The organism is Crateriforma spongiae, assembly GCF_012290005.1.
In the GTDB taxonomy this organism is placed as follows: domain Bacteria; phylum Planctomycetota; class Planctomycetia; order Pirellulales; family Pirellulaceae; genus Crateriforma; species Crateriforma spongiae.
The window spans coordinates 519,044-634,386 of sequence record NZ_JAAXMS010000002.1 but is presented as its reverse complement, the minus strand read 5'-3'; the positions used below and the strand labels follow the sequence as shown (position 1 = coordinate 634,386).

At 57.9% G+C, this 115,343-nt stretch carries 85 protein-coding genes and 1 pseudogene (2 of these 86 running past the window's edge); 40 read left to right on the top strand and 46 right to left on the bottom strand.

Features of this window, described 5'->3' with window-relative positions; genetic code table 11:
- The 11 genes from HFP54_RS06505 to HFP54_RS06455 form a co-directional block, all read right to left on the bottom strand.
- Window positions 1-196 carry the start of an RNA polymerase sigma factor gene (locus tag HFP54_RS06505; RefSeq protein WP_146410467.1) on the bottom strand. Its footprint begins 413 nt before the window's first position, so 196 of the gene's 609 nt are visible here — the first part of the coding sequence; it begins with the start codon at window positions 194-196; its stop codon lies off the left edge, out of view.
- Between the two features lie 4 nt (window positions 197-200).
- Window positions 201-887: an FHA domain-containing protein gene (locus tag HFP54_RS06500; protein ID WP_146410468.1), complete on the bottom strand. Its 687-nt coding sequence runs from the start codon at window positions 885-887 to the stop codon at window positions 201-203.
- A gap of 288 nt (window positions 888-1,175) precedes the next feature.
- Complete coding sequence (locus HFP54_RS06495; RefSeq protein WP_168564489.1) at window positions 1,176-1,958, bottom strand: lipoate--protein ligase family protein; 783 nt, start codon at window positions 1,956-1,958, stop codon at window positions 1,176-1,178.
- 3 nt (window positions 1,959-1,961) lie between these two features.
- Window positions 1,962-3,428, bottom strand: coding sequence for an aminomethyl-transferring glycine dehydrogenase subunit GcvPB (gcvPB, locus tag HFP54_RS06490; protein WP_146410470.1), 1,467 nt, complete (start codon window positions 3,426-3,428; stop codon window positions 1,962-1,964).
- A gap of 79 nt (window positions 3,429-3,507) precedes the next feature.
- On the bottom strand, window positions 3,508-4,878 hold the full coding sequence (gcvPA, locus tag HFP54_RS06485; RefSeq protein ID WP_168564488.1) for an aminomethyl-transferring glycine dehydrogenase subunit GcvPA: 1,371 nt from the start codon (window positions 4,876-4,878) through the stop codon (window positions 3,508-3,510).
- A gap of 144 nt (window positions 4,879-5,022) precedes the next feature.
- A complete protein-coding gene (gcvH, locus tag HFP54_RS06480; protein WP_146410472.1) occupies window positions 5,023-5,415 on the bottom strand; it encodes a glycine cleavage system protein GcvH in 393 nt (130 codons plus the stop codon).
- Window positions 5,416-5,473: 58 nt separating this feature from the next.
- On the bottom strand, window positions 5,474-6,589 hold the full coding sequence (gcvT, locus tag HFP54_RS06475) for a glycine cleavage system aminomethyltransferase GcvT (RefSeq protein ID WP_168564487.1): 1,116 nt from the start codon (window positions 6,587-6,589) through the stop codon (window positions 5,474-5,476).
- A gap of 249 nt (window positions 6,590-6,838) precedes the next feature.
- The gene (rnr, locus tag HFP54_RS06470) at window positions 6,839-9,118 is read right to left on the bottom strand and encodes a ribonuclease R (protein ID WP_168564486.1); all 2,280 of its coding nucleotides are present in this window, start codon (window positions 9,116-9,118) and stop codon (window positions 6,839-6,841) included.
- Window positions 9,119-9,252: 134 nt separating this feature from the next.
- Window positions 9,253-11,451 carry a bifunctional SulP family inorganic anion transporter/carbonic anhydrase gene (locus tag HFP54_RS06465; protein ID WP_168564485.1) on the bottom strand — a complete coding sequence of 733 codons (2,199 nt, stop codon included), beginning with the start codon at window positions 11,449-11,451 and terminating at the stop codon, window positions 9,253-9,255.
- Window positions 11,452-11,688: 237 nt separating this feature from the next.
- Entirely contained in the window at window positions 11,689-13,017 is a 1,329-nt protein-coding gene (gene thiC, locus HFP54_RS06460; RefSeq protein ID WP_145303543.1) for a phosphomethylpyrimidine synthase ThiC, read from the bottom strand.
- A 345-nt stretch (window positions 13,018-13,362) separates the two neighbouring features.
- Entirely contained in the window at window positions 13,363-14,871 is a 1,509-nt protein-coding gene (locus HFP54_RS06455; RefSeq protein WP_168564484.1) for a c-type cytochrome, read from the bottom strand.
- Window positions 14,872-15,238: 367 nt separating this feature from the next.
- Between HFP54_RS06455 and HFP54_RS06450 the strand changes: the two genes are divergently transcribed.
- The 7 genes from HFP54_RS06450 to HFP54_RS06420 all read left to right on the top strand — a co-directional run bounded on the left by HFP54_RS06450 (window position 15,239) and on the right by HFP54_RS06420 (window position 23,229).
- Window positions 15,239-16,156, top strand: a complete 918-nt coding sequence (locus HFP54_RS06450) for a UDP-2,3-diacylglucosamine diphosphatase (RefSeq protein WP_168564483.1) — start codon at window positions 15,239-15,241, stop codon at window positions 16,154-16,156.
- Between the two features lie 299 nt (window positions 16,157-16,455).
- On the top strand, window positions 16,456-17,661 hold the full coding sequence (locus HFP54_RS06445; protein ID WP_168564482.1) for a BtaA family protein: 1,206 nt from the start codon (window positions 16,456-16,458) through the stop codon (window positions 17,659-17,661).
- The gene (locus HFP54_RS06440; protein ID WP_168564481.1) at window positions 17,658-18,386 is read left to right on the top strand and encodes a class I SAM-dependent methyltransferase; all 729 of its coding nucleotides are present in this window, start codon (window positions 17,658-17,660) and stop codon (window positions 18,384-18,386) included. Before HFP54_RS06445 ends, HFP54_RS06440 begins: the two co-directional genes overlap by 4 nt.
- Window positions 18,383-20,245 (top strand): methyltransferase, encoded by a 1,863-nt coding sequence (locus tag HFP54_RS06435; protein WP_168564480.1) that lies wholly within the window; start codon window positions 18,383-18,385, stop codon window positions 20,243-20,245. Before HFP54_RS06440 ends, HFP54_RS06435 begins: the two co-directional genes overlap by 4 nt.
- 30 nt (window positions 20,246-20,275) lie before the next feature.
- Window positions 20,276-20,767 (top strand): DUF1801 domain-containing protein, encoded by a 492-nt coding sequence (locus tag HFP54_RS06430; RefSeq protein ID WP_206036023.1) that lies wholly within the window; start codon window positions 20,276-20,278, stop codon window positions 20,765-20,767.
- Between the two features lie 160 nt (window positions 20,768-20,927).
- Window positions 20,928-22,313 carry a Gfo/Idh/MocA family protein gene (locus HFP54_RS06425; RefSeq protein ID WP_146410482.1) on the top strand — a complete coding sequence of 462 codons (1,386 nt, stop codon included), beginning with the start codon at window positions 20,928-20,930 and terminating at the stop codon, window positions 22,311-22,313.
- Between the two features lie 4 nt (window positions 22,314-22,317).
- Complete coding sequence (locus HFP54_RS06420) at window positions 22,318-23,229, top strand: hydroxypyruvate isomerase family protein (protein WP_235951301.1); 912 nt, start codon at window positions 22,318-22,320, stop codon at window positions 23,227-23,229.
- A gap of 26 nt (window positions 23,230-23,255) precedes the next feature.
- Here the strand turns inward: HFP54_RS06420 and HFP54_RS06415 are convergent, their stop codons facing one another.
- The 4 genes from HFP54_RS06415 to smpB all read right to left on the bottom strand — a co-directional run bounded on the left by HFP54_RS06415 (window position 23,256) and on the right by smpB (window position 27,741).
- Window positions 23,256-24,743 carry a sulfatase gene (locus tag HFP54_RS06415; RefSeq protein ID WP_168564479.1) on the bottom strand — a complete coding sequence of 496 codons (1,488 nt, stop codon included), beginning with the start codon at window positions 24,741-24,743 and terminating at the stop codon, window positions 23,256-23,258.
- Window positions 24,744-24,879: 136 nt separating this feature from the next.
- Window positions 24,880-26,394 (bottom strand): ABC transporter permease, encoded by a 1,515-nt coding sequence (locus HFP54_RS25490; protein ID WP_235951300.1) that lies wholly within the window; start codon window positions 26,392-26,394, stop codon window positions 24,880-24,882.
- Window positions 26,395-26,489: 95 nt separating this feature from the next.
- Complete coding sequence (locus HFP54_RS06405; protein WP_146410484.1) at window positions 26,490-27,164, bottom strand: ABC transporter ATP-binding protein; 675 nt, start codon at window positions 27,162-27,164, stop codon at window positions 26,490-26,492.
- 76 nt (window positions 27,165-27,240) lie between these two features.
- On the bottom strand, window positions 27,241-27,741 hold the full coding sequence (gene smpB, locus HFP54_RS06400; protein WP_168564478.1) for an SsrA-binding protein SmpB: 501 nt from the start codon (window positions 27,739-27,741) through the stop codon (window positions 27,241-27,243).
- A gap of 123 nt (window positions 27,742-27,864) precedes the next feature.
- Between smpB and lipA the strand changes: the two genes are divergently transcribed.
- The gene (gene lipA, locus HFP54_RS06395) at window positions 27,865-28,788 is read left to right on the top strand and encodes a lipoyl synthase (protein WP_146410486.1); all 924 of its coding nucleotides are present in this window, start codon (window positions 27,865-27,867) and stop codon (window positions 28,786-28,788) included.
- A gap of 134 nt (window positions 28,789-28,922) precedes the next feature.
- Here the strand turns inward: lipA and HFP54_RS06390 are convergent, their stop codons facing one another.
- Complete coding sequence (locus tag HFP54_RS06390) at window positions 28,923-30,488, bottom strand: sigma-70 family RNA polymerase sigma factor (protein ID WP_146410487.1); 1,566 nt, start codon at window positions 30,486-30,488, stop codon at window positions 28,923-28,925.
- A gap of 1,253 nt (window positions 30,489-31,741) precedes the next feature.
- Here HFP54_RS06390 and HFP54_RS06385 point away from each other — a divergent pair.
- On the top strand, window positions 31,742-32,290 hold the full coding sequence (locus tag HFP54_RS06385) for a hypothetical protein (RefSeq protein WP_146410488.1): 549 nt from the start codon (window positions 31,742-31,744) through the stop codon (window positions 32,288-32,290).
- Window positions 32,291-32,407: 117 nt separating this feature from the next.
- On the opposite strand, the gene HFP54_RS06380 is transcribed toward HFP54_RS06385, so the two are convergent.
- From HFP54_RS06380 to HFP54_RS06370, 3 genes are all read right to left on the bottom strand, one after another.
- A complete protein-coding gene (locus HFP54_RS06380) occupies window positions 32,408-33,217 on the bottom strand; it encodes a class I SAM-dependent methyltransferase (protein ID WP_168564477.1) in 810 nt (269 codons plus the stop codon).
- Window positions 33,218-33,351: 134 nt separating this feature from the next.
- Window positions 33,352-33,909 carry a DinB family protein gene (locus tag HFP54_RS06375; RefSeq protein WP_235951299.1) on the bottom strand — a complete coding sequence of 186 codons (558 nt, stop codon included), beginning with the start codon at window positions 33,907-33,909 and terminating at the stop codon, window positions 33,352-33,354.
- A 137-nt stretch (window positions 33,910-34,046) separates the two neighbouring features.
- Entirely contained in the window at window positions 34,047-34,538 is a 492-nt protein-coding gene (locus HFP54_RS06370) for a hypothetical protein (protein WP_235951298.1), read from the bottom strand.
- A gap of 198 nt (window positions 34,539-34,736) precedes the next feature.
- Between HFP54_RS06370 and HFP54_RS06365 the strand changes: the two genes are divergently transcribed.
- The 4 genes from HFP54_RS06365 (at window position 34,737) to HFP54_RS06350 (ending at window position 40,730) form a co-directional block, all read left to right on the top strand.
- Window positions 34,737-36,785 carry an efflux RND transporter periplasmic adaptor subunit gene (locus HFP54_RS06365; protein WP_168564476.1) on the top strand — a complete coding sequence of 683 codons (2,049 nt, stop codon included), beginning with the start codon at window positions 34,737-34,739 and terminating at the stop codon, window positions 36,783-36,785.
- 73 nt (window positions 36,786-36,858) lie between these two features.
- The gene (locus tag HFP54_RS06360; RefSeq protein WP_168564475.1) at window positions 36,859-37,824 is read left to right on the top strand and encodes an efflux RND transporter periplasmic adaptor subunit; all 966 of its coding nucleotides are present in this window, start codon (window positions 36,859-36,861) and stop codon (window positions 37,822-37,824) included.
- Between the two features lie 80 nt (window positions 37,825-37,904).
- Window positions 37,905-40,142 (top strand): site-2 protease family protein, encoded by a 2,238-nt coding sequence (locus HFP54_RS06355; protein ID WP_197135829.1) that lies wholly within the window; start codon window positions 37,905-37,907, stop codon window positions 40,140-40,142.
- 189 nt (window positions 40,143-40,331) lie between these two features.
- Entirely contained in the window at window positions 40,332-40,730 is a 399-nt protein-coding gene (locus HFP54_RS06350; RefSeq protein WP_145305155.1) for a DUF3467 domain-containing protein, read from the top strand.
- A 93-nt stretch (window positions 40,731-40,823) separates the two neighbouring features.
- On the opposite strand, the gene HFP54_RS06345 is transcribed toward HFP54_RS06350, so the two are convergent.
- On the bottom strand, window positions 40,824-42,626 hold the full coding sequence (locus tag HFP54_RS06345; RefSeq protein WP_168564474.1) for a PQQ-binding-like beta-propeller repeat protein: 1,803 nt from the start codon (window positions 42,624-42,626) through the stop codon (window positions 40,824-40,826).
- 279 nt (window positions 42,627-42,905) lie between these two features.
- Here HFP54_RS06345 and HFP54_RS06340 point away from each other — a divergent pair, with 279 nt between their 5' ends.
- Window positions 42,906-43,490, top strand: coding sequence for an LURP-one-related family protein (locus HFP54_RS06340; protein ID WP_168564473.1), 585 nt, complete (start codon window positions 42,906-42,908; stop codon window positions 43,488-43,490).
- 16 nt (window positions 43,491-43,506) lie between these two features.
- On the opposite strand, the gene HFP54_RS06335 is transcribed toward HFP54_RS06340, so the two are convergent.
- A complete protein-coding gene (locus HFP54_RS06335) occupies window positions 43,507-44,217 on the bottom strand; it encodes a hypothetical protein (protein WP_146410491.1) in 711 nt (236 codons plus the stop codon).
- Window positions 44,218-44,667: 450 nt separating this feature from the next.
- Here HFP54_RS06335 and HFP54_RS06330 point away from each other — a divergent pair, with 450 nt between their 5' ends.
- Together HFP54_RS06330 and HFP54_RS06325 are read left to right on the top strand one after the other, a co-directional pair.
- Complete coding sequence (locus HFP54_RS06330; RefSeq protein WP_168564472.1) at window positions 44,668-48,975, top strand: hypothetical protein; 4,308 nt, start codon at window positions 44,668-44,670, stop codon at window positions 48,973-48,975.
- Window positions 48,976-49,035: 60 nt separating this feature from the next.
- Window positions 49,036-55,182, top strand: coding sequence for a protein kinase domain-containing protein (locus HFP54_RS06325; RefSeq protein ID WP_168564471.1), 6,147 nt, complete (start codon window positions 49,036-49,038; stop codon window positions 55,180-55,182).
- 39 nt (window positions 55,183-55,221) lie between these two features.
- Here HFP54_RS06325 and HFP54_RS26135 read toward each other — a convergent pair whose 3' ends face one another.
- From HFP54_RS26135 to HFP54_RS06310, 3 genes are read right to left on the bottom strand one after another with little or no spacing between them, the layout of a single operon-like run.
- Window positions 55,222-57,429, bottom strand: a complete 2,208-nt coding sequence (locus HFP54_RS26135) for an HlyD family efflux transporter periplasmic adaptor subunit (RefSeq protein WP_168564470.1) — start codon at window positions 57,427-57,429, stop codon at window positions 55,222-55,224.
- Window positions 57,426-58,517: an efflux RND transporter periplasmic adaptor subunit gene (locus HFP54_RS06315; protein WP_168564469.1), complete on the bottom strand. Its 1,092-nt coding sequence runs from the start codon at window positions 58,515-58,517 to the stop codon at window positions 57,426-57,428. Before HFP54_RS06315 ends, HFP54_RS26135 begins: the two co-directional genes overlap by 4 nt.
- Window positions 58,511-59,887: an efflux RND transporter periplasmic adaptor subunit gene (locus HFP54_RS06310; RefSeq protein WP_168564468.1), complete on the bottom strand. Its 1,377-nt coding sequence runs from the start codon at window positions 59,885-59,887 to the stop codon at window positions 58,511-58,513. Before HFP54_RS06310 ends, HFP54_RS06315 begins: the two co-directional genes overlap by 7 nt.
- A 180-nt stretch (window positions 59,888-60,067) precedes the next feature.
- Here HFP54_RS06310 and HFP54_RS06305 point away from each other — a divergent pair, with 180 nt between their 5' ends.
- On the top strand, window positions 60,068-61,939 hold the full coding sequence (locus HFP54_RS06305; RefSeq protein WP_146410497.1) for a TolC family protein: 1,872 nt from the start codon (window positions 60,068-60,070) through the stop codon (window positions 61,937-61,939).
- A 20-nt stretch (window positions 61,940-61,959) separates the two neighbouring features.
- On the opposite strand, the gene HFP54_RS06300 is transcribed toward HFP54_RS06305, so the two are convergent.
- The 8 genes from HFP54_RS06300 to aroF form a co-directional block, all read right to left on the bottom strand.
- Window positions 61,960-63,618 carry a putative manganese-dependent inorganic diphosphatase gene (locus tag HFP54_RS06300; RefSeq protein ID WP_146410498.1) on the bottom strand — a complete coding sequence of 553 codons (1,659 nt, stop codon included), beginning with the start codon at window positions 63,616-63,618 and terminating at the stop codon, window positions 61,960-61,962.
- Window position 63,619: 1 nt separating this feature from the next.
- A complete protein-coding gene (locus HFP54_RS06295; protein ID WP_168564467.1) occupies window positions 63,620-64,183 on the bottom strand; it encodes a flavoprotein in 564 nt (187 codons plus the stop codon).
- The gene (locus HFP54_RS06290; protein ID WP_145303472.1) at window positions 64,180-64,452 is read right to left on the bottom strand and encodes a DNA-directed RNA polymerase subunit omega; all 273 of its coding nucleotides are present in this window, start codon (window positions 64,450-64,452) and stop codon (window positions 64,180-64,182) included. Before HFP54_RS06290 ends, HFP54_RS06295 begins: the two co-directional genes overlap by 4 nt.
- Before the next feature lie 3 nt (window positions 64,453-64,455).
- Window positions 64,456-65,115 carry a guanylate kinase gene (gene gmk / locus HFP54_RS06285; RefSeq protein WP_235951297.1) on the bottom strand — a complete coding sequence of 220 codons (660 nt, stop codon included), beginning with the start codon at window positions 65,113-65,115 and terminating at the stop codon, window positions 64,456-64,458.
- Window positions 65,112-66,122 carry a YicC family protein gene (locus HFP54_RS06280; RefSeq protein ID WP_168564466.1) on the bottom strand — a complete coding sequence of 337 codons (1,011 nt, stop codon included), beginning with the start codon at window positions 66,120-66,122 and terminating at the stop codon, window positions 65,112-65,114. Before HFP54_RS06280 ends, gmk begins: the two co-directional genes overlap by 4 nt.
- 42 nt (window positions 66,123-66,164) lie before the next feature.
- Entirely contained in the window at window positions 66,165-66,761 is a 597-nt protein-coding gene (gene secG / locus HFP54_RS06275) for a preprotein translocase subunit SecG (RefSeq protein WP_168564465.1), read from the bottom strand.
- Window positions 66,762-66,905: 144 nt separating this feature from the next.
- A complete protein-coding gene (gene tpiA, locus HFP54_RS06270; RefSeq protein ID WP_146410502.1) occupies window positions 66,906-67,661 on the bottom strand; it encodes a triose-phosphate isomerase in 756 nt (251 codons plus the stop codon).
- Window positions 67,658-68,695 carry a 3-deoxy-7-phosphoheptulonate synthase gene (gene aroF, locus HFP54_RS06265; RefSeq protein ID WP_146410503.1) on the bottom strand — a complete coding sequence of 346 codons (1,038 nt, stop codon included), beginning with the start codon at window positions 68,693-68,695 and terminating at the stop codon, window positions 67,658-67,660. Before aroF ends, tpiA begins: the two co-directional genes overlap by 4 nt.
- A 417-nt stretch (window positions 68,696-69,112) precedes the next feature.
- Between aroF and HFP54_RS06260 the strand changes: the two genes are divergently transcribed.
- Window positions 69,113-69,547: a GNAT family N-acetyltransferase gene (locus HFP54_RS06260; protein ID WP_168564464.1), complete on the top strand. Its 435-nt coding sequence runs from the start codon at window positions 69,113-69,115 to the stop codon at window positions 69,545-69,547.
- Window positions 69,548-69,582: 35 nt separating this feature from the next.
- On the opposite strand, the gene HFP54_RS06255 is transcribed toward HFP54_RS06260, so the two are convergent.
- The 3 genes and pseudogenes from HFP54_RS06255 to HFP54_RS25940 all read right to left on the bottom strand — a co-directional run.
- Window positions 69,583-70,002: an SseB family protein gene (locus HFP54_RS06255; protein ID WP_145303456.1), complete on the bottom strand. Its 420-nt coding sequence runs from the start codon at window positions 70,000-70,002 to the stop codon at window positions 69,583-69,585.
- An 80-nt stretch (window positions 70,003-70,082) separates the two neighbouring features.
- Entirely contained in the window at window positions 70,083-70,904 is an 822-nt protein-coding gene (locus HFP54_RS06250) for a TIGR00266 family protein (RefSeq protein ID WP_261342634.1), read from the bottom strand.
- Between the two features lie 144 nt (window positions 70,905-71,048).
- Window positions 71,049-71,138, bottom strand: a pseudogene (locus tag HFP54_RS25940) (MJ0042-type zinc finger domain-containing protein); the annotation flags it as partial.
- Window positions 71,139-71,585: 447 nt separating this feature from the next.
- Between HFP54_RS25940 and HFP54_RS26130 the strand changes: the two are divergent.
- The 5 genes from HFP54_RS26130 (at window position 71,586) to HFP54_RS06225 (ending at window position 79,910) form a co-directional block, all read left to right on the top strand.
- The gene (locus tag HFP54_RS26130) at window positions 71,586-72,953 is read left to right on the top strand and encodes a Gfo/Idh/MocA family protein (protein ID WP_168564463.1); all 1,368 of its coding nucleotides are present in this window, start codon (window positions 71,586-71,588) and stop codon (window positions 72,951-72,953) included.
- Between the two features lie 225 nt (window positions 72,954-73,178).
- Window positions 73,179-74,489, top strand: coding sequence for an O-acetylhomoserine aminocarboxypropyltransferase/cysteine synthase family protein (locus HFP54_RS06240; RefSeq protein WP_146410507.1), 1,311 nt, complete (start codon window positions 73,179-73,181; stop codon window positions 74,487-74,489).
- Between the two features lie 101 nt (window positions 74,490-74,590).
- Window positions 74,591-76,342 carry a homoserine O-acetyltransferase MetX gene (metX, locus tag HFP54_RS06235; protein ID WP_146410508.1) on the top strand — a complete coding sequence of 584 codons (1,752 nt, stop codon included), beginning with the start codon at window positions 74,591-74,593 and terminating at the stop codon, window positions 76,340-76,342.
- Window positions 76,343-76,423: 81 nt separating this feature from the next.
- Window positions 76,424-77,761, top strand: coding sequence for an MFS transporter (locus tag HFP54_RS06230; RefSeq protein WP_168564462.1), 1,338 nt, complete (start codon window positions 76,424-76,426; stop codon window positions 77,759-77,761).
- Window positions 77,762-77,834: 73 nt separating this feature from the next.
- Entirely contained in the window at window positions 77,835-79,910 is a 2,076-nt protein-coding gene (locus tag HFP54_RS06225; RefSeq protein ID WP_168564461.1) for a BPL-N domain-containing protein, read from the top strand.
- Window positions 79,911-80,003: 93 nt separating this feature from the next.
- Here HFP54_RS06225 and HFP54_RS06220 read toward each other — a convergent pair whose 3' ends face one another.
- Entirely contained in the window at window positions 80,004-80,372 is a 369-nt protein-coding gene (locus tag HFP54_RS06220) for a hypothetical protein (RefSeq protein WP_146410510.1), read from the bottom strand.
- Window positions 80,373-80,785: 413 nt separating this feature from the next.
- Between HFP54_RS06220 and HFP54_RS06215 the strand changes: the two genes are divergently transcribed.
- From HFP54_RS06215 to HFP54_RS06205, 3 genes are all read left to right on the top strand, one after another.
- Window positions 80,786-83,527 (top strand): cation-translocating P-type ATPase, encoded by a 2,742-nt coding sequence (locus HFP54_RS06215; protein ID WP_168564460.1) that lies wholly within the window; start codon window positions 80,786-80,788, stop codon window positions 83,525-83,527.
- Window positions 83,528-83,728: 201 nt separating this feature from the next.
- A complete protein-coding gene (locus HFP54_RS06210) occupies window positions 83,729-85,213 on the top strand; it encodes a sulfatase-like hydrolase/transferase (RefSeq protein ID WP_168564459.1) in 1,485 nt (494 codons plus the stop codon).
- 110 nt (window positions 85,214-85,323) lie between these two features.
- The gene (locus HFP54_RS06205) at window positions 85,324-87,432 is read left to right on the top strand and encodes an FAD-dependent oxidoreductase (RefSeq protein WP_168564458.1); all 2,109 of its coding nucleotides are present in this window, start codon (window positions 85,324-85,326) and stop codon (window positions 87,430-87,432) included.
- A gap of 81 nt (window positions 87,433-87,513) precedes the next feature.
- Here HFP54_RS06205 and dapB read toward each other — a convergent pair whose 3' ends face one another.
- Both dapB and purD read right to left on the bottom strand, forming a co-directional pair.
- A complete protein-coding gene (gene dapB / locus HFP54_RS06200) occupies window positions 87,514-88,320 on the bottom strand; it encodes a 4-hydroxy-tetrahydrodipicolinate reductase (RefSeq protein WP_168564457.1) in 807 nt (268 codons plus the stop codon).
- Window positions 88,321-88,379: 59 nt separating this feature from the next.
- On the bottom strand, window positions 88,380-89,690 hold the full coding sequence (purD, locus tag HFP54_RS06195; protein ID WP_146414140.1) for a phosphoribosylamine--glycine ligase: 1,311 nt from the start codon (window positions 89,688-89,690) through the stop codon (window positions 88,380-88,382).
- Between the two features lie 781 nt (window positions 89,691-90,471).
- Here purD and HFP54_RS06190 point away from each other — a divergent pair.
- From HFP54_RS06190 to HFP54_RS06160, 7 genes are all read left to right on the top strand, one after another.
- On the top strand, window positions 90,472-91,260 hold the full coding sequence (locus HFP54_RS06190) for a cupredoxin domain-containing protein (protein WP_235951296.1): 789 nt from the start codon (window positions 90,472-90,474) through the stop codon (window positions 91,258-91,260).
- Window positions 91,261-91,393: 133 nt separating this feature from the next.
- Window positions 91,394-92,800 carry a cytochrome c gene (locus tag HFP54_RS06185; protein ID WP_168564456.1) on the top strand — a complete coding sequence of 469 codons (1,407 nt, stop codon included), beginning with the start codon at window positions 91,394-91,396 and terminating at the stop codon, window positions 92,798-92,800.
- Window positions 92,801-92,917: 117 nt separating this feature from the next.
- Window positions 92,918-93,091 (top strand): hypothetical protein, encoded by a 174-nt coding sequence (locus HFP54_RS06180; protein WP_165701490.1) that lies wholly within the window; start codon window positions 92,918-92,920, stop codon window positions 93,089-93,091.
- Between the two features lie 95 nt (window positions 93,092-93,186).
- Window positions 93,187-94,254 carry a COX15/CtaA family protein gene (locus HFP54_RS06175; protein ID WP_146410516.1) on the top strand — a complete coding sequence of 356 codons (1,068 nt, stop codon included), beginning with the start codon at window positions 93,187-93,189 and terminating at the stop codon, window positions 94,252-94,254.
- Between the two features lie 136 nt (window positions 94,255-94,390).
- Window positions 94,391-95,452: a protoheme IX farnesyltransferase gene (locus tag HFP54_RS06170; protein WP_235951295.1), complete on the top strand. Its 1,062-nt coding sequence runs from the start codon at window positions 94,391-94,393 to the stop codon at window positions 95,450-95,452.
- A 230-nt stretch (window positions 95,453-95,682) separates the two neighbouring features.
- Complete coding sequence (locus tag HFP54_RS06165) at window positions 95,683-96,339, top strand: SCO family protein (RefSeq protein ID WP_168564455.1); 657 nt, start codon at window positions 95,683-95,685, stop codon at window positions 96,337-96,339.
- 13 nt (window positions 96,340-96,352) lie between these two features.
- A complete protein-coding gene (locus tag HFP54_RS06160; RefSeq protein WP_168564454.1) occupies window positions 96,353-96,811 on the top strand; it encodes a DUF420 domain-containing protein in 459 nt (152 codons plus the stop codon).
- Window positions 96,812-97,014: 203 nt separating this feature from the next.
- Here HFP54_RS06160 and HFP54_RS06155 read toward each other — a convergent pair whose 3' ends face one another.
- Complete coding sequence (locus HFP54_RS06155; RefSeq protein ID WP_146410519.1) at window positions 97,015-98,190, bottom strand: Gfo/Idh/MocA family protein; 1,176 nt, start codon at window positions 98,188-98,190, stop codon at window positions 97,015-97,017.
- 285 nt (window positions 98,191-98,475) lie between these two features.
- Between HFP54_RS06155 and HFP54_RS06150 the strand changes: the two genes are divergently transcribed.
- A complete protein-coding gene (locus HFP54_RS06150) occupies window positions 98,476-99,444 on the top strand; it encodes an MDR/zinc-dependent alcohol dehydrogenase-like family protein (protein WP_168564453.1) in 969 nt (322 codons plus the stop codon).
- Window positions 99,445-99,503: 59 nt separating this feature from the next.
- On the opposite strand, the gene HFP54_RS06145 is transcribed toward HFP54_RS06150, so the two are convergent.
- Genes HFP54_RS06145 through HFP54_RS06135 form a run of 3 tightly spaced genes read right to left on the bottom strand, consistent with a single transcriptional unit; the run spans window position 99,504 to window position 102,572 of the window.
- Window positions 99,504-100,268, bottom strand: a complete 765-nt coding sequence (locus HFP54_RS06145) for a sulfite exporter TauE/SafE family protein (protein WP_168564452.1) — start codon at window positions 100,266-100,268, stop codon at window positions 99,504-99,506.
- Between the two features lie 7 nt (window positions 100,269-100,275).
- Window positions 100,276-101,574 (bottom strand): MFS transporter, encoded by a 1,299-nt coding sequence (locus HFP54_RS06140; RefSeq protein WP_168564451.1) that lies wholly within the window; start codon window positions 101,572-101,574, stop codon window positions 100,276-100,278.
- The gene (locus tag HFP54_RS06135; protein ID WP_206036022.1) at window positions 101,571-102,572 is read right to left on the bottom strand and encodes a TauD/TfdA family dioxygenase; all 1,002 of its coding nucleotides are present in this window, start codon (window positions 102,570-102,572) and stop codon (window positions 101,571-101,573) included. Before HFP54_RS06135 ends, HFP54_RS06140 begins: the two co-directional genes overlap by 4 nt.
- A gap of 276 nt (window positions 102,573-102,848) precedes the next feature.
- On the opposite strand from HFP54_RS06135, the gene HFP54_RS06130 reads away from it, so the two are divergent.
- Together HFP54_RS06130 and HFP54_RS06125 are read left to right on the top strand one after the other, a co-directional pair.
- Window positions 102,849-104,180 (top strand): Gfo/Idh/MocA family protein, encoded by a 1,332-nt coding sequence (locus HFP54_RS06130; protein WP_168564449.1) that lies wholly within the window; start codon window positions 102,849-102,851, stop codon window positions 104,178-104,180.
- On the top strand, window positions 104,177-105,235 hold the full coding sequence (locus tag HFP54_RS06125; protein ID WP_146410525.1) for a Gfo/Idh/MocA family protein: 1,059 nt from the start codon (window positions 104,177-104,179) through the stop codon (window positions 105,233-105,235). The genes HFP54_RS06130 and HFP54_RS06125 overlap by 4 nt, the downstream gene beginning before the upstream one ends.
- Window positions 105,236-105,255: 20 nt before the next feature.
- Here the strand turns inward: HFP54_RS06125 and HFP54_RS06120 are convergent, their stop codons facing one another.
- Window positions 105,256-105,846, bottom strand: coding sequence for a MarR family winged helix-turn-helix transcriptional regulator (locus tag HFP54_RS06120; RefSeq protein WP_168564448.1), 591 nt, complete (start codon window positions 105,844-105,846; stop codon window positions 105,256-105,258).
- A gap of 350 nt (window positions 105,847-106,196) precedes the next feature.
- On the opposite strand from HFP54_RS06120, the gene HFP54_RS06115 reads away from it, so the two are divergent.
- The 4 genes from HFP54_RS06115 to HFP54_RS06100 all read left to right on the top strand — a co-directional run bounded on the left by HFP54_RS06115 (window position 106,197) and on the right by HFP54_RS06100 (window position 111,363).
- On the top strand, window positions 106,197-107,117 hold the full coding sequence (locus HFP54_RS06115; protein ID WP_168564447.1) for a glycine/sarcosine N-methyltransferase: 921 nt from the start codon (window positions 106,197-106,199) through the stop codon (window positions 107,115-107,117).
- Window positions 107,114-107,962, top strand: a complete 849-nt coding sequence (locus HFP54_RS06110; protein ID WP_168564446.1) for a methyltransferase domain-containing protein — start codon at window positions 107,114-107,116, stop codon at window positions 107,960-107,962. The genes HFP54_RS06115 and HFP54_RS06110 overlap by 4 nt, the downstream gene beginning before the upstream one ends.
- 11 nt (window positions 107,963-107,973) lie before the next feature.
- A complete protein-coding gene (locus tag HFP54_RS06105) occupies window positions 107,974-109,743 on the top strand; it encodes a BCCT family transporter (protein ID WP_168564445.1) in 1,770 nt (589 codons plus the stop codon).
- Between the two features lie 192 nt (window positions 109,744-109,935).
- Window positions 109,936-111,363 (top strand): sulfatase family protein, encoded by a 1,428-nt coding sequence (locus tag HFP54_RS06100; RefSeq protein ID WP_168564719.1) that lies wholly within the window; start codon window positions 109,936-109,938, stop codon window positions 111,361-111,363.
- A 4-nt stretch (window positions 111,364-111,367) separates the two neighbouring features.
- On the opposite strand, the gene HFP54_RS06095 is transcribed toward HFP54_RS06100, so the two are convergent.
- From HFP54_RS06095 to HFP54_RS06085, 3 genes are all read right to left on the bottom strand, one after another.
- Window positions 111,368-112,009 carry a hypothetical protein gene (locus tag HFP54_RS06095; RefSeq protein WP_146410530.1) on the bottom strand — a complete coding sequence of 214 codons (642 nt, stop codon included), beginning with the start codon at window positions 112,007-112,009 and terminating at the stop codon, window positions 111,368-111,370.
- Between the two features lie 140 nt (window positions 112,010-112,149).
- Window positions 112,150-113,097, bottom strand: coding sequence for a diguanylate cyclase (locus HFP54_RS06090; RefSeq protein WP_168564444.1), 948 nt, complete (start codon window positions 113,095-113,097; stop codon window positions 112,150-112,152).
- Window positions 113,098-113,292: 195 nt separating this feature from the next.
- Window positions 113,293-115,343, bottom strand: partial view of a TonB-dependent receptor gene (locus HFP54_RS06085; protein WP_168564443.1) — the 3' portion only. Its footprint extends 307 nt past the window's final position; only the last 2,051 of its 2,358 coding nucleotides appear in the window; the start codon falls outside the window, past its right edge; its stop codon occupies window positions 113,293-113,295.

Genomic DNA, 115,343 nt, shown 5'->3' with positions numbered 1-115,343 from the left:
GATCGAAACGATCGATGTACTTCGCCGCGCGTGCGAACGTTTCCTGTGTCACGTCTTCGGCATCTTGGCGATGTTGAAGCCAGCGAAAACAAGCTTGGAAGACGACCGATTGATGACGCACCAGCAATTGTGACAGCGCGGCCCGATCGGAACACGCGCGACGTGCCAGAGCCGCGTTGGTTTCGGCTGTCGACACGGAATCAGCGTCCGGTGAAGAAACGTTTCAACGCGTCGTCGGCAGCGTCGCGTGAGTTTTCCGTCAAGTTGCGTCGCTTATCGTCCGGCAACTTGCCCGGCTTTTGCTTTGATGGGCGCTTGGGCTTTTCTGATTCTTCGACGGACAATTCGCCGCTGTCACTGTCGCTGTTGGTGCCGTGTTCCGCGTCCACCGACTCCGGTGCATCGATATGAAACTGCCGGGTTTCTGGATCCGCCAACTGACGCACGCGATCAATTTGGTCGGCTTCGTCTAGCCAACTGCTGACGTCGATATCTTCGAAGCGGCTTTCCTCGGCACCGGATTGCACCACGCGTTCGGCGGCATCGCCCACGTTTTTGACTTCGGGCTTCTTGGCGGCATTGAGACCGTGTTCGATCAGAATTTCAAATTCTAGCTTGCCGATTCGCAAACGATCACCGGGTTTCAAGACCTTGGCCTTGTCCGGTGGCAAGCGTTTGTCGTTGACGAAAGTTCCGTTGCGGCTTTTCAGGTCCTGCAGCAGGACGCGACCGTTTCGTAACACCAAGATGCAATGCTTGCGGCTGACCGATTCGCTCTTGGGGCGAAGTTGGCAAGATTCGCTGCGTCCGACCAAGAACTTTTCGGACGCGACCGCGATCTCTTTTCCTTCGTGACTTCCCGTGCAGACTTTCAGCTTGACCAGCATGCGACACCCTTTTTGTCAATTCATTGCCGTGTCGAGGCTCCGGAAACTATCGAGCCAAAGGCTCGGTTGGAAGAATCGAAACCGCGACATGGTTTCAATTTACAGCCTTCGTCAAATCTCCAAACCGTCTTCCGCAGGTTGGAGCGGGACCTGTAAATCGATCTCCCAGTTTATACCGAATCTTGGTGGGAATGAATGCCGATAACACGCCGTTACAGCGATAATATCGCCCGTCGCGGGCTTCAAATTTTTACTCCCCTCTGTGTTTTTTGTCTGCAGTTTTCGCGATCAGCGGCGGTGTGTCCAAGAAGGCTCGTCGAATCTCTGGGCTCGGATGATTGCGGCTCGGTCAACTACCGACGCGGGCAATTCGGCTTCTTGGAACCGCCAATGCCGATTTTCGGCGAGCGTAGTGCACCACCGAGCCGCGACCTCCGTTGCTGTCAGCCGGGCCCCCGACAGCTCGGCAATCCCCGGCAATTCCGGGGCGTATGGGCTGACCGACAGCAGCAGACTGCCGTGTTGTAAGACCGCGTCACCGCTGCGACGTTGGGCGCTTCCCAGCACTTTGTAGCCGGCCACCAGCAGGTCTTCGTCGGTGCGTCGCTGGAAACAAAGGAAAGGCGGCGGTGTTGACCCGTCCGCCGGCGGCGGCACCACGGATGGCTTGGAAACGCTTGCCCAGCGGACCGCGGAGATGCCGTCACTGTGAAGCATGTCGGTCACGGTGCCGTGCATGATTTCATACAGATCGGTTCGCGTGGCCGTTTGCTGACGAGGTTGCGGGACGACCAGGCTGTACGTCAATTCCCGATGATGGACGATCGCGCCGCCGCCGCTGCTGCGACGTACCAAGTCGATGTTTCGACTGTGTGCGTGATCCTGACGACCAGCCGACGCCTGAAAGTATCCCAGAGACAGTGTCGGACGTTTCCAGGTGTAGAAACGAAGGCATCCGGGGGCACCCGATGCGACCGATTCCAACAGCGCCTGATCGATGGCCATGTTGGTCGGGCCGTCAAATTCGCTGGGTTGAAACAATCGCAGCGAGAAAGGTTTCACGACCGCCATTGATCAATCGGTTTCGGACTTTGGTTGCCATCGCAGCACGGGACGCCGCGCGGCGGTAACGTCATCCGGTCGGCTGATACGAGTCGTATGAGGCGCTTCGTGAACCAAGTCGCCGGCTTCCTCGGTGATTCGGAACAGTGCTTCGGCAAAAGCGTCCAACGTTTCTTTGCTTTCCGTCTCGGTCGGTTCGATCATCACGGCTTCATCGACGACCAGTGGGAAATAGACGGTGGGGGCATGAAATCCGTAGTCCAGAATTCGCTTGGCCAAGTCCATCGCCGACAATCCGTGTTGTTTCTTCAGCTTGGTCGCCGATGCGACGAATTCGTGCATGCAGCGTTCGCCGTGTGGAACATCCATGATGTGCTTGACTTTGCTTAGCAAATAATTTGCACCCAGTAGTGCGTCTTCGCTGACGCGACGAAGTCCTTCGCCACCGTAGGTCCGGATGTAAAGGTAAGCTCGCACCAAAACCCCGACATTGCCAAAAAAGCTGCGGACACGACCGATGCTGTTGTCGGGGCGTCGCAATCGGTAGGTTCCCCGATCGTCTTTATCCACGATCGGTGATGGCAGGTACGGCGCCAGGAAATCACGAACACAGATCGGACCGGCACCCGGGCCGCCACCACCGTGCGGTCCGGAGAACGTCTTGTGTGGATTGAAGTGCATCAGGTCGGCACCAAAATCACCAGGCCGCGTGATGCCCAGGATGGCATTCATGTTGGCGCCGTCCAAATAGATCAGGGCTCCTGCCTGGTGCACCAAGTCGGTGATTTCCTTGATCTGTGAATCAAACAAGCCCAAGGTGTTGGGGTTGGTCAACATGAAGACGGCCGTTTGGTCATCCAACTTGGCACGTAAATCGTCCATGTCGACCAAACCGTCGGCATTGCTTTTGACCGCCTTGGTTTTGAACCCGGCCATCTGGGCGCTGGCCGGGTTGGTGCCGTGTGCCGAATCGGCCGTCAACACGATTCGGCGGTCTTCACCGGAGTCACGGAAATAGGCAGCCGCCACCAACAACGCAGTTAGTTCACCGTGCGCACCGGCGGCCGGTTGCAACGACACACCAGGCAGACCGCTGATTTCCGCCAGCATGTGTTGCAGGTCATACAACAACGCCAGCAAACCTTGCGTGGTGCCTTCGGATTGCATCGGGTGCACATCAAGGATGCCGGGCAGCGATGCCAGGCGTTCGTTCCGCTTGGGGTTGTACTTCATCGTGCAGGAACCCAGCGGATAAAAATGGGTATCCACGCTCATGTTCAGCGTCGATAAACCGACGAAGTGACGGACGACATCGCCCTCGGCCAGCTCCGGCAACGGTGGTGGTTGATCGGCCCGGTGTTCATCAGGAATCAAGTGTTCGACGTCTGGCGAATCAATGTCCAGGTCGTCCAACCGATGGGCACGGCGTCCGGGACGGCTTAATTCAAACAGCAGATTGGTGGCTTGTTGGTTTCGCATGATGCGGACAAATGACTTGGAACCGGATGGCGAAGATGGAAGACGCGTGGCACGCTTGATCGGGTGCCTTCGTGATGGCTTAGGCGGATGCCACAGCCGAACGGCACGGCGCGTCGGCGAGAACAGCGGCCAGCCGGTCGATGTCATCGCGGCTGCGTTTTTCCGTCACCGCCACGAGAAAGCAATCATTCATGGACGGGTCGAATTGGCCCAAGGCAACGCCGGCCAGAATGCCCTGAGATTCGGCGTGCCGTAGCAAACCGTCGACATCATCGGATCGGTCGCGGACCACAAACTCCTTGAACACCGGTCCGTCGTGGACGATGTCGAATCGGTCCGACGCGGTGATTCGTCGTTTTGCGTAATCAGCTTTCCGCAGACAGTGTGACGCGGTTTCGCGTAAGCCTTCAGGGCCCAGCAAGCTAAGGTAGACGGTCGCCCGCAAGGCCAACAATGTTTGGTTGCTGCAGATATTGCTGGTCGCTTTTTCGCGACGAATGTGTTGTTCTCGCGTTTGCAACGTCAGGACCCAGCAGCGATTTCCGCGGCGGTCGGTGGTTTGCCCGGCGATTCGCCCCGGCAGACGTCGTACCAAATCTTCTCGGCACGCCATGATGCCCAGGTAAGGACCGCCGTATTGCAATGGGTTGCCCAGGCATTGGCCTTCCGCCACCGCGATGTCGGCTCCCAAGTCACCGGGGCGCTTCAGCAATCCGGTGCTGATCGGATCGAACGATTGAACCAGCAACGCGCCCTTTGCATGTGCCGCATCGGCGATGGCGGTGACATCTTCCAGTCGCCCCAAGAAATTGGGGTGCTGGATCAGCACGCAGGCGGTTTGTTCATCGATGGCCGAAATGATCGCTGACGAATCCCCGTTGTCACCAACGGGAACCGTGACCAAAGTGGCGCCGATGTTTTGCAGATAGGCTTCCAGGATATCGCGGTATTCCGGGTGGACGGCTTCGCTGGTGATGACCTTTTCACGGTTGCGAACCGAAGCCAACGCCATCAGGACGCCTTCGGTGGCCGCCGAACCACCGTCATACAGACTGGCGTTGCTGACGGCTAATCCGGTGATTTGGGTGATCAACGTTTCGTATTCGAACATCACCTGCAGGTTGCCCTGGCTGACCTCGGCCTGATACGGCGTGTACGACGTGTAGTATTCGCCGCGGGAAGCGATTTCATCGACCGCTGCGGGAATGAAATGATCGTAGGCGCCACAACCCAAGAAGCATGCATGGCTGGATGCCGACGAGTTTTGGGCGGCAAGCCGACGCATCTCCGATTCAAGCGTTAGTTCACCAGCCGCATCGCCCAAGTCCAGCGGCCGCTGCAATTGGACATCTTGGGGAACTTGTTGGTCGATGATCTGCTGGACCGAATCGGCGCCGATCGATGCCAACATCTGTGCACGGTCGGCGTCGGTGTGAAATAGATAGGCCATGACGCTGTTGCAAAGGTTTTTCAGAGGCGTGTTTGATCGCTTCCTTGACCAGAGCGTCGGTCGTCCTGTCCGACGTTTCGTAATGCTGTGACGGAATTGCGGCCGTGCCTTGCAAGCCGGACGGTCCGATCTGTGAGGTGCAGGTCAGCCCGCTTCGCTGCACTGTTTTTCATAGGCCGCATGGTCCATCAATTTTTCGACTTCCGACGCATCGGTCATCTTGATTTTGATGATCCATCCGAATTCGTAGGGGTCTTCTTTCAGGTTGTCCAAGTTGTCCGGCAACTCGGTGTGGACTTCGACCACCTGTCCGGATACCGGGCTGTACAAAGGGCTGACCGCTTTGACAGATTCGACTTCACCGATTTCGTCTCCCACGGCGACATCTTTTCCGACTTCGGGCAGGTCCATGTAGACCAAGTCGTTCAACTGTTCAATCGCGAAGGCGGAGATGCCGATCGTTGCGACGCCGTCATCGCCTGCATCGACCCACTCATGAGTTTCCGCGTAGCGAAGTTTGGATGTGTCACGGGCCATCTTGGGTCTCCTGAAAGATCTGAAAACGGAAATCGTGGGGAACGCGTGTGCGCGGGGTTCAGCGTTTGTAGAAGGGCAGGGCGGTCCGAATCGCTGCGACGCGTTTGCCGCGGATGTCGATTTCGAATCGCTGGTTGTCGGCTTGTGCCGCGTCGATGCTGGCCATCGCGATCGGTCGTCCCAAAGTCGGCGATGGGGCACCGCTGGTGACGCGTCCGATCACTTGGCCGTCGGCCGATACGACGTCACAACCTTCGCGGGCCGGACGTTTTCCTTCGGGCAACAATCCGATTCGCACCTTTGGGGGACCGGCATCGGCAATCTGACGCAGCGCTTCGTCGCCGATGAAAGATCGGTCCTTCAGGTTGCAGGCGAACGAAAGTCCGGCCGACAGTGGGTCAATCTGTTCGGTCAATTCGTGACCGTACAGTGGCATGCCGGCTTCCAAACGCAGCGTATCGCGTGCGCCCAAACCCGCCGCAATCACACCGTGGTCGCGTCCGGCCAACAACAAGTTTTCCCAAACACGCGGTGCGTCTTCGGCACGCACGATCAATTCGAATCCGTCTTCGCCGGTGTAACCCGTTCGGCTGACGATCGCAGGTTTCTGAAACTGTTCGGTGATCGTAGCGCGGTAATATTTCAGACGCGACGGCGGCACCTTGAACAGTCGATCGCAAAGTTCGATGGCTTTGGGCCCTTGGACAGCGATCATCGCGGTCAATTCCGTCCGGTCGGTCAGCGTGACGCCGGGGAAATCGTCCAAGTGAGGTTGGATCCATTTCCAAATCTTTTGGCGATTGCTGGCGTTGACCACCATCAGGTGGTAACGCTGGCCGGACGGTGTTTCCAGGTGTGAAACCAGTACATCGTCCAACACGCCGCCTTCGGCATTACAGAGCAATCCGTATCGCACCCGGCCGACCGGCATGTCGCTGACGCGGCGTGTCAGCAAGTGATCCAGCAACGCTTCGCTGCCCACGCCATCAAACCGCAGGCGTCCCATGTGCGAGACGTCAAAGAGTGCCGCCGCTGTGCGGCATGCTTGATGCTCGGCGACGATTCCGCCACCGGCGTATTGCACGGGCAGCGCGTAGCCGGCAAAGTCGACCATTTTCCCACCGGCTTGGCGGTGCCAGGAATCTAACGGCGTGGTGGCCGGGGCCAAATTCATGAATGCTGGTCCTGGGTGCACAAAGGTATCGCCGTAGCAAACGCGATCGATACATCGCGATGCCGTAGGAATCAATTGCCGTGATGGAAAGGATCAGTGTTGGGGCGACCGTATCGGCCACCTCGGTCGTCCAGTGTAGACGACCCGTCACGACCGCCTACCCCCGATTTCACATTGCCGCGATGGCTGGGGGGAAAGCCGAACAAGCCATCGGGACGATGATGCGCGGAATCACCCCCGTGTCGGCGATTAGCGTCTGCGACGTTTCTTTTTTGCGCGCCGATCCGTCTGTCGCTTGGCTTTGTATTTCGGTTTTTTGCTGTTCCGCTCGCGCGGACGATCCGCGGACGACGACGCACTGTGGTTGGTGACCACTTCCAAAAACAATTGACGGTCCTGTAGATCGACGTTTGCGATCTTCACCGTCAGTTGGTCGCCGAGGCGAAATTGGTTTCCTTTTTTGAATCCGACGATCATCTGACCGCGTCGTTCAAAGCGGTACTGGTCCTTGGGCAAACTGGAAACGGGAATGAATCCGTCGACCGGCAATTTGATGCATCTCGCGTGCAGCCCGTCGGCGAAAACTCGGCTGATGACCGCGGACAAAGTTTCACCGACCTTCTTTTTCAAAAAGTGCAGCAATTTCAGTTCGATCAATTCCCGTTCGGCCTGTTGTGCGTTGCGTTCCATGTCGCTGCAGTGATGGCCGAGCTTGACCAATTCGGCGAACGAGTCGTCTGGACGCGAGCCTTCGTTGGCAGGTGAACGATTTTCAATCAATCGCTGGACCAATCGGTGCACCGACAAATCGGGGTACCGACGAATGGGGCTGGTGAAGTGACAATAGTGTTCCATGTCCAAGGCATAGTGACCTTCGCGATTGGGCGCGTAGATCGCTTTGCTCATTGCTTTCAACACGGCAAAGTTGACCGCGTTTTCCAGCGGCTTGCCCGCAACGGCGTCCAGAATCGCCTGGATTTCAAATCGGCTTTCGACCGACTGTTTGGTCAAGCCCAAGTCTTGCAGGAAGGTCGACAGTTGCCGCAATTTGCGCCGCTCGGGCGGTGCGTGAATTCGGTGCAGGAAATTCAATTCTTGGTCGTCCAGCCAGGTTGCAACCGCCTGGTTGGCCGCCAGCATGAACTCTTCGATGATCTGGTGGCTTTCGGTGTGTTCGACCAGATAGGCACCTTTGACTTTACCGGTGCGATCCAAATCCAGTTTGATGTCGGGCATGTCCATCGACAGTGATCCCGATTTGAATCGACGTCGCCGGATGTGCATCGCCAATTCATGCATCCGTGACAGCAGATCGCAAACCGCGTCGCCCCATTTGCCGCGATGCTGTAGCGGGTCGGCCAAGAAGCGATCGACTTGTTCATAGTTCAATCGCATGTCACTGCGGATCGCAGCGTTGTGCACTTCGGTGTGTGTGATGACTAGGTCGTCGGTGTATTCAATTTCGACGGTTTTGGTCAGCCGCATCTTTTCCGGCTGCAAGCTGGCCAAGTGGTTGCTGATGATTTCAGGGATCATCGGTACAACGCGGTCGGGCAAATAGACACTGGTCGCACGGTTCTGGGCGTCGCGATCCAGCGGGCCGCCGGGACGTACGAAATGACTGACATCGGCGATATGGACCCACAATCGCCAACGGCCGTCTTCGCGTTCCAGCGAGATCGCGTCGTCGAAATCACGCGCGTCACGCGGGTCGATGGTGATCGTCAGCTTGTCGGTCAGATCCAGCCGATCGTCCGGCACCGATTCGTCGTCAAAAGCGTCGGCGGCCTGGCGGGCGTCGTCCAACACCGCTTCGGGAAAGTGGTCGGGTAACGCAAATTGCCGCATGATCGACAGCGTGTCGATCGCGGGATTCTTGCTGGTGCCCAGTCGTTCCAGGATGACCGCTTCACCGCCCAAGCCATCTTCACCGGGGAACTCCACCAGTTCGACAAAAACTTTGTCGTCGGCCGTCAATGGCATCCCCCGAACGTCTCCGACATGCACCGGGTGTTCGTAGGGCGTCCCATCCAGGTAAACGACCGGAGATCCTTGTTCGTTTTGAAACGTGCCGGTGAACTGGCGACGAACCCGCTGCAGAACCTGAACGACTTCGCCCTCGGTGCCGCCACGTCGTCCGGGTTCGATGCGGACTTCGACAATGTCGCCTTCCAATGCCCCCATTGTTTTGCCGGGGGGCACAAAAATATCGTCGGGGACTTCGGCGTCACGATCGTTGCCGCCATCGCCGGGGCGGACAAACCCGAATCCGCCGCCCATGGCGCGGCGAAACTTGCCGCGCAGGGTGTCCGATCCGCCTTCGAAAGCGCTGGCCGGAATGACCAAATGGTTCCCGCCATAGACCAGGCGGCCTTCAATGACCAATTGTTTGATGACGCGCCGCAATTCGCGATACTCATCCGGATCCAGCTTCAAAGCGGCCGCGATGTGTTTCGGTTTGCTGGGGCGATATTCGGCCGTATGGACCAACTGCATCAGGCGGTCGGTCAATTTTTGAGAGACTTCCATGGGGCGCAGGATACCCGTGCGTCGCGGGAACGGTAAGGATCAAAGGTTGCCGAAGTGGGCGGCGCGGCGAAGTGACATGCATGGCCCCGCCCGATGTGACGCCCGGGCGATGTCGATGGCGCGGGCAGTTCCGGTCAAGTGGCCGCCGTGTCGGAGAGTCGTTCAATCATGCCGCCGAAGAATTCGACACGGCCTTCTTTCAGGTGGTACATGCCGCCGACGATATCGACTTTGCCCTCTTTGATCAGGTTCGCAACGATTTCGCTGCGACGGATGATTTCGTCGATCACGTGCAAAACATTTTGCTTGGCGACTTGATCGACAAATTCGGCGTCTTCTTCGCCCGTATGGTGGCTTCGGACGTTCTGTGCGATCGGCGAAATCTTTTCGATCAGCTCGGTCACGTGTCCCAGTTTGACGCCTTGGCAAGCCGCGGTGACCGCACCGCATCGGGTGTGTCCCAGGACGACGATCAGATTCACTTCGCCGACTTCCGCGGCGTATTCCAACGATCCCAGGACGTCTTCGTTGACCACATTTCCGGCCACACGAACGGAAAAGATGTCACCGATGCCGACGTCAAAGACCAGTTCCGCCGGGACGCGACTGTCGATGCACCCCAGCAGCGCGGCCATCGGGTGTTGAGCTTCGGACGTTTGATCGCGTTGGTGTGACCAATCACGTTCCAGCATTTCGCCGGACAAGAACCGCTCGTTGCCCCGGCGAAGCAAGTTCAATGTTTCCAGCGGTGTCAATTCCGCTTGCTTGGCTCGGGTCACGACATCGCTGTAGCCCTTGCGGTCTTCCAAGGCATAGCGATCACGGAAACCGACAAAGCTGACATCGATTTTTTTGGCGGGCGCTTTGACATCGCGAAAGTCACGGATCGTGTCCAAGACGTCGGGGTCGATGTACTCGGTCTTGCTGGCGTCCAAGATCAGGTGACTGCCCTCGGCAAACTTGTCCAGCGTCTTGCGGACGCGTGATTGATTCAAGAACGTCAGGTGTTGGCCGAATTTCAAGCGTGTCACATTTCCGGTGACCGGGTTTTCTTGCTCGCTCAAAAATGGCGTGCGTTCCATTGATCGCAAAACAAAGATCACACCGACGATCAAACCAATGACGATTCCGATCAGCAAATCGGTGAACACAATTGCCAGAACGGTCAGGGCGAACGGCAGGAATTGATTCCAGCCTTTGTTCCAGGCGTCCATGAAGATTGCCGGTTTGGCCAGTTTGTAACCGGTGAACAATAGGATCGCCGCCAAAGCTGATAACGGGATCTGTTCCAACAACCAGGGGATGGTGAACACGGTGCCGCCCAGCCAAATGCCGTGCATGATCGTGGAAGCTTTGGACTTGGCCCCCGAGTACACGTTCGCGCTGCTGCGGACGATCACGCTGGTCACCGGCAGGCCGCCGATCAAACCGCTGCAGATATTGCCAATGCCTTGGGCGTACAGTTCGCGGTTGGCCGGGCTGACGCGTTTCAATGTGTCCAAGCGGTCGACCGCTTCCAAGTTCAGCAAGGTTTCCAGTGATGCGACCAAGGCGATGGTGACCGCAGCCAGATACAGCTGTGGATCCTGCAGCGCACTGAAATCAGGGAATGTAAACAGACCGGACGACGAATCGGCGCCGCCGGAAAGTTGCACTCGGTGGCTTGCACCCAGGGCATAGTCGGGGGCAATCAGCCCGACCAATTCGTTGATCAGTGTGCCCACGACGACCGCCACCAAGGGGCCGGGGATGGGAGTCTTTCCGGAAAAGCGTTTCTCCCAAAAAATCAGAATGCACAGGCATCCCAGGCTGATTACCGTTGCCGTGACGCTGAACGCTTCGAACATGTGCCCCAGTTCGGTGAACGTGTTGTAGCCGTCGGCTTGAAAGAAACTGAAATCGCCTTCGGCATCGCGGTCATAGCCCACCGCGTGTGGCAACTGTTTCAGAATCAGGATGACACCGATCGCCGTCAGCAGGCCTCGAATCACACTGGACGGAAAGTAATAGGCAATGACGCCGGCCCGCATCGCGCCCAAGAAAACCTGGATCACGCCGGCCAGCGAAACGGCCAGGACAAACGCCTCGAACGATCCCAACGCTTCGGTTTGGGCAATCACGATCGCCACCAAACCGGCCGCCGGACCACTGACGCTGGTGTGCGATCCGCTGATCGAACCGACGACGATTCCACCAATGATGCCCGCGATCAGCCCGCTCATCAGCGGCACGGGGACCGCTTCACTGCTGGATGCAAGGGCGATCCCCAGGCACAGGGGCAACGCCACCAAAAAGACCGAAATGGAGGCGGGAAGATCGTCGCGAAGTTTCATACAACCGGGCGGTCTTTGGGGATCTATCGTGTCGCCGGGCGTTCACCAATTTAGCCGACCATCGAAGGGGCAAACGCGTGGCGGCGGTGGCGTGGCGGTGGTGTTGCACCGAAGCGACCAAGCGAGGTGCCGGTGGCACCCATCGGGAGAAGCGATCAGGCCCGGGGCCTTCGATTCACGTGGTCGCTATGGCAAAGGAGGCTGAATCGGCGTGTGGCGTGGCATTGCCGTCGACGCTTACGGTTCCAGATTCACCAGCTTTTTCTCGCGGGCCATTTTACGAATGTCTTCGGTGATCTTCATTGAACAATACTTCGGGCCACACATGCTGCAAAAACTTGCACTTTTGAAGGTTTCTTGCGGCAATGTCTCGTCGTGATAGCGGCGAGCGGTTTCCGGATCCAGTGACAGGCGAAACTGTTCGTTCCAGTCGAATTCGAATCGTGCTTTGGACAGGGCGTCGTCCCGGTCCTGGGCACCCTTTCGGCCCCGCGCGACGTCGGCGGCATGGGCGGCGATCTTGTACGCGATCACACCCTGTTTGACGTCTTCTTCGTTGGGCAATCCCAAGTGCTCTTTGGGCGTGACATAGCACAACATTGCGGCGCCGTACCATCCGGCCATCGCGGCACCGATCCCGCTGGTGATGTGGTCGTATCCCGGTGCGATATCAGTAACCAGTGGACCCAAGACGTAGAACGGGGCGCCGTTGCAGACTTCGATCTGCTTTTCGATGTTCATTTGGATCTGGTGCATCGGGATGTGTCCCGGGCCTTCGACCATGACCTGCGTGCCGTTTTCTTGCCCGCGTCGGGTCAATTCACCCAGCACGTCCAGTTCGGCAAACTGTGCCGCGTCGGAGGCATCGGCGATGCTTCCGGGCCGCATCCCATCGCCCAGGGACCAGGTGACATCATATTGCCGCATGATGTCACACAGATCGTCAAAAGCATCGTACAGCGGGTTTTGTTTGTTGTGCGCCATCATCCACTTGGCGATCAACGATCCGCCGCGGCTGACGATGCCCGTGACCCGATTGACGCTCAGGTGCAGGTGTTCCAGTTTGACGCCACAGTGAATCGTCATGTAATCGACACCCTGCTTGGCCTGGTGTTCGACCATGTCCAAAAAGTGCTGGGCGTTCATGTCTTCGATGTTGCCGCCCAGTTCTTCCAGCATCTGATAGATCGGCACTGTGCCGATCGGAACGGGGCTGTTGTCGATGATGACGCGGCGGATGTTGTCGATGTCTTTTCCGGTCGACAGATCCATCACCGTGTCGGCGCCATGATGGATGGCGGTCCGCAACTTTTGCAATTCTTCGTCGGCGTTACTGGTGACCGCGCTGTTGCCGATGTTGGCGTTGATCTTGCACTTTGCGGCGATGCCGATGCCCATTGGTTCCAGCGCACCGGCGGCGTGAACCTTGTTGGCAGGGATGACCAATCGGCCGGCGGCCACTTCGTCCCGAATCAGTTCGGCGTCCAAGCCCTCACGCTCGGCAACGAATTTCATTTCTGCGGTCACTTCGCCGGCGCGAGCGGCCAGAATCTGTGTGCTGGTCATCGAATCGAACTCCTTAAATTCTGGTCGCCACGGCGCGAGGCCTCCTCGACGCAGCGGCCGTATAGGTCGGTGTTGGCGGCGACGATGGGCGGTCGTTGGGCGTCCGCCATGCGTCGCCGTCGAGCGAACACACCGTTATACGCATGCCCGGCCTTGCCGAGTAGACGGGCGATTTTCGCCCGGCCGGCGACCGATGTGACGGTTCGCGACCGCGGTGCGGTACCGGCACTCAGAGAGCGATGACGACGGTTCGAAAGAAATCGAAAGCCGATCGACTTCGATAGCGAAACGTGACGACAAAGAAGACGCGTGCCGCCATATCCATAGCGACACGTGGCGACGCCGCTACAGCGTCTTCAGGTACTCCAGCACGGCACGCTTTTCCGGCTCCGTCAGGACATCGGGATAGTCATGGCCGATGCGACTTTTGCCGGGCAGGCCGGTGTCGAAATAGGTGCGGCGGACGGCGGCGTCGGAAACGTCGGCGGGGACTTGATCCACCACTTCGTGACACAGCCCGATTTCCTGTGAATCGAACTCCAGGCGATCCGAACGCCAAACCGCCGGCCGCTGGTCGGGATTCAATACACCCCACAACGTGGGCACGCTGCCGTTGTGAAAGTACGGCGCGCTGGCCCAGACGCCGTCCAGCGGTGGTGCGACGTAACCATCGGGAGATGCAATGCTGCGGCGTTCCGCAGTTTCCGTTTTGGCGAACCAACTGTCGGCGTACTTCTGGCGGCCGCTGACCGATAACGCATCGAAACGCACACGATCGGTGCCGATGTCATCGATCGGAATCCGCTGGTTGGGATAGGTCCCGTCGGTTCCATAAGTGCCATGGCACCTGGCACAGTGTTCCTCGAACAAAACTTTGCCTTGTCGCGCGACGGCCGTGTCAATTTTTCCTTCGAATTTCGGCGGCATCAACGAAGACAGGTACGCGTAGACGTCGCGGAAGTCGTCTTCGTGATCGGAAAAGAACGTCGGGCCGTTCTCAGGCACCAACATGAACTGCATCAGTCCACGATGCCCTTTGGCCGCGAACCCGTCGATGTAGATGTACGGTCGCTTTGCGAAGTGCCACCACGGCGGTGCGTCCATGTCATGGTGTGTGAACTTGCCCGGAATCTTCGGTTGGAAATTCAGGTCGGCGTCGCGGTAATGCATCAAGCCCATGCCAAAGACCACCGCGTTGGTGGTGCCGTGAGTGCTGCCCAGCGGAATGACCATTGCGCCCAGATCCATCCGCGCCAATGGTTTGCCCAGGATCCACTTGGTCGCCCGAATTTCTTCGGTCAACGTTTGTAGTGCAAATCGGTTGTTGGGGGCGCCGGGGTACGGTCGCCCGTCGACCATGCCGCCGTGGCAGGTGAGACAGTTCATTGTCCAGCGTCCCTGATCATCGACGACGTACTGCATCGGTCGGTCATCGGGCCGGTCGTCGGTGTCACGAAGTCCCGCCGGACGCGGCGTCAGGCCATAACGCTCGAACGCCATCTGTCGTCGAATTTCCGGTGGGGATTGTTTGGCGCGGCTTCGCAACGGTTCCGGCCAGCTTTGCCAGACCGCATCAAACGTTTCCTGGTCAAAGTCGGCGGGGATCAGGGGGGTCTCGAGCAGCAGGCGGAGCCCACGCCGGGCGTCGCCGCCGACTGCCTCGGCAGACGCTTCGACTGACGCGAAAGAACCGGAGTTTTCGGCGCAAACGACGGAACCCAACAGGCTCGTAGTCAGAACCAGCGCGAACGAGCCGACCAATTGCTGGACGCTCAGCGGGCACCGTTTGGTCAGACCCACAACGATGATTTTTTGATAAATCCAGGCAATCGACGGGACAGGAAAGCGACGCATGACGCGGATCGGACCGATGACGGAAGGGACAAAAGGCAATCATTCTGGGACGCCGGAGCGGCAAGCCGGCGAAATCCTGCGATTGCACCGTTCCTTTACTGTATCCCGCAGTCGATCGTCCCCGTTCACACCGCCTTGATCGATACCGCCCAGCGGCGTCGTTGGTGGTCAGGCGGCGGAGCCTGCAAAACCCCGGATGATCAACGAATTTCGCCTTCGATGCTGACAAACTTTGCACAACACGTATGTCAGCGTCATCGAATCTGAACACTCAGTTGCTATTGTTCGACTCGTTCGCCAGGAAGCGAAGTATCCCGATCGCGGTCGCCTGTCGGTGCCGCGGATTCCCGAAACGACGGAACACCCCATGGCCTCTGCTGCAACGTCGGTCCGGACCCTTCTGATCAGCGACGTTCATCTCGGATGCAAGCACGCACAAGTCAAAGCCTGCTTGGACTTTTTGCAATCCTATCAACCAGAACAGATTTATCTGGTGGGTGATTTCATCGACGGTTGGAAGTGCAACAAGGGATGGCACTGGCCGGACGAATGCAACCAGATTCTGAATCACTTAGAGCAGTTAATCCGCGAAGGCACCGAGGTGTTTTATGTGCCCGGCAATCACGACGCGTTTCTGCGAAACGCCGACTATCTGCGGATGATTCCGGAAGCATTTTCCCAAGTGAAAATCGCCGATGAATTCGTGTTTGAAACCCTGCAGGGCTGGCGCTTGCTGATCACCCACGGCGATCTGTTCGACTTCTTTGAAACCCGGGCACAATGGGTGTCTCGCGCGACCGCCGGCGTGTACGACTTTGTGCTTAGCCTGAATCGGTGGGTCAATCGACGACGCGTCGGGTCGAATCCCTATGGTGCGTGTGCGTTTTTGAAAGACCGAGTCAAACGAGGCGTTCGGTTCATCAGCAGTTTCGAATCATCGATCATGCAGCACGCACGACAGCGACGTTGCGAAGGCGTGGTGTGTGGGCACATTCACACCCCGGCGATCGTCCGCCGCAAAGACTCCATTTACTTCAACACCGGCGATTGGGTCGAAAACTGTACCGGATTGGTGGAGCACCACGACGGCACGATTCGCTTGGAATCGACCTATGGAACCCCCAAAACCCTGCAATTGAATCCTCACGAACGATTGGCGATGCGGACCCGGTCGGCTTCGGCCGACGATCGATCGGATTGGTACTACGGCGACGATACCGAACGCTTCGATGGAAACGCCGGTGTGGAATCGGAATTCGAAAAGGTGCGTCAGATCGCGGGCTAGTTCGCACCGCACGGGCCAGGGACCTGCACACGTTGGCTGATTCACCGGCGACACTTCTTCGACCGTCAGCCTTTCCAGGTTTCGGTCGTTTTTTTTGCGCCGCGGGTCGCCGTTTTGGGCTCTGAAGCAAAGGCCGAACTTCGCCGGACGCCGTCAAGCTTGGCGGAACGTCATCATCGGCAAAGTTGTTGTGATGTTTGTGTAAACGTTTGGGTGTGGTCGCGTGGCCAGAGCCGGCCAGTCTGGTATTTTCCCGCCATCCACCCGCGTGAATTTTCGAATAGGACCGTTTGCCCGCCATGGCATTTCAAGGTATCGCCAATCGTTGCTTTAACGTCGTTCACAAGCAAAACCTGATTTACAACACGTGCTGGGAAGATCCGTTGCTGGATCGCCAGGCGTTGCAGTTGGGGCCACAAGATTCAGTGGCTTTGATCACATCAGCGGGATGCAATTCGCTGGACTATGCGTTGGAAGGCCCGGCGGAAGTCCACGCCATCGACGTCAATCCGCTTCAAAACGCCCTGCTGGAGCTGAAAATCGCCGCCATCCGGTCGTTGGAGTTCGATGATTTCTTTCAGCTGTTCGGACATGGACGCCACGCGGACTGGCAATCGATTTATCGCGATCGCGTTCGTGACCAGTTGTCGGACGTGGCCAAACGGACTTGGGACAAGCGGATCAACTTCTTTGACGGCAGCCATCGTCGACGCAGTTTCTATTTTCGGGGCACGTCCGGGCTGTTCGCTTGGCTGATCAACCGGTACGTCCGTCGGCGGCCCGAACTGCGAAGCGCCGTCGATGAATTGCTGGAAGCCGATTCGCTGGAACAGCAGCGTGAAATCTATCGTCGGCGTAACGTCGATCATCTGCTGTGGACTCGTCCGCTGCGGTGGATGCTGCGTCGCGATGCGACAATGGCGATGCTTGGTGTACCGCGTAGCCAAAGGAATCAGATTGATCGTGACTATCCCGGCGGCTTGGCAAAGTTCATCCAAGACCGGATCGCGCATGTGTTTCAAAACATGCCGCTGAAGGACAACTATTTTTGGCGGGTCTATCTGACCGGCGAATACACCCCGGAATGCTGTCCAGAATATTTGCGGGCCGACAATTTTTCGGCACTCAAAGCGGGATTGGTCGATCGCATCAAGGTTCACACATCGACGGTGGAAGGCTTTTTGCGGCAACATGATCGGCCGATTTCACGCTACGTGTTGCTGGACCACATGGATTGGCTGTACGACCGTTTTCCGGATCTGTTGGTCAGCGAATGGCAGGCGATCGTCGATCGTGCATCGGCGCAGGCACGTGTGTTGTGGCGCAGTGCCGCGTTGCAGGTCGATTTCGTCGATCCGTTGCAAGTGACAATCGATGGCAAGCCAGTCCGCGTGGGTGATTTGTTGACCTATCAAAACGAATTGGCGGCGTCACTTCATCAAGACGATCGCGTCAACACCTACGGAAGTTTCTATATCGCAGATTTGCGAGGGTTGGCGGCATGACCGATTGGGCAAGCGATTTGCGAGTGCTACGGCAATTGCTGTGGCATCGAACCACCGGCGATACGCACCAAGAACGGCTGGAAAGTTTCTACGGCCGACAAGCCGGCGATTACGATTCCTTTCGACGTCGCATGTTGCACGGCCGTCGACCGTTGATCGATCAGATCGATTTTCCCGCAGGCGGGACCTGGGTCGACCTGGGATGCGGCACCGGCGAAAACGTTTTGTTTGCGGGATCAAAGGCGGCACGGCTGAAAGACATTCATCTGGTTGATCTTTCACCGTCTCTGTTGGAAAAGGCGGGGCAGCGTCGCGTCGCCGACAGTTCCACCAACATCCAAACGCATTTGGCTGATGCGACGTTGTTTGATCTGCCGGATCAGTCGGTCGACGTCGCCACTTTCAGCTATTCGTTGACGATGATTCCCGACTGGTTCGCCGCGGTTGAAAATGCGTTGCGTATGTTACGACCCGGTGGAATTTTGGGCGTCACGGATTTCTTTGTTTCTCGCAAGCACGCTGATGAAGACTTGGTTCATCACGGCTGGTTGAAACGCACGTTTTGGCAACAGTGGTTCGCCATGGACAACGTGTTTTTGTGTGGCGATCACCTGGCAATGTTGAAACGTCGGACGCGGGTTGTTCACTTGGACCAACATCGGGGCAAGGTTCCCTACTTGCCTCTGTTGAAGGCACCTTACTACGTCTTTTTGGGGCGAAAATGAGTACGGCAACGACACGAACCGCATCCCAGCACGCTGTTGATTGGATCGGTTGGTGGACATTGATCAGCCAAACCGACGCGCGCCAGCGTTGGCAAACGTTGTCGCTAGAGTTTCTTTGCTTTCATCGTCGGCCTTTGAACAATTTGTTGCACGGGATCACGACGCCCGTTTCTTTGGTCGGGTTGCAAGGCTTGTTGGTTCTGGCCCATCCATCGTTATTGCTGTGGACGCTGCCGTACCTGGCGGTCCTTTGGTTTTGGATTCCCGCGGTCGTGTTCGTTCCGACCGCCGCCATCGTTCTGGGGTCTGCCGCGATCGCGTATTCGTCGCAGTTAGGCTTGTGGGTTTCTCTGGGACTGTTTTTGGGTGGGTACTTTGGCCAAGACTTGGCTCACCTGCTGACCGGCGAACGCACTTACCAGAGCAGTTACAGTCGCACGGGAAATCGCTGGATGCACTTCGTTTGGCATCTGGTTTATCAGGTGCCATTGGTCGTGTTGTCATGTTTGCAGCGGACAACGTCACCGCTACGCATGCTGGTTCAGCGAAAAGCAATCCACTTTCACAGGTTGCAAGGTTCGCAATCGGAATCGGATTTGCAATCGATTCGCCAGTGGGCAACCGAACTGCATCCCAGCCCGTCGCAAAGCGTGCACTATTGGCCGGCCGATATGCAGGGTGACCCCAAGGCGGCGTTCGATCGTTTGGCCGTCCAGCCAGACCTGATGCGCCGGATTCGGCGTTTCCATGGGGCCGGGTACGAAGTGGCCCCGGTCTTTGGCATGAACGAGTTGTATGTCACTGGGCCGCCCAAACGCAGCACGTCCGATACGGTCTTTTACATGTCGCATGTCGACGGGCCGTTTTCGGTGTTTCCGGGCGCCAGGCTTTATCGATGCATGGTGGCTACCAGTCCAAACACAACGGTGACCACTCATTTTCCGATGGTCGGTGCCGCCTATGACCAGCCGGAAAGCTTTCGACTGGAGACCGGTCAAACGGTCGCCTTTGATTTCAATCGCGAATTGCATTACATCACGCGTGACGCATCCGCGGACCAGGTCGGGCCACGCGTGAATTTGAAGTTGCACTTCGTGGCGTATCCCAAAGTGATGCGTTGGTATGGAAAGCTGCTGGATCGTTGGACGACGTCCTACGACATCAAAGCTCGCAACCTGTTCTTGCAGACGATCGCGCCCGATGCATTGTTCAGCCGATGGAAGGCGCAATGGGTTTTGGCATCCACGAAGTTTTATGAATGGGCGGTGCGGTACGTTGGGTGGACCAATGTCGCGTACGTGGCGTTGGTCGCAATCATTGCCGCATGTGTGGGTGATTATCGCTGGTTCGTTTTGGCCACCAGCTTTGTGCATTACTTGATCTACTTGGGAACACTTCGCGAACGTCGCGGGGTGGCATTCGGATTGTTTGTCCGGGACGCGATCTTCTTCAAAGCCGTGGCAATGGCACAGCTGATCGGCTTGTTCGCCTGGACGCTGTTGTCCGCGGCGCCCTCGACCGCGACGATCGCCATCGCCGTGGTGACGATCGGATTTTCTTTGTCCGGCTATGCGGCACATCTGTTGGGGCTGCGGCGAACGTATTTTTCATCGGAATTGGGTTTGGATCCACCAAAGCGAATCGACACGTTTCCTTACGGATACATCCCACATCCGATGATCGCCGGTACGTTGTTGGCGCTGGCTGGGATTGCTTGGGTGGCACCCGTCGGTGGATTCCTGTTCTGGGTGGCGGTGATTCACTCGGTTTTTTACTTGTGTGTTCTTCTGCATGAAATCGTTGTTCACCGCGAGCGAACCGGCCACCAATCCACTGCTGATGCGGATGGGGTATTCTGATGGCTTTCCTGTCACAACGGTGCAGCAGCCATGGTGCAAAGCAAAGCCACGTCAGTCGATCAGTATCTGGCGGAGCTAAGTCCGGAACGGCGTGAGATTCTTTCGGCGGTTCGCCAAGTCATCCAAAAGAATTTGCCGGTCGGATACCAGGAGGGGATGCAGTACGGCATGATCGGCTATTACGTGCCGCATGACTTGTATCCGGCGGGTTACCACTGCGATCCCAAGCAGCCCTTGCCGTACGCCCATCTGGCGTCGCAGAAGAACTATTGCTCGCTGTATCTGTGCATCTATCAAGACAGCGACGACATGGCATGGTTTTCCGAACAGTGGGCCAAGACGGGCAAGAAGCTGGACATGGGAAAATCGTGCGTCCGGTTCAAGAAACTGGATGACCTACCGCTGCCGTTGATAGGTAAGGTCATCAAACGCTATCCGGTCAAGAAGTTCGTTCAGCGATATGAAACGCTGATGGAAAATTACGGGCCCAAACGCATGCGTGGCAAGAAAAAGTCGACCTAGATTCAGTGCGAATCCAACGGCCTGTGACGCGGCTGATGTGCAACTGGTGTCGGCTGTCCATTTCTGCTGGAGCCAACTGGGGAATCCCCACGGCGACGTCCGCTGCTCATACAATCGGGGGTTCCCCACTTTGTTTCCACAGGCGTGAGAAGACCCGACCATGAATCAGCGACCGAACGCGGACCAGCTTGGATCAAATGCAAAACTGGATCGCCGCACGTGCTTGAAGAAAACACTCGCCGCCGGGGCGGCCACCGTTCCCGCTGCGATTCAGACGAAGGCGTTTGCGGCGGGATCGGATGAAATCAAAGTGGGTTTGATCGGATGCGGCGGTCGCGGCAGCGGGGCGGCGGCTCATGCCATGACCACGGGAAAAAACGTCACATTGACCGCAATGGCTGACGCGTTCGAGGATCGTCTTTATTCCAGCATGATGTCGTTGTCGAGCGGCAAGGCGGGCAAATCAAAGGTCGAAAAGGGCGAAGGATTCGGCGGCGCGATGCGAGTCCCCGGCGAACAACGGTTCGTCGGTTTGGATGCTTATCAACGCATGATGGACAGCGATGTTGATCTGGTCATCCTGACCGGGCCTCCCGGGTATCGCCCGCTGCATTTCGAAGCGGCTGTGGACGCCGGCAAGCACGTCTTTATGGAAAAACCGTTGGCCACCGATCCGCCCGGAGTGCGCCGCATCCTGGCGGCCGGTGACAAGGCAAAGGAAAAGGGGCTGAAAGTCGGCGTCGGCCTGCAACGACACCATCAAGCGACCTACCAGGAAGCAATTCGCCGGATTCATGACGGCCAAATCGGACGTATCGTCGCCATGCGGTGCTTTTGGAATGGTGGACCGCCGGCCAAAAATGCGATTCCCCGGGAACAGATGACGGAATTGGAGTATCAGGTTCGCAACTGGTATTTCTTCGATTGGCTAAGCGGCGATCATATTTGCGAACAACACATCCACAACCTGGACATTTGCAATTGGGTGAAAGGCGGCTTGCCGGTCAGAGCCCAAGGCATGGGCGGACGTCAGGTCCGGACCGACAAGCGTTTCGGAAACATCTTTGATCATCATGCCGTGTTGTATTTCTACGAAGACGGCGTTCCGATGCACAGTTACTGTCGCCAGCAATTGGGATGCATGCGGCAGGTCGGTGAGATTATCGAAGGCAGCGAGGGAACAGCGGAACTGGGTACCTCGCGTTGCAAGCTGACGGCGGCCGACGGAACGATCATTTGGCAGACACCGCGGCGGCGTGGCGACGACTACATGAGTCCCTATTTGGTCGAATGGCATGATTTGATCGATGCCATCCATGGTGAAACGGACTACGACGAGGTCGACTATGGTGCAACCAGCACGATGACCGCGATTCTGGGACGATTCGCGACCTACAGCGGAAAAGAAATCGGCTGGGATGAAGCGTTTGCCAGCCAAAAGGTGACCACCACCGATTCGGTCGATTGGAAGTCTCCGGCTCCGGTGCAACCGCTTGCCGACGGCTCCTATCGTATTCCCACCCCCGGTGTCACCAAAGTACTGTGATCTAATGATGAAACGACGAGAATTTTTGCAGGTTGCCGCTGCGGCATCAGCGGGTGTTGTGACCACGACGCCATCGGTCCGCGCTTCAGAATCTGTCACGCGGTTCCGCATGGCCTTTGCGCCCCACTTCGGAATGTTCGCAAGTTCCGCAGGTGACGATCTGGTGGACCAATTGAAATTTGCCGCCGACCAAGGCTTTACCGCCTGGGAAGACAACTTGATGCGCGACCGAAGTGTGGCGGATCAAGAGCGGGTCGCCGCGGCGATGCAGCAGTTGGAGATGAAAATGGGAGTGATTTCCGCGCTCCGCGGAATCAAGAAGGCGGTCAGTTTTGCCGGCGACAACGCTGGGGAACGTGACATCATCGTCCAGGCGTTACGCGACGTGGTTCCGGTTGCAAAGCGTGTGAACGCGACCCACATGACGGTGGTTTGCGGTCTGGCCGATCCGAAACTGCCCCGCGACTATCAGACCGCCAATGCGATTGATTTGCTCAAGCGATGCTGTGATGTCGTCGAACCACATGGTTTGGTGATGGTGTTGGAACCGCTGAATAGCAAGAAGAACCATCCGGGGATGTTTCTGAGCGAATCACCACATGCCTATCAAATCTGTAAAGCGGTGGGGCGTCCGTCGTGCAAAATTTTGTTCGATATCTACCACCAGCAGATCACCGAAGGAAACCTGATTCCCAATATCGAACGCTGCTGGGATGAAATCGGCTATTTCCAATGCGGCGATAATCCGGGACGCAAAGAACCCGGAACGGGAGAGATCCATTATGGAAACGTTTTCCAGCACCTAGCCGATGCGGGGTACGACGGGATCGTGGGCATGGAACACGGTAATTCCAAGCCAGGTGTGGAGGGCGAACAAGCGGTGATCGACGCATATCGCAGCGTCGATCCCGCTTGAACGGTATCGCATCAACGTCGGCCCATTTATGGGTCGATCAAGATCGGCAGGTATTGAGGATGCTTGATCTTCGGGGTCTCGCCGTCGGATGATGCGACCGAAATCGCATCCGATAGGGTGTTTTCCAGTTCCTGACAAACACTTGCGAATTCCGGTTGGTCCGCCAGATTGGTGTGTTCCAGCGGATCGGCGGCGTGGTCATAAAGTTCGACCCCACGTTTCGCGTCGTCCCAGCGAGTGTACCGAAATCGGGGCGTCCGCAGACTGTATCCCATGTAGGCCTGTTTTTTTTGTGTCCGCCGCACTTGGGTGATCGACCATCCGCGCCCCGGTTCGGTCGGATCGTTCAGCATCGGTACCAGGGATTGGCCGGTGATCGGCGACGGCGTGGGCACGTCGCACAGTTCGGTTAGGGTCGGATACAAATCCACCAAGCCCACCGGAGCTTCGCTGGCGACGGCGGACTGTCGACCGGGGGCGGCAATGATCAATGGGACCCGGGCGCTCTGTTCGAACAGGCTCATCTTTTGCCACAGGTTCTTTTCGCCCAAGTGATAGCCGTGGTCACTGGTAAAAACCACGATGGTGTCATCGGCCAACCCCAGTTCGTCCAGCTTGGCCAGAATTTTGCCGACCTGGGCATCCATAAAACTGGTGCTGGCATAATAGGCTTGGATGCATTCACGCCGCAGGGAATCGGTTAATTTGTCTTGTTCCTTTTTTTGGCTAAGCAGCGCCGCTTCGGGGACGTCCTGGATGTCTTCTTGGACGTTCTGCACGACCGGCATTTGGTCGACGTCGTAAAGATCGAAGTACTTCTTTGGCGCAACGTACGGGGTGTGAGGGCGGTACATGCCAACGGCCAAAAAGAATGGGCGGTCGTCACGCCGGGCACAGCGTTCCAGAACCCAGCAAGCTTCGTCCGCCATCATCCCATCGGTGTGCTGTTCGTCACTGCGAGGTGATGCGTACCAGGAAAGTGTGCCGCCAAAGCTGCCTTCACGTAGCGAAAAGATGTCGGGTTGTTCAATCAATCGATCGCATCCGGCCGGATTGATTTCCATTTCCCAGGATGCGGGATCGTCGTTCCCGTTGGTGCCCATGCTACGGGGCACGTGATAGTGATAAAGCTTGCCGATGCGTGCCGCGAAGTATCCGGCACGTCTAAACGCTTGCGGCAAACTGACTTGTTCAGGAATGCTTTGTCGAAAGATAGCCGCGTTGACCAGGATGCCGGTTTGGTTGGGATACAGACCGGTCAGCATTGAATTGCGACTGGGGCCGCACAATGGATATTGGCAATAGGCGTGTTCGAACCGGACACCACGTTGCGCCAATGCGTCTAGATTTGGTGTTTGGACTTGTGGATCGCCGTAGCAACCGATGCGAGTGTTCAAGTCATCGGAAATGATAAACAGCACGTTGGGGCGATCGGAGGCCGGCAAAAGGGCAGGGCAGAAAGCCCCTGCGGCGATCAACACGATCAAAGGTAAAACGGATCGATGGATCAACATGACAGAGGACCAGTCGCGATGGAGGGAGGGGAGGGAAGGCAGGGTTGTCGAAAGGACAATTCTAGTTTCCCCCGTCACGTCGCGGTGGACGCGGGTGACGGTTCCGACGCGTGATGATCTGGTCCGACCGTGGCATTTACGCGGAAAGGTTGCTGCCCGCGTCCGTCCGGTAAGCCGACCAAGCGGGCAACAGACCGGCCAGCAATGCCAAGATCAGAACCAGCGGCAGAACGGCGATTTCCATCTTGCTGGTGGAAAGAAAGCCGACTTGGATTCCGGTCTGGGATTCGATGTAACCGCTGGCGAAAAAGATCGCTGCGTGTGCAGAAACCCATCCGACAATGCCGCCGATCAGTGCGATGATCAGGCTTTCCATCAGGATGATCGTTGTGACGGTTCCTCGCCTTGCCCCCAAAGCTCGCATGATCGCGATGTCTTTGCGTCGGTCATTCATGCTGTTGTAGATCGCCACCAAGATGCCCACAGCGGCGACGATGCACGTCAGTAATGTGATGGCCATCAGCGCGGTCAATAATGGTCCGACGATGGCGCCCATCAGTTTGTTGATTTCACCAATCGGTGCGACCGCTTGGCGAGTTTTGGTTTCCTTGATCATGTTCTGCATCATCGGTGCGAACATTAGGTTACCGTTGCGAATCAAAAGCGCCGTGATTTCGCGTTCGGGGATCGAAAGCGGTGTGACTTCGGCAGACTGCTGGGCTTGTTGTTGTTTCAATTCCGCCGCGGCGACCGCATCCTTGGCTGTTTGGGCGGCGGCCGGCACGGCACTGTTCAATTGATCGGTCATGGTTTCCACGAACGCGTCGTCCAGGTCGCCATCGAACTCCGATGCAATCGCTTGTTTAACGGATTCGCCCAGGGTGTTTTCAAACACTGTTGCGCTGTCGACGGGCTTGGCGTGCCCCTTCATCAAATAGAAACCTTCCAGGTTGATGAACGCGGCACGATCATTGGGCGTGCCGGTCGGGTTCATCACGCCGACGACGGTGAATGCTTCATCGTGTTGCTTGCCTTCGGGGTCGCCGTGCGTGGGATAGATGACATCGCCGACATTGATGCCCATTTCAGCCGCGACACGGGACCCCAAGACGGCTTCGAAGTATCCATGGTCTTCGCTTTCGGTGACGAAGGCACGCCCATCGCGAAACGTGAACTCTTGGTCCACCATCGGGCCGAAGCGAAGCTTTTCGAAGAAGTCCGGTGTGGTGCCGACCAAACGAAACGTGCCGTAGTAGTCGCCCAGGGCAAGTGGAATCGCATAACCACCGGCCAGGAAGTCATAGTACTTTCCGTCGTCTTCGGCCAAACTCGGGTCGCCACCGAACCGTTCTACCTGTTCGGCCCTTTGAGCCTGGGACATGAAGTCCATGTAGTCGGTGTAGTCCAGGTTCTCGATCGGTTGGCTGAGATAAAAAATACTGTTCAGCGTCAACTGCAGCCCGCTGCCCGCGGCGCCCACGACCAAGTTCGGCCCGACCGAGGCGTTGCGTACGAATGCTTCGCTGATGATCCCATAGATCGACAATACCAACACCACCAGGCCGACCCCCAACGCCAATGACAGCGTGGTCAGCAGACTGGACAGCGTTCGGAAACGAAAGTTTCGCCAGGCAATTCGAATCAGCGACATGACGGCATTGCGAAAAATGGAAGGTGGGCGGGCAGGGCGGTCCGACAAATCGGCCGCCTGTTCGGAACGATCGGGGATACAGCGTCTAGTGACGGTCAAACGCCGGTCAGCGCGCGGTTGATGTCTTCCAATCGAACGGTCGTGTCTGTCATCGCGGCGATTTCCATGCTGTGGGTCACCATCAACAGGGCGATGCCTTCGTCACGACATGACCCGCGAATCAAATCCAAAACGGTTTGGGCGCTGGACGGGTCGACGTTGGCCGTGGGTTCATCGGCAAGCAGGATCTTGGGTCGGCCTGCCAGGGCGCGGGCGATCGCAACGCGCTGCTGCTGGCCGACGGACAACTGGCCGGGACGATAGCCCGCACGATCGGCCAAGCCGACTTTGTCCAACAGGTCCATCGCGCGTTTCGGGTCGACGCGATTCGGACCGAAGGTCATTCCCAGACGCACGTTTTCCAGTGCCGTGAACGCGGGCAGTAAGTTGAACGTCTGAAATACATAACCGACGGTCGCGGCGCGGAAACGATCGCGGCCTTGTTCGCTAAGTCGGGTCAGTTCGGTCCCGGCCAATCGGATCGATCCGTTGTCCGGTGCCAGCAAGCCGGCGATTAAATGCAACAGCGTCGTTTTGCCGCCGCCACTGGTCCCGATCAGCGCCATCTGTTGGCCATCGTCGATCAAGAATTCGGGGACATCCAAAACCGTCAGACGTCCACCACCGGGTTGGTCGAACGTCTTGGTCAGTTCACGTATTTCTAGCAACATAGTCGGCACATAAGCTTCACGGCGTGGTTTGGTTCACCGCTTTCCAAAGGAAATTCATTTCGACGGGCATTGGGAATCAGCGGCGTCGCATTGCCCGTTGCAGACCACGGTCGGATTCGCGTTTCTTGATCGCTTCGCGTTTGTCGTGCAGCTTCTTGCCTTTGACCAACCCCATCACACATTTGGCAATTCCGCGGGCGTTGAAATACACCCGCAGCGGGATCAGCGTCAGCCCTCTTTCGTGGGCCCGCCCGGCAAATTTGTCGAATTCGCGACTGTGCACCAGCAGCTTGCGAGGTCGCCGCGGATCGTGATTCCACATTCCCGCGTTGTTGTAGTGGGCGATGTCAGCGCCGATCAGCCACAGTTCGTTGTCCTTGGTGCGGATGTATGCCTCGTCCAGCGAAAGCTTGCCTTCCCGCATGGATTTGACTTCGCTGCCGATCAACATCATGCCGCATTCGACCTGGTCCAGGATTTCGTACTTGTGCCGGGCTTTGCGATTCTCCGCGACCATCGTCACCTGCGGAGCGGCCTTTTTCCCGGCCTTGGTCTTCTTTTTATTCTTCTTGGGCATGCGGCGATTGTAATGTGCCCGGCGAATTCGACGTAGCGTGCCGGGATCTGTGGATAGTCGAATTTTGTGCGGCCACTACAATGAAGCGGACTTTGAACCGTTTGACCTTGAACCAGGACTGACATGGCCTTTCGTCTTCCCGTGGTTGCCGAACCCGAGATGCCCGCCGGAACGTTGACCAGCGGATCGGGCAGGCTGCCGAAGTGGCTGAAGCGACCCATTCCACGTGCCAACAGCAATCATTTGACCGATTCGCTGGTGGATGAATTGAATTTGGAGACGGTTTGCGAAAACGCGAAGTGTCCCAACCGCATGGAATGCTACAGCCAGCAAACGGCGACATTCATGATCCTGGGCAATGTGTGCACCCGGCCCTGTGGGTTTTGTGCGGTCAATCGCGGACGGCCTCCGCAATTGCCCGAGGCGGATGAGCCCCAGCGGGTCGCCGAAGCGGCGGCGCGTCTTGGACTGAAGCATGTCGTCATCACCAGCGTCACGCGTGACGATTTGCCCGACGGTGGTGCCCGCCATTTTCATGATTGCGTCATTGCGGTGCGGGAGCGAACGGGAGCGACGACCGAGGTGCTGACCCCCGACTTTGTCCACTGCAAGCCGGCGTTGGAAACCGTCATTGATGCATTTCCAACCGTGTTCAACCACAACATGGAAACCGTGCCACGGTTGTATCGGCGGGTTCGCGGGCCCAAGAGTGACTATCGCTGGACGCTGGAAATGATGCGCCAGGTGAAGCGGTACAACTCCGATGTCAAAACCAAAAGCGGTTTGATGCTGGGGCTGGGCGAAGAACGTGGCGAATTGTTGGATGCGTTGGCGGACCTCCGGGAATACGGCGTCGATTTCTTGACCCTGGGCCAGTATCTGCAGCCGGGTGAAAAGTATCTGCCCGTCGTTCGCTACGTTCCGCCCGAGGAATTTGATGAGTTGGCCGATTTGGCCAAGGCGATGGGCTTCGCGAAGGTTGCCAGCGGACCGTTTGTCCGCAGCAGCTATCACGCACGCGACATGGCGGAAACCGATCTGAACTAATGTCGCTGTGTTTGGGCGGCAAAGTTCCGCCGGCGGTGGATGTGGTGGCCACGTAAAAACGAAAAAACGCGGCGAACCGATTTCGGGACGCCGCGTTTTGTTTTGGATTCCTGTCGCAGGTGGGACCGTCGGGATCAGTCCAGGAAACCCACCAGTTCTTGACTGCGACTGGGCTGTTGTAGCTTGCGAACCGCTTTGGCTTCGATCTGACGAATCCGTTCGCGGGTCACTTTGAAAATGTGCCCGACTTCTTCCAGGGTGTAGCTGTATCCGTCACCCAAACCGTAACGCAGTTTGATGATTTCGCGTTCACGGTAGGACAGTGATTTCAGCACACCGGTGATCCGGTCACGCAGCATTTCTTGGGTCGCCCCGATTTGCGGGCTTTCCGCGGTGCCGTCGGGCAATAGGTCGCCGAATTGGCTGTCTTCGCTGTTGCCGACCGGGCGATCCAAGCTGATCGGGAAACGGCTCATCGTCAGCACGCGGCGGGCTTCTTCGACGGTGACGTCGGCACGGCGTGCGGTTTCTTCGATCGTCGGTTCACGGCCAAGTTCTTGCAACAGCTGACGTGCCACGTTTCGCACGCGAGACATGGTTTCGACCATGTGCACGGGGATACGAATCGTTCGGCTTTGGTCGGCCACGGCGCGGGTGATCGCTTGGCGAATCCACCAGGTCGCGTACGTACAGAACTTGAACCCACGGCGGTATTCGAACTTGTCGACCGCGCGCATCAGGCCCGCATTGCCTTCTTGGATCAGATCCAGGAAAGACAGGCCACGGTTCCGATACTTCTTGGCGATACTGACGACTAGCCGCAGGTTACCTTCGCTCAATTCGCGTTTGGCTTGCTGGTATTCGCCGTAAACGCGACGCAGCATCTTGACGCGGTTTCGCAGGGACGTCGGCGTTTCCTGGCAAGCGGTCAGGATTTGACGACGCTCGTGCAACAAGCTTTCGCGGACTTCGCGACCGTGCTTGGTGCGTTTCTGCTGCTTGATCAGCTCGTCGATCTCGGTCAGGCGTTGCGAGAATCGGTCCAGCAGATCGATGCGGGTTTCGATTCGTTGGGTCCGCAGACCGAGTTCTTCGACCAAGCGAACGGCGCGGCGACGACGCCGGCCCAATTGACGCCAAGCTTCGGCACGACGCCGTTGCGAAGCACTCTTGCTGAGGGCGACCTTCCAATCGTGGCGGTTTCGCTGCAGCAGGGTTTGCAGTGTCCGCAGGTTGTGGGGCAGCCGTCCGACGATCTGTTCCTTTTCCAGGCGATCGGTCACCGACACTTGGACGGTACGATCGAACGGCAATTGGCCGCGATAGACCTTCTTCAGCGTCTTGTAGGCTTCGACCAAGACGAAGTGGTTTTCCAGCAGCTTGGTGCGGAAGCGTCGACGAGTTTCCTCGATCCGTTTGGCCAATTCGATTTCTTCGCGGCGGGTCAGCAGCGGGATCTCGCCCATTTGGGTCAAGTACATCCGCACCGGGTCATCGGACCAGGATTCACTCTCGTCGATGGGCAGCAGTTCGTCGGGGCTGTCCAATTGGACTTCACCTTCGGCCAGTTCGCCGGCGGATACGGCAACCGTGCCGTCGTCTTCGCCGTCATCGGCCGGCAGTTTGCGAAAATTGCCGGTCACGACATCGGTGCTTTGTGCACTGACGTCGTCGAACTCGTCCATCATCGTATCGAACAAGGGTGTCACTCCTTAGAAAGTCTGTTGTGTCGGGGTCGGCGGGCTGTTGCCGCGACCGCCATGGCTTGGGTTGGTTTGCGAAACGGGGCGGGTGGCTAGTGTGGTGCTTGGTTCGCTGAGGGCTGCCGCGCGGTTTGCGTCCGAAATCTAATCAATAGCACGCGTTTGGTTCCGGCACGTCGTCTTGGCGAAAGATGGCGTGGAAAGCCGAAATCTGGTGGTGCGTCAAGCCGGTCATTTCCAACTTTACCACCCGCCATACCAACGGTTTGCGGCGGCCATGGAATTGGAAAGACTTTCGTTTTGATCGGGCTGCGCGGACTGGGTTTCCTTTGTTGGCGAAGTCAATCGGGAGGGACCACTGTGGGCACCAAACGCGGACGCTGTGCCACTTTGGTTGCTGAATCGCTAGGGCGTCGAACTGTTCGAGGTATGCAATGTTCGGGGTATGAAAATTGAAATCCGGTACAATCGTCTTTCCACAATGTTCGCTGACGGCCGATGTCCGTGACCTGCGATCTGTGTCGCGCCGGGATGGCGGACCCAATTGACCGCCAAACCAGTGCATCACGTACCGTCACGCCATCGACATTCGTTCATCGCGGCGAATCCGATCTTGGCCCCGCAATGGTTCGCCACGGTCCCGTGTTTTGCGACGGCGCAACATGACACAGGACGTCATGAAACCGTTTGGGCAAAAACACAAATGACCGGGGTGGACGAGTGCGTCAGCACGAGATCCGAATACGCTTTCGGGTCGGACGTTTAGGGAGCCAGTTTTTCGCGGCACGAAAGATCGGCTCGGTCACAACGAAAACCTTCGCCCGGCGACGGTTTCGGTGTGCCCCATGGGTTCGACCGTTCACATCCGTGAGACATTCGGCAAATTTGACCACTCGAAAGCGAACCCAACTCCGTTGGGACGCGAAGACGAACAAAACAGTTCATTGTTTCCCCCCGCGATTCGTCTGGGACGTTCCCTGGTACCTGAACCCGATTCGAATCGTCACTGCAGGCGAACGTTGACCGTTCCATTTGCCAGGATCACTGGCGTGGGGAAATCGAATCAACGGGCGGCCGTGCGTCGGCGTTTCGGAAGGAATTCAGGCGGGAAGCGGTGGTGCTGTGGCGGTGGTACCGTTTGCACACCTGGATTTTAGTCCGACCAACGGCCGGGTCCAGGTCTGGGTGGTTTTATTCACCGGTCGGATTTGTATGTTTGTCAGTTTCCACTTCGCGAAAGTCGCCCGCAGATGCACCTGTTGACGTGTCCCCATTGTGAAGCGGCAATCGAGGTCAGTCCGGCTCAAGCCGGCGGCACGACACCCTGTCCGTCCTGCAACGCGGTGGTGGATGTGCCCAAGTTGGGGCAGTTGCGTCAGTTGCCACGCGTTGATGATGCCCGGCCGGTGGGGGATGCCCCCAAATCCGAGGTCAATGCGGTGGGGCGTGGCCTGTTCGTCGTGTTGGGCTTGGTCGGCTTGGTTTTTCTGCTGGTGGCCGGTTTTTGCGGGCTTCGCTGGGCCGTGATCGATGTGCCGATGACTACCGAAATGCACGCACAGCAGTTGCGTGACGAGTTCAAAAAGCTGAGCCCCGCGGAATTGATTCGTGTCTGGGAAGACATCGAAGAATTTGGCATCGCGGCCACCGCGCCGACCGATTACCGGGTTGCCGAGATGAAGAAACAGTCGATGGGGACGTACACGCTGGCGTCCGGCGGTGTCGCCGTGGCCTGTTTGTTCGGCGCGTTCCTTTCGCTGTCGCTGGGCCGATCCAAATCACCGGCGGCGTCCGGGTAAGCCTGGCGTCCGTGCACGGCGATCGGACACCGATCAGTTGGTCCACCGTGCGGGACACTTTGGCAATGGTGTCGCGGTGCCCCGCTGTCGCGACGGCGGAAGCCACCAGGCGGAGCGTTATGCTTGCGGTTTTCGCCGCAGCACATAGACGACGTCTTCGGTCGACGCGTCGACATCAATCGGTTCGTCGATGTCATAGGCAAAGTCGAATGTGTCGGCGATTTCCCAAGCCGGGCTGCTTTTGATCAGCCGTTCCATTTGCGGCTTGGTGTAGCTGCGCAGCACCAGCACATCATTGATGCGGAACGATCGCTGTGGCGTGTGCACGTCGAACCGAATGCCGAACCGTTCGATCCGCTTTTTCGGTTCACGCGAAATCGTCCACATGTGCGTGTTGATCGCGAGGTGTCCGCGGCGTGCCGACCATGATTCGGTTTCGCTGGGCACGCCCATGGTCGGGGTCAGGTGAATGCCCAGCAAATACAAGCCGCCCGGGCGAATCGCATCGGCCATGCAATCCAAATGGGCTTTGGCGGCCCGTTCGCTGGCAACGTGTCGAAAGCTGTTGATCGTGTTGAAAGCGATGTCGTACGGCTTGTTAACGGTAAAGTCGCTCATGTCGGCAACAAACGCCGACGAAGGAAAACCGCCGCGTGCAAATCGAGCGTTACAGAATTCAACCGCTTTGGGATTCAGGTCCAGCCCGGCCACCGTGTGTCCTTTGCGGGCGAAGGCGTTCAGCAATCGCCCGGTCCCGCACGCTGGTTCAAGCATCCGCCACTTCGAAGGTGATTTCTTTCCCACCGCGCCGTCGGCATACCAGTGCCCGCACTCCATGATGAAGCGAGTTTCCGAGGCGCAGTCGGCGCCGAAAACCAAGTCGTAGTATTTCGGGTGGTCGTAGATCGATTCGTCTAAGGTTTCCATCGGCAATTGCGTTGTGCGGGTTTCTGGCCCGGTGGGTGTTGTGTCGTGCAGGTCACCGACGGACACCCTTCAGGAAGGCGAACGTCGTGAAACGCGATGGGCACCGCTTGAGTCGCGCCTGCTGATCGGATCATTCAGCGGACCGGATCCAAGCCCAACAATCGACGGGTCAGGCCGATCTGTCCGCTGTGGATTTGTTCGTGTAGCGGACAAAACAGAATCGCGCCCAGTTTCACGGGATACGCGGCGTACGGCATGTCCACAGGTTCCAGTAACTGTTCGGCGACGTCCGGTGTGTCCAGCAACGCATGCAATTCCGTCATCGCTTGCCGGTGAACGCGGCCAAAACGTTCCAAAAGTTCGTCGGGCGATGCGGTCTGTTCGCCGATCGCTGCAGGGTCTGAGCCGCGGCCGAAAGCTTTGCGAAACTTGCCCGGGATCAAATCGAGGTCGTCGGGCTGGCGTCCACGGACCCGAAACATCAACAGCCCGTACTGGCTGACCGTCAGGTGTCCGATCTGCCAAGCGATTGACGTCGGCGAATTCGCCGGGACTTCGTGCCACCGGTCCTTCGGCGTCGCGTCCAGCAAGGCGACGGTGTAATTCCTGGCGAAATCGATCTGGCCCAGTGCGGATCGCAGCATCGGTGGGACGTCATCGGGCGAAGGCAGATCGGGGGCTGCGTCGGTCATCAATCAGGTCGGCGTCCGTGGGGGCCAGGTCGGGTAAGGCGGATCGGTGCGTCGTCGGCCCGCGGGATCGGCCGCACCGCGATGCACGCAGGTGCGGATCGTACCATCTTCGCCCGATACAGAAATCGCCCGTGTCGCTACCTGGGTTCGCGGCGAGCTGCCTTGGCACGCTTCGGTTTGGCGACCAGTCGCAATTCGGGAATCGTGCCGGCGCCGCCATGAAAAGTTCGCCGCCCGTTGATCGTGTGGTCAAACACGAACGCGCCGCGCGGGGACCCTTTGCGAGGCGACACCCGCAGGATCGCCGGGTGACCGCATTCGCTGCACTGCACACGCAAGCCCTGGCTGTCCAGTAATTCGTGCAACTCGGTCGCCAGGGCCTGGTTCGCCTCCAAAGTATCGCAGGATTGCCCCTGTAGATGGCGCAGCCGGGCCTGGATCGTCAGCCGGATCGTCCGCTGCATGCGGTTCAGTTCCATCCGCAGCTCGGTGATCGTCCCCTGGGCCTGGATGACATCTAACGAGACCGCCTTTCCGTTCGCCTCGGCCAGCCCCGTTTGCTCCTGGCCGCCGGTCAAGCCGCGACTTTGCGCGGCGGCCGTCATCTGGCGAGGGTCGGGGGTCTGCATCGGGACGCTGCCAAAGATTCAGGCGGTCAGCCGGGCGGGGCTGAAAAATTCCAAAAAGCCAACTCTTTACATAGTTATACAAGTTGTATAAATTGTCAACGTGGCAATTTCGCCCGCGTTTCAGTACCGTCACAAAATCGACGACATCGGTCCCCCAACCAGCTTCCCACCACTCCCTGTTTTCGGGTTCGCACAGCCATGGCGGTCAATCAGCAATCGGTCGAAGAAACCAAGGCACAGATCCGCGCTTTGGTGAACGAAATTGCGACGTTGTCCAAAAGTGGGGCAACGGCAGAAGAGTTCTATCCGGAGCTTTTGACCCGGATCATCACGGCCCTGGCGGCCGCCGGCGGCGCGATTTGGCTGCTGGACGAAGACCGCCAATTGAAACTGCAGTACCAGATCAACGCCGAACCATCGGTGCTGTCCAACGACAGCGAAGACGCCGCCCGGCACAATCGTTTGATCACCCGTGTGGCCAATGCGGGCCAGTCGTTGCTGGTGCCCCCGTACTCTGGAACCACCGACGGCGAAAGTGAAGGCAACCCGACGCGATATCTGTTGGTCCTCGGGGCCCTCGAGCATGACGGCCACAAGGACGGCGTGATCGAAGTCTTTCAGCGGCCCGACACCGCTCCGGACACCCAACGCGGCTATCTGCGGTTCATGCAGCAGATGTGTCAGTTGGCCGCCGAATGGTTGCGAAGCCAAAAACTGCGAACGTTGGGCGACCGCCAAACACTGTGGCAGCAATCGGATTCGTTCGCCCGCGCGGCCCACGAGTCATTGGACCTTAAAGAAACCGCGAACATCGTTGCCAACGAAGGACGGCGGTTGATCGGTTGTGACCGCGTCAGTGTGGCGATCAAGTCGGGGCGCAAGTGCAAGGTCGAAGCGATCAGCGGTCAAGACACGTTCGAAAACCGATCCAACATCGTTGCCGCCCTGAACAATTTGGCCACCCGCGTTGTCGCCGCCGGCGAACCGTTGTGGCACGACGGCAAGACCGAAGACTTGCCGCCACAGATCGAAGACGCGTTGGAAGAATACGTCGATCAGTCCTACGGCCGAAACATCGCCGTACTGCCACTGCGTGAACCGCAACGCGACATCAGCAGTGAAGAAAACGCGGCCACTGGTGCCTTGGATCGCGACAACGCGCACCGTGGCGAAGTCATCGGCGCGCTAATCGTCGAACAAATCGAAAGCGAACTTCCGCCGGAAGTGTTCCGTGCCCGCTGTGACTTGGTCTACGAACACGGCACTCGAGCGATCGCCAACTCGCTATCACACAGCAACCTTTTCCTGATGCCGGTTTGGCGGGCTCTGGGGCGTGCGACTTGGGTTTTAAAGGCTCGGACGCTGCCCAAGACCTTGGCCGTGGTGGCCGGCGTGATCGGCTTGATTCTGGCAGGCATTTTTGTACCGCTGGACTTTGACTTGGAAGCCGAAGGCACGCTGTTGCCGGAAGTCCGGCGCGAAGTCTTTGCCAACATCGACGGTGAAGTCATCGATGTTTTGGTCAAGGAGAACGACGAGGTCAAAGCCGGCCAAGTGCTGCTACGTTTGCGCAATCCTGATCTGGACATCGAAATCGCCGATCTTCAGGGACAGATTCAAACGACCTATGCGGAATTCGATCGTCTGCGGATGCAGTTGAAGGATCGCCGCAACATGGAACGCAGCGAAGCGGTCGCTTTGGAAGCCCAGACGTATGAGCTGGGAACGAAGCTGGAGATCTTGAAAAAGAAACTGGAGCTGAAGCAAGAACGCGAAGCCGACTTGGACGTCAAATCGCCGATCGACGGTACCGTGGTTTCATGGGAAGTCGAAAAAATGTTGCGGGCTCGGCCCGTGACCACCGGGCAAGTCTTGATGGAGGTCGCCGACTTGACCGAGCCGCTGTATTTGGAATTGAAGATGCCCGAGAAACGTGAGGGGCATTTGGACAATTTCATTCGCGAAAATGGTCTGAATCAATTGGACGTTGAATACATCCTGGCGTCCGATCCCGACGAAACACTTCACGCGGTCTTGCCGACCCGCCAGATCGCGTTGCGTGCCGAAGCCGATGAAGAACACGGCGCGATCATCAAGATGAAAGCAACGCCCGACCAGGACGATCTGAAAAAGCTTGATCCCAGTCCCGGCACACGCTTCACCGCCGACGTGAAATGCGGCCGACGCGCCTCCGGGTTCGTCTTGCTTCACGAAGTCTACGAGTGGGCTTGCAAGTTCTTCTTCTAGCCAACGCTGCCGATCACCGGACACGCCTGCACCCCCTACCTTCATCCGCGCCGCCCTAATCTTTCCCAGCGATATGACCATCCAACCCAAAACATCGTTGCTGTTCTTGTTGCCGGCCATGATGGCGTGCCTGTTGGTCGTCAACGGCGATGCCAGCGGCCAGGAACGTGGCAGCCTGGCCACTCCCTATACCGGGCTTGGCGGCCAGCGGTCCATGGCCGACGGTCAACTGCGTTCGGAAAACGGCTTTGTCAAGTTTCGTCGAAACATCAAGATTCCGGCCGAAGTGGAAGGCAAGCTGACCAAACTGAACATCGAAGAAGGCAGCATTGTCAAAGCCGGCGAGGTCATCGGTGTGATCGATGACCGTTCCGCACGCTTGGCCGTGGAGCTAAAGAAAGCTGAAAAGCTGGAAGCCAAGCTGAACGCCGAAAACGACATCAACCGACGTTTCGCCGTCAGCAGTCGTGAGCTTGCCGAAAAGGAAGCCGAGGCCCTTCGTGAACTGTTCCGAAAAAACGCTGCCAGCCGTTTTGAAAAAGAAAAGAAGGAACTCGAAGTCGAAAAGGCCGGTCTACAGATCGAACTTGCGGACATCGAAACCAAGGGCAACCAAATCAAATTCATCGCCCGCAGTGTGGAATTGGCGATGGCCGAACACGAATTGGATCGTCGGCAAATCAAGGCGCCGTTTGACGGCGTGATCGAAATCGAAGAACGCGATGCACAGCAGGGCGAATGGGTCCAACCGGGCAGCCCGATCGCCAGCCTGTTGCAGATGGATGAATTGAAGGTCGAAGCCGATTTGCCCGCCATCGGAACCGGCGACCGCGTTTACGCCGGTGCCCCGTGCGAAGTTTGGGTTTACGCCGATGGCAAAGACGGCGAACCGATCCGCATCAACACCCAGTTGGGCTTTGTCAGCCCTGGGATCAATAGCCTGGAAAGCTATCGCGCTTGGGCCGTGATCAAAAACCAACAGGTCGATGGACGCTGGATCATCCGGCCCGGCATGTCGGCCGACATCGTCATCAAATGATCGGCGGTCCAAGCACCGTCACTGCTCCGTTCGTCTTCTAGTTCGCCTCCCTTGCATCCTTTTCTTTGTCGTAGTTTGTCATGACCACTTTGGCCGAATCCCTGGTAAGCAGCTCGTCGCGGCCGCTGACGGTGCGCAAACGGCCGGACCTGACGGGCAGTCGGCACCATTATCAGGGTGCGGCCTATTGGGTGGTCAAAGAACCGATCGGGCTGCAATACTTCCGCTTTCATGATGAAGAATATTTCATCCTGAACATGCTGGACGGTCACGTCAGCCTGCAACAGATCAAAGACGGATTCGAGGCGCGATTCGCACCGCAAAAAATCACCTTCGGGGATCTGCAACAGTTCATCGGAATGCTGCACCGCAGTGGGCTGGTGATCAGTAATTCGCCAGGTCAGGGAAAACAGCTTCGCGAACGCGGTCGGAAAAAACGCAACAAAGAACTGTTGGGCAAATTTTCCAACATTTTTGCTATCCGTACCCGTGGTATCGACCCTGAAAAAATCTTGAACCGGCTGTTGCCGTGGTTCGGGTGGATGTTCACGGTCCCGGCGTTGTTGTTCTTTGTGGGTTTGTTTCTTACTGCGTCGTTGTTGTTGGCGACCCAGTATGAAACGGTTTATGCAAAGCTGCCCACGTTCCAGCAATTTTTTGCAGCCGACCGGTGGCTGATTCTTGCGGCGACGATGGGAGTCGTGAAAGTCATTCATGAATTCGGTCACGGGCTAAGTTGTAAGAAATTTGGTGGTGAATGCCACGAAATCGGTTTCATGCTGTTGGTGTTCACGCCGTGTCTGTATTGCAATGTTTCCGATTCATGGATGTTGCCCAATAAATGGCAGCGTGTTTGGATCGGCGCGGCTGGGATTTATGTGGAGATGATCCTGGCATCGATTGCGGCCTTCGTCTGGTTCTTCAGCGAACCTGGAACGACCGTCAATGACTTGTCGCTGAATATCATGTTCCTAAATGCCGTCAGCACGATTCTGGTCAACGGGAACCCGTTGCTGCGGTTCGACGGCTATTACATTTTGATGGACTTGCTGGAAATTCCCAACCTTCGTCAGAAGGCCACGGAAGTTCTCAAGCGATGGTTTCAAGAAACCTGCTTGGGATTGGAATTGCAAGAAGATCCATTCTTGCCCCAGCGAAATCGACTTGCCTTTGCGATGTTCACCATCGCCAGTGTGATTTATCGATGGGTGGTTGTGTTTTCGATCGTCTGGTTCGTCATGAAGGTGTTGGAACCTTATGGACTTCAGGCGGTCGGCCGGTTGTTGGCTGTGGCCGGATTCGCCGGCCTTGTGATGCAGCCCATTATTCAAACTTGGAAATTTGTTCGTACGCCTGGGAGGTTGGCAAAAGTGAAAAAGGGCCGACTGTTTGCAACGCTGGGCATCGTGGGAGCGATCCTAGCAGCGGTGGCGTACATTCCGCTTCCGCACCATATCGATTGTGCGTTTGAAATTCGTCCCAGCGAAGCTGGGTCGGTCTATGCCGCCACAACGGGACGTGTCCGCTGGACTGCACAGCCGGGCGACATCGTTTCCAAAGGCGATCCGGTTGCCGAGCTGGAGAATCCTGACCTGATCATTCGTTTGGCGGATCTTCAGGGACAAGAAGAACTTGCACGAGTCCAGCGTGCGAACCTAACGCGTCGTGCTCGAACCGATGAATCGGTCAAAGTGCAGCAGGATTATCAAGATGAGGTCCTGGCATCGATCGTCGCGCTGCGTGAAAAAACCGAAGAGGAAGTCAAGCGATTGACCGTTCGCGCGGTTCGTGACGGCCAAGTTTTGCCGCCAGCCGACAAACCATCACAAGATGCTGGCGATGGTCGTTTGCCCGGTTGGACGGGAACGCCGCTGCAACCCCACAACGTCGGTGCATTGATGACGCCGGATGATAAGATTTGTGAGATCGGCACCCCCAAGGATTATGAGGCAGTGCTGATCATCGACCAGGGCGATATTCAGCTTGTTCGTGTCGGCCAAGAGGTTGATTTGAAACTGGATTCCAAACGATTGGAAACCTTTCATGGCGAATTGACCGAGATGTCAATCAATCCGATGCAAGCAGCATCGACCAATATGTCCAGCCAAACCGGGGGCGATTTGCAAACCGAAATCGATCCGCGGACAGGTCAGATCAAACCACGCAGTGTTTCTTTCCAAGGGCGTGTCCCGATTGATTTTGATGAGACCGTGTTGAGAGCGGGCTATCGCGGATCGGCCAAGATTCATGTGGATCCAATGTCCCTGGGGCAACGCTTGTGGCGGATCATTGCCAAGACGTTCAACTTTGAATTTTAGAATGTTTGCCGAACGTTGGTTTGATCCATTTTGCGTAGTTTTTGTCTTTTGACACTTATGACGATCACTTTTTGTTTTCCACGGGGGAAAAAGGTATGACGTGCGTTGCGTCATACCCCCCGCAAGTTAGGATGGGCGGCCTCACCAATGTGATGTTTGTCCCAAGACCCATGTTTGGAGATTTTCCCAATGGCCGACGAAGCCGCCAAGACCGCCGAAGACACTCAGACCGCTGCTCCCGCTCCCGCACCGGCCGCTGAAAAGGCACAAACCCAACAGCCCGTTCAAGTCCAAGTCGAAGATGATCACGCGGTCGCCACCTACGCGAACTTTTGCCGCGTGACCGGTTCGCCCGAGGAACTGATCGTCGACTTTGGTTTGAACCCGCAACCGATCGGTGTCCCGAAGGACCCGATTCAAGTCAAGCAACGAATCATTTTGAACTTCTTCACCGCGAAGCGTCTTCTGGCCGCCTTGCAAATGTCGGTCGCCCGCCACGAGTCGGTTTTCGGCGTTCTGGAGACGGACATCAACAAGCGTGTTCGTCCGGGCCTGCAACAACAGGCTGCTCAGGCCAAGAAGGACTGAGGTCCAGCAAAATTCGATTGAATCCAATCAAAACGCACCATCGGTTTTCCGGTGGTGCGTTTTTTTTTTAGGCTCCACGCTTAGTTGTGGCGTCTACTTTGCCGCCAAGTCTTGTTCCGGCGTTTCGTTTTTCTTCAGCGGCATTTGATAACAGGCGGCCTCTTGAGCGTTACGGATGTAAAGCCGGTCGCCCACCAGTACCGGATGATTCCACGTTTTGCCATCCAGGGCTTGAAAGCGTGTGGTTTCCTGTAGCTGCTCGGGATTGGCCCGCAGCAGGACGACTTCGCCTTTTTCGGATGAAACCAATAGTTGGTCGGCGTCGGCCAGCAGGAGAACTTGGCCGTTACCGTATCGTCCGCGTTTCCATTGACGTTGGCCCGATTTCAGATCGATGCAGGCAAAGATGTTTCGGTCGAAACCATACAGGAATCCATCGGCCACCACGTAATCGTTGTAATCAGGTTTCAAATCCAATGATGTCCAACGTTCAATGGTGGACCATGTCGTGTCAGGTTCGTTCCAGATGACTTGGATCTTACGCGTGCCTTCGCCCAGGCTGGTCCCGATCAGCACCATATCGGAAACAACCAACGGCTGGATGGCGCGATAGTTTTCCACGGGCCAATCGTGCTGCCAGATGGTCGAACCGTCGGCAATGCTAACGAACTGCAGGGCTTGGTTGGTCATCATCAAGATGCCCGCGGTCCCAAAGAACTCGGCCAGTTGTGCCGAACTGTAGCTGTGGTCACCCGAAGGGACGGACCAAGCGATGCTTCCATCGATGGCTTCATAGGCCAGCAAACCCAAGTCATCTTCACCGCCGGCATGCACAATGACTTTTCCGTCGACGACCAAAGGTGAAGACGAAAATCCCCATTGTGGCGGATCGCGTCTGGCATCGTCCTTCAGGTCTCTTTCCCAACGCAGGGTACCGTCGGTGGGATCCAGTGCCATCAAGATCCCATCGGCACCCAGCGCGAACAGTCCTTCGTCGGCGTACGTTGGGGTGGCGCGTGGGCCCGCACCGCCGATGGCTTCCCAGAATCGGCTGGGATACGCGTGGGTCCAAATCGACCGGCCCGTGTCGGCGTCCAAGCACAGCACGGCTTCTTCGTCGCCACGTTGCTCTTGGGTGTAGATGCGATTACCGGCAACAGCGAACGACGACCACGCCGGACCGATTCGGTGTTTCCAAACCAGCGCCGGCGGCGTCGTGTCCCAGTCTTCCATCAGTGCCACGCCGCGAACCACGCCGTTGCGATCGGCGCCGCGGAATGCCGGCCACTGTGCATCGGCCAGCGTGATGACGTCGCCGCCATCGACAGGTTTTGTCGTTTCGCGAGACGCAAGTTCCTTCAGATAGGATTGTTCAGCGGTGGGCTGCCAACGCCACAGCAGTTGAGATTCGAACTGTCCGGTGACGCCTTCGCTTTGCTTCAGGTTCCAAAACCCGAAACCGATCGCGGCGGCAACCAGCGCGACCGGTAGACGCCATTTCGGTTGCCGTGAAAACAGGATCAGTGCAGCCGTGAATAGGGCGATGCCCGTGGGAACGACCATGATGACGGTCGCCATTCCTTGCAAAGATGGGTGCATGAACGCGATCGAAAGGACAGCGATCAAGACAAGCCCGATCAGTCCGATGGCTTTTTCACGTACGGCGGCGGCACTTCCAAAACACCACCAAATCAGGATCAACAGACAGGCCGCCGCCGGCCCCATGAAAGCCAGCATCATCATCGACAAGCTGGGCGATTCAGCCGAACCAAGGCCATATCGCAGGGCCGCCATCAATAATAGTAGTGCCGCAGCCGGCCACCAACGCAAAGGGTGGACGGTCGGTTGCGATGGCACATCGGCGGGCACCGCCGAAGTTTGTAAATCATCTGGCATGACGGTACGTCGCTGTGATGGGAAAGGGGCGGAGGAGGATAACGGTGCCGAGGCATTCGTCCGGCGATCGGACATCTTGGCAGCAGGAAAGAGATTTCGATACGTTGACCCACGCCGCTGTAACGCTTTGGATAGGATTCACCGACCGATTCGCCGCGACTTGATGAGCGTTGCGATGTTGGCGGGCACTGCGATATTGGCGGGCACTGCGATTTGCAGGGCGTCGGGCATTCGGCGGTGGCCGCGAGAACGAAACAGAAAATTCACAAACGGTGCGAGATGCAATATCCGATCGAATTGTCGTTCAAGCTGTTGACGTTTGGACAGCGTATCAGCGCGACCGATGCCAGCGGCAAGTTGTTGATGTTCGTCAAGCAGAAGATGTTTCGCTTCAAGGAACAAGTGGAGATCTTTTCCGATCAACAGCAGACACACTTATTGTTTCGCATCGACGCGGATCGCATGATCGACTTTTCAGCAAATTACCACTTTACCGATCCACAGGGAAATGATTGGGGATCGGTGCGGCGTCGCGGCATGCGATCACTTTGGTCGGCGCACTATCAGATCATTCAGGACGGCCAGGTCGACATGGAAGTCGAAGAGGAAAGTGCGATCAAAAAATTCGTCGAAAGCCTGCTGGGTGAAATTCCGATCGTCGGGATGATCTTCATCTATTTGTTGAACCCCAGCTACATCGTGCGTCGCCCCGATGGCACACCATTGCTGCGTCTGATCAAGCATCCGGCAATTTTCGAAGGCCGATTTACCTTGGAAAAGCTGTCGGAGATGCCCGAAGACGATGAACTGCGTTCGCTGTTGGCGCTGATGATGGTCGTGTTGTTGGAACGCCGTCGAGGCTAGGTGTTTGACCTGTCGTTTACATCAACAACAGAAACGTAAAGCCGGCCACCGCGGCTTCCGCTGCTACGCCCCGGCATTGAAGATGGCCATCGTCGCGACGCTGCAATGGTTCGACCGCCGGAAAGCGTTCCTGTTGGCAGCAACGACAGTCGCCCCAGGATGTGACACATCGACAATGGGGTTGCGTGGCCAGGCGGTAGGGCAGGACGGTCGTGTTGAAGACGAATCGCCACGTGCTGACGGCGTTTTGGAAGTATCCGCAGTGGTCGCCGCAACGTTCCAAAGCGACTTCTTGGAAGTACAGCGGTTGATGGCAGAACGGTTCGTGGACCCGGGAAGCAATCGGCGTGGGATAGTGCGGACTGGCCCAATATCGTTCCGGTTCTTGATCTTGCTGAAGGGCGGCAACGTTGGTCGGCACATCTTCCAGGATCGGCCGACTGTCCAAGCGTATGTCTTGGGCCGGTTTGCGAAGCTCGGCCAATCGTTGTTGCAGTCGGTCGGAATCCGCCAACGATTCTTTGGTTTCGGGTGCGGCTTCAGTGGCCACAAATTCTTTGTCGTCAGTCATCGTCGTCCAATTGCTGGAAACGTTGACCGGTGCGAAACCGCTGCTGGGCGGGTCGCCGCTGGCCCCTGACACGATCGTCACCATCAAAAAGATGACCGTTGCGAACCGCCAGCGATCGGACGTTGGATTGATTGCCGTCATACGAATGGTGCACACGACGCTAGCCTGGGTGTTTTCGTCCCACCGGCAAACATGGCGGGACCTTCACCCCGAACCATCGGTGTGAGGACGTCGTTGAATCCAGAACATTCGATTCAGCCGGCAAGGTTTACCACTGCGACGGTTTCGGCCGGCCTCAGCGGGTGATTCGCTGGCGGGGGGTGGCAGCAGCGTTCACGACGAGCAGCGGCATGCCGGGGAACCTTCTCGGTTGCGAAAGTGGCCCGCCGACGTGTCCGGGTTGCGAATTCGGTTTCACAGACAGGCTTGAGGGGATTGGAACGGGCTGTTGCGAGCCGTTTCATGGGCCTTTCTGGCATGAACCGGCCAGACGGTTTTCGTATTTTTCGGCCCCGCCAATTATGATGACTGGGCTTTCAACGACGTGATTTTCGTCCGCCCACAGCCGCTCATTTCCGAATACCCGTTTCATTCACAGGCCATCCGATGCAACCAAGCCGACGGAATCCGGGACGCTTGGCGAAATGGTGGCGACGCCGGCGGGTGGTGGCCGATGCCGCGAAGCATCCGGCCGCAGCGATGACGGGGTGGAAGCCACGGGTCCGAGTGCTGGAACGTCGTTTGGTTCTCAACGCGACTGCGGAATTGACCGCCTTGGGTGAATTGGTGATCCAGGGAGACGTCGGTAACGACTTTGTTCAAGTCCAGCATGCCGCGACTGATGATGTGCGTCTGTTCGATGCCGACGCGTCGTTGATTCCGATCCAAGTCGGGACCGATGGCGTGGGCAACCCGGTCTACGCTGATTCGATCCAGCGGTCTGAGATCACTGCTGGGTCGTTGCGGATCGACCTGGGGGCCGGTGATGATGTCGCGGTGACACCTTTGATCGACGGTTTGGACATCGACGTGACGGGCGGCGACGGCCGGGATCGTGTGGTCTTGGAATCGCCCGTCATCAACGGCAGTTCCGCCGACGAAGTGACCATCGATTCGGAGCAAGTCGTTTTGGCACCACGCTCGGGGGCCTTTGACGCCCAAGGCGATCGTCTGACGATCACGGGGCGAACGGACGTTGGCCAGCCCGATCAGTCGACGTTGGTGGATTTGGGCGACGGATCGATTCGAATCGATGGCATGTTGGTCGTCTCGGGAGACGTGACTGTTCAAGCGACCCAAGGACCGGTGGAACTGACCGGTGTATCGACCGCTGCGACGAATGTCGAAAGTTCATTGACGTTTCAACTGGGAAGCACCGTCGATCTGAACCTTGGGGATGTGGACCGATCCGTCGGGGAACCGTTGCACGATGTGACCATCCGAGGCGGCGATCAAATTCAACTGTCGGGCGATACCATCGATGTCAGTGGAAGCCTGGCGATTGACTCGCCTGATTCCAATGTCTCGATCCGTTCCGACATCACCGCGAATCAGTTCACCGTCAACGCGCGTCAGATGGAATTGGTCGACCTGCAGTTGAAGACGTCAGAAGATCTTGTGCTGTCGGTGCCGACGACGTTCGAAGGGGATGTCGATTTGGTGACCGAACAGGATCTAATCATTGAATCGGAGATGGCATCCACCGGCGGCAATGATTCCTTGCTGATTCGCTCGGGCGATTCCGTTCGCATCGAACAGGCGTTGTTGGTGCAGGGTGATTTGGATGTCGGGGCGGAGAATCAAATCATACTGACAGGTGATGTCAGCGTCGCGGACGATGTCCAACTACAGGCCACCGAAACCCTGTTGGATTCATCTTTAACGGCAAGGGACGTGACCGTGACGGGGCCGATATCGGGGACCGATGGAACCATTGACGCCGTGGACCAAATCTGGGTCGACGCATCGTCAGATCCGTTGGACCTGACGGGGTTGCATTTGAAGTCCGCTGGAATTGTGTTGGGAAACGCGACCGTCGTCCGTCTGGGGACGATGCAGGCCGAAGCACTGACCATTGGCGCACCAGCGCAACCCATTGTGGGTGATGTTCAGCAGGCGAGCGGTCAGGCGATCGACATCGATCACTTATCCGTGTATGCCGACGGGGCGATTGATCTTTCGCAGCCCGGCAACCAAATCGACATTGTGGACCAACTTGTTGCCGGTCGCTCGATTCAATTGCACAGCGATGTCGCGCTGCGGGTGGGGGCGGTGGACGCCGGCGAGAACGTCGACCTTTCGGCCCAACGTATCGATGCGATTGACGGTACCGACGCCCGAATCGACGCCAACGGATTGATTTTACGTGCCGACGAGGGCATCGGTGGTGTTACGCCGATGCGTCTGGCCGATTTGCGAACGTTGGATGCGGTCACAACCGATGGTGACATCGCTTTGGATTGGTTGGGATCGACCGATGCGGAAGTTTCGCAATTGCGGGCCGACGGCGGTTCGATCATGGTAGATCGCGACGGTGCGGGTGATCTTCGATTGGTGGACGTCAACGCATCCGGTGGGATCGATGTGGTGAATCACCAAGCGGGCCTTGTTTTGCCTGCCGGTGCAAACGTGGAATCGCCGGGGCAAGTGCGGCTGACCGCGGGCGACGCTCAGGGAAGTTTGGGCGAAATTCGCATGGAAGATGGCGCGGCAGTCATCTCCACCGAGAACGTCGTCCGGTTGTCGGCCAGTTCGGACATGACGCTGGGCACCGTGGTCAGCGGTTCAACCGATGATGACGCGATACGAGTGACAAGCGTGACTGGTGCTGTGCGCGATGCAGGCGACAGCGACATTGACCTTGTGGCCGAATCGGGCGGCGTTGTCATTCGGTCACATTCAGGGATTGGCGATGGCGACGCAATTGAGACTCAGGTGCAAACGCTTGATGGCTTTGTGTCCTCCTCCGGCGCAGTTGCGATCGACGAACAAGATTCCATTCGTATCCAACGATTGCAGACCGTCGATGGCGGGATTGACGTGCGTTCGGCGGGCACAATGGAAGCCACGCTGGTTCATTCAGAAAACCAATTCGGTTCAGACGGTGCCGATGGTTCGGCCGACAGTCGTGACATCCGCTTGGAAACCACCGGTGCAGGCAGTGATTTATTGGTCGGTCGGGTTCAAGCCGACTTGAACGCCGACGTTCGGCTGGTGTCTGCGGATGATGTGATGTCGATCGATGCTGTCGTGGGTGTTGTCGATTCACAAACGGCTTCGGTTGTCGCCGATGATTTGGTGGTGATTGCGGCCAACGATGTCGCGGATCAGGCCGAATCGATCTCGCTAACCACGGCTATCGGCGATTTGGTTGCATCGGTTGATGGAACCAATCCTGGCGATTTGCTGATCGCCGAAACCGATTCCCTTCGCTTGGCGTCTGGTGATTCTCGTGACGATTCGGGCGTCATCCGAACCGGCAACGGAGGCATCGACATCCAGGCCGCCGAAGACATCGTGATCGATGACTTTGACCCGACGAATGACGGCAACGATCGAAAAGCGGATCCAGAGATTGTTGCGGGCGGAACGTCGGGGACGATTCAGTTGCGGATGGGGGACAGCTGGATTGTCGGTGATTCGGTCCAACTTCATGCCGATGCAACCACCGGCGGAGCGGTCGATGTCGAAGCGGACACCGTTTCGCTGGGCGATGATTTTGAAATCATGACGGGGCAGGGCGTGGGGATCGCGCGCCAGTTCACGCCCTATCCGGGTGAGGGAGTCGTAGCGGATGCGTTTTATGATTTTGATTCCGTCAGCACCAATATTCTGTCTCAAGCGAACTTGAATGATGCGGAGGGAACGCTAAGCGTTGACATTGGAACCGAAGGCGAAACCGGCTTCACGTTAACGATCGACTGGGGGGCTCCGGTGGATCGTTTTCAGCGCGTCGATAATCTTCCCGGTGACGGTGCAACGGCACAGGTAAGTCATGTTTATCTTGAATCCGACATTTTGAGTTCGACATTGAATGGTCGGCAAAGTGCAACCGACCCTTTGGCGGTACGTTTTTCGGTGTCACACCACGAGTCGATTCAGATCCAGGCGGATCGCGTGTTTCAGGGCAGCGACCTGCCGCTGCAAGTCGATGGTCGACTGGTCACATCGACCGACAATCCGTTGACGCTGGACCCGGCGGGTCCGATTCTGGAAAACGGAAGAGCGTTTTTCGTGATCCCACAGGTCGACGTCCCCGTCGCATTTTTTCCTGTTCGTGATGTGATTCCCGAACCGGTGGAATTGCCCACCATTGTGCGACAGACCGAAACTACTTTTGTCACAGATGCCAGCTTTCAAACGTCCGAAAGTACATCGTTGAATGTTTCGATCAGTGATGAATACTTTCAGTTGCGAACGCTTTCGCCAGATCCCGCGTCACCGGATTTGATCGAACCGATTCGCTTGCCCGACGACATCTTGGATTTCCAGAAGCTGCAGCGGTTGTTCCAGCAGCTTCCCGATGGGGCGTATGAGATTGAATACGTCGCCGGCGACGACGACGAACGTTCCATTTTGCGCGTTGATTTGCGTGGCGGTCGTCCGGTGATTTTGAACGACGATCTCGATGGCGGTACCTTGAAGCTGACGCCGCTGGACGCCACCGACGGTTCGGATGGAAACGGCGACGAAATATCGAATTCCCAGGAGGCATCGGCTGACCCAAGCGAAGACCGGGAATCGGGTGATGCCGCAGCGGATCAGCCACCGGTCGATTCATTTTGGCCGGCTGAAGACGGGGATGCTGAATCTTTGCCGCCGGATGAAGCCCCGGTTCAACCGTTTTCCCGATCGTCCCGCTTTTTGCGTCGTATCGCCGCAGGGATTGGGGATCAAAACGCCGGCAGTTCATGATGCGATCACATGAACCCGTGCCCAATTCATCGAACATTTGTTTGTTTAGGTTAGTTTCCAATGTCTCGTGACGGTCAACGATCACCGAACGATCCGAATAAAGAACCGGGTCGACAAGATGATGATCCCAGTCGACGTCCAGAGTCATTGGATGAAACCGTTGATCTGACACAATCGGATGGCGATGGGCATCCCGGTCCTGATGGCCAAGACGTTTCCACGCCGGATGCTTCGGCGAAGGGCTCTAGCGGTGCGAAGCCCGGCGACCGCACGACCGTCGATTCGCCGGCAAGCGATCTGGATCGCACCGCGAAGCTGGATGAAACCGTTGATTTGGATGCGACCACACGTCTGGATGAAACGGTGGGGATTGATCCCGATGCGGGTACCGAATCCTCTAGCGAAGAGGACGATCTAGACGCCACCAAATCGATTGATGAAACCGTCGATTTCAGCCCAGCAAAGTTGTCGGTTCCGATGGAAGCGTTGGATGAAACCACCGATTTGAACGCGACGCGGCGGATTGATGAAACTGTCGATGTCGCTTCCGCGGCTACGGATTCGACAGATGAATCGGATCCAAATACCACCAAGCGGTTGGACGAAACCGTCGATCTGGATGCCACCAAACGCATTGATGAAACGGTCGATTTGGATGCGACCAAACGCTTGGATGAAACTGCTGGTTCGGAGACCGTCATGGCTTCGGGCCTCGTCGATCCAAGTGACGAAAATCGAACGGTGGATTTGTCCAGCGACGTGACCGCGGAATTGGACGCACCGGATTCAAAGGGTGATCCGCATTCGGGAACCGTGGACTTCGAACTGGGCGTGGACGATTCGCGTTCCGACCAGTCCACGATGGAGTACCAGGATCCCGACGATGTTCACACGATGGATGTGACGCTGGATTCGTTGGTTGTGGATCCGGCGGACGATGCGGATGGGCAACCGAGCGTCTTGGAGGACGATAATCTTGGGCAGACGATCAGCCCACGTCAGTTGAGTGAAGAAGAACAGGATTTTTGGGGACAAATTTCCGCCGAGTTCGTCGCCGACGACGCGCCCACCAAGATGAAACCGGCGATCGACCGGTCCATCAGCGAACAGAAACTAGCTTTAAACAAGCGTCACATGGTGACGCCCATGCAAGATGACGACCAGCTATCGGACTATCGTCTGATTCGCTTGCTGGGTAAGGGCGGCATGGGGAATGTCTTTGTTGCTCGACAAGGATCGTTGGACCGTTTGCTCGCCGTAAAAGTCATCCGTCCGTTGGACAAGGCCAAGCGATCCAAGCTTCGCAAGCAGGGCAAACTAAAGCAGGTCGAAGAAGCACGCCGGCAGCAGTTCTTGTCCGAAGCCGTTGTGACCGGTGATTTAGATCACCCGAACATCGTTCCCATTCATGATGTCGCCGTTACCGGTGACAACACGGTCTTTTACGCGATGAAGCGGGTCGTCGGGACGCCCTGGTCCGACGTGATTGGCGAAAAGACTTTGGATGAGAATCTGGAGATCTTGTTGCGTGCATCCGACGCAATCGGTTTCGCTCACACGCGGGGCGTCGTGCACCGTGACATCAAGCCCGAAAACATCATGTTGGGCGACTTTGGTGTCGTGTTGGTGATGGACTGGGGCTTGGCGTTGGCGAAGCCCGAGTTTGAAAAATTGGATTCGATCACGCCATCGCATGGCCTGGGCGGGACACCGTCGTTCATGGCGCCTGAATTGGCCGTCGGGCCGGTGGACCGAATTGGGCCGGCAGCAGATATCTATCTGCTTGGTGCGACGCTGTTCATGATCATCACCGGCAATCCGCCGCACAATGCTGCGAACGTCAGCCTTTGTTTACGAGCGGTCGCGTCGAATGAAATTCGGCCTTTCGATGATCGTTTTCGTGGCGAATTGATGGACATCGCGCTCAAGGCGATGGCCACCAATCCGGCTGACCGATATCCCGATGTGCCCAGTTTTCAGGACGCGATTCGACAGTATCGCGATCACGCCGAAAGCATCATCTTGGCCAAACGTGCCAAAGATGATTTGCAGCGCGCAGGGCAGACCGAGGACTATTCGTCGTTCGCAAGAGCTGAATTCGGTTTCGAAGAAGCACTGGTTTTGTGGGAAGGCAACCGGCAGGCCAAGGAGGGATTGTCTCAGGCACGCGTCGAACATGCCGAAGCAGCCTATCGCAACCGCGATTTCGATTTGGGGTTATCGCTACTGAGTGAGAACGATCCCGATCACGTCGACTTGATCAAGCGGCTGAAGGATGGCATTCGTGAACGAGAGCTGAATGCGTCTCGGTTGGCGGTGTTGAAAAAAGCTGCCGCGGCAATGCTGGCTTTCATCCTGGTCGGTGGGGCGGTGGCGATCTACTTGATTGATCAACAACGCGGCGTCGCCGAACACAACGCGAACTTGGCCAGAGAAAACGAAGAGTTGGCTCGAGCCAACGCGGAAGAGGCTCGGTCCAATGCTCAAGTCGCCGAAACGAAAAGACTGGAGGCAGAAGCAGCACGACAAGAGGCCATTGAAGCGCGCGAACAAGCCGAAAAGGCAAAAGACAAGGAGGCGATTGCGCGTGGTGACGCGGAAAGGGCTCGTGACGAAGCCTTGACGGCAAAGCAGAACGAAGAAGAACAGAAAAGGATCGCCGTCAAGGAAAAGAACAAAGCAGTTATTCTCAAGAACGAAGCAGTCAAGGCTCGAAGGGAAACTGAGCAGGCCCGGCGTTTGGTCGAACAAGAGTATTATCGTTCCCAGATCGGGCTTGCCAAAGCTCGTGTGGACCAGAATGAATTTGATGAGGCTCGTCGCATCGTTGACGAATTGATCGAAAAGCGGCGGCGGGAAGGGAAGACGGGCGAGTTGCCGATCGAACTGCAGTGGTTGTCCGATGTGACTCAGCAGGCGGCCGAAACTGTGCAACTGGATTCGCCGGCTGAAGACCTATCGATGTCCAAGAACGCAAGTCATTTTGCCGTGGCGCTGGCCGACGGTCGCGTCTTGACCTTGGATCGCCAGGGACAACAACTGCGTATGCAGCCTGCTTTTGCAACGTCCCAGGGAGATGTCGCGAGCGACGTGGCGATCGCGGAGGACGGAAAACGTCTGTTGGTGGGAACCGAACTGGGAACTGTCGATCTGATGGATCGATCGCAGGGGCGGCCGAAATCGACTGGATCAATACTCAGGCACAACGGACCGGTGACGGAATCCATGTTGTTGTCGTTTCCCGATCGTCGTGACGAATGGATCTTGTCAGCGGGGACTGACCGAACCATTCGTGTGCTATCCGGTCCGTCCCAAGATCAAACGTCCGTCCTATGGCACCTGGCGCCGGTTGTGGCGTTTGATGCCGTGGTACGGGAATCCGATGTGTTGGTTGCCGCCGCCATCGCCGATCAGACGATGGGACGAATCGTATTGTGGTCAATTGACAATGATGGGACATCGTTCGAGCGTGTGGGGGTATTTGATCAACATGAATCACCCGTGACCGACGTTTGTCTGACGCGTGACGGATCTTTGGTGGCGTCTGGCGACCAGTCAGGTGTCGTGCTCATTTGGGACCCGAAAGCTGTTGCGGAATCGGACCTTGCTTCCGAAATCAAACAGGCTGTGCAGGGGCTTGCACCGGAGATTGCAGGCAACGCCGGGGACATAGCATCCGTTCCCAAGCTGTCAAAGTCCAAGGCAGTGGTGCCGTCCGCCCGTTTGGTCGATCCCGACGTAGGTTCCGGTCGGGAAGACCGTGTGCAAGACGCCGCGCATGACTCCAAGGTTTTGTCGGTTTCTTTTTCCGACGACGGCCAGCAATTGGTGACCAGCGGTGACGACTATTTGGTCAAGCTTTGGCGGGTCCAGGCATCCGACGTTGATCAACCTCCTGTCGGACAGTTTCAGCGGTCGTTCCGTGGTCATGGCGGTGCAGTGGTCGCGGCGGAATACTGGGACGAGGGGCAGGGAATGGTGATATCCGCGTCCCAGGACATGACGGTTCGGCTTTGGGATCTGCGAAAGCCTAGCGTGCAACCCATGCGGGATTCGGATGACGATCAGGCATCCGCGCGGTCAAATCGCACGTTTCGGACCTTGGTCAGTCAAGTGTCAAAGAAGCCAAGCAATTCCGATGGTGATTCGAATCATCACACCGGATCATCCGGTTTGATTCAGGTCCAGGACGATGCGATCTGGGCGGCACGGTTTTCACCGACTTCGGATCGGATTGTGACAGCGGGACGTGATCGTACCGCAAGGTTGCTTTCTTACGATCAGCAAAGTGACCTTTGGGTCACCGACGATCGTAGGATGGGAATCGCTTCCGGATCGGATGACGCCGCGTTGGTCACGACCCTTCGGCTTGACGAAGGTACGGATTTTCGTGCGATGGCTATGGCGTTTGATCGTCGGTATGGTCGGTTGATTGTGGGGGCCGCCGATGCGATGGTTCGGTTGTGGGACTTGAAGAAGGGAACAGAACTGACCACGGCGTCGGGAACGGGCATTGGAAACGTGGTCGCTGTATCCCGTGACGGACGTCGAATGGTGACTGCGTCCAGTTCCAAGAATGATCGTGCACTGATCTGGGAAATACCGCCGGGGCAGGGCAGTTATCCTCGGGTGATACACCGGTTGGGCGGGCACCAAGAATCCGTTTCAGCGGTGGCGATATCGGACGATGGCAAAACCTTATTGACCGGCGATCGCGCGGGTCGGTTAATTCAGTGGGATTGCGACTCCGGAAAACCAGTCGGTGAACCCTGGGACGATCGTTTGGGGCTTCGGATTCACGCCATCGCGTTTGCTACCAACGGAACATCGGCTTGGATCGCGACCGATGACGGCGCTATCAGTCGCTGGGATTTAGCAAGCCGGCAAGTGGTGCAGACCTACGCCCGAGACGGTGCCGCCGTTGGATTATCGTTATCACCGGACAAACGATTCTTGGCGGTCGTGACGGAGTTGGCCAAAGTCGATTCCGTGGTGCATCAAGTAGTGCTCGTGGATTCGGTAACCGGAGCGTCACAGGTGCTGACGCGATTGGAAACGCCGCGAGATGCAAAATCGGTCAACGATGGACGCCCTGGAATTGTCGATGCCCGCTTTGACGATTCGGATGGTCGGTTGGCGGTATTGGTGACGCCCCGCGGCGATGAACCTTCGCAAGTTGACCTGTGGCATGTGCAGGCAGAACGCATCGATGACGCCAAGTCGTTGGTGGACAACGCGACGTTCGCCCAGCGTCGTGAACGATTCGAGTTGCCCATGCGATTGCCCGATCCGGGGGCTGTCTTGCCGATATCGCCAAATCAGCTTCTGACGCTGCATGGAAGCGCGGCGTTTTTGTGGGACTGCACCACGTATCAGCATGTGCGCAGTTACCGTTCGCACGGTGCCATCACTGACGTCGCTTTTTCCGCCGATTCCACTCGTGTGGCGACTGCAAGTCGCAGCGTGAAGATCTGGGATGTGGAAACGGGCCGCGCGGTGGCAAAGTTGGAATCGCCGCACGAGGGTGCCGTTCGCTGCCTACAGTTCGGACCGGCATCGTCGCCAGACGTGCTGGTTACCGGTGGTGATGACGGTCGGGTGCGCCGGTGGAAGTATCGTGAAAGCGACGAAACTTTGGAATTGACTGATGCGGGGCAATGGTCGATATCGTTGGGCCGCCCCCTGGCACTAACCTTCTCGGCCGATGGTCGCCGTCTGTTGGTCACAACGGATCGCGGCAAAGTGGTGGTCCGCGACATTGTTTCGAAGAAGACGGACGTGTTGATGGACACACCACAAGCGGGCGCCGTTTTGTGTGGTCGTTTCTCGGCGGACGGGCGTTGGGTCGCCTGTGGCGGAGCCGACCGGTTGGTGCGAATGTGGCCGGTCCCCGGCATCAATGACGTCCAGTGGCGTGCGCCCATTGTGTTTCGTGGGCACGCCGAATCTGTCGAAGGCGTCGTTTTTCATGGCAATGAAGACGCCAATCTACGTCTGTTGTCGGTCAGTGACGATGAATCATTGCGGATTTGGGACCCGATGTTGGATGCAGTCGCCAAGGACCCGACGTCCACCGAGGGGCGTGAGTTGATCGAGATTCGCCGGCATAACCAACCGTTGACCGACATCGACATTTCGCCAGATCAGAAGCACGTTTTGACCACGGATCGCGAAGGACGGATTTCGGTTTGGTCGATGAATCCTTGATCGCTTAAGGTGTCGCCATCACGCCAGGCGATCCCGCGATCAATGCGAAAAGTTCTCGATTAAGAATCGCCACACACGTTGATAGATTGCCGCATCGGGTAATTCGATTCGGCCAACCACGGACAGGTGAACCGGCAACGGCCGATGAAAGGTCGATGCATTCAAGTCTACGGTGACGTCGTAAGTGTTTGAGGCCTGTGCTTGAGCCGCCGGCAAATTGACATCGAATGAATCGATCGCCGATCGTGGCAAACCTCCGGAACCGGTGCTTGGTAATTGTGCAATCGAGCGAATCGTTCCCGCAGCAGGCTTGCTTCGCCCCGATAGTGGAATTCTGACGGTTTGGCCGATTCGGACCAGGTCCAACTGTTCCTGCGGAAGTGCCAATCGGATGATGCGTTCGTTTGCATCACCCACCAAGCCAAGTCGCTGCCCGGCGGGAACAACGCATCCACGGTTTTCCGATGCAAACGGCGACCCGACCCAAAGTCGTTGTTTTTGATCCCGCGAAGGCGTGACTTTCTGAGTTTCAAAAACCATCTGGCCGGCTTCGGCGCGAAGGTGCATCAGTTTCAGTTGCGATCGCAGGGTCTGTGATTGGGCGATGGATGCCTGCAGTTGTTCGGTCAACGCCGGAAGCTGTTGTGAAAGAACCGGATTCTGAGTTCGCATCAACCGGATCGCGTCGATACGGTTTCGAATCGAATCCGTGGCAGCTTCGCAGCGTAGCAGTTCCCAGCGATTGACCCAATCGTCGGCTTGCAGGATGGTTTGATCTTGTTCCAGCACAACGCCGGGACGGACTGCGTCGATGACCCGGCCCGATCCGGATAGCCGGATCTCCTGGTGCTTGTCCGGAAGCACCACACCATCGACCGTTAGCGTGCGTGGCAGTGGGACAATCAGAACAGCGAGTGCCAGGATCACGATTGCGGCGGCGACCATTGCCGGGCGTCGTACTCGTTTCCCGTCCGATGACCGGTCTCGCGCGGTTTCGGCATCGTGCGGTTTGCCGATGCTTGCGAAAAGCACGCGTACGAAGGTCGCGATGATCAGCAGTGTCGCAGGCCAAAACCATGGCGTGCCGGTGACCCAGCGCATCGCAATGAAGCCGATGAATGATAAGACCAATGCACGGTACAAAACGCTGGCAAGTCCATAGGCCACTAGGGCAGTGCTGGTGTCTTCGTCGCCGTGATGATCACAAGCAAGCGATTCATCGCGACTGCCGTAAACGATCCGATATGCGAATTTTCGCAATGCGGTCGCTGATCGCTGGGCCAGGTTTGGCTTTCCCCAAAGGTCTGACAAGATGAAGTACCCGTCGTAACGCATCAGCGGATTGCCATTGAAAATCAACGTGCTGACCGTGCAAACCATGATCAACAGTGACGCGGTGTCGTGAAGAATTCCTGGTTGGCTGGTCCACCATATCAAGACACCGATGGCGGCGATGAACCATTCGGCCATCATGCCCGCGGCAGACACCAGAACACGATGCCAACGCTGTGGCATTAGCCAAGCATCGCTGACATCGCAGTACAAACAGGGGACACCAAACAGAAACATGACGCCGACGTTTCGACATCGACCGCCGGCCAAATGACAAGCCAAGGCGTGTGCAATTTCATGACACACTTTTGCCAACGCGAGGGCCAAGATGAACCAAACCCATTGCGTGGGCATACGCTGTGCTGCGTCTCGGATGTCGGTGACCAGGGCGGGGAAATCGGTCCATGCCAGACCGCCTGCGACGGCCAAAAGTGTCAGATAGACGCCGACGGCCAACGAACGTGGGATGGATCGCAAGCATGTGGCGGCCCAGTCGAAAAAGCGGCTGGCATCAATTCCAGGCAAACGCAATGCCAATGGATGAAGTGAGTAGTCATGACGGCGCCCCGGCGATCGGCCAGCGTCTGTTGTTCGTCTTTCATTTCCGACCAGCAATAGATTGTTGCTGGTCAACATCTGGACGAACTCGGAAAGTGCGCCTGGTGAGGGAGCGTGATCCCGCATGTTGTTGCGACAGCGGTCCATCAATTGACCGAGGGTCATTGGACTTGTCAGTTGTTGAAGGATCCAGTGTTCCGCTTCATCAAAGTAAAAGAAAGCCTCGTCGGCGATTCGTTTGACCACCCAAGTCGATCGGCGACCAAACCGAATCTTTCGATGGATCAATTGTCGGTTCAGACAATAGGATGCACCGGAGAATTGCGTTGCCCCAGCAGAGATTGGTTGGACTTTCACGGCGCACCCATCATCAGCATCGCCGAAAGCCCTGGTTTGATCCTGCGTTCCGGATTCGGAAATTCAAACCAGACACGTGTTTCCTGGGTGATCGGATCGATTTCCGGACTAATGAACTGGCGTGTTGGTTTTACGGTGACGGTTTCGCCGCCTGCCACTTGAATCTTGATGTTCAGATTGGAAGTTCGGCGAAGTGATTCGACATCTGCAAAAGGGATAAATCCTTCGGCCCGCAAACGCTGCAGATTCACGACACGTGCTACGGTTTGCCCCTGGTCGATCCAATCACCGGCTTGGACCGAGACCGATACCAGGGTACCGGTGATGGGGGATGTCAGCCGGTGTTGCTTCAGATGCAGCGACGCCAAGCGTTCCTGATGTTGTTCGATTTCGGCCTGCCAGCGCAGGATTCGATCCAGCGATGCGGATTCGATGCGTGCCTGTTCTGCCGCATCGATGCGGGTTCGCAGGGTGTCGATTCGACGTTTTCCGGCGGCGACGTCCAGTTGTGCCAGACTGTGCTCGAATCGGGCTTGTCGAGTTTCCAATTGGCGGTTTTGGTAGGCCAATTCCAACGCATCAATCTCGGATTCAGATATCGAATCTGAAAAGTTTGCGCGAGCCTTCTGGGCGCGTTCGAGTTCGTTTTGTGCGACCGACTCTGCCTTTTCGGCGGCTCGGATCGACAGATCGTTTTCGGCTTTGCGTTGATTGATTTCTTGGGTCGAAAGGAATTCATCCAATAACTGCTTGGCTTCGCGCAATGCGATTTCGGCGGCCACGGTTTGGCGATTCTCGCCCGACCGTTCAACAGCGATTTGAACGTTGCTTTTTGCTAATCGATGACGCAGATCCGCTTCGGAGTCATTCAGCGAAATGACGCATTGATCCCGCGAAACGTCATCGCCTTCGACGGCTTGAACGGATTCCACGCGTCCTTCGATTGATGACGACACCGTTGCCGAATCCACCGCGACGACGACCAAGCCGCCGATACGGCGGTGTGCATCTTCGGCAGGACAGGGACGGGACAGCAGCACACAGGCTGTGAACATACCCAACGCAAGGATCGAAAGTTGCTTCACCATCGTTGGTTCCTGAAAGCTTCGATGATGGGCCGGAAAAGGACAAATCCAAGCGGACGCCGCCCCGGGGTGATGTGACCAACGACTTCGGCGCCGTGTCGCAGGCCGATGTTCGAATCCACCGGTATCGTCATCTCAACGACTGACGTTCCATCAGGACGAACCGACACCGTTTCGGCGACCGTTTGCACGGTTCCCGATAGGCTGGATTCGGGGGCGGACCGCAATCGAAAATCGCAGGGGATCCTTTCATCGCCAAGGTATCCAAACTGACGTTCGGGCAACGACATGACCGCGACAAAACCTTCGTCATCAGAAACGATGTCCATGAACCACTGGCCCGCTGCGATGTTTTGGCCGGTGCGATGGTCCCATGTCGAATCGGTGTTCACGCGTCCTGCGATGGGGGCACGCAGCGTTAATGTCTCGTGAATTCGATTGGCCAATTCGACTTGTTTTCGCAATGCGTCGATTCTGGTGCGCAGCACCGATTGCCGTAGGCTTTGGTTGGGATCGGATTCGTCGGAGGCCTTTGAAGATCCCGCGCGCAAACTGGTCAGCTCGGCCTCCGCGGTTGCCAATTCACCGATCACGCTGCTGCGGCGCAGTTGCAGTTCCGCATTTTCCAGAACCAGCAAGACTTGGCCTTCGTCGACGTTCTGGCCGTCAGTCACCGCAACCTTGGCGACCCTGCCAGAAACGGGGGCATAGATGCCGAACTGATCTTTGGACCGGATCACGCCGACGACGGGCAAGTGGAACGGTATCGGAACGAAGCTGATCAATCCCAAGGCGATGATCAAAACGGTGGCAAGCCGGATTTTCTGTTTTCGGCCAGATGATGTCGATGATTCGTCCGGAAATGCGGCGGGCGTGAAGGTCCGGTATCGCGTGTACTGGTCTTTAAGAAACACCGTTTGACACAGTTGCAGTACCGACGTGAGAAACTCGTCGACCGGTTGCTGCTGATCGACGTCCGTCATGGTCGATTGCGACGCTGCGGCAAAGCGGTGCCCCTGTGGCCATTGGGTCATCAGTTCCAAGGCGGTTTCTGGGGAAATGTCCACCCGCCGGATTCGGGCCGTGGTGGTGCTCGTCGCTGGCGATTCCGACGGTGATGGATCGGACGCGAGACGGCTGGCCAGTACGCGGGGGGCACCTTGTTCCAAAAGCGACAAGGTGCAGCGGGTCGCGCCGACGGTCTGGGCGACAACATCGAGCGCGTTGTCCATGAAGGGCTGGAGCCCGTTGGCGGTCTGCGCAGCAAGGTCCAGCTGGTCGATCGCGTTGGCGGCGACATCGGTCCAGGTAGCAGTGTCGCGAGTATGGGTGGCGTCGCGACCAGCGGTATGAGAGACGTTTTGCGGAGCCATGGTCGGCATCCAGTCTAACCAACAGCCTTCGAAATCCAGTCGCAGTGAGTCGTGAAACAGCCGACATCCGTTTCACGTGCGCGTTTCGTGACGGAATGATTGGATACGGTCGTACCGGTGGGACGAACTATAACGATGATGCGTATCAGCCGGCCTGGCCGGCGTCCAATTCAAAAGACCATGACGCGATTCATCGTCCGATCCGACCGTCGATCCCGGGGCTATTCCGCGGGTTCTCAACAGCGCCGATCCGTCGTCACCGGCTGGCCGGGGATTGCGTGGCTGGTGGTTGCCGCTGGCATCACCGCGGGCGTCGGCTGTCGCGCCTGTCGCAGTGTTCCGGAAACGATCGGCAACGATACCCGCTGTGCCGATGCGATCATGTGCGACGTCGACGCCGGTGCGCCGCCGGAGGTCTACCCGGAACCGCCGCCAATGCCGATGACGCTGCGGGACCCGGAGGCTTTCGAATCGGCGTCCTATCGCGATGTGACTCTGTTGGAAGTGATCCAAATCGCGATGACCAACACGCAGGTGCTGCGTGACCTGAACGCCACGGTGCTACGAGCGCCTGAGCAGTTGGCGTCGGATCAGACGCTTCAGTTGGTGCAAACCGATCCGCAGCAAAGTATCGAAGCCGCACTTAGCGCATTTGATGCTCAGTTGTATGCGTTTGGGAAATGGCAAAACAATGATCGACGGTTCAATAACCGTTTTTTCGGCGGGGGAGCCAATGCGTTCAAGCAAGACACCCACGACTATGTCTTTCAGCTTTCCAAACGCGGGGCAACCGGCGCCGAAGTCGCTTTGCGAAGCGTCACCGACTACGACGCGAACAACGCGACGGGTAACCTGACGCCCAGCGCCTGGCAGACGCAGTGGCATGCAGAACTGCGGCAACCGTTGTTGCAGGGTGGCGGCATGGCGTTCAACCGGATTGCCGGACCGGCGGCTCTTCCCGGCGTTTACAACGGTGTCCTGATCGCCAAGGCGGACAACGACATCAGCACCGCAAAGTTTCGCCAAGACGCACGCGATTACGTCAGCAACGTGATCAACGCCTATTGGGATTTGGCGTTTGCTTATCGCGACGTGGATGCCAAACGGGCGGCACTGGAACGCAGTCGGCAAACGTGGCGAAGCTATGAAGCGCAAAAGGCATCCAACCGACGCGGTGGGTCTGCCGAAGCACTTGCCCGAGAACAGTACTATCGATTCCTGAGCGAATATCAGGATGCGATTGCAGGGAAGCTGATTCAACGGACCCAAGTCAACAATTCCACCAGCGGTGGGACATTTGCCGGGATTGGCGGTGTGTTGGCCGCCGAACGACGACTTCGGTTGCTGATCGGACTTTCCATCGGCGACGAAGAGTTGTTGCGCTGCGTGGATGACCCTTTAACGGCACCGATCGTCTTCGACGTCGAATCCTTGACGGCGGAAGCGATTCGGTTGCGATCCGAACTGCAGCAGCAGCGTCTGTTGGTCGCCCGTCGACAAATGGAGTTGTTGGCGGCGAAGAATTTCTTGTTGCCCGAATTGGATCTGGTGACCATCTACCGTTTGCGAGGTCTTGGACAGCAACTTGCTGGCGACAATTCCGCGTTCGAAGAATTTGGATCGATGGACTATCAGGAATATGAAGCCGGCGTGGAATTCCGCATGCCGGTGGGATTCCGCCAAGCCCACGCCGCGGTCCGCAATGCGAAGCTGAACATCGCACGCGAACGAGCGTTGTTGAAGGAACAAGAACGTCAGGTGCTGCACGATCTGGTGGCTTGTGTCGCCGAGGCTGATCGCGCGTTTGTGCAAACGGAAACGAACCTGAACCGTTACTTGGCTGCCAAAGATGCATTGGACGCACTGGAAGCCAATCGCGAAGCAGGGTTGCCGATCAGTCTGGAGCAACTGTTGGATGCGCAGCGGCGGTTAAGCGAATCGCAAACGCGTTACTATCAGTCCATGGCTGAGTACACGATCGCGGCAAAGAACGTGCAATTCGAATCAGGCACGTTGCTGCAGGATACCCATGTAATGATCGCCGCGAACTGACCCACATCGCGGCCCATGGGTCAGTTCGGGGTGGCGGGAGCCGTTTCCAGCAAGCTGATGATCAACGGTAGTAACTGTTTCTTTCGGCTGACGACGTTCTTCAGTTCGTACAAGTTGTCTTCCAGTTGCGGATAATTGATTTCGTCCCATCCCTCCGGTTCATTGCTTAGCAACAGGAGCGAACCGTTGCTGGCGATGTCCGTGACCAACAGAGCCGAAAATTCGTAGCCATTTTCCGCCGCCATGGCTTCCAACGCGTCCGCCAATTCATCTTGTCGTTGCCAGAACAGGTCGAAGCCGATTTCTTCGATTTGGGAAATCGAAAACTGACGCCCGGCTTCTTCGAATTCCTTGCAGTCTTCGCGGACGACTTTCTCCGGCGTGCATGTGCGCAGTGCGGAACCGACTTGAAAGAATTCATCGGCGAATTCTTTCAAGTCCACATCACACAAGGATTGCAGCCAATCCAAGATTTCGCGATCGGCTTCGGTCGCGGTCGGAGACCTGAGGAACAGCGTGTCGCTGATGATGCCCGACGCCATGCAAAGCGCGACACCGGGGGTTGGATCGATTTGGGCGGTGCGAAACTTCTGGGCAACCAAGGTGCAAGTCGATCCGACCGGTTCCATAAAGAAACGCATCGGGCCACTGGATTTAAGAGATCCGCCCAGGCGGTGGTGGTCCAAGACTTCGACGATATCCGCCTCTTCCGCGCCGGCGACCGCTTGAGAAAGTTCGTTATGGTCCACCAAGACCAATTCCGGCTGGGGCGGGTTCACCAGGTCGCTTTTACTAAGCACACCGATCAGTTCGGGGCCTTCCAAGACCGGGAACACGCTTTGGGGTGACCGATAGATCTGGTTACGCGCCGTCGTCACGGGCAATTTGCCCGGCAGCGACATGAAATCACGATCGACCACTTCATCAATCAGACGCGCCGCTTTGATCCGCATGGTGGTGGTGGCGGTATCGAACGGGCTGCAAATCACCGTCACGCCACGTGCCTGGGCCAAGTGCAGCAAGCCGCTGGACAATTCATAGCCGCCGGTGACCACCAAGCCACGGACGCCCATTTCCAGAGCGGGCAATTGAATGGTCGGACGGTCGCCGCTGACGACCAGCAAACGCTCGGCGGGGAACTGTTTCATCCGATGGGTAAAACCTTCGGCGCTCATCGCACCGACGGTGACGATCAATTCGTCGTTTCGACCGGTATCAATCGAGTGCTGGAAACTGCCGCCAAGAACGCTGACGACCTTATCCAAGTTGGTTCGGACCTGTCGCGATTGGATCGGGTCGACACCGCCTTGGAACACCAGCTCCAAAAGGTCCAACAACGTGACCAAGCCGATCAGGTGTTTCGAATCGTCCAGCACCGGTATCGAACGGATGCCGTGATGGTTCATCCGCTGATAGACTTCGTAGAACACCTCGTCGGAACGGGCGCAGATGACATCGCGTTTACAGATGTCGCGCAGTTCCGGACGAACGTCCATCGTGATGCGAGGAGGCTGAAGTCCGGCTTTGCGAAGTGCAAATTCGGTCCGTTCATTTGGCGGGCCGCAGCTGCCGGCGACCGCGTCGGGACGCGTCGTCCGTTGAAGAAAATCGGCATAAGCGATCGCGCTGCAGATCGCATCGGTGTCCGGGTTGCGGTGCCCAAAGACGTGCAGTGTCATGTCAGTTTGTGTTCGTTTGTGCCAACAGGTCTTGGGCGGCTTGGACGATGGTTTCTGGTTCGGACATTCGTCCGGTGCCCGACGCACGGCAACTGAGCCATCCGGTTTCGGGGCCTACGAAATGACAGCCGTCGTCCCGCAAACGCTGAACGTTACGTTGGACAGCGGGTTTTTCCCACATGATGTCGCTCATCGCCGGCGCCAGCAGTACCGGTGCGGTGACTTGCAGATAGGTCGTGGAAATCAAATCGTCGGCGACCCCGACGGCAAACTTGGCCATCAAATTAGCAGTGGCCGGTGCGACCAACATCAAGTCGATCCCATCGGCCAATTCGATGTGGGGACCCAGCGGTCGGGAGTGCGGATCGATCGTATCGCCGGCGACGGCGGATCCCGATAGGGCGGCGAAGGTTGCCGGACCCACGAACCGGGTGGCCGATTCGGTCATGGCGACCCGAACCTGATGGCCGGCCTGGGACAGACGGCTGCAGACGGTCGCGACCTTGTATGCGGCGATACCGCCACCGACGGCCAACAGTACCGTCCGTGACGACGCAGGGGTCATAGGTCAGACGCTTCCAGATCCGGGCCTTCGGCCGCTGCGATCGCCGCGTTCAAATCGTCGACAGCCTGAACTTCGTTTTCCGTGTTCAGAACGATCTTGTCTTGCATGATTTCCTGCAAGACGATCGACATTTTGTCGTGAGTGTCCACGCTGACCAGAGCGCGGCTTCCCTGGTTCAGTTGGACCAGGCGTTTTTGGATCAGGGTGCTGAGTTTGAATCGGCCACCGACCTTGTTGACGATCTCTTCTTCTTTCAGTTCTTCAAGCATCGTTTAGCTACAGTATTCCTTTAGGATCTCACAGATTTCTTGGACCGAGTGATCGACCGACTCGTTGATGATTTCATGCCGATAGTGGTCGCTAAATTTCATTTCGCGGGCGGCCGTCTTCAGCCGAGCGACGACCTTTGTTTCGTCTTCGGTTCCGCGCGACCGGAGCCGTCGTTCCAGCTCATTCATGTCGCCGGGATGAATGAAAAAGCTGACCGGGTCCCACCGGGAATCCTGGAAAACGGCCAAAGCGCCCTGGACGTCGATTTCTAAAATTACCCAGCGACCGTGTTTTAGGCCAGTCGTTACTTCCGACCGAAGCGTCCCATAGTAGTGTCCCAGGCCGAAGACTTCCTTCCATTCCAGGAAATCGCCGGCGTCAATTCGACGTCGAAATTCGTCGCGATCCAAGAAGTGATAGTCGACCCCGTCCACTTCGCCCGGCCGCGGCGGTCGGGTGGTCGCCGAGACGCTCATCGCCAGCGGCAGGTCGCATTCCCGCATCAATCGGCGGAGAACGGTCGATTTGCCGGCGCCGCTGGGGCCCGAGATGACCACCAAACGTGCCACGGGATCGGTCGGGTTTCCAGGCGGTCGTTGTTGCCGCTTGCCCGATTCGATCGATTGGCGTTCGCCGTGGCACATGATTTCAGTCTGCGTCATTCGAGATTTTGAACCATTTCTCGCATTCGTTCCAAAGCACACTTCACCTCAACCACTTGAGCGGACACGTCCGCATTGGACGCCTTGCTGCCGATCGTGTTGGTTTCCCGCACCATTTCCTGGATGACGAAATCCAAACGGCGTCCTGCCGGTGAATGGGTGGGTGAATCTGGGCCGGCGGTCGACGATGACGTGGATGGATTTTGGTCTGCTAGTGAATCACCGCCCAACACCTGTCCAAACAACTTTAGGTGGCTTTCCAGTCGGGTGATTTCTTCGCTGATGTCGACGCGGTCCGCATAGATCTGGATCTCGCGTAGCAAATCGATTGAATCGATTTTTAGGTCATACGCATCGATGGCCGACCGTACCTTCGATTCCAAACGATCCCGGTACCGCTGAACCGTGTCGGGGACAAAGCCTTTGATGGTTTCGACGTGTCCGGCGATCCGGCCGAGGTCCGACGTCAGGCTGGCTGCCATTTCGGCCCCCTCACGCTGACGCATTTGATCCAATGCGTCGACCGCATGCCGAAGCGTGGTGTTGACCAAATCCCGAAGTGTGTGATCGACCCGGTCGGTCGGGCCGTCGGATATCAGGACGCCGGGCAACTGCATCAACCCCACCCAGTCGATGTCTTGGTCCACACCGCAATGGGTTTGCGCGTCCTTAATTTGTCGAAAGTACGACGACACGACGTCGGTGTTGACCTTCACCGCGGTCGACGTTTCTTTGGGACGCCACGTCAAATTGACGGTGAAGGATCCACGGTGGACCCATTTGCGAACGGTTGTTTCGACCGTCGCGGCCAAATCCGCCAACGAATCGGGGGTTCGCACACTGATTTTGATGCCGCGATTGTTGACCGAACGGATTTCGACGGTCACCGTCCCACAGTCGGCCGAGCATTGGGCGCGACCCTGCCCGGTCATGCTGCGGATTCCGGCGCCGGGCGTGTCCGCGGCGTTAGCGGTGGGGGCGAGACCGTCGGACTGGGCTGTCGTCATCAATCGCAATTGCCGTCGTGGACCAATCGGGCGGGTGGAGGCTTATTCGGCGGACGTGGTTTCGTCCGTCTCGGTCGATTCGTCGCCGTCTTGGGATCCCGCGTCGTCGCCGGTTGTCGCGTCGTCGGAGGCGGCTTCGTCGTCCGCCGCGGTCTCGGCGTTTGATTCCGTCGCTTGGTCATCGGCATCGGCCGGCGCGTCACCGCCGTCGGCGGGCGTCAGTTGCACGTTCTCGTTGGCCGAATCGCCGGCATCGTCGCCGACCGACAGGCCACCGAGTCCCAGCGAATCGCCGGTGGGGATGTTCAATCCGTCGGTCGTTTCGTCCGCATCATCGCCCGGTCCGCTGGAAACCGCCGGTGTGTTTTCGGCGACCGGCAATGTGTGGGTGCCCAGCAACCACATCGTGAACGCACAAGTGAAAGCCCAGACGGCGGCCACAACGACGGTGATCACGGTAAACGTGTCGCCCGCTTTGCTGCCAAATGCACTTTGACCGCCCGGTCCACCCAGGGCGCCGGTCAATCCGCCGCCACGGCCACGCTGGACCAGGACCAGCAGGATCAGGAACAGCGAAAGGAAAGCCATCAGGGTACCCAGCACGACGCCGGCGAAGCTTCCAAGGATCATCAGGTTCATGGGTTCAATCCGTTTCGATTCTGATTGCGTGCAAAGCGTCGACGGCCCGGGGGGCGGCGACGCGATTGATGCAGGAGGGCGGCCCGTGTTTCGACGCCGCGTTGGTCAAACGTTGCAAGCCGGCCCGGTCAGCTTGGTTGGGGGTCAGGAAGCGTTGATGATCGCCAGAAAATCGTCGACCTTCAGGCTGGCTCCGCCGACCAGTGCACCGTCGATGTTCGGCTGGGCCAGCAATTCGGCGGCGTTGCCCGGTTTGACGCTTCCGCCGTACTGGATGCGAATTTGTTCGGCGACTTCGCCCCCGAATTGCTTGGTCAACAACCCGCGAATGAAGACGTGGACTTCTTCGGCCTGTTCCTTGCTGGCCGTCTTGCCGGTGCCGATGGCCCAAACCGGTTCATAGGCGATCACGATTCCCGCGGCACGGGCTTCGTCCAGTCCGGCCAACGAGCCTTCGATTTGCTTGGCAATGACGTCTTCGGTCGTTCCCGATTCACGTTGTTCCAAGGTTTCACCGACGCAGACGATCGGGATCAGATTGCCCGCCAAGGCGGCATGCAGCTTGGTGGAAACGTCCTTGTCAGTTTCGCCCATCAATTGGCGACGTTCACTGTGGCCCAGAATGCAGTAACGGCAGCCGATGTCGGTCAACATGGCCGCGTTGACTTCCCCGGTAAAAGCGCCGTCGGATTCCGGATACAGGTTTTGAGCGCCAAGGCCGACCGAGGATCCGGCGACGACGCCGGCGACGGGGGCCAAGTAGACCGACGGCGGGCAAACCGCCACATCCACCGGCGGCGTATTGCCGACAGCGTCGACGATGCCTTTGGCCAGTGCGGCGGCCGATTCGGCCCGCATGTTCATTTTCCAGTTGCCAGCGATCAGGGTGCGGCGAGTCATGCCAGGGCCTCCGGGAGCGGTGAAATGGTCTTTTGAAACAGTTCGGCCAGCTGTCGCATTTGCTTGGCCAGTTCTTGGTATTGGTCGGGAAGCAGTGCTTGAGGCCCGTCGCTTTTGGCTTCTTCGGGACAGTCATGCACTTCGACGTGGACGCCATCGGCGCCGGCCGCGATGCCAGCCAAAGCACACGGCGGGATCAGGTCTGGCCGTCCGGTCGCGTGCGACGGGTCGACAATGATGGGCAGGTGCGTCAGGGCTTTGACCGCCGGGACGGCCGCCACGTCGAACAAGTTTCGGGTGATCGTATCGAAGCCTTTGATGCCGCGTTCGCAAAGCACGACGTTCGGGTTGCCCTGCGACAATACGTATTCGGCGCTCATCAACAGGTCTTTGATTGTCGCGCTCATACCGCGTTTCAACAGGACCGGACGCGACGTCCTGCCGACCTCGGTCAACAGCACAAAATTCTGCATGTTGCGGGCACCGACCTGCAGCATGTCGGCATACTTGGCGACCAATTCGACGTTGCGGGGATCGGTCACCTCGGTGACGATCGGCATGCCGTATTCGTCGCCGACTTCGCGAAGGATCTTCAGTCCGTCTTCGCCCAAGCCCTGGAACGCGTAGGGGCTGGTGCGGGGCTTGTAGGCACCGCCGCGAAACAGGTTCGCACCGGCGTCACGGACGGATTTGGCGATGCGGTGCATCCGGTCGGCGTCTTCGACGCTGCATGGGCCGGCGATCATGCCCAAATGGCCGCCACCGATTTGGACGCCCGAAACATTGACGACGCTGGGTTCGGGATGGGCTTCCAGGGAAGCCAACTTGTACGGCGGCAACACCGGGACGACTTCGCTGACGCCCGGGATCGATCGCAATCGTTCTTCGCTAAGCTTGGATTCGTCGCCGATGATGCCGACGATTGTGCGGTACGTTCCGCGGCTCAGGTGGGCTTTCAGGCCGAGCGATTCCACCTTTTCGATCACATGGTCGACCTGATCGTCGGTGGCTTTGCTTTGTAAAATCAGGATCACGTTTGGACAGACCGGCTAGGGTTGATACGGGGGCGGCAAAACAATCCGCGGCGTCAGGCTAGTCGCGTGGTTGCCGGCGTCGACCGCTCGGGACTTGGGAAAGGCCGAAAATCCTTGGCAAAACGGAAAGTCTGGCAATGTAGCAACCGGATATCCGAATCGTCGAGGCCAGTGGCACATTGCCGGCGTTGTCATTTTGGGCCGACGGGACTGATGCCCAGACGGACCGCCGGGTCACGTGGCCACAGCCAGCCGTTACAATCCGCTGCGCTCGATGCAGATCGGTCGCCCTGGTCATGCGGCCGCCGCCTGGTCAGGCACTGGCGTCGTCAGCGGCCGGGTCTTAGGCCGGGGCCTCCTGGAATTGAGCACGTCTTTCCGAACGCTCGCCTCTTGACGCATTGTGGAACCGGTCCGATGGAATTCGTGACGATCCAATGGTGCACGCCGCTTTATCAAGAAGCGTTGGACCTGCGCCACGAAGTCCTACGCAAGCCGCTGGGGATCAGTTTTTCCCCGGAAGATTTGGATGCCGAGCATTCCGATCGGCATTTCGGTGTGACCGTCGACGGCGTCCTGGTTGCCACCTTGTCGGCCCGACCGTTGGACGGTGGAGCGGTCAAGTTTCGTCAAATGGCGGTCGCCCCGGAGCATCAGAACAAGGGCATCGGCGCGTTCTTGATGCGGAATGCTGAGGAGTTGTTGGGGGATTCTGGTGTGCGATCGTTCCGGCTTCACGCCCGCGAAGAAGCAACGGGCTTTTATGAAAAGCTGGGCTATCAAAACGTCGATGCCTCCTTCGTCGAAGTCGGGATCCCGCACCAGGCGATGCAGAAACACGTCGGGGCTTAGCCGCCAATCCGACCTGCTACCGGACCGGCCATCGGCTAGGATGCGTCTTCGTCGACCGGTGGTCGCATCTGGTCCGCGATGTCGGCGTCGATCAGCTGCACATCGTCGGTTTCCGGGTTGATCAGGATCCCATAGTCGTCGGGCAGGTAATCCATCAGCAATTCGCCGCCCACGGTGAAGCCCTGGACCTCTTCGATATCCTCGAAGACATCGGCTTGTGCGTTGACGAATTGTTCGGCGTGGCTTTCGCTGCTGAAGACGACCAAAACATCTTGGTCCTCCAGTTCCGCGGTCAGCGCGCCGATCTCCTCGGAATCCTCCGGTTCATCCGGATCTTCCACGCTGATCAAAATGAATTCGGTGCCAGACAGGATCGATTGGATCCGTTGGACATCGCTGTCAGCGATCGCCGCGACGAAATCGGCGTAGGCATCGTCGGATAGTGGTGCAACCATAAACGCCAGATTAGGCTGGCGCCGGGAACCGATCAATCAGGGCGAAATGAACATTCGTCGCCGTCGACACGGCTGCTTGCTTAGTCGCCCATGAACATTTCACCCAGGCCGCCCAGCACGGTGCCTTCGCCCTTGCTGCTGCCGCTTCCGGCGCGGGGGATCGCCGATGCGACGCGTCCGGCCAGACGCGAAAACGGCAACGATTGCAGCCACACCGGGCCCGGCCCGACCACGGTGGCCATGAATAGGCCTTCGCCGCCCAAAAACGCGTTTTTCAGGCCACCGACGAACTCGATGTCGTACTGGACGGTTGGGCCGATCGCCATCAAGCAACCGGTATCCAGCCGCAGTTTTTCTCCGGCCGCCAGTTCGCGATACATCATGGTCCCACCGGCATGGACGATTGCGATGCCGTCGCCCCGCAACCGTTGCATGATGAATCCTTCGCCGCCGAACAGCCCGGCACCGATCTTCTTTTGGAACGCGATGTCGATTTGAATCCCTCGGGCCCCGCACAGAAACGCGTCCTTTTGGCAAATCAGTTCGCCGCCCAATTGGTCCAGGTGCATCGGAATCATGCGACCGGGGTAGGGGGCGCCAAAGGCAACCACCGCTCGCCCGCGTCCATGGTTGGTAAAGGTGGTCATGAACAGGGATTCGCCGGTCAGCACTCGTTTGCCGGCGGACATGGCCTTGGCCCAGAATCCGCCGCCTTGCTGGCCGGGGTCACCAAAGACGGTTTCCATCGTGATGCCGTCGGACATGAACATCAACGCGCCGGCTTCGGCGATCGTTTGTTCGCCCGGGTCCAAGGTGATTTCTACGTACTGCGTTTCGTGACCGAAGATTTCGTAGTCAATCGCGTCGGCGTTTCGCGACCCGTTGGCTTGGCCCCCACGCATGGTTGCTTCGGCCGATCCGATCTCGACCGAGCCGGCGCGGAATTCGTCATCGCCGTCGGTCGTCGAATTGGACATCGGGCCGGCGACGACCGCCGGAACGGGCTCGGTTCCCGCGCCCGACCCCGGACTCTGGACCTGAAAGGTCGCACCGCATGAACGACATTTGACCGTTCGGCCGATAAACGATTCGTCGACTTGGTATTGGTTGCCGCATTGGGGACAGTTGCAATTCATGGTCACTTCAAGGGGGCAAAGAAGGTAGGATGGGTGGTCGATCGTGTCGGCTGAAACGACTGTGCCAAACCAACCAAGGCGGATCCGCCATTCGGTTGGGGCGCGCCGAAGTTAGTGTTTAGTGTCGGCCGTGACGGACATTTGCGGCAAGATCATTGCCGTTGCGACAGCAAAACTTCACGCTGCCCCCGCGGAAACCCGTGTCGGGCGTTTCGATAATTCGATGGTGTTGTCCGTTTTGTCACATCATGTCGACGTCGCGGCGGTCTGTTCGAATCATGATGGGGCGCGTTCGTCCCGGGCGGCTCGGCCGGTTCGATTTCGAATTCCTTGCCTGACTCGATCGCCGGCTTTGTCGTCAAACCGCTCGATTCCAAAGGCTCCGCCGGACGTTCCCGTCCGATCTGATTTCGTCATCCCTTCCCTCCTGACACAGGTGCATCGCCCGTGACACGCCTTCGTCCCACCCGACGTGATTTCTTGAAAGCTTCCGCCGCGACCACCGCGGTGACGACGCCCTACTTCTATTCGCAACCGCGGTCGTTGGCCGATGAGACGGCATCGGCCAACAGTCGGATACCGATCGGTGTGATCGGCAGCGGCGGGATGGCGGGTGGCAACATGAAAGCCGCCAAGGACTGGCTGGACGTCGTCGCGATTTGTGACGCTGACAGCGATCGTGCGGCAAAGTTCAATGAAAGTCACAGCGGTGGAAAAGCCAAGATTTACACCGATTATCACGACATCCTGGCCGACGACAGTATTCCGCTGATTCACGTGGCCACACCGGACCACTGGCACACCAAACCGCTGATCGAAGCGATGTTGGCCGGCAAAGACGTCTACTGCGAAAAACCGCTGACGTTGACCATCGACGAAGGCAAACAAATTCGCAAAGTCCAGAAAGAAACGGGGCGTATCGTCCAGGTCGGCACACAGCAACGCAGCACGTTCAACCTGTTCGTCAAAGCAATGGCGATCGTGGCCGAAGGCCGGTTGGGCAAAATCAAACGTCTGGAGTGCGGCATCGGCGGGGCACCGTCCAGCCCATCAATTCCCGTTGCCGATGTGCCCGCCAATTTGGATTGGGATCGCTGGTTGGGACCTGCGCCGGAAACCGACTATCGGTTCCTGTCCACCGGCAAGGGGCGTCCGAACACGAACTGCCATTACGAGTTCCGGTGGTGGTACCAGTACAGCGGCGGCAAGTTGACCGATTGGGGCGCCCACCACGTCGACATCGCCAATTGGGCATTGAAGCTGAACGGCCAGACCGCCGGACCGACCGGCATCAGCGGTTCGGCCGATCACCCGGTCGATTTCGCCGATGGCGTTCCCCAACAGGACGACCGATACAACACGGCGACCAAGTTCGAGTTCACCGTCAGCTATCCCGATGGGGCAGAAATGGTGATCCGCAGCAATACCCGCAACGGGGTCCTGATCGAAGGCGAAAAAGGACGCATCTTCGTCAGCCGCCGCAACTTGGACGGGGCTCCCGTCGAAGCGCTCAAGGAAAACCCGCTGGCAGACGACACGATCGCCAAGGTTTACAAGAACCTGCCCATGGAACGCAATGAACGCCAAGCCCACTGGGCGAACTTCATTCATTGCCATCGCGAAGGCTTGGAACCCATCAGCGACGTACACAGCCACATGCAGATGCTGAATATTTGTCACTTGGCGGGGATTTCGGCCCGCTTGGGACGCGACCTGAAATGGGACGATTCGGCTGAACAGATCGTCGGTGACGACGAAGCCAATGCGATGCTGGCCCGCCCGTATCGCGAAGGCTACGAAATTCAAATGGGCTGATCCGCCGTCGTCTGCCCGGACGGAGTCACCGGTCTGGTCATCGCGCCGGCCGGTTTTCATCCCGGCGGCGGCTGGATATAGCTACCTCTCACATCGGTTCGTTGCTGGTATCATCACCTGCGACGAACCGTCCGCCCCGAAAAACGGTCCGGTGATTGATGCCGGAACCGACGGCCAAACGTTCGCTCTCTTTTATCCCCAACGCCTCCAGACCCAGCTTCGAATATGTCCGAACCGCAATATCGCGATGCGACGTTGGCGCTGCACGCCGGTCAACAGCCCGACCCCGCCACCAACAGCCGCGCGGTGCCGATCTATGCGACGACCAGTTACACGTTCAATGACACCGAACACGCCGCGGCGTTGTTCGGATTGACCGAGTTCGGAAACATCTACAGCCGGTTGATGAACCCGACCGTCGACGTTTTGGAGAAGCGTCTGGCGGCTTTGGACGGCGGCGTCACGGGCCTGTGTTTTGCCAGCGGCCAAGCGGCGATCACGGCTGCGATTTTGACGATCGCCCACAGCGGTCAAAACATCGTCAGCAGCACGTCGCTGTACGGCGGCACCTGGACGTTGTTCACGCAAACGTTGAAGAATCTGGGCGTCGAAGTCCGTTTCTTTGATCCGGGCAAACCGGAAACCATTCACGGCCTGGTCGATGAAAACACGCGACTGGTTTACATGGAATCGCTGGGCAACCCCAAGAACGATGTCCCCGATTTCAAAGCGATCGCCGATGCGGCCCACACCGCACCGCACGGCGCGATTCCGGTCATCTGTGACAACACCGTGATGACACCGATGTTGCTCAAGCCGATTCAGCACGGCATCGACATCGTCGTCTACAGCACGACCAAGTTCATCGGCGGCCATGGCACCAGTATCGGCGGTGCGATCGTCGACAGCGGAAACTTCAAATGGGCCGACCAGCCCGACAAATGGCCGGAATTCTGTGGCCCGTCCCCGTCGTACCACGGCGCGGTTTTCGAAGAACACCTGCGTCCGATGGGCAACATCGCCTACAACTTGCATATTCGCACCCACTGGTTGCGAGACACCGGGGCGGCGATGAACCCGTTCGCGGCTTTCTTGTTCTTGCAAGGTTTGGAAACGCTGCACCTGCGAATGCCGCGGCACTGCGAAAACGCCTTGGCTGTTGCCAAGTTCTTGGAATCCCACGACGGGGTCGATTGGGTCAATTACCCGGGACTGGAATCCAGTCCCCACCACGCCAACGCTCAAAAGTACTTGGCCGATGGCCAAGGCGCGATCCTGGGCTTCGGCATCAAGGGCGGACTGGAAGCGGGCAAGAAGTTCATCAATGCGTGCAAGCTGTGTTCGCACTTGGCCAATATCGGCGATGCAAAAACGCTGGTCATTCACCCCGCCAGCACGACTCACCAACAGCTGTCCGAAAGCGAACAGTCCAGCGCGGGCGTGACGCCGGAGTACATCCGGGTCAGCGTGGGGATCGAGGATGCCCAGGACATCATCGACGACTTGAAGCAAGCTTTGGCCGTCGCGACGGCTTGATCGATGACGTTTTTCGTCGGATGATCCTTCGCCGGATGTGTGGCAACGACCGCCCGTCCGGTGACGACCGTCCGACCGAATTCCCATAGCGTTTCAAGCCCATGCGATTTCAAAGCACCGATGATCTCCGCAGCGACGGCCCGCTGCGGTACGCCCAATCGGTCGACTTTGATCAACCACTGGCGCTGGAGCTCGGTGGTTCGCTTCCGCATGTCCGTTGTGCCTATGAAACGTGGGGCATGCTGAACGACGATGCCTCCAACGCGATTCTGGTCTGTCACGCGATCAGCGGTGATTCGCACGCGGCGCGGCATGACGATGACGACGCGCCGGGTTGGTGGGACGCTTTGATCGGACCGGGAAAACCGATCGATACCGATCGTTTCTTTGTCGTTTGTCCGAACGTTCTGGGCGGCTGTCGCGGGACGACCGGTCCGGGGGATCTGGATCCCGCCACCAAACGCCCCTACGGCGCCGACTTTCCACGCATCACCATCGGGGACATGGTGGCGGTGCAGCGACGCTTGGCCGATCATTTGGGGATCAACCGATGGAAAGCCGTGGTGGGCGGATCCCTGGGCGGCCACCAAGTATTGACCTGGGTGACACGGTATCCCGATTCGGCTGAAACCTGCATTGCGATCGCCACGTCGCCACGATTGACGTCCCAGGCGCTGGGGTTCGACGTGGTCGGACGCAATGCGATCCAATCGGATCCCCATTTCGCCGACGGCCAATACTACGACCGCCCCAGTCGTCCCGACACGGGGTTGGCAATCGCACGGATGTTGGGCCACATCACATATTTGTCCAGCCAAGCGATGGACGCCAAGTTTGATCCGGATCGCCATGACCCGCGTCAGATTGCGTCGGATTTTGAGCAGCGTTTCAGCGTCGGTTCTTACTTGGCCCATCAAGGCCAAAAATTTGTCACCCGGTTTGACGCCAACAGTTACATCACGCTGACCATGGCGATGGATCTGTTTGATTTGGGCGACACGCGATTGAAGCTGATGGAGCGGTTTGACGATTCGGATTGCAACTATCTGGTCGTCAGTTTCAGCAGCGATTGGTTGTTCACGCCACAACAGTCACGGGACATCGTCAACGCGTTGACGGCGCTGGATCACGAGGTCACCTACGCCGAGATCACCACCGACGCCGGGCACGATGCGTTTTTGATCGAATCGGATATCGACCAATATGGTCCATTGGTGCGTGCGAAGCTTGGTGACATCGATACCAGTCGTCCGCCGCTCAAACCGGCCGACGAAGCCATCTTGGAATTGATTCCCGATGACGCTTCGGTGTTGGATTTGGGTTGCGGCAGCGGGCGATTGTTGTCCGCGCTGGCGACCCGCGGTCGCCGAAGATTGATGGGAGTGGAAGTCGCCCAGGCGAAAATCTTGGCGGCGGCCGCGCGTGGTTTGGACGTGATCGATTACGACCTGAACAAAGGTTTGCCTGCGTTCATCGACAACCAGTTCGACTTCGTGGTGTTGAATTCAACGCTGCAAGCGGTGGAGAACGTCGAATCACTGTTCGACGAAATGATGCGTGTCGGGCGTCACGCCGTGTTAAGTTTTCCAAACTTTGCGTTTCGCGAACTGCGTGACCATTACGTCCGCCAAGGGCGTTCGCCAAAATCGCAGGGCGAATTCAACCACGACTGGTTCAACACGCCCAATCGACGATTCCCTAGCATCGCGGACGTGCTGGAATTTTGTCAGCGTCGCGGCGTGACGGTGAACGACGCGGTTTATTTGGACACCACACGCGGAACCAAAGTCAGCGATGATGACGACCCGAATTTGAACGCCGACGTCGCCGTGATACTTTTGAGCGCCGTCTGATCCAGCCGATGGCGTCTATTGGGATGGAACCTTCACACAGCGACTGATTCTCCACAGCTGATTCAAGGGAATGCACAACCGATGAAATCTGACTCGCTAGCCACCCGCAGTTTCGTCGGATTCTTGGTGACGCAGTTCTTTGGTGCGTTCAACGACAACCTGTTCAAGCAGTTGTTGCTGTTGTTGGCGGTGCCGTCGGCGGCGGCGATCGCGGCCGGTCAAGCGAAGGGCCCCGATCTGCAGGGAATCGCCACGGTCGTCTTTGGATTGCCGTTCGTCTTTGCCGGTGGCTTGGCCGGGTTTTGGGCGGACAAATTCAATAAACGCACGATCATCATCGGCAGCAAAATGGCCGAGATTGTCGTCATGGCGTTGGGCATGATCGCGTTTTGGGCGGTCCCCTATGTCGGCTTTTACGGTTTGTGGGCGGTCTTGTTTTTGATGGGCCTGCAAAGCACTTTTTTCGGTCCAGGAAAGTATGGCATCCTGCCGGAGATGTTGGAAAAACGGCAGTTGCCCCGCGCCAACGGTCTGGTTTTGATGACCACATTTGTTGCGATCATCATCGGAACCGCTGCGGCGGGGCCGCTGAAAGATGCTTTGGTGGATCCCGATATCCCCGGCGTTCGCGCGGCCCAAAAGTTGTGGATCGGATCGTTCGTTTGCATCGGCATCGCAATCTTGGGAACGATTTCCAGTTTGTTCATCGCGCGAGTCCCGGTCGCCGATCCGGATCTGAAACTGAAGGCCGAGTATTTGACGGTCCCCAAACCGATGCGGCGATTGTTGTTGGACGACAAGCCGCTGTTGTGGGCACTGCTCGCGTCGTGTGTGTTTTGGTTGATCGCGGGGCTGACCATTCAAGCGGTCAATTCGTTGGGCAAAACACAACTGGGACTGTCCGATACAAACACCAGTTTGATGGTGTCACTGATCAGTGTTGGTATCGCCATCGGTGGTGTGGTCGCCGGATGGCTGACACGAAAGACGTCGGCGCGAACGGTGCTGCACATCGGGTGTTGGGGGGTGGTCTTGTTCTGTGTGTTGTTGGCGATCACGGTTCCGGGGCGAGGGCATTTGTTGGGGTTTCCCGGCAGCATTCCCGCCCTGATGTTGCTGGGGGCGTCGGCGGCATTCTTTGCGATTCCCATCCAAGTTTTTCTTCAATCGCGTCCGCCGGATGAGCTGAAGGGACGGATGATTGCGGTGATGAACCAAGCGAACTTCATCGCCATTGTCGGTTCGGGTGTCCTGTACCAGATCATGGACTTGGTGATCAGCCAGGCCGATTGGCCACGCAGTAGTGTGTTCGCAGCGATGGCGGTCTTGTTTGTTCCGGTGGCGATCGTTTACCGGCTGGACGACAGCGATGACGCCGTGCCGAGCGGACCCGACGGGATTCCAGAAACGGCGGTTTAGCCCATCGAGCGGCGCCGGGCGGTTAACATCAAGTGGCACGCCTGCTTTCAGTGAACCACTGGAGAACCCCGCCATGCCCACGCCCGCCCTGATTGATGATCGACGCGCTGATCACGTGACGAATCCCGTTCAACGTTTCACCGCAGGGCGTCTTTGGCTGACGATCGTTGTCGGTGTGTCATCGTTGGTGGTGACCTCTGCAACGGTTCTGCACGGGTGCACCACCGCGGTGATCAGCGGCCGTGTGACGCCGGACGGACGTCCGCTGTTGTGGAAGAATCGAGACACAACCTCCAGCGTTCACAACGAAGTCGTCGTCATCGACGATGGGCCGCTGCGGGCAATCGGCGTGATCAACGCCGGTCAAGATACGTCGGTCTGGATGGGAATGAACGAGGCGGGTTTCTGTATCGAAAACTCACTCAGTTTGGATCTCCGCGACGATGACGATCAACGCAAGGGGCTGGGCAACGGCGCGTTGATGAAAAAGGCACTGCAGTCTTGCCGCAAGGTGGAAGATTTTCGACGTTTGTTGGAACAGACCAATGCGACCGGACGCAGCACCGCGGCGAATTTCGGCGTCATCGATGCCTCCGGTGGTGCATCGGTCTTTGAAACCGGCCCGAACCAGTTTCAAGAGTTCGACATCAATGATCCCGTCGTGGCGCCGGACGGTTTTCTTGTGCGGACCAACTTTGCAACCACGGCAAAGGCTTTGCCGGCCGATCCCGACGCGGATTCGCTGACGGATGTGTACTCCGGTGTAAGGTATTGTCGTGCCGATGACCTGTTGTCAAAAGCAACGGATTCCGGCGGCACGATTGATTTGCGGTTCGTCTTGCGTCATCTGGCCCGCGATATGGCGGACACCAATGGCGTTGGTTTTCCAGGAACGATTAACGGACAAGCGGGGCCGCTGCCTCCGGTGATTCCAATCGACAAGACGATCAGCCGGCGTACCACGGTCTCGGCGGTGGTGTTCCATGGGGTTCAAAAAGACGAACCCTGTGAATCGACCACCATGTGGACCATTTTGGGTGATCCCAAGTACTCGATCGCTGTACCGGTGGAGATGCGTTGTCGCGTGATCGCCGATCCACTGGAAGGTTCACGTGGCGGCGAGATCGGAGAGATCGCGTTGACGCTTCGCGATTGGACGCTGACCAAAGATCGGCATTCGATTCATACCCACGCGTTGCCCGGGATTTGGGCCGATCTGTGGCCCATCGAAGATCAGCTGATTCGACAAAACTTGGAACACCGTGATCGAATGCTCGATACGCCAGGATCAGCGCTCCAGGCGTCCCATTCCCAACACGAGCGATTAGCCGCCAAAGCCTACACGGCGATGCGACAGGAATTGGTGCAAGCCAAACAGGCGGCCTTGCAGCACGCCACGAAGCCGGACGAATCGGAATCGCTGGTGCCGCAATCGCGTCGTGCCGCCGGATCAGACGGTGTGATTCACGTCGCGATCTATGACCACGCCGAAAGCGTTCATCGACGTACCAAAACGTTGTTGTCTGTTTTGACCAGCGATCACGGTTTCCAGTGCGATCGGGTCAGTCCGGGAGACATTCGCGACGGCGTTTTGTCAGGTTATGACGTGCTCGTGATGCCGGGCGGATCGGCCAGCGGCCAGTCCAAAAAACTGCAGGACCAGGGGCGTGAACAGATCCGTCGTTTTGTTGATTCCGGGGGCGGTTATCTGGGAATCTGCGCCGGTGCCTATCTGGCCACGGCGCACTACGATTGGTCGTTGGGGCTGATCGATGCGCGGGTTTGGGATCGCATCCACTGGGCGCGAGGCAACGGGCCGGTGACCGTGTCGTTAAGCGAAATGGGCCAGCAGTGTTTGGGCATCTCGGATTCGCGGGTGGATGTTGACTATGCCCAGGGCCCCTTGCTGGTTCCCGGTCGTTATGACCATCTGCCGGACTACAACGTCATTGCCAAGTTTCAAACAGCCGTGGCACAAAAGGGGGCACACGAAGACGCCATGGCGGGCACGCACGCGGTGATTCATGGCGAATTTGGTGACGGCCAGGTCGTCTGCATCAGTCCGCACCCGGAATTTCCAGGGGGGCCCAACCAAATGGTTCGTGCCGCGGTTCGGTTAGTCGCGGGGGATACCGAGGACGATGACTGAGATCACGAATGCAGGTTGCATCGTGCGGTGAATCGTCGCGATGGTCGCAGTGTTGCGTGGCGTTTTCACCGCGTGGTTTCAGCATCACGTGGATCAAGTTCGCTGCCAACGTTCCAGAACGTCCGGCAACGGGTATTGCGTCACGTCGCGATCGCCCGCCCAAGTATTGATTTCATGTAAGCGTCGATAGCCTGCGGTAACGCGTTGTGTGCGTTCGTCGCAGAACGTCGGGTCCAATTGCCGCCGATCCATCGGGCCGGCCACTTCGACCACTTGGAATCGATCATCCGCGATGAATTGAGCCAAGACGGGATTGCATCGAAGATGTCGTTCGGGCGTCGTGTGAAGAACCTCGGGATCGATTTCGCCGATCACGTATCGAAGGTAAAGGTCGCTATCGACGATGGACGTGACGTCTTCACCACAGACTTCGCATCGATAACCTTCGTCGCATTTTGCCATCGGTTCTATTTCAAGGTGATTGTTTCGAGCGTGCCGAAATCGGGTTGCTGTGATTGCGTCGCACACACGCTTGGCTATTCGCCAGTGTCGCCAAAACCTGTTTCTTGGAAATGACGGTCACCCGGCAGCAATGTGATCGAGTGAGGGAAGTCACTCAATCTGAGGCATTCGCGCCGTTACGGGTTCGAATCACAAGCGGATTCGTCGGGTGTTCAACGCCAGTCACAGATGGACAGCAATGATCCCCGGCCGAGATTTGAACGACCGTTGCGACGAAGCGCACAAGGCCAACGAACGCAACGGCAAAGTGTACCATCGACGACGGGGCGGTCGCCGTTGGCACCCATTTCCGCAAACCAATTTCAGAATCCAGGTCTGCTTTGAAAACCTAGACCCCGCAAGAAGGTAGGTCGATGACGAAGCCGCAAACCGACATTTGGTATGACCATTCTGCCGATCAGGTTGCCCAGCGTTTGGAGACGGATTTCCGTGAAGGCTTGGGGCTCTTGGAAGTCGGACGCCGGCAAAGTCGTTTCGGTCCCAACCAATTGACGCAGAAGGCGGCCGATGGTTGGCCCGTGATTCTGCTGCGACAGTTCCAACAGCCTCTGGTGTACATCTTGTTGGGCGCCGTCGTGCTGACGCTGGTCATGCGCGAATGGGCCGATGCCGCGGTGATCTTGGCCGTTGTATTGGTCAATGCTTCGATCGGTTTTGTCCAAGAAGCCAAAGCGTTGAAAGCCATCGACGCTCTCAGCCAGTCGCTGCAGACCATGGCCAACGTGATTCGTGGTGGCCAACCCGCGACCGTCGATGCCAGTGAATTGGTTCCCGGTGATGTGGTTCAGTTGCAATCCGGTGACCGTGTCCCCGCTGATTTGCGTCTGGTGGAAACGAAAGACCTGCAGATCGATGAATCCGCATTGACCGGCGAATCCGTTCCGGTCGAAAAACAGACCTCGGCTTTACCGGCCGGAACCGTTTTGGCCGAACGGACCAACGTCGCCTATTCCACGACACTAGTGACTTATGGGACGGCAACGGGCATCGTGGTTGCGACCGGTGACCGAACCGAGATCGGACACATCAACGAATTGATCGCTTCGGCCGATGTGTTGGAGACTCCACTGGTCCGCCGGATCAATGAGCTGAGTCATTTGTTGCTAAAGGTGATCTTGGTTTTGGCGGTGTTGGTTGCCGTCGCCGGCGTGATCCGTGGTGCCAAGCCTGTCGACGTCCTGTTGTCAGCGGTGGCGTTGGCGGTGGGGGCAATTCCCGAAGGCTTGCCCGCGGTGGTGACCGCGACTTTGGCCCTGGGCGTCGCACGTCTGGCCAGCCGACGAGCGATCGTTCGCAAGTTGCCCGCGGTCGAAACGCTGGGCAGCACTTCGGTGATCTGTTCTGACAAGACAGGAACGTTGACACAGAACCAGATGACGGTTCGCAATCTGTGGGCCGATGACAGGCTGTTCACGGCGACCGGTTCTGGCTACTCACCCGAGGGGCGGTTGATGCCAGGTGCGGAAGGCGATGCAGGCACCGGCGAACCCGATTCGTTGGATCTGGATGATCAGCCCGTCTTGGCGGAATTGATGCGCGCCGGCCTGTTGTGCAACGATGCACGATTGAATCAAGACGGCGATGGGAATTGGCAGGTCGAAGGGGATCCGACCGAAGCTGCGTTACTGGTATCGGCCGCAAAAGGCCGACTGGAACGTCAACAGCAACAACAGCGCCGTCCACGCTTGGATGTTGTGCCCTTCGAATCCCAGCACCAGTACATGGCCACGCTGCATCAGGCAGACAATGAAACCATTGTCTATCTGAAGGGATCGGTCGAACGGGTCTTGGCCCGATGTGATACGACCTACAGTGGCCGACCAGTCGACGTTGATTCCATCGAACGACAAGTCGATGCCTTGGCATCCAAAGGCCAGCGTGTACTGGCTTTTGCGATCAAACGTTTTCCGGCGGACACGCGATCGCTGGGCCATGATGATTTGACCGATGGGATGCAGTGGCTGGGCCTGCAGGGCATGATCGATCCGCCCCGTCCCGAAGCCATCAAAGCCGTGGCGGCGTGCCAGCAAGCTGGGATTCGCGTCAAGATGATCACCGGTGACCACGTGGGCACCGCCAAAGCGATCGCCGGGCAACTGGGCTTGAACGGAAAACGAAACGAGGGGGAATTGGTCGGGCTGACCGGTGCGGAACTGGAAGGCATGCGCGATCATGACTTGATCGCCACCGTTGAAGACGTCTGTGTGTTTGCCAGAGTTTCACCCGCACAAAAACTGCGATTGGTCGAGGCCCTTCAATCGCTTGGACACGTCACCGCCATGACCGGTGACGGCGTGAATGATGCGCCCGCACTTCGCCAAGCCAACATCGGCGTTGCGATGGGGATCACCGGCACCGAGGTCACCAAAGAATCCGCCGACATGATTCTGACCGATGACAACTTTGCATCCATCGAAGCGGCGGTGGAGGAAGGTCGCGGAATCTATGACAACTTGATCAAGTTCATCGCTTGGACGCTGCCGACGAATCTCGGCGAGGCCGGAATCATCTTGGTCGCGACGTTGTTGGGATTGCAGTTGCCCATCACGCCGCTACAGATTCTGTGGATCAACATGTCGACCGCGGTCTTGTTGGGTGCCACCCTGGCGTTTGAACCCAAGGAAGCGGATGTTATGACCCGGCCACCAAGACGCCAAGACGAAGGCATTTTGACGGGGCCGCTGATTTGGCGAACCATGTGGGTCGGCGGCGTACTGGTCCTGGCCACGTATTTCGTTTTTGCCTTCAAGAAATCATTGGGCGTCGATATGGATGCGGCGCGGACCGCCGCGGTGAATGTCATTGTCATGGGCCAAGCGTTTTATCTGCTGAACTGCCGATCGCTTCATTATTCGATCTTTCGTATCGGGCCGTTCCGAAACCCGCTGTTGTGGGCCGGCATCCTGGCGATGATCGGATTGCAACTGGCGTTCACATACTTGCCCTTCATGAACCAAGTGTTTGAATCTGCACCGACGACGTGGCGTCCCTGGGCACTGGCCGTCGCGGCCGGACTGTTGCTGCACGTGCTTGCCGAGCTGGACAAGTTGCGTCAACGGTTCGCAGCGACGAAATCGTCCGGCTCGAACGTGTGAATTTCAAAACCGGCGTGCGAAGACAATCGAAAGTGGACATGACGTAGCGACGCCCGGTCACGGTGTGATCCGATTCCGCCGGGGCAGGGCGATCGGGCGACGAAGAATCCGTTAGCATCTTTGAAGCGTCGATCGGTTTCTAGATTTTTTGGGAACCGGATCGTGTCGGGTTCTTTCTGTTTCAGCCACCGCCGTTGTGTCATGTTGTTTCGTATTCGTACCGTATGGACGGGGCCTTTTCTGCTGGTCTTGTTGTCGCTGGTCTTGAGGACGTTTGCTTGTGCGGCGGAGGGGGAGACGCACCCGAACATTGTCGTGATTTTGGCGGACGACATGGGGTATGGTGATCTCGGATGCCAAGGCAGCGAAACGCTTCGAACGCCGAACTTGGATCGGCTGGCCCAATCGGGCGTCCTGTGCACGCAGGCCTATGTTGCCAGTGCCGTGTGTTCACCATCGCGGGCCGGATTGCTGACCGGTCGTGATCCAAGACGATTCGGATACGAAGGCAATTTGAACGCTTCGCCGTCCAACTATGCCACGCGCGTCGAATTGCTGGGCTTACCCAGCAGTGAACACACGCTGGGCGATCATTTGCGAAATGCCGGCTATGCGACCGCCATCATTGGAAAATGGCACTTGGGAATCGGACCCATGCATCATCCCAATCGCCGTGGTTTTGATCACTTCTGTGGCATGCTGGGAGGCAGTCATCACTATTTCCCTGCCACGATGAAGCATTCCATCGAACGCAATGGCACACGTGTCCAGGATTTTTCGAGTGACTATTTGACCGACTTTTTTACGGATGAAGGGCTGCGTTTCATTCGCCAACAAAGTGCAGAATCGCCGCGGCAGCCTTGGTTCGTCTTCTTTTCCTACAACGCGCCGCACACTCCCATGCACGCCACCGATGCGGACTTGGAAGTCTTCGCAGCGATCAAGGACAAGAAACGCCGAACCTATGCGGCGATGATGTATGCGTTAGACCGTGGAGTCGGACGAATCTGCGACGAATTGAAACATTCGGGGCAGTGGGAACAAACCATGATCGTGTTCCTATCGGACAACGGTGGTGCGACCAACAATGGCAGTTGGAATGGACCGTTACGGGGCGTGAAAGGTTGCCTTCGCGAAGGCGGGATTCGCGTGCCCATGATCTGCACATGGCCGGCAAAGATTCCGGCCGGCCAAGTTCACGACGGTGTGGTCAGTTCACTTGACCTTTTGCCCACGTTCATGGCGGCAGCGGGTGCGGAGTGCTTGCCGCTTTCCGATCCGTTATCACACGAAGACAAGTCGAATCGAAAACGAATGGTTCGTTTGGCGGGAACGCACGATGGTGTGAATCTGCTGCCACGATTGATGCGACAAGATTCCGACGACGCGCGTCGGTTGTATTGGCGACTGCAGGGTCAAGCGGCGATTCTGGACGGGAAAGACAAGCTGGTTCGGTTGTCCCACCGACCGGCTGAGATGTTCGACGTTTCGTCGGACGTTTCCGAAACGTATGACCTTTCGCAAGATCAACCCGATCGGTTTCGTCAGCTGATGAGTGAACTTGGCCGATGGGAATCCAGCTTGCCCACGGTTCCGCTGTGGGGATCTTCGCCGTATTGGTCGGGGGATTCCGCCAATCACTATGATGGTTGGGCGCCGCGACCGGAGCCACCGTCCGAACCGTGAGCATCGCGAATGTCGTTGAGGTTGATCGTTGCAAGCTTTCTAGCGTGTGAACACGCATGAATGTTTTGCTGGTGGGTCGGCGGTTGTTTTCACAGAGTCAGGGTTGTTCGATGAGATTGAATTCACATCCGTGCCTAGGATGGATCTGTTTGGGATGTCTGGTCATTGCTTCGTCGGTGATCGCGCGAGCCGAAGATCCTGAACCGGTCGATTTGGTTGTCTACGGCGGCACCTCCGGCGGGATCGCTGCCGCGGTCCAGGCGCAACGTATGGGCAAGTCCGTCATCGTGATAGAACCCGGTCAACGCATCGGTGGATTGACGACCGGTGGACTGGGGCAAACCGACATCGGCAATAAGGCAGCGATTGGTGGGATCGCGCGCGAGTTCTATGAAGACATCGCGGCGCGTTACCAAGAACCTTCGGCATGGAAATGGCAACAGCGCGACGAGTATCGCAGCGGCGGTCAATCGAAAACCGCGGCCGGCGAATCTGCGATGTGGACTTTCGAGCCCAGTGTGGCCTTGTTGGTTTATCAAAGCTGGATCGATCGCGACAAAATCCGTATCGACTATGGGCGACGTTTGGATCGGTCATCCGTGATCACGACACGTAGCCTGCCGGCCAGGATTATCGCGATTCGCATGGAAACGGGCGAAACCTATCGGGCCAAGATGTTCATCGATGCGACCTATGAAGGCGATCTGATGGCGGCCGCCGGTGTCAGCTACACGGTCGGCCGTGAATCGAATGACCAGTACGGTGAAACCCTGAACGGCGTGCAAACCGCGATGGCACGACATCACCAATTGCGTCCGGGGATCGACCCCTTTGTGGTTCCCGGAAATCCGGACAGTGGTTTGTTGCCACATATCGATCCACAGGGACCGGGAACCGAAGGAGGTGCGGATCATCGTGTGCAAGCTTATTGCTTTCGGATGTGTTTGACCGATCACCCAGACAATCGAATTCCCTTTCACAAGCCGGAAGGCTATCAACCGCTGTGGTACGAGTTGCTGTTGCGTAACTTCGAAGCGGGCGAAGACGGCGTGCCTTGGATCAATTCACGGATGCCGAATCGAAAGACGGACACCAACAACCGCTTGGGATTTTCCACCGACTTCATTGGTCAAAACTATGACTATCCCGAAGCCACGTACCAGCAGCGGGAAAAGATCATCGCGCAACATCGTTTGTATCAACAGGGATTGATGTGGACGCTAGCCAATCATCCGCGAGTGCCCGAACACGTTCGTCGTGAAGTGTCGCGTTGGGGAATGTGCAAAGATGAATTCCAGGAGGGCAACGGTTGGCAGGACCAGTTGTATATTCGCGAAGCCCGCCGGATGGTGGGGCACTACGTCATGACACAGAACAACTGCCAAGGCCGGCCGGTGGAGGATCCCGTGGGGTTGGCCGCCTACACGATGGATTCACACAACCAACAGCGATACGTCGATTCCCGGGGGCACGTGCGAAACGAAGGAGACGTTCAGGTGGGCGGCTTTCCGCCTTATGGCATCAGCTATCGGTCCCTGGTGCCCAAGCCCGATGAGGTTTCCAACCTGTTGGTGCCGGTTTGTTTGTCGGCGTCTCACATTGCCTTTGGTTCGATTCGAATGGAACCGGTCTTCATGGTCTTGGGACAGTCGGCCGCGACGGCGGCATGTCAGGCCATCGACGACGGTGTGGCAATTCAAAACGTCGATTATTCGCGTTTAGCGAAGCGATTGGTTCAAGACAACCAAGTCCTGGCCCATGTCGGTGCCAAGCCGAAGCCGGGGATTGATGCCGAAGCGTTGTCCGGGACCGTCGTGGATAACCGGCAGGCCGAAACCAAAGGAAACTGGGTGACCAGTTCGTCATCGTCGGGACGAGTGGGCGATGACTATCTGCACGACAACGCATCCGACAGCGAAGACTGCGTGGCAATTTATCATGCCGACCTGGGGCAAGCCGGTCGGTATCGCGTGAACCTGTTGTGGCCCGTTCATCCCAATCGGGCCAGCAACGTGTCGGTGACCGTCTTGGATGTCGACGGCAAGCGGCGCACGCAACGCATTAACCAACGCGATGCGAAGTCCGGCGGCAAAGCTTCATTGGGTGTCTTTGAGTTTGCCGCGCGTGGAACCGTTGAAATTCGAAATGCCGACGCTGATGGTTATGTGATCGCCGACGCGGTTCAGTGGGTGCCTGTCGAAACCGACGGTGTGCAGTAATCGCGACCATATGGTCCGGCGCTGGAAATCAGAACATGGTGCCTAGCGACTGTTTGGCGACGACCTTCGCCTAGACCCAGATCAGGATAGGCCCAGGACGTCGAACATGCTGTACAGGCCGGGCTCGCGATCCTTCAAAAACTTGGCGGCGGTCAGCGCTCCGGATGCATAACAGTCGCGGTTGCTGGCACCGACGTTGAGCTCGATTTTTTCGCCCAACATTCCGAACACGATGGTGTGTTCGCCGGGATTGTCGCCGACGCGAATGGCGTGGTAACCGATTTCGTTTCGCGATCGCTGGCCGGTTTCGCCTTCTCGGCCATGAACGTGGCGAATGTCGTCGCCCAGTTGCTGGGCGATCAGTTCGCCGAATCGTAGGGCGGTGCCGCTGGGCGCATCGGCTTTGTAGCGGTGGTGACGTTCCAGGATTTCGACGTCCATACCACCGGGAACATCCTTCAATGTGGCGGCGACCTGTTGGGCCAACTTCATGGTCAGGTTAACGGCCAGCGACATGCTGGGCGCCCAAACGATCGGCAGCGTCTTGGCTGCTTCGGCCAATTGATTCTTTTGCTCGGGCGACAACCCGGTGGTGGCCATGACCAGCGGGATCTTGGCTGCGATGCAATTGGCGATCACGCCGTCGACGGCCGAGGGCAATGAAAAATCGATCACCGCATCGGCGAAACCCGGCCACTGGCTGGCGACGGGAATGTCCACCGCGGGGATGCCGGCAAGCAGGCCGGCATCGTGACCCAGGTCGCTGCAGTCGGCGTGTTCGATGGCGGCAACGATTTCGAAATCGGGATCTTGTGCGGCAAGGGCGACAACACGGCGGCCCATGCGGCCGGCAGCGCCATGGACGGCGACTCGGATCGGTTCAGTCATGTGCGTCGAAAGAATCGTTTACGAATGAGGGAATGTTGACTTGGTGCGTGCCCGGACGATCAAGCGCCACTGTGACGAAGGGCTTTGTCGCTGATGTCTTTGCGGCACCAAGCGCCCTGCCAACGAATGTGTTTGACCGCGGTGTAGGCTTGCAGTTTTGCTTTGCTGATCGAATCACCGACCGCGGTCACGCCCAGGACACGGCCACCGGTGTTGACGACTTGGCCGTCGACGACGTCGGTGCCGGCGTGAAAGACTTTCACGTCTTCCAGTTCAGCGGCCTGTTCCAGACCGGAAATAGGACGCCCTTTTTCATAGTCGCCCGGATAGCCTTCGCTGGCCATGACGACGCAGATGCTCGGACGCGGGTCCCATTTCAAATCCTCGATTTCACCCAGTCGTCCGTCCACGGCGGCTTCGATCACGTCGACCAAGTCACTTTGCAAACGCATCAACAGCGGCTGGCATTCCGGATCGCCGAAACGGACATTGAATTCCAAGACTTTGGGGCCTGCCGGCGTCAGCATCAATCCGGCGTAAAGCACGCCTTTGAAAGGACGCCGGGCACGCTTCATCGCATGGACGATCGGCACCAACACATCCGATTCGACTTTGGCCATCAACGCTTCGTCAACGATCGGGGTAGGGCAGTACGCGCCCATGCCGCCGGTGTTGGGACCGGTGTCGCCGTCGTGTGCCGGCTTGTGGTCTTGGGCGGCCGGCAGGGTCACGATGGTTTCCCCGTCGGTGATCGCCAGCACGCTGGCTTCTTGGCCGGTCAAACGTTCCTCGATGATCAACTCCTTGCCGGCTTCGCCGAACTCGCGTCGGCCGGCAATTCGATCGATGGCGTCCAGAGCTTCTTCACGAGTGCTGCAAACGATGACGCCTTTGCCGGCGGCCAAGCCGTCCGCTTTGACAACGACACTGACCGAATCACCCGGTTCGCTGTAGCGATCTTTGATGTAACGCGTTGCGTCGCCGGCATCGCGAAACGTTCGGTAGTCCGCGGTCGGGATGTCCGCCGAGTGCAGCAAGTTTTTGCAGAAGACTTTGCTGCCTTCCAATTCGGCAGCCGCGGCCGACGGGCCGAACACGCGCAAGCCGGCGTCGTTCATTTGGTCGACAATGCCGGCGACCAAGGGAGCTTCGGGGCCGACGACCGTCAGATCGATGGATTCGGTTTTCGCAAAGTCGATCAACGCGGGAATGTCCGTGGCCGGGATCGGGACGTTGACCGCATCGATGGCTGTTCCCGCGTTGCCGGGGGCGACGTAAACGGTTTCGACTCGAGGGCTTTGGCCGATCTTCCAAGCCAAAGCGTGTTCACGGCCACCGCCGCCGACGACCAATACTTTCATTTGACTGATTGAATTTCTTTTCTGGGGGTGGACCGAAAGGTGTCGATCATGACCCGGTTCTGGCCGGTGAAACGGACAGCCATCACCGGTGATGCGCGAGTCACCCGAACGCGAAAAACGGCACACGCGACGGATCGGCGAAATACCGATGCCTGGGCCGACGAATCGGGCAGCTTAACCGTTCCCCGCCCGGTCGAACACGCCGCCGATTTTGGAGCGGATAATGAAACGAGGGGCCGAACCGGGGCTTTCCGTTGGGGGCAGCGGGGTTTGCATGTGAAGCTTTCAAGAGAATGCTGGACAAACGGCCTTTATGGCGTATAATCGACCGCTCCAGCCGACAGGCGACTTCCTAAGTCCCGCAAACTCGTCCACGGCCCGGTTCGTGGATCCCGCCCGATTTGCGGTCTGGTCGCCAGTCACCCCACTCTTTTTTTGATCAAGGCAGTCCCCGCCGGAGCTTATTTGCCGGCGGGACTGCTTTTTTTGATCCGCTGTTTTCCACCGCAGCGATTGCCTGGTGGACTTTGGGCGTATTGCATGAACGTCGCCCCCACCCGACGGCATTGGTATTGCTGCCATCGGCAGGGGCTGATCGGTTCGCGTTTGCCTGGCCAAAGATATGGGCGGAAAATCAACACAGCGGAGATCGGCCGCCGCGTGCTTCACCCTTGATTGAACATTATCGATTAACGTGTCGTGTCCCGGCCACGGTCAGTGCCCGTCCGGATTGACGAGACGACACCGTCCTTTGACCCAACCGTTTTTCCCGTCAGTGGAGAATTCAGCTTTGAAGATCGCGACATCCTTTTGCCTGCCCGCATTGCTTGCCGCAGCCGCCTGTCTGTCGACCGTCAGTGCCCTCAGGGCCGAAACCGGGACCCTGCGGATGCAATTGGTCTATGGCGGTGACCCGGTCAAGCCGGCGCCGATCGACGTCAACAAGGACGTCCAGTTTTGTGGCAAACACGGACTGACCAATGAAGCGTTGATCGTCAATCCGACCAACAAGGGTATCAAGAACGCGGTGGTGTACGTGTACACCGGTCGTGGGACTCCCGATTTGCCGGAAACCGAGCCCGCAGGTGCGAATCACGTGTTGGCCAACGAAAACTGCCGTTTCGAACCTCGGTACATCATCGCGCAAACCGGCGACAAATTGACGGTCACCAACCCCGATCCCGTCGGCCACAACGCGAACTTGAACTTCCTGCGGAACGATCCCCAGAACTTCACCATCCCGACCGGCCAAGAAAAGTCGGTGGATTTGGTCGAAGCCGAGCCGGCACCGATTCCGGTCGAATGCAACATCCACCCTTGGATGAAGGCCTACGTGGTTGTCTTGGAGCATCCGTTCGCGGCGGTCAGTGATGAAGACGGAATGATCGAGATCGAAGGCTTGCCGGCCGGCGAAGAATTGACGTTCCGCATCTTTCACGAAGCGGGCCGGATCGATGAAGTCACGATCGACGGCAAGTCGGAATCATGGCGTCGTTCGCGATTCGAAGTCGAAATCAAACCCGGCATGAACGACTTGGGCACCGTGACGGTCCCGGCCGACGCACTGTCGGGCGAGTGATTCGCAGCGGCAATTTTTGAACCGAAGCCGCCGGTTTTCCGCGGCATGCGACGATACGCGGCGTTTGCAAAGACGCCGCTTGGCGGTTCAATGGGTGATCCCAACCCTGCGAAATTCTTCTGCCTTTCCCGCCATGACGTTTCGTTATTCTCGTCGCCCGATCCTGATTTGTTTGGCCGCCGCTTTGTCGGTCGCGGCCTGGGTCGGTTGCGAAAAGACGGTCGACCAATTCGACCCCAATCTTCTGTACGCGTTGTCGCTGGAAAAAACGCGGGACATTCCCGCGGATGTCGCGGCCGATCATGTTCAGTCCGTGATCACCGAATTGTTCGGGACGCCGCTGGAACCACGCTGGCCGTCGGATTGGCTGGACGATGAACAATCATCAATTCTGCGCGACGTGGGCAACCTGGAACTGGCGATCGGCAAAATCAGCAGCGATCAAGCCGACCAGCATCGCGGGCTGTATCGCGAACACTGTGTGATTTGTCACGGCGTTTCGGGCAGCGGCAATGGGCCCGCATCGCTGTATCAGAATCCCTATCCACGCGACTTTCGTCGCGGTGTTTTTAAGTGGAAGTCGACCGAACGGCGGTCCAAGCCGACTCGCGAGGATCTGCTGGAATTGTTGAAGCGAGGTATTCCCGGGACGTCGATGCCGTCCTACCGAATTCTCAGTCCCGAGCAACGGCAAACACTGGTCGACTACACGATTTACCTGTCGGTTCGCGGGGAGACGGAACGAGAACTGATGGCCGTCGCGGTGGATGAATTGGGGTACGAAGACACGCCGCCGGAGGACGATCTGAATTTGGCGATGGTCTTTGAAAGCGAAGACGGACGTGACACCGAAGCGGCCGACGTCATCGCCGACGTTCTGGACGATGTCGTCGGCCAATGGCGGGATGCTTCCGACGAGGTTGCCGAGGTGCCCGAAGTGCCACAGGATCTGTTGCAGGTGGTGGCCGCGGACACGAAGTCGATCCAGTGGTCCGACGAAGCGGTGGCGATGGGACGCGATGTTTACGAAGGCGTCTATGCCAACTGTGTGGGCTGTCACGGCAAGGGCGGACGTGCGGACGTGCCGACCCTGGACTATGACGATTGGACGAAAGAATACACGTCGCGGATCGGCATCAGTCCCGACGACGATCAAGCGTTGGCTCCGGTACGTGCACTGGGGGCCTTGCCGCCACGTCCGGTGCTGCCACGTCGGTTGTCCGATGGCGTTTATCGCGGGGCCGGGACGCCCGAAGCCATCTATCGAATCATTTCGCAAGGGATCGCCGGTTCCCCGATGCCAGCGGTGATGATTTCCGAGCAGGGCGATGGCACATCGCTGAGCCCGCGTCAAATCTGGGCGCTGGTCGCATACGTCCAGTCGCTGGGACAGGGGGCGACACCGGCCGAAACGGCCGCGTCGGATCCCGGGGACGATAAAATGGGGCCGCTGGCGTGGAGTGCGGATGCGCAGCATGAATCGTATGCGGTGCCATCGGGCCCTGCGGATTCGTCTGTTGATACCCCACCGGCCGGCTGAACCAGAAATGACCGCCTGTTGACGGCGGCGGCGGATTTAGAATCCTGACGATCTGAACGGGTCCCCAAGATTGTTTGTCCGCAACCTGCCGAATTGACTGGCGACGGAGATCACCAATTGAGCCGAGACAATTACCGCACCGTGGGCGCACTGTTGGGCTTGGCCCTGGGCATCGGTTTGATGTTTCTGCTGGGCCAAGACGGCTTGGTCGCCGGGGCGATTTTCGGAGCCGGCGGCTGTGTGCTGGGAGGCATCACAGGCGAAATTTTTTTTGACCGACGAAAGACTTAACGACGCGAAACGGCGTCGACGGCGAAACGGACGGTGGGACGTCCGAAAGCGTCGATTCCACCGGATCGCTTTGCACCGACGACTTTGCTGAAACGATGACCGACAGCCTGAAACAAACCGATCCCGTTGAATCCACCCGGATCGTCCGGCGATTGGCTTGGCTGTTGATCGCTTTGGCCTGGCCGTTGATTTGGATCGGCGGATTGGTTACCACCTACGACGCCGGCATGTCGGTACCGGATTGGCCGGGGACCTACGGCTACAACTTGTTTCTCTATCCCGTGTCGACTTGGCTATCGGGGCCTTTTGACATCATGGTCGAACACGGCCACCGATTGCTGGGCAGTGTGGTCGGATTGGTGGCGATCGCGTTGTTGTGGGCTGCTTGGCGGAAAGAAGACCGCTTTTGGTTCGTCATGTTGTGCTTCGCCATTTTGATCGCCGTGATCGCACAGGGAGTCTTGGGCGGTTTGCGGGTCGTGATGAGCGACCAGGTTTTAGCGATGGTTCACGGCTGTGTCGGCCCGGCCTTCTTTGCGTTGGCGGCCGCCGCGGTTGTGGGCAGCAGCCGGTGGTGGCGTCGCCAAGCGAGCGGCGAAATCAGTGAGGTAGAGCAAACACGACAGCCCGGACGGTTGACGGTGGCCGTTGCCGGCGTGTTGGCGGTGGCTAGCTATGGCCAGCTTGTTTTGGGGGCGATGTTGCGTCACGCCCAGCCAGGGGCTTCACCGGACGGTTTTGCCGCCCTGGCGGTCGCCCACATGTTGATTGCCTTGGGGATTTTGGTTTTTGCGGCTCTGCTTTGGCCTCTGATTAGGGGGTGCGGCGATTTGACGCTCTCGCGTCTGGCGTCGGCTTTGGTAATCTTTGTCGCACTGCAGATCGTTTTGGGCTTTGGCACCTGGGTCGTTAACTATGGTTTTCCGTCGTTCCTGCGGTGGATGCCGGGAGCCGATGGGTTTCTGGTTCGCGCCAAAGGGTTCGTCGAATCCTGGATTGTGACCGGGCACGTTGCCATCGGGTCGTTGATTTTGGCCCTGGCCGTATCGTTGTTGTTGATGGTCTTGCGTTGCCGGCACGCCGAGGCGGCGGTTTCGGATCGTGGCGGTGCCGTGCCGGTCGATGCGACCAAGCCACAGACGTCCGTCGCGGCGGCCGTCTGATGCCTTTGACGCGGATTTGCGGTAAACACCCTGGCGGGTTGGGCCGGCCCAAGGCCGATGTCTTGCCCGTTTTTCCAGTCTGTCGATCATCTGTGGCCATCGACGCCGGTTCACCCTCTTACCGACGAACAAGCCCTTGTCCAACGCGATGCTGATTGCCGAAACCGCCAAGTCGGCGGATCCGTCATCTTGGTCGGCCGAATCGGGGCAGCCTTTGCAGCCCGGCGGTCTGGGCCACGCTGTGCCCCCGTCCGTGGAACCGGCCGGTCGTCGGGGCGCCGCAGTGCCTGGTAGTAAATCGGAGGCGGGTTTTTGGTCGGACGTCTTGGTTCTTTCCAAGCCACGGATCGTGACCATGATTCTGGTGACCACGGTCGCGACGGCGATGATCGGTGCGGCTTTGCGTCCCGAGGGAGCCGGCGGTTTGTCGGTGGTCGCAATGCTGTGGCTGTTGATCGGGACCGGCGGTGTTGCCGCCAGTGCGGGTGCCGCCAATCAAATTTGGGAACGAGTGATCGACCGACGCATGGTCCGCACCGCCGGTCGGCCGTTGCCCGCCGGTCGGATGTCGGCGGCTGCCGCGATCGGTTGGGCCCTGTTCTGGGGCCTGGGCGGTACCGTCCTGTTGTGGGCGATGTTCGGCGCGGCGCCGGCCATCGTGGGGATCGCCACGTGGGCGTTGTACGTGTTGGTTTACACGCCGATGAAAACGCGGACCGCATGGAACACGACCGTGGGCGCCGTTGCCGGGGCGTTGCCCGTGTTGATGGGATTCACGGCCGCGGGGGGACGCTTGGCTGATCCGACGCCTTGGTTGCTGTTCGGTGTTTTGGCGGCCTGGCAATACCCGCACTTCATGTCAATCGCCTGGCTGTATCGTCGTCAGTACAAGGAGGCGGGATTCTGTATGACGACCGGATCGGACCCGACCGGCCGATCGGCCGCCATTCAAAGTTTGGTCGGGACGTTGGCCATCGCCGGTTGTGGGTTGGTCTTGTGTCTGCAAGGCGGCCTCGTGTGGTGGAATTTCGCCGGGGCACTGGCCGTTTTGGCGGCGTGCTGGCCGCTTTGGAAAGCATCCTGTCGATTTGCCGCATGTCCGGCCGACGACATCAGCCGCACAATGTTGCGGTCATCCTTGCTGACCTTGCCCGGCGTACTGCTGGTCACCACCGTTTGCATCCTGGTGTCGGCCTAAACCCTCGGCGGCAACGAAGCCACAAAGCCGTCGTCGCCTTTCCCGAGCGGTCGCCGCAAGAGCCGGCAAGGGCCGGATTCCGCTTAGGCGGTTCAGCGGGCGTTGCACCCGCTGGTGATTTTTGATCGCCAACGCGATCCGTCCACGGCAGAAGACGCGGCGGAAGATCGATCGCGGAATTCATTCATCAGGTCAGCAACCATGAATCCTTCGAATCGGACAAAGCGAACATGAAAGTTGCACTGAACATCGTTTTTATTTTGGCCGCCGGTTTGATTGCCGGTCTGGTTCTTCGCGCCTCGCGTCAAAACACCCCGAATGAAGTTCCCGAAGGTGCGGTCGTCTTCACCAACGACCAGCCGCTGGACGTGGACGCGACACGAAACGACGAACCGAGCAAGCCGCCGGAAGACGAAGCTTGGCTCAGCCGGTTTGAACTGATCGAACGCAGCGGCCAGAAAGTCAGCAGCGAAGACCTGAAGGGGCGGCCTTATGTGGTCAGCTTTTTCTACAGCACGTGCCCGAGCATTTGTGTCAGCCAGAATCAAAAGCTACGTGAGTTGCAGGACGAATTCGAAGGCCAGGGTGTCCGTTTTGTCGCCATCAGTGTTGACCCGGAAACGGATACCCCGGAAGTGTTGCGCGAATACGCCACCCGGTTCGGTGCCGACAAGGACCAGTGGTTGTTCATGACCGGGGACTTGGATTACATCCGCCGTGTGGGCGCCGAGATCTTTCGCCAGCCGGTCGACAAACAGTTCCATACCGAACGATTTGCCCTGGTCGATGCGGCCGGGGAAATTGAAGGTTTCTACAGCTGGCCAGAACCGCGGCAGATGGACAAGTTAAAAGAAAGCATTCGTGGAATGCTGGACGATCAGACCTAAGGATCCGCCAAGTATGTCGTGGGAATTTTTAGCGGCCAATCTGCCCCATGTGACCGCAGCGTTGAATCTGTGTGCCATCGGGTTGCTGGTCGCCGGGCTGGTCAAGATCAAACAGAAACAGTGGCGTAAGCATCGCAATCTGATGATCGCCGCCGTGGTGGTCAGCGGGCTCTTTTTGGCCACGTATCTGTTGCACAAAGTCGCTCTTCAGGTCACCACGGGTGAACCGAATAAGAAGTTTCCTGCCGATGCGCCGACTGCCGCACGCATCGCCTATTTTGCGATTCTGATCCCGCACCTGTTGTTGGCAATGGCCGTGCCGGTGCTGGCATTGCGTGCGGTGTACCTGGCTTACAAGCGTCGGATCGTGGCGCACAAACGCCTGGTTCGCTACGCCTATCCCATTTGGATGTATGTGTCGGTGACCGGCGTCATGGTTTACCTGATGCTCTACCAGTGGTTCCCCGCCTAGCGGCCGGTTGGTTGCAGTCGGTTGAAATGCTGATTTCACGCCTGGGGAATTTTTGGCGATTGTTATCCGATGCCTAAAACGCCATGGCGTCCACGGAACGCGAAGACGGCGCATGAAAAACGCCGAGATTCCAGGATCGGAAATCTCGGCGTTGCGATCAACGGTCGACCACGCTCGGTCGCGCGGCGTTGGTGCGTTGGGAATTACATATCGACCCAGGCACCATTTTCTTTGTTACTGCGAACAGCGGCATCGATGAACTGCATGCCGATCAATCCGTCATAGACGTTGGCGTATTTGCTGCCGTCACAGTCGAACGGTTTGCCATCGTTGTACGCGCGGACGTCTTGTTCGAAACAGCGGTGCAAACGTGCAAACGCGTCATGGAACGCTTCGGGGTGACCGGCGGGAATGTTCGGCTCGGCCATCAAGTCTTCCGGCAAGTCGCCCAAGAAGCCGTCGTTGGCGGTCACGCTGGCGCGGAAGTAGGTGCGGTCCGGTTGACCGGGCAGACAGATCGTCAGTTCTTCGGGGAATTCTTGTCGCCATGAAAGCGTTCCCTTGGATCCGTTGACTTCGATGCCCAGGTCGTTCTTGTGACCGATCGCAATCTGGGTCGCACGAACAAGTGCCTTGCCGCCGTTGGACAGTTCGCAATAGGTCGTGAAGTGATCGTCCAAAACGCGACCCTGAACGAAGGTTTCCAGGTTGGCTTGGACGCGGGTGACATCCAAACCGGTGACATAACGCAATTGCATCAGTGCGTGCGTTCCGATGTCGCCGCCGCACAGGCTGGCACCGGACTTTTTGGGATCCACACGCCATTCGGCTTGCACCGAGCCGGTGTCTTCGGTTCGTTCTGCCAACCATCCCTGCAGGTAACGCGAATCCACAAAGCGGACGTCGCCGATCAACCCGCTGGTGACGATGAAGCGTGCGAAACGGCTGGTCCAGTGGCCCAGGTACGTGTGCGAAACACAGAACGGGACCTTGTGTTCTTCGACGGCCGCGACCAGTTGTTTGGCTTCGTCCAAATTCAACGTCAGCGGCTTTTCGCAAAAGACCGGAATGCCGGCTTTGACGCACTTAATGGCGGGATCAAAGTGGACGTGGTTCGGCGTGACGATCAGGGCATAGTCGATCCGTTCGCCGACCGGCTTCTTGGACTCTTCTTCGATCATCTGGTCGTAACTTTCGTATCCGACCAGCGGGTATTCCCAAGCTTCCGCTTCCTGTTTGGCTACCTTGGGATCCGGGTGCAGCGCAGCACAGGTCACCCGGCGGGTTCCGTCAAAGTGAATCGAACGCTGGTGAGGCTGGACGATAAAAGCGCCGCCGCCGCCGCCGATCATTCCAACATTCAATGGCCGTTGAGACATTAGGTTGCTCTCTCTTGAAGAAAGGGAAAAGTTCGGTTGGGGAACCATACCGCGGGTCAAGGACCGATTCTGTAGCATGCGGCCATCGACCGCTGGCGTTCACCGCCGCCTTGTGCAACGGTATCGCGGCTCGTAGGGCATGTTTTATGCCCCCGGCAGGGCGTTCACAAGTTGGGGCCCCGGCGGGTTCGGATGATACAAATCGTCACGTGCTACAATCCGCCGGCCCTTCATTGCGATCGGCTTCGACGTCCCACCCGTTTCCCATCCATCGACGATCCTGTCATGCAGGCTTTGTACCTAGACGACGGACGGATCACCGCCATCGATGACCACCAGGTGGATCCGGGGCAGGGGGAAGTGGTCGTTGACGTCATCCAGGCGGGGATCTGCGAAACCGATCTTCAGCTTCGAGCCGGGTACATGGGGTTTCGTGGCGTGCCGGGCCATGAGTTTGTCGGGATGGCCCGCGACGGTTCCTTTGCCGGTCGTCGGGTGGTTGGTGAAATCAATTGCAGTTGCCACCAATGCCCGACGTGTCGGGCGGGCCGGCCGACACATTGTCCCCACCGATCGGTCTTGGGCATCTTGAACCATGACGGCGCGTTCGCGGAACAGGTCTGTGTGCCGGAGCGAAATCTGCATTTGGTTCCTGATGATGTCAGCGACGACCGTGCCACCTTGGTCGAACCGCTGGCGGCCGCTTTTCAAATTCCGGCTCAGGTCAAGTTGTCTAGTGCACCGCGGTGTGTCGTGATCGGCGATGGCCGGTTGGCCTATCTGTGTGCCCAAGTTCTGCGCCATCACGGCTGTCATGTGACAGTGGTGGGCAAGCATGCGCCGAAGCGACAGCGTTTCGAATCGTTGGGAATCGAAACCTGCGATCGGGACGATGTTCCCAAGACGCGGGATGTCGACTTGGCCGTTGAATGCTGTGGCAGCCCAACCGGCATCGACACCGCGATGAAATGGCTGCGGCCTCGCGGAACGTTGGTGCTAAAGACAACCGTGGCGGCACCTCATGCCGCGTCACTGGCTCCGCTAGTGATCGATGAAATCACGGTCGTGGGCAGTCGTTGTGGGCCGTTTGAACCGGCCATCGAAGCGATGCGTCGCGATGCAATCGAAGTCGATTCGATGATCACCGCACGGTATCGCCTGGATCAGTGCCAAGACGCTTTTGATGTCGCCGCCGATGGAAAACACATGAAAGTGGTGCTTTCGATTGCGGCCGGCAGCGGGAGCAAGGATTGAAGGATTGATTCGTTTGCCGGTAATTTCGGCGGCGGATCGATCAATGGTCGGTTGCTCGATCAGCCGACGATGAAATACACCGCGATCGCCAGCAGGCTGGTCGTGACCAAAGCCTCGGTCCAGCGGTTGGAAAAGTGACGGCTGGCTTTGGCGCCGACCACAATGCCAACGACCGCAGCGGGGGCCAGCCAACAGGCCTGGATCAGAGCTTCGCGATCAATCAGGTTTCGCACCACCATCCCGCCGACTTTGTACATCGCGACGACCAGCAGATAAAAGTTCATGAACGCTTTGAATCGTTCCGCGGGCCAGCCTCGCTTCAATCCGAATGCGGCCATCGGCGGCCCTGCAATGCTGACCGCACCGGCCAGAAAGCCGCCCAGTCCGCCCGCGATGAAACAGGGCCAGGTGGTGGCTGCATCCGCCGGGACGATTCCCGGTCCGTCCGTATCGCAACCGGTTTTCCGGTGCCGGTTTCGGTAATTCATCAGGACCATCAGCAGGATGGCCAGTCCCGTTACGCGAACCAGCCACCCCATCGGCATCAATTCAAACAGCATCAGCCCGATGGGAAGAAAGACGATCGCGCCGATAACGGCCGGACGAACGTCACGCCAATTCAACCCATGACGGAACGACCACGCGGCCATCAGAATGACCGGAACACTGGCGGTCGAAACGACGATGTGCGATTGACGCACATCCACGATCAATGGCAACAGTGACAGCGACACGATTCCAAATCCGAAACCGATCGCGCTGTGGGCGAATCCTGCGATCGCGGCCACGGTCGCAATCAGAATCATCGTGGTGGTGTCATCCATGGTCGGTTTAGTCTTCGATCAAATCACGTTGTCGGGTCTCAGGCAACGTTAACATGATCAGAATTCCGACGATGAACAATGATGACAAAACCGTCACCGCGGTCGGCAGTGCGATCGTGTCCAGGTCTTTCAACCAACCGCTTAACAGCAAAACCGGAACAGCCATCAGGCGGCCGCCATTGAAACAAAAGCTTGCACCGGTGGCGCGAATCCGGGTCGGAAACAATTCCGGGAAATAGATCGCAAAACCGCTGTGCATCCCCAGCGTCAAAAATCCGAAGATGGGCATCAATACGATCAGCTGCCAATAGGTCTGCGGGACAAAACAGGTGATCGGTACGATCAATAGCGCCAGGGCTTGAAACGCAATGAAGGTCGGTTTGCGTCCGAACTTGGCACACAGTGGACCGAAGGACAACAATCCCAGGCCGCCACCGGCCGCTTGAACGATCCCATAGGCAAACTTCGCTCGGCTGCCAGCAGTGTCTTCGTCCACACCGTTGGATAACAACAATTCACGCATCAGGTCCTGGCCAGCAACGGTCACCGCCCAGAACGTTCCCAGTCCCACCGCAGCCAATAACATTCCACGGACCGCGACCCAACCCCATCGCGGATCCAGCAGCAGCGTTTTGAAGCTGCCAAGTTGATTCGCGTGTTCGGAATTTTTCTGGGCCTGCCAACGCTCGGGCTCTTTGACACTGGCCCGAACCCACACGATCAACAGCGCGGGCAGAACGCCCAGCAAGTACGCATAACGCCAATGAACTCCCACCAGCATGGCCGCAAGTGCAGCCAGCCAAGTGCCAAGGATACTGCTGGCGTGGAAGATTCCTGATGCCTGGGCGCGGGCACGTTTGGGAAACACTTCGCTGACCAGGCTGGCGGCAACCGCCCACTCGCCACCGATCCCCAGGGCGACCAAGAAACGCAACACGCCAACGGTGTAGATGTCGTTGGCAAAGTACGTCAGCCCGCTGAACAGGGAATACATCAGGATCGTCACGATCATGATCGGGCTGCGGCCGTATCGGTCGGCCAGCGAACCGAACAGCAACCCGCCGATGGTTCCGCCCGCCAGGAAGATCGCAAGAAAGGCGTCGCCCCAAAACTGTCGCCCAGCCTCGGGGTTTTCCAGCAGATCGCCCAACAGGTCGTTTCGGGTCAGATTGAAAATCTGGCCTTCGTAAACGTCGAAAACCCAGCCCGCACAAGCGATCGCCAGCACCAACCATTGGTACCGTGTCACGCCGCGGTACCACGGACCTGCGTCGGTTTCCGGTGTGTCGGGGGCACCGCCGCTCACGCGGTCACCAACGACTGAGTTTGCATTTCCGCCAGCGACGCGACGACCTTTCGCGTTCCCACGAACGATCGTCGGGCGTGCATCGCCACACGATTGTCCAACAGGACGATGTCGCCTTGTTGCCAAGCGTGGTCGTACGCCAGTTCATCGGACAGTTCGATTGCGACGGAAACCGCGTCGGCATCCAGCGGTGATCCATCGCCGAAACGAATGGCTTTGGATGGATCATTGCGGGCGTCTTTCCACCCGCAATATGCCGCGATCAATTGATTGAAGAAAGTCTTGCGTCCTGGGGACACTTCCATCACCGCGGGCAATGGTGGTGTGACGGCTTTCAAACATCCGTCGTCTTGCCAAAGAAAGCTGTAGCCGAGCGTCCGCAATCGTGCTTCGGCATCGTCTCGCGTTTCGACGCCCAGGGTTTTTTGCCAACTGCGTCCCATTCCCGACGTCGGGTCATCGCTGCCGGGCATGACGTTGGTGTATTGCAGGCCGTGACGTTCGCACGCGTCGCAAAAGTCGGGGCAACGTTGTTGCAGCTTTTCGTATAGCACATCGCTGCGGCACAGTGGCGTTGCACCACCTTGTTCGGCTGCGATTTCGCAATAGAAAAAGATGTACTGTGGGTACAGCGGCGTCTGTGCCATCTCGTGGTGAAAGAAGATCTGCACCTCCGGCGGTGCTTCGTTGGCCGAAAACACTCGCTCGGTTCGGTTGATCCGAACGGCGTTGGAAAGCGAACGTTCGTACGGAAAGTTCTCGACCTCCAAGGCACGAATGACCTGGTCAAACGATTCGACCGTGTCGGTGGGGAACCCGCGTAATGCGACGGCACCGTGACGGGTGCACTGCTGCAACAGCGATTCGCGGTTTTCGCCGACCCAAGCGACCGTGTCGTTCAAATCCATCGCAGGATTTTCTGGGCCGTACGCGATCGGGAAACGTGTGTCGTCCCAAGTTTGCTGTGTGTCGAGTTCCAACAGCTTGCAGTCATTCATCGGCGGCATCGATGACGGCTCCCTTGCAAAGCGAGAGAAAGGCGGGTGGGGCAATTCGTGATCGCGAATTTGTTGCGACCAGGTGGGGACCGCAGTCTACCACGTGGCGAAGGTGGTTGTTCCCCGCGGTGCTTTTTAAGGTGATTGACCCAACGGACCGCTTCGTCGGCGTTACGATTTTGGAAAGGGCGTTGCCACGCATGCTTTGCGTGGGCGTAACGTTGACGATCAATCGAAAAAACTCAGGATCCCTTGGTGACGATGATGAAAGGCCGAATGTCGACGCGTCGTGTATTCCTTGCTCGATCGATTGCCGCGGTCGGCGCGACGACCGTCGCGTACCCACGCGGTCAGGTGTTGGGGGCACAAGAAAAGAATGATCGTCCCCGTGTTGCGGTTGTCGGGGTGGGGTATCAGCCGGATGCCGGTAACGGCAAGCCACGCCGCGGACGTGGCATCGCAATCGCACTGCAAGCTCAAAAGCACGCGGATTTGGTGGCCGTTTGTGACGTCGACGGAGTGGCACGTGATGCCGTCACCGGTTGGGTTGGAAAACAGCATCCCGAGACTATCGCCGACTATCGACGCATCATCGACCGTGATGACATCGACGCCGTATTGATCGGAACGCCCGACCATTGGCATGTCAAAATTGCGGTCGAAGCATTGCGAAGTGGCAAAGACGTCTATTGCGAAAAACCCGTGACGGTGACGATTGATGAAGGCAAGTTGCTGCGAAAGGTCATTGGCGAAACGGGGCGAGTGTTCCAAGTCGGCACCCAACAACGCAGCGAATACGAATCAAGGTTCCTGACCGCCATCGCAATGGTTCGCGACGGACGGATTGGGAAAGTGCGACGTGTCCGATGTGGGATCGGTTCGGGACGTCGCGGCGGTCCTTTTGCCACAGAACCGGTGCCCCCAAAGTTGGACTGGAATGCATGGCAGGGGCCCGCGCCGGTGGCCCAATACATCCAACAGCGATGTCACCGAACGTTTCGGTTTTGGTACGAATACGCCGGTGGTCAAATCACCGACTGGGGGGCGCATCACGTGGACATCGCCCAGTGGGCAATCGGTCATGAAAGCGGCGGACCGGTATCGATCCGCGGAACGGCCGACTGGAATCAGACGCTGGATTCGCGTGGCATGCCCCGTCGCGACGACACCTATAGTACGCCGGTGGATTTTTCGGTGACCGCGGAATTCAATGGCGGTGTCGAAATGGTGATCGATAGTTCGCGAAACGGCATCACGTTCGAAGGACAGTCCGGGCGGTTCTTTGTGAACCGTGGCACACTGGAGGGGATTCCGGTGGATCAGTTGGCCGACAAACCCATCGCCGAATCGTCGTTGCGGTCCTTATACGGTGGAAGCTTGCCGACGACACACATGGCCAACTTCTTTGATTGCATGCGGACACGCCGGCAACCGATCAGCGATTTTTCATCGCACCATCGAACGCTGACGACCTGTCATTTGGCCAACTTGACACTTCGTTTGGACCGTCCGCTTCGTTGGGATGCGGAATCCGAGCGGGTGATCGACGACGACATTGCAAACCAATTGATGACCCGAGAGTATCGACAAGGATTTGAAATCGAATGAGCGCAGAGAACCAAGACGCACCCGTGAAATTCGGATTGGTCGGCTTTGGGGCGTGGGGCCAACACCATGCCGACGCCATCACGAAATGTGGTCAAGCATCGTTGACCGCCATCGCCACACACAGCGAAGCATCGGCAAAGGCGGCACAGGCGGCTTACCCCGATGCTTGGGTCACGACCGATTTTCGCGAATTGGCATCTCGAGATGATTTGGATGTCGTCGACGTGGTGGTTCCCAGCGACTTGCATTTGGACGTGGCGACGGCGGTTCTGGAATCAAACAAGCACCTGTTGTTAGAAAAGCCGATGGGGCTGGATGTGTCACAGTGCACGTCGATGATCGAATTGGCCGAAAGCCGAGATCGCTTGCTTTGCGTCGGGCATGAATTACGTCTGTCATCGATGTGGGGCAAAGTCAAATCGATGATCGACGAAGGCTTTATCGGTGATCCGCGTTACTGTTTGGTGGAACTGTCACGCAATCCGTATCGGCAAGGCAGTGGCGGTTGGCGGTATGACATCAATCGAGTCGGCAACTGGATTTTGGAAGAACCCATCCACTTTTTCGATTTGGCACGTTGGTATCTGCAATCTGCCGGCGATCCGCAGACGATCTACGCGAACGCCAGTTCACGACAAGTGGATCATCCCGAACTGCAGGACAATTTCAGCGCGATCATGCGGTTTGACGGCGGCCCGTATGCCGTGATCAGTCAAACGTTGGCCGCTTTTGAACATCACCAAACTGTCAAAGTTACCGGGACCAAGGGAGCGCTGTGGGCGTCATGGAGCGGCGCGATGGACCGCACCCGTCACCCGACCTTTCAGTTGCGAGCCTTTGACGGCAACGAGGTGGTCACGGTCCCGATCGACAAGCCGACCGGCGAACTGTTCGAATTGGAAGACCAGATCGAACGGGTGTGCCAGGCCATCGTGCATGACACGCCGCTGCATTGCACCGGAATGGATGGACGCTGGTCGGTTGCCATGTGTCAGGCGGCGGCCGAGTCGGTTGAAACCGGAGCACCGGCGAAGGTTCAAACGCGTTGCGAGTGACAACGATGGACGGTCCGTCGTCAGGATGACGGTTCCGCGCGGTCACGCTGCGCGGTCCGTTCGACTTCACCACTGCGTGTCGCCCGCGAAGCGTCGACCGTGATGTCACCCGGCGTCAGGTGCGGAGCCGCGTCAATGGCGTCGGCGTTCATCAGGCTGGCGATGCGTTGCAGTGTCGCCAGCATCTGTGTTTGTTCCCAAGGTTCCAGTCCCGACAGTGCTTCGCGGAAACGATCCTGCAGTAACGATGGCGAAGCCGCCAACAGTTCCTGGCCCGTGGTGGTGGGGGTGATCAATACCGATCGTCGATCGGATTGACTGGGCTGACGAGCAACCAGTTGCCGTTTTTCCAAACGCTGGACGATCCCCGTCACGGTGGCCTGGCTCAGGTGGACCTGTTTCGCCACCGCGCTGGGCGATATCGGCGCGTGCCCGGTGATCACTTGCAATACGGCCAGTTGCGGTCCGGTCAGTCCGTGTCCGCCGACAAGGTGCCGTGAATGCAGGTCGACGGCACGGATGATCTTTCGAATCGAAGCGACGATCTGATTTTCCAGGCTCAGCGGATCCGCGGGCGCTGGACGATGGGGGGGACCGTCGTCGCCGGCCATCGGAGCGGTCGTGGAGGGCGGGGATGATTGCGGCGATGAAGACAAGGCACGTGCTACGGGGCTCGGTGGGCTGATCGATTGGCGACGCCATGGCCAAATGGAATTGTAAATCGCAAAACCCCCGAAGCGATGGGACAACGGGCCGTTGGGACCGATCTGAACGACAAATATCGCCGGTCAACCGAAAGGGCGTTGTACCTTTCGAGCCGTATCCTTTAGGCTGCTGTTGCTTTGAGTCGAAAGTTTTGAGATCAAAATACTTTGCGGTGGCGATTGGGCCCGCTTGGGTTTCCAAGACATCCGAGCCGCTGCCCGGCCGTTTGCCTGTTCACAGCTGAGGGAGAGTGCCTGTGCCGTCTGATACCGAAAATTCCTTGTTGGATTACCATCCCCAACAATACGGTGACGATCCGACCTCCATTCGCGACACCAACAAGTACACCGACGAATACGTCCGGGGGTTTGTCGAGAAGTGGGATGAGCTGATCGACTGGGATCAGCGGATGGAATCAGAGGGCAATTTTTTCATCGAGGAACTGCGTAAACGCGGCGTCCGGAAGGTCCTGGATGTGGCCACCGGCACCGGTTTTCACTCGGTTCGGCTGATCGAAGCCGGTTTTGAGGTCGTCAGTGCCGACGGCAGCCCCTACATGCTGGCCAAGGCGTTCGAAAACGGCCGCCGGCGGGGCCACGTCTTGCGAACCATCCAGGCTGATTGGCGATGGTTGAACCGTGACGTGACCGGCCGATTTGATGCCGTGATCTGTTTGGGCAATTCGTTCACGCACCTGTTTTCGGATCGCGACCGTCGCAAGGCGTTGGCGGAATTTTACTCGGCCCTGAAGCACGACGGCGTGCTGGTGATCGACCAGCGGAACTATGACTCCATCCTGGATCATGGTTTCGATTCAAAGCATCAGTACTACTACTGTGGCGACCAAGTTTCGGCCCGACCCGAACACATGGACGATGGTTTGGCCCGTTTTTGCTACCAGTTCCCTGACGGATCGACGTACCACCTGAATATGTTCCCCCTGCGAAAGCAGTACACGATCGACCTGATGCGGCAGGTCGGGTTCCAGCGTGTGGACACCTACGGGGATTTCCAGGAAACGTATCACGAAGCGGATCCTGATTTCTTCGTTCACGTGGCCGAAAAGTGTTACCACAGTTTGTTGCCCAAGGATCAGAGGGCGCCGGCCGACGCGGGGCACGTCGATTACGACGACGAAGACGTCACCGACGCCGGTGGTGAAGGAGATCGACGATGAGCGGTACCACCTACGGCCAGGCGACCGAAACGGCACGCCAGTATTACAACAGTGAAGACGCGGACGCGTTTTACGCACAGGTCTGGGGTGGCGAAGACATCCACGTCGGCTTGTACAAAAGCGAAGACGACCCGATCCGCACTGCCAGTCGACGGACGGTGGAAGCGATGGCGGATCGCATTGGTCCGCTGGACGAATCGTCGGTCATTTTGGATATCGGTTGCGGCTATGGCGGCGCTGCACGTTACTTGACTAAGCGATTCGGCTGTCGAGTGAACGGGCTGAATTTGAGCGAAGCCGAAAATCGCCGGCACCGTGAAATGAACGCCGAGGCGGGGTTGCAGGATCGCATCGAAGTCATCGACGGAAGCTTTGAAGCGATCCCGCTGGACGATGCCAGTGTGGACGTCGTCTGGTCGCAAGACGCCATCTTGCACAGCGGTGATCGCGTCAAGGTATTGCAGGAAGTCGATCGAGTGCTCCGGTGCAACGGCCGGTTTGTGATGACCGATCCGATGCAATCCGATGACTGTCCCGAAGGCGTGTTGGATCCGATTTTGTCGCGGATTCATTTGATGGATCTCGGGTCGCCCGGTTTTTACCAGCGGACCGCCGAACGCCTGGGCTGGAAGGACCTGGGATTTCAGCCCATGACCGAGCAGTTGGCGCGTCACTACGCACGGGTGCTTGCCACCACGGAGGCGGAAGCAGAACGATTGAAGGAGTCCATTTCGCCTGACTATCTGACGCGAATGAAAGCGGGGCTGCGGCACTGGATTGACGGCGGCAAAGCGGGCCATTTGGCATGGGGCATCTTTCTGTTTCAAAAACCTGCCTCATCCTGAAGCACCGCCCCGTGAATCCCATTGGCGATGACGACCAAACGGTCGCCGGATCGAACGACTCGGCGACCGATCTTGCGATAAACACCCCGACCAAGTCTTGGAAACAACTGTTTCGCGTGCATCCGGTTGTATTTCCGGTGGCGGCAACGGTGATCCTGGGGATGGTGTTGTCGGCGGTCGCTATGCCTGAACTATGGTCGGTCGACCGATTGACCCGGGTACGGGATTCCATCGGCCAGCACTTCGGCTGGTTTTACGTCGGCATCATGAACGCGTCGCTGGCGTTGTCGTTGTTTTTGGCTTTCGGCCCCTACGGCAAGATTCGGTTGGGCCGTCCCGACGAGCAGCCGGAATTCGGATTGGCAGCTTGGTTTTCGATGCTATTCAGCGCCGGGATGGGCATCGGGCTGCTTTTCTACAGCGTCGCTGAGCCGATTTCGCACTATCTGCAGACTCCCCCCGGCTTTCCCGCCGACGCTTCGGCATCGCGAGTTGCGATGGCGACGACGATCTTTCATTGGGGGATTCATCCGTGGGCGTTGTACTGCGCCGTCGGATTGTCGTTGGCCTATTACTCCTTTCGGCATCAGCAACCGCTCAGTTTCCGATCACTGCTTTCGCCGATTTTTGGTAAGCGGGTGGACGGATTGCTGGGCGACGCGGTTGATGTCGCCACGATCGTCGCCACGATGATCGGCGTGGCCACGTCGTTGGGTGTCGGGGCACGTCAGGTCAACGCCGGTTTGGCTTTCCTTTTCAATTGGAACAACAGTCCGCTTGTGCAGACAGTTTTGATCGCGGCGATCACCTTGGTCGCCACCGTGTCGGTGTGCTTGGGGTTGAATACCGGTATCCGGCGATTGAGCGAAGGGAACATGTCGCTTGCGTTCGTGCTGTTGCTGGCCGTTATTGCTGGAGTCGGTGTATCCAGTTACCTGGCTGGTTTCTTGGATAGCATCGGTGCTTATCTGCAAATGTTGCCGACCCATGCGTTTCGAACGGGCGTGCTGGATAACGATGGCGTTCAGTGGTTGAACGATTGGACCGTGTTTTACTGGGCTTGGTGGATCGCATGGTCGCCGTTTGTTGGCATGTTCATCGCACGGGTTTCTCGCGGTCGAACGATTCGCGAATTTGTCATCGGGACGCTGCTGGTTCCCACGTTGGTCGGCATCGCTTGGCTGACGGCGTTCGGCAATGCGGCGTTGCAACAGCATGCCGAAGTCCAGAAAGAGCGTGTCGCCGCCCAGCAGAGCGACGACATCCCGCTTCCGTCCACGCCGACCTATGAAGTCGCCGTGCTGGACGAGGAAGGTCAGCCTGAGTTGGGCGAAGACGGCAGGTTTGTCGCACAGACGAAGCCGTTGACGGCGGTGGAGTATCTGAATTCGACGATCGTCACGGCGGATCATACCGGGCAAATCGCTACGCTACCCACGGTGTTGTTCGTGATGCTGGACGGAATGTTTTCGTCGGCTTGGATCACCACATTGACGGTGGGGATCGCGACCATTTGCATCGTCTTGTTTTTTGTCACGTCGTCGGATTCGGCGTCGATGGTGATCGACATCATCGCGTCGGGGGGCGACTTGGATCCGCCCATCGGGACCCGCTTGTTCTGGGCGATCTCCGAAGGCTTGGTGGCGGCGTCGCTGTTGGCCGTCGGTGGCTTGAAGGCGTTCCAGGCCGTTTCGATCGCGGCCGCCTTGCCCATGGCGGTCATCATCTTGCTGGCGGGATTCGGATTGTTGATTTCGTTGCGGCGTGATTCGACCGGCTAGCTCGTCTTGCCGTTTCGTCCGCGCGTGTGATGCCGGGTAACGTGATGACGGCAACGGGCGCCTACGGTGCCGATGTGCCCGGCAGGGATTAAAGTACGGGAAAGTTCGTCGACGAATCTTCGATCGTCACCGACCCATCCACTCCATTCCCACCGAGATCCCGCCATGAATTTTGTCCGATTCACCAAATCGATGACCGCGTTTGGGGCGGTGTTGGCATTTACAACGGCGGTCAGCCGCCCCGCCGTTGCGGCCGACGACGCCCCGCAATCGGAACGGCCCAACATCGTTTTCATCTTCGCCGACGACCAGTGTTTTCAGACGATCGGCAGCTGGAACAACGCCGAAGTCCAAACACCCAACTTGGATTCGCTGGCACGTCGCGGGACGACGTTCACCCACGCCTACAACATGGGGTCGTGGAGCGGTGCGGTGTGTGTGGCCAGCCGAACCATGCTTAACAGCGGCCGATTTGTTTGGAACGCCAACGAGATTTGGAACCGAAGCGAACAGGAACGTCAGGAAGGGCGTTGGTGGAGCGAGTATCTGAAGTCGGCCGGATACCGCACTTACATGACCGGCAAATGGCACTGTAAGGCGAATGCGGAAAAGGCCTTCGATGTGGCCAAGGACATTCGCCCGGGCATGCCCAAGGATACCCCGCAGGGATACAACCGACCTTTGGGACCGGACGATCACAACTGGTCACCATCGGATCCAAAGTTCGGTGGCTTCTGGGAAGGCGGGATCCACTGGAGCGAAGTCGTCGCCAATCACAGCGAGGACTACTTGACCGAGGCTGCCGGGCGTGATGAACCGTTCTTTATGTATCTGGCATTCAACGCACCGCACGACCCACGCCAGTCGCCTCAAGAGTACGTCGACCGGTACCCGGCAGATCAAATTCAGGTGCCCGAGAACTTCTTGCCCGTTTATCCGTATGCCGAGCAGATCGGTTGCGGCCCGAAACTGCGTGACGCTCGACTCGCGCCGTTTCCCCGGACGCCCTATTCGATTCAAGTCAATCGCCAAGAGTATTACGCGATCATCACGCACATGGACGCGATGATCGGACGGATCTTGAAAGCGATCGATGACAGCGGCAAAGCCGATAATACGTGGATCTTCTTCACCGCCGATCACGGGTTAGCATGTGGCCAGCACGGATTGATCGGCAAGCAAAATCTGTACGATCACAGCGTCCGCGTGCCGTTCTTTGTGGTCGGTCCGGATGTCGAAGGCGGCCGAAAAGTCGATCAACCGATCTATTTGCAAGACGTCATGCCGACCACGTTGGAATTGGCCGGAGTGGAGAAGCCCGAGCACGTGGAATTCCAAAGCCTGTTGCCAATACTGGACGGGCAGCCCAGCCGGTACGAAACCGTCTACGGTGCCTATCTGGATCTGCAACGCAGCATCCGAACCGACCAGTACAAGTTGATCGTTTATCCCAAGGCCGGCGTGGTTCGGTTGTATGACATCCAGGCCGACCCGAAAGAGATGCATGACTTGGCGGGTGATGCCGATTCACGACCGATCGTCGAAGATTTGTTCGCTGAACTACAACGACAGCAAGCGGCGATGAATGATCCGCTGGACCTGTCGGATTTTCAGTTCTGATTCGCTAGGGATCGACGACGATGCTGCGGGGTAACGACAGCTGCGTTCGCCCCTGGCGGGCCCAAAGGAGCGCCGTGATCAAGATCGCGGCGATGCCCAGGGGAATGAACGCGGCCCCGATGATGATCGCCGTCACATCCACGGGCTGGACGTTGCGGCGGATTTCCAGGTTGGTTTGCTGCAGGCGATAGCCGTCGGGCAACGTCACCGTTTGCCGGTACTGGTACTGGTCGGACACATCAATGTGAAACGTTTCCAGGTTGAAGCCTTGGTGGACGTCGCCGGCACGCACGAAACGGTCGTCGTCGTGATCGAAACCTCGGCCGACGGCGATGTTCTTGTCCCAGATCATTTCGTCTTGACGACGTAGCGTCGCATGAATGGTGATCGATTCCATTTCACGCTGTTGTGACGGAGCCCAGTAGTCAATACGCCCGCCGATCCGGATGGGATTCATCTGCGGATCAAGGTCGACGGTGATCGTTTCGTCGTTACCGACGGATTGATTGATGATCGTGTGCCCCGACCGATACGATCGATAGATCGGCAAGACGATGCCAAACAACGTCCCACCTAAAATCATCAAAACCCCCAGCAAAATGATGATGGTGTACAGTCGCTTGGGGGTGGCGTTTTTGGCGTCCATGGTTGGGGCACCCGTTGAGACATTGGTGGAATGGCTGTGATGGGACAAGCAGGCTCGGCGGCCAATTCTATCGCCCAAGAATCATGCCTGGGGGATTCAAGTACGGGCGTCGCTTCTCATGTGTGCAATGACGGTGCCCACTAGCCGATGACACGGTTTCGGCCACCACGTTTGGCATCGTATAGACGCATGTCGGCGATCTGTAGAAGTTCATTGGGCGATGACTTTTCTTCACCGCAGTAGATCGCGATTCCAAAGCTGGCGGAGATAGACAGAGTACCCGCCGCGGTTTCGAGCGGCGTGTCGGCGATGCAGCGACGACAGCGTTCGGTGATCTGCAGCGCTTCTTCACGGCTGGTGGACGCCATTAACAACGAGAATTCTTCGCCGCCGTAGCGTGCCAGTACGTCGTCTTCGCGGCACTCGATCGAAAGCCGGCGTCCAAATTCGCGAAGCACCTCATCGCCGACCAAGTGCCCATGCGTATCGTTCACGCTTTTGAAGTGATCGATGTCCATCATGGCAAGCGCGATGGGACGGTGATCACGCCGTGAACGGGCGATTTCACGTCGCAGTGAATCCAACAGCACCCGTTTATTCAGTGTTCCCGTCAGCGCGTCACGAGTGAGCGATTGATAGACGGTTTCGTGATACTGGCTTTCAACACTGCCGGCCGAAAGGTATTTGAAGATAAAGCTTCCGATCGTGATCCGATCGCCGGATTGCAACCGGACATGGTCCACACGTACGCCATTGACCAGGGTTCCATTGGTGCTGCCGTGATCGGCGATCCAGTGGCCTTGGCCGTCCTGCGTGATTTCGGCATGGCGACGGGAAACGCTGGTGTCGTCCAACGCCAGGTCACAAACAATGTCGCGGCCGATTGACAGCCCTCCGGAATCAAGCGACAGCATGCCATCGATCACATCGGCGGGATAGATTTGCACCAAGCAAGATTCTTCGCCTACCGCATCGGCGGGGGTCACTTGGCCGGCGTGTTCGATGGTGGCTTCGGCGTCATGGTGCGCCAGAGCGGCCGATGGCGTGGCGGGGGATCCGATCGGGCCGGCGGTCGGTGTCACAGTCATGGGCGCGCAAGTGATGAGGGCAACGGCGAACGCATCAACGTCCAAGCGTTTGACGCGCAGTACTTGCCAGAAGCCTAGGTCACGCTTTGTGACACCCCGGATCGGTCGGTGCGGTCCGCGAATGCGTGACGCACGGTTGCATCGGTGTTGCGGAATGTCCGGACTGGGTGGGGAATCAAGATCCCGACGCTTCGCCTAGTAGTTGACCTGAGCCCCGGCGTAAAACCCGATGCCGGGGCGAAAGACGCCCAGCCCGGAACGATAGTCGATGTGTTCCCGATAAAATTTGTCGGACAGATTTTCGACACCCGCGGTCACCAGCCATTGATTGAACCTGGCATATGTTCGCAGGTTGTAGACGGTAAAGCCCGGTGTTTCGATTTCTTCCAAGCTGTCCGCGATGCGGTCCTGGTTGTCGACGATCCGTGTCAAGAATTCGATTCCCCAGCGACGCTCGGGCGATGGGTCTTGCAGCAAGATCCCCAGTCGGGCTTCCAGCGGCGCGATGCCAGGAAGCGGTTCTTCATCCTTGTCGACGTCACTGCGGAACGTCCCCGAATACTGTCGCGCGGGCTTATTTCGTGAATGATCGCGGCCTTCGACGAACGACAGGATGCCGAACAGGCTGACCATCCGATTGGCATCGTACTGACCATAGGTTTCGAAACCGGCCAGGGTTGCCAAATCGGTGTTGACCAAGGCTGCACCTTGCGGAAATCCATCGATGGCACCGGCGGGGGATACCAAGTCATAGGTGATGTAGTCGTGGATCCACGCATGGTGGCCAAACAAGCCCAAGCGAAACTGTTCGTCGGTGTAATGGGTTCCCAGGTCGATCTGATATAGCTTTTCGGAACTCAGTTGCGGATCGCCTTCCAAGAACGTCAGCCCGCGTTGAAGCGAACCGATGAAGGAGTTGTCAGCGTACATCTCAGTCAACGTCGGCGGGCGATGCGCGGTGCCCAGGCCCGCTTCGACCGCCCAGCCGTCGATCAATTCGTATTCAGCGGTCAGATAGGCGGAACCTAACAGGAACTGTTGTTCCAATTCGCTGTCCTTCAAATCCGACATCGGGGCGGGAACGCCGTCGACGATGTCGCGCGAATCGGTAAATACCGCGTCGATCCGCGCGCCGGCCGTCATGGTCAACTGGTGGCTGACCTTTTCGACGTCTTCGACATAAAAACCGATGTCGACCGAGTGGCTGCGTGGGATCGGAAAGTTGTTGTCGTCCGGCGGCGCCAGTGGTTCGATATCGTTCAGTTCCTGATTCAGCAGGATCATGTCGGTGCCGATCGCCCACTGGCCTTCTTGCCCGCACCAATTTTGCCATCCGAACGTGTTTTCCAATCGATAGCCACCTGACAGGGCATCACCGTCGGTCACGGCATAGCCGTCAAAGCCGGAAGGCGATTCCAAGTCGAATACCAAGGTCGGGATCTGGTCGTTTTTGCCTGGACGCAGGGTGTCGCCTTCGAATCGCGTTCGGTTGTACCAGACTTCCGCGGTAAAGCGTTCTCCGATGTAAGGATTGGTGTCGGTGTAGGTGATTTCGTAGCCGTCGGTGACCAGGAAGTTCAAATCGAACACCAGTCCTGGGAATTCGACATCGGTTTGGTCCAACCGCAGCAGGTTGAATTCAATGCTTTCGCTGTCGGACAGGTCGTATCCCATCGCCACAAACAAATCACGCGATTTATAGCTGGTGGGAATCGTGAATCCGGCCCCCGTTTCATAGTCGTTTCCGGTTTGGTGGCCATAGCTGATGTGATAGCCGTATCGATCGCTGCCGCCCCAGATCGATTGACGTCCGTACCACTGTTCGCCGTTGGTGTTGTACGTGGCACTGGTCATGCCATGCATTTCAGGCCCACCGTCGTAACGCGGCGTATGAATGAACTCCAAATCGACAAAGCGGAATCCGGGGCCATATCGCGCCGCGTAGGGGCCCTTGATCAGGATCGTGTCTTCGATCAGCCGGCTGTCGATCTTGTTCATCATCGTGTCCAAGTCCATCCGAGCCGGTGCCCAGTAAGACCCGGATGCTAAGACTTGCCCGACCCGTTGGCCCCGGACCCGCGTGTCGCTGACGATCGGTGTGCGGTGTTGGATGGAAACTCCATGAGCCGACTTGGATCGTTTCAGCAAGTCACCGATGTCGGCGGTTTTCCGACCGGTTGCTTCAGCGGCAAACACGGCATCGGCGGCCGGCGATTGGGCTTGGCTGCGACGGTCGGAAGGCAGTT

What these genes read in the sequence shown, in the direction of transcription:
- HFP54_RS06500 (WP_146410468.1), bottom strand. Translation starts at nt 887, where the DNA reads ATGCTGGTCAAGCTGAAAGTCTGCACGGGAAGTCACGAAGGAAAAGAG.
- HFP54_RS06495 (WP_168564489.1), bottom strand. Translation starts at nt 1,958, where the DNA reads ATGGCGGTCGTGAAACCTTTCTCGCTGCGATTGTTTCAACCCAGCGAA.
- gcvPB (WP_146410470.1), bottom strand. Translation starts at nt 3,428, where the DNA reads ATGCGAAACCAACAAGCCACCAATCTGCTGTTTGAATTAAGCCGTCCC.
- gcvPA (WP_168564488.1), bottom strand. Translation starts at nt 4,878, where the DNA reads ATGGCCTATCTATTTCACACCGACGCCGACCGTGCACAGATGTTGGCA.
- gcvH (WP_146410472.1), bottom strand. Translation starts at nt 5,415, where the DNA reads ATGGCCCGTGACACATCCAAACTTCGCTACGCGGAAACTCATGAGTGG.
- gcvT (WP_168564487.1), bottom strand. Translation starts at nt 6,589, where the DNA reads ATGAATTTGGCCCCGGCCACCACGCCGTTAGATTCCTGGCACCGCCAA.
- rnr (WP_168564486.1), bottom strand. Translation starts at nt 9,118, where the DNA reads ATGGAAGTCTCTCAAAAATTGACCGACCGCCTGATGCAGTTGGTCCAT.
- HFP54_RS06465 (WP_168564485.1), bottom strand. Translation starts at nt 11,451, where the DNA reads ATGAAACTTCGCGACGATCTTCCCGCCTCCATTTCGGTCTTTTTGGTG.
- thiC (WP_145303543.1), bottom strand. Translation starts at nt 13,017, where the DNA reads ATGACCAGCACACAGATTCTGGCCGCTCGCGCCGGCGAAGTGACCGCA.
- HFP54_RS06455 (WP_168564484.1), bottom strand. Translation starts at nt 14,871, where the DNA reads ATGCGTCGCTTTCCTGTCCCGTCGATTGCCTGGATTTATCAAAAAATC.
- HFP54_RS06450 (WP_168564483.1), top strand. Translation starts at nt 15,239, where the DNA reads ATGGCCTCTGCTGCAACGTCGGTCCGGACCCTTCTGATCAGCGACGTT.
- HFP54_RS06445 (WP_168564482.1), top strand. Translation starts at nt 16,456, where the DNA reads ATGGCATTTCAAGGTATCGCCAATCGTTGCTTTAACGTCGTTCACAAG.
- HFP54_RS06440 (WP_168564481.1), top strand. Translation starts at nt 17,658, where the DNA reads ATGACCGATTGGGCAAGCGATTTGCGAGTGCTACGGCAATTGCTGTGG.
- HFP54_RS06435 (WP_168564480.1), top strand. Translation starts at nt 18,383, where the DNA reads ATGAGTACGGCAACGACACGAACCGCATCCCAGCACGCTGTTGATTGG.
- HFP54_RS06430 (WP_206036023.1), top strand. Translation starts at nt 20,276, where the DNA reads ATGGTGCAAAGCAAAGCCACGTCAGTCGATCAGTATCTGGCGGAGCTA.
- HFP54_RS06425 (WP_146410482.1), top strand. Translation starts at nt 20,928, where the DNA reads ATGAATCAGCGACCGAACGCGGACCAGCTTGGATCAAATGCAAAACTG.
- HFP54_RS06420 (WP_235951301.1), top strand. Translation starts at nt 22,318, where the DNA reads ATGATGAAACGACGAGAATTTTTGCAGGTTGCCGCTGCGGCATCAGCG.
- HFP54_RS06415 (WP_168564479.1), bottom strand. Translation starts at nt 24,743, where the DNA reads ATGTTGATCCATCGATCCGTTTTACCTTTGATCGTGTTGATCGCCGCA.
- HFP54_RS25490 (WP_235951300.1), bottom strand. Translation starts at nt 26,394, where the DNA reads ATGTCGCTGATTCGAATTGCCTGGCGAAACTTTCGTTTCCGAACGCTG.
- HFP54_RS06405 (WP_146410484.1), bottom strand. Translation starts at nt 27,164, where the DNA reads ATGTTGCTAGAAATACGTGAACTGACCAAGACGTTCGACCAACCCGGT.
- smpB (WP_168564478.1), bottom strand. Translation starts at nt 27,741, where the DNA reads ATGCCCAAGAAGAATAAAAAGAAGACCAAGGCCGGGAAAAAGGCCGCT.
- lipA (WP_146410486.1), top strand. Translation starts at nt 27,865, where the DNA reads ATGGCCTTTCGTCTTCCCGTGGTTGCCGAACCCGAGATGCCCGCCGGA.
- HFP54_RS06385 (WP_146410488.1), top strand. Translation starts at nt 31,742, where the DNA reads ATGCACCTGTTGACGTGTCCCCATTGTGAAGCGGCAATCGAGGTCAGT.
- HFP54_RS06380 (WP_168564477.1), bottom strand. Translation starts at nt 33,217, where the DNA reads ATGGAAACCTTAGACGAATCGATCTACGACCACCCGAAATACTACGAC.
- HFP54_RS06375 (WP_235951299.1), bottom strand. Translation starts at nt 33,909, where the DNA reads ATGACCGACGCAGCCCCCGATCTGCCTTCGCCCGATGACGTCCCACCG.
- HFP54_RS06370 (WP_235951298.1), bottom strand. Translation starts at nt 34,538, where the DNA reads ATGCAGACCCCCGACCCTCGCCAGATGACGGCCGCCGCGCAAAGTCGC.
- HFP54_RS06365 (WP_168564476.1), top strand. Translation starts at nt 34,737, where the DNA reads ATGGCGGTCAATCAGCAATCGGTCGAAGAAACCAAGGCACAGATCCGC.
- HFP54_RS06360 (WP_168564475.1), top strand. Translation starts at nt 36,859, where the DNA reads ATGACCATCCAACCCAAAACATCGTTGCTGTTCTTGTTGCCGGCCATG.
- HFP54_RS06355 (WP_197135829.1), top strand. Translation starts at nt 37,905, where the DNA reads ATGACCACTTTGGCCGAATCCCTGGTAAGCAGCTCGTCGCGGCCGCTG.
- HFP54_RS06350 (WP_145305155.1), top strand. Translation starts at nt 40,332, where the DNA reads ATGGCCGACGAAGCCGCCAAGACCGCCGAAGACACTCAGACCGCTGCT.
- HFP54_RS06345 (WP_168564474.1), bottom strand. Translation starts at nt 42,626, where the DNA reads ATGCCAGATGATTTACAAACTTCGGCGGTGCCCGCCGATGTGCCATCG.
- HFP54_RS06340 (WP_168564473.1), top strand. Translation starts at nt 42,906, where the DNA reads ATGCAATATCCGATCGAATTGTCGTTCAAGCTGTTGACGTTTGGACAG.
- HFP54_RS06330 (WP_168564472.1), top strand. Translation starts at nt 44,668, where the DNA reads ATGCAACCAAGCCGACGGAATCCGGGACGCTTGGCGAAATGGTGGCGA.
- HFP54_RS06325 (WP_168564471.1), top strand. Translation starts at nt 49,036, where the DNA reads ATGTCTCGTGACGGTCAACGATCACCGAACGATCCGAATAAAGAACCG.
- HFP54_RS06315 (WP_168564469.1), bottom strand. Translation starts at nt 58,517, where the DNA reads ATGGTGAAGCAACTTTCGATCCTTGCGTTGGGTATGTTCACAGCCTGT.
- HFP54_RS06310 (WP_168564468.1), bottom strand. Translation starts at nt 59,887, where the DNA reads ATGGCTCCGCAAAACGTCTCTCATACCGCTGGTCGCGACGCCACCCAT.
- HFP54_RS06305 (WP_146410497.1), top strand. Translation starts at nt 60,068, where the DNA reads ATGACGCGATTCATCGTCCGATCCGACCGTCGATCCCGGGGCTATTCC.
- HFP54_RS06300 (WP_146410498.1), bottom strand. Translation starts at nt 63,618, where the DNA reads ATGACACTGCACGTCTTTGGGCACCGCAACCCGGACACCGATGCGATC.
- HFP54_RS06295 (WP_168564467.1), bottom strand. Translation starts at nt 64,183, where the DNA reads ATGACCCCTGCGTCGTCACGGACGGTACTGTTGGCCGTCGGTGGCGGT.
- HFP54_RS06290 (WP_145303472.1), bottom strand. Translation starts at nt 64,452, where the DNA reads ATGCTTGAAGAACTGAAAGAAGAAGAGATCGTCAACAAGGTCGGTGGC.
- gmk (WP_235951297.1), bottom strand. Translation starts at nt 65,115, where the DNA reads ATGACGCAGACTGAAATCATGTGCCACGGCGAACGCCAATCGATCGAA.
- HFP54_RS06280 (WP_168564466.1), bottom strand. Translation starts at nt 66,122, where the DNA reads ATGACGACAGCCCAGTCCGACGGTCTCGCCCCCACCGCTAACGCCGCG.
- secG (WP_168564465.1), bottom strand. Translation starts at nt 66,761, where the DNA reads ATGAACCTGATGATCCTTGGAAGCTTCGCCGGCGTCGTGCTGGGTACC.
- tpiA (WP_146410502.1), bottom strand. Translation starts at nt 67,661, where the DNA reads ATGACTCGCCGCACCCTGATCGCTGGCAACTGGAAAATGAACATGCGG.
- HFP54_RS06260 (WP_168564464.1), top strand. Translation starts at nt 69,113, where the DNA reads ATGGAATTCGTGACGATCCAATGGTGCACGCCGCTTTATCAAGAAGCG.
- HFP54_RS06255 (WP_145303456.1), bottom strand. Translation starts at nt 70,002, where the DNA reads ATGGTTGCACCACTATCCGACGATGCCTACGCCGATTTCGTCGCGGCG.
- HFP54_RS06250 (WP_261342634.1), bottom strand. Translation starts at nt 70,904, where the DNA reads ATGCGTGGGGGCCAAGCCAACGGGTCGCGAAACGCCGACGCGATTGAC.
- HFP54_RS06240 (WP_146410507.1), top strand. Translation starts at nt 73,179, where the DNA reads ATGTCCGAACCGCAATATCGCGATGCGACGTTGGCGCTGCACGCCGGT.
- metX (WP_146410508.1), top strand. Translation starts at nt 74,591, where the DNA reads ATGCGATTTCAAAGCACCGATGATCTCCGCAGCGACGGCCCGCTGCGG.
- HFP54_RS06230 (WP_168564462.1), top strand. Translation starts at nt 76,424, where the DNA reads ATGAAATCTGACTCGCTAGCCACCCGCAGTTTCGTCGGATTCTTGGTG.
- HFP54_RS06225 (WP_168564461.1), top strand. Translation starts at nt 77,835, where the DNA reads ATGCCCACGCCCGCCCTGATTGATGATCGACGCGCTGATCACGTGACG.
- HFP54_RS06220 (WP_146410510.1), bottom strand. Translation starts at nt 80,372, where the DNA reads ATGGCAAAATGCGACGAAGGTTATCGATGCGAAGTCTGTGGTGAAGAC.
- HFP54_RS06215 (WP_168564460.1), top strand. Translation starts at nt 80,786, where the DNA reads ATGACGAAGCCGCAAACCGACATTTGGTATGACCATTCTGCCGATCAG.
- HFP54_RS06210 (WP_168564459.1), top strand. Translation starts at nt 83,729, where the DNA reads ATGTTGTTTCGTATTCGTACCGTATGGACGGGGCCTTTTCTGCTGGTC.
- HFP54_RS06205 (WP_168564458.1), top strand. Translation starts at nt 85,324, where the DNA reads ATGAGATTGAATTCACATCCGTGCCTAGGATGGATCTGTTTGGGATGT.
- dapB (WP_168564457.1), bottom strand. Translation starts at nt 88,320, where the DNA reads ATGACTGAACCGATCCGAGTCGCCGTCCATGGCGCTGCCGGCCGCATG.
- HFP54_RS06185 (WP_168564456.1), top strand. Translation starts at nt 91,394, where the DNA reads ATGACGTTTCGTTATTCTCGTCGCCCGATCCTGATTTGTTTGGCCGCC.
- HFP54_RS06175 (WP_146410516.1), top strand. Translation starts at nt 93,187, where the DNA reads ATGACCGACAGCCTGAAACAAACCGATCCCGTTGAATCCACCCGGATC.
- HFP54_RS06165 (WP_168564455.1), top strand. Translation starts at nt 95,683, where the DNA reads ATGAAAGTTGCACTGAACATCGTTTTTATTTTGGCCGCCGGTTTGATT.
- HFP54_RS06160 (WP_168564454.1), top strand. Translation starts at nt 96,353, where the DNA reads ATGTCGTGGGAATTTTTAGCGGCCAATCTGCCCCATGTGACCGCAGCG.
- HFP54_RS06155 (WP_146410519.1), bottom strand. Translation starts at nt 98,190, where the DNA reads ATGTCTCAACGGCCATTGAATGTTGGAATGATCGGCGGCGGCGGCGGC.
- HFP54_RS06150 (WP_168564453.1), top strand. Translation starts at nt 98,476, where the DNA reads ATGCAGGCTTTGTACCTAGACGACGGACGGATCACCGCCATCGATGAC.
- HFP54_RS06145 (WP_168564452.1), bottom strand. Translation starts at nt 100,268, where the DNA reads ATGGATGACACCACCACGATGATTCTGATTGCGACCGTGGCCGCGATC.
- HFP54_RS06135 (WP_206036022.1), bottom strand. Translation starts at nt 102,572, where the DNA reads ATGAATGACTGCAAGCTGTTGGAACTCGACACACAGCAAACTTGGGAC.
- HFP54_RS06130 (WP_168564449.1), top strand. Translation starts at nt 102,849, where the DNA reads ATGTCGACGCGTCGTGTATTCCTTGCTCGATCGATTGCCGCGGTCGGC.
- HFP54_RS06125 (WP_146410525.1), top strand. Translation starts at nt 104,177, where the DNA reads ATGAGCGCAGAGAACCAAGACGCACCCGTGAAATTCGGATTGGTCGGC.
- HFP54_RS06120 (WP_168564448.1), bottom strand. Translation starts at nt 105,846, where the DNA reads ATGGCCGGCGACGACGGTCCCCCCCATCGTCCAGCGCCCGCGGATCCG.
- HFP54_RS06110 (WP_168564446.1), top strand. Translation starts at nt 107,114, where the DNA reads ATGAGCGGTACCACCTACGGCCAGGCGACCGAAACGGCACGCCAGTAT.
- HFP54_RS06100 (WP_168564719.1), top strand. Translation starts at nt 109,936, where the DNA reads ATGACCGCGTTTGGGGCGGTGTTGGCATTTACAACGGCGGTCAGCCGC.
- HFP54_RS06095 (WP_146410530.1), bottom strand. Translation starts at nt 112,009, where the DNA reads ATGGACGCCAAAAACGCCACCCCCAAGCGACTGTACACCATCATCATT.
- HFP54_RS06090 (WP_168564444.1), bottom strand. Translation starts at nt 113,097, where the DNA reads ATGACTGTGACACCGACCGCCGGCCCGATCGGATCCCCCGCCACGCCA.